General features: G+C 42.1%; 59 protein-coding genes and 2 pseudogenes (1 of these 61 running past the window's edge). 21 read left to right on the top strand and 40 right to left on the bottom strand.

All coding sequences use genetic code 11. The features are described 5' to 3' along the window. The 3 genes and pseudogenes from HRU23_15210 to HRU23_15200 form a co-directional block, all read right to left on the bottom strand. A pseudogene (locus HRU23_15210) lies at nucleotides 1-419 on the bottom strand (bifunctional 5,10-methylene-tetrahydrofolate dehydrogenase/5,10-methylene-tetrahydrofolate cyclohydrolase); it reaches 405 nt to the left of the window's first position. A 310-nt stretch (nucleotides 420-729) separates the two neighbouring features. Next, nucleotides 730-1638, bottom strand: a complete 909-nt coding sequence (locus tag HRU23_15205) for an ABC transporter substrate-binding protein (protein NRA55489.1) — start codon at nucleotides 1636-1638, stop codon at nucleotides 730-732. Next, entirely contained in the window at nucleotides 1638-3812 is a 2175-nt protein-coding gene (locus tag HRU23_15200; protein ID NRA55488.1) for a TonB-dependent receptor, read from the bottom strand. The genes HRU23_15205 and HRU23_15200 overlap by 1 nt, the downstream gene beginning before the upstream one ends. Nucleotides 3813-4360: 548 nt before the next feature. On the opposite strand from HRU23_15200, the gene HRU23_15195 reads away from it, so the two are divergent. Next, nucleotides 4361-4639: a helix-turn-helix domain-containing protein gene (locus tag HRU23_15195; GenBank protein ID NRA55487.1), complete on the top strand. Its 279-nt coding sequence runs from the start codon at nucleotides 4361-4363 to the stop codon at nucleotides 4637-4639. Further along, nucleotides 4623-6017, top strand: coding sequence for a HipA domain-containing protein (locus tag HRU23_15190; GenBank protein NRA55486.1), 1395 nt, complete (start codon nucleotides 4623-4625; stop codon nucleotides 6015-6017). The genes HRU23_15195 and HRU23_15190 overlap by 17 nt, the downstream gene beginning before the upstream one ends. 34 nt (nucleotides 6018-6051) lie before the next feature. Here HRU23_15190 and HRU23_15185 read toward each other — a convergent pair whose 3' ends face one another. The 3 genes from HRU23_15185 to HRU23_15175 form a co-directional block, all read right to left on the bottom strand. Next, the gene (locus tag HRU23_15185) at nucleotides 6052-6504 is read right to left on the bottom strand and encodes a DUF1499 domain-containing protein (GenBank protein NRA55485.1); all 453 of its coding nucleotides are present in this window, start codon (nucleotides 6502-6504) and stop codon (nucleotides 6052-6054) included. A gap of 155 nt (nucleotides 6505-6659) precedes the next feature. Further along, nucleotides 6660-6851, bottom strand: a complete 192-nt coding sequence (locus tag HRU23_15180; protein NRA55484.1) for a hypothetical protein — start codon at nucleotides 6849-6851, stop codon at nucleotides 6660-6662. Beyond that, nucleotides 6802-8346, bottom strand: a complete 1545-nt coding sequence (locus HRU23_15175; GenBank protein ID NRA55483.1) for a methyl-accepting chemotaxis protein — start codon at nucleotides 8344-8346, stop codon at nucleotides 6802-6804. The genes HRU23_15180 and HRU23_15175 overlap by 50 nt, the downstream gene beginning before the upstream one ends. 346 nt (nucleotides 8347-8692) lie before the next feature. On the opposite strand from HRU23_15175, the gene HRU23_15170 reads away from it, so the two are divergent. Both HRU23_15170 and HRU23_15165 read left to right on the top strand, forming a co-directional pair. Next, nucleotides 8693-8884 carry a DUF2798 domain-containing protein gene (locus HRU23_15170; GenBank protein NRA55482.1) on the top strand — a complete coding sequence of 64 codons (192 nt, stop codon included), beginning with the start codon at nucleotides 8693-8695 and terminating at the stop codon, nucleotides 8882-8884. Between the two features lie 230 nt (nucleotides 8885-9114). Next, nucleotides 9115-9594, top strand: coding sequence for a peroxiredoxin (locus HRU23_15165; GenBank protein ID NRA55481.1), 480 nt, complete (start codon nucleotides 9115-9117; stop codon nucleotides 9592-9594). A 35-nt stretch (nucleotides 9595-9629) separates the two neighbouring features. On the opposite strand, the gene HRU23_15160 is transcribed toward HRU23_15165, so the two are convergent. Continuing rightward, a complete protein-coding gene (locus HRU23_15160) occupies nucleotides 9630-10220 on the bottom strand; it encodes a DUF479 domain-containing protein (protein ID NRA55480.1) in 591 nt (196 codons plus the stop codon). Between the two features lie 928 nt (nucleotides 10221-11148). On the opposite strand from HRU23_15160, the gene HRU23_15155 reads away from it, so the two are divergent. Beyond that, a complete protein-coding gene (locus HRU23_15155; protein NRA55479.1) occupies nucleotides 11149-12471 on the top strand; it encodes a YjiH family protein in 1323 nt (440 codons plus the stop codon). Nucleotides 12472-12575: 104 nt separating this feature from the next. Here the strand turns inward: HRU23_15155 and HRU23_15150 are convergent, their stop codons facing one another. From HRU23_15150 to HRU23_15140, 3 genes are all read right to left on the bottom strand, one after another. Then, nucleotides 12576-12893: an AzlD domain-containing protein gene (locus HRU23_15150; protein NRA55478.1), complete on the bottom strand. Its 318-nt coding sequence runs from the start codon at nucleotides 12891-12893 to the stop codon at nucleotides 12576-12578. Next, complete coding sequence (locus HRU23_15145; GenBank protein ID NRA55477.1) at nucleotides 12890-13585, bottom strand: AzlC family ABC transporter permease; 696 nt, start codon at nucleotides 13583-13585, stop codon at nucleotides 12890-12892. The genes HRU23_15150 and HRU23_15145 overlap by 4 nt, the downstream gene beginning before the upstream one ends. A 164-nt stretch (nucleotides 13586-13749) precedes the next feature. Next, nucleotides 13750-14520, bottom strand: a complete 771-nt coding sequence (locus HRU23_15140; protein ID NRA55476.1) for an AraC family transcriptional regulator — start codon at nucleotides 14518-14520, stop codon at nucleotides 13750-13752. A gap of 290 nt (nucleotides 14521-14810) precedes the next feature. On the opposite strand from HRU23_15140, the gene HRU23_15135 reads away from it, so the two are divergent. Then, complete coding sequence (locus tag HRU23_15135; protein NRA55475.1) at nucleotides 14811-15713, top strand: alpha/beta fold hydrolase; 903 nt, start codon at nucleotides 14811-14813, stop codon at nucleotides 15711-15713. A gap of 38 nt (nucleotides 15714-15751) precedes the next feature. Here HRU23_15135 and HRU23_15130 read toward each other — a convergent pair whose 3' ends face one another. After that, the gene (locus HRU23_15130; GenBank protein ID NRA55474.1) at nucleotides 15752-16360 is read right to left on the bottom strand and encodes a GNAT family N-acetyltransferase; all 609 of its coding nucleotides are present in this window, start codon (nucleotides 16358-16360) and stop codon (nucleotides 15752-15754) included. A 77-nt stretch (nucleotides 16361-16437) separates the two neighbouring features. Here HRU23_15130 and HRU23_15125 point away from each other — a divergent pair, with 77 nt between their 5' ends. Then, nucleotides 16438-17901 (top strand): PLP-dependent aminotransferase family protein, encoded by a 1464-nt coding sequence (locus HRU23_15125; protein ID NRA55473.1) that lies wholly within the window; start codon nucleotides 16438-16440, stop codon nucleotides 17899-17901. A 53-nt stretch (nucleotides 17902-17954) separates the two neighbouring features. On the opposite strand, the gene HRU23_15120 is transcribed toward HRU23_15125, so the two are convergent. Further along, nucleotides 17955-18863, bottom strand: coding sequence for a chemotaxis protein (locus HRU23_15120; GenBank protein NRA55472.1), 909 nt, complete (start codon nucleotides 18861-18863; stop codon nucleotides 17955-17957). Nucleotides 18864-19195: 332 nt separating this feature from the next. On the opposite strand from HRU23_15120, the gene HRU23_15115 reads away from it, so the two are divergent. Further along, on the top strand, nucleotides 19196-19528 hold the full coding sequence (locus tag HRU23_15115) for a hypothetical protein (protein ID NRA55471.1): 333 nt from the start codon (nucleotides 19196-19198) through the stop codon (nucleotides 19526-19528). Nucleotides 19529-19571: 43 nt separating this feature from the next. On the opposite strand, the gene HRU23_15110 is transcribed toward HRU23_15115, so the two are convergent. Further along, complete coding sequence (locus tag HRU23_15110) at nucleotides 19572-20075, bottom strand: hypothetical protein (protein NRA55470.1); 504 nt, start codon at nucleotides 20073-20075, stop codon at nucleotides 19572-19574. A 320-nt stretch (nucleotides 20076-20395) separates the two neighbouring features. Here HRU23_15110 and HRU23_15105 point away from each other — a divergent pair, with 320 nt between their 5' ends. From HRU23_15105 to HRU23_15085, 5 genes are all read left to right on the top strand, one after another. Further along, nucleotides 20396-21652 carry an extracellular solute-binding protein gene (locus HRU23_15105; GenBank protein ID NRA55469.1) on the top strand — a complete coding sequence of 419 codons (1257 nt, stop codon included), beginning with the start codon at nucleotides 20396-20398 and terminating at the stop codon, nucleotides 21650-21652. 35 nt (nucleotides 21653-21687) lie between these two features. Continuing rightward, entirely contained in the window at nucleotides 21688-23736 is a 2049-nt protein-coding gene (locus tag HRU23_15100; protein ID NRA55468.1) for a HAMP domain-containing histidine kinase, read from the top strand. Nucleotides 23737-23757: 21 nt separating this feature from the next. Then, nucleotides 23758-25266 (top strand): DUF3369 domain-containing protein, encoded by a 1509-nt coding sequence (locus HRU23_15095; GenBank protein NRA55467.1) that lies wholly within the window; start codon nucleotides 23758-23760, stop codon nucleotides 25264-25266. Nucleotides 25267-25339: 73 nt separating this feature from the next. Continuing rightward, a complete protein-coding gene (locus HRU23_15090; GenBank protein ID NRA55466.1) occupies nucleotides 25340-27079 on the top strand; it encodes a response regulator in 1740 nt (579 codons plus the stop codon). 129 nt (nucleotides 27080-27208) lie between these two features. After that, nucleotides 27209-27514, top strand: a complete 306-nt coding sequence (locus HRU23_15085) for an MTH1187 family thiamine-binding protein (GenBank protein NRA55465.1) — start codon at nucleotides 27209-27211, stop codon at nucleotides 27512-27514. Between the two features lie 20 nt (nucleotides 27515-27534). Here HRU23_15085 and HRU23_15080 read toward each other — a convergent pair whose 3' ends face one another. After that, nucleotides 27535-29052, bottom strand: coding sequence for a sigma 54-interacting transcriptional regulator (locus HRU23_15080; protein NRA55464.1), 1518 nt, complete (start codon nucleotides 29050-29052; stop codon nucleotides 27535-27537). Between the two features lie 313 nt (nucleotides 29053-29365). On the opposite strand from HRU23_15080, the gene megL reads away from it, so the two are divergent. Further along, on the top strand, nucleotides 29366-30571 hold the full coding sequence (gene megL / locus HRU23_15075) for a methionine gamma-lyase (GenBank protein ID NRA55463.1): 1206 nt from the start codon (nucleotides 29366-29368) through the stop codon (nucleotides 30569-30571). A 74-nt stretch (nucleotides 30572-30645) separates the two neighbouring features. Here megL and HRU23_15070 read toward each other — a convergent pair whose 3' ends face one another. Then, on the bottom strand, nucleotides 30646-31245 hold the full coding sequence (locus tag HRU23_15070) for a protein-disulfide isomerase (GenBank protein NRA55462.1): 600 nt from the start codon (nucleotides 31243-31245) through the stop codon (nucleotides 30646-30648). 369 nt (nucleotides 31246-31614) lie between these two features. Here HRU23_15070 and bfr (HRU23_15065) point away from each other — a divergent pair, with 369 nt between their 5' ends. From bfr (HRU23_15065) to HRU23_15040, 6 genes and pseudogenes are all read left to right on the top strand, one after another. Next, nucleotides 31615-32085, top strand: a complete 471-nt coding sequence (gene bfr / locus HRU23_15065) for a bacterioferritin (protein NRA55461.1) — start codon at nucleotides 31615-31617, stop codon at nucleotides 32083-32085. A 1-nt stretch (nucleotide 32086) separates the two neighbouring features. Next, the gene (gene bfr / locus HRU23_15060) at nucleotides 32087-32566 is read left to right on the top strand and encodes a bacterioferritin (protein NRA55460.1); all 480 of its coding nucleotides are present in this window, start codon (nucleotides 32087-32089) and stop codon (nucleotides 32564-32566) included. A gap of 343 nt (nucleotides 32567-32909) precedes the next feature. Continuing rightward, nucleotides 32910-33710 (top strand): LEA type 2 family protein, encoded by an 801-nt coding sequence (locus HRU23_15055; protein ID NRA55459.1) that lies wholly within the window; start codon nucleotides 32910-32912, stop codon nucleotides 33708-33710. A 317-nt stretch (nucleotides 33711-34027) separates the two neighbouring features. Beyond that, the gene (locus HRU23_15050; protein ID NRA55458.1) at nucleotides 34028-36256 is read left to right on the top strand and encodes an NADP-dependent isocitrate dehydrogenase; all 2229 of its coding nucleotides are present in this window, start codon (nucleotides 34028-34030) and stop codon (nucleotides 36254-36256) included. Between the two features lie 263 nt (nucleotides 36257-36519). Next, the gene (locus tag HRU23_15045; protein NRA55457.1) at nucleotides 36520-39096 is read left to right on the top strand and encodes an EAL domain-containing protein; all 2577 of its coding nucleotides are present in this window, start codon (nucleotides 36520-36522) and stop codon (nucleotides 39094-39096) included. A 351-nt stretch (nucleotides 39097-39447) separates the two neighbouring features. Continuing rightward, nucleotides 39448-41439 (top strand): annotated as a pseudogene (locus tag HRU23_15040) (S9 family peptidase). A gap of 42 nt (nucleotides 41440-41481) precedes the next feature. On the opposite strand, the gene HRU23_15035 reads toward HRU23_15040, so the two are convergent. The 4 genes from HRU23_15035 to hrpA all read right to left on the bottom strand — a co-directional run bounded on the left by HRU23_15035 (nucleotide 41482) and on the right by hrpA (nucleotide 49787). Continuing rightward, a complete protein-coding gene (locus HRU23_15035) occupies nucleotides 41482-42663 on the bottom strand; it encodes a cell division protein ZapE (protein NRA55456.1) in 1182 nt (393 codons plus the stop codon). A gap of 122 nt (nucleotides 42664-42785) precedes the next feature. Beyond that, on the bottom strand, nucleotides 42786-43433 hold the full coding sequence (locus HRU23_15030) for a TetR/AcrR family transcriptional regulator (GenBank protein ID NRA55455.1): 648 nt from the start codon (nucleotides 43431-43433) through the stop codon (nucleotides 42786-42788). Nucleotides 43434-43702: 269 nt separating this feature from the next. Continuing rightward, nucleotides 43703-45772, bottom strand: a complete 2070-nt coding sequence (locus HRU23_15025) for a S9 family peptidase (protein ID NRA55454.1) — start codon at nucleotides 45770-45772, stop codon at nucleotides 43703-43705. 160 nt (nucleotides 45773-45932) lie between these two features. After that, nucleotides 45933-49787 (bottom strand): ATP-dependent RNA helicase HrpA, encoded by a 3855-nt coding sequence (gene hrpA / locus HRU23_15020; GenBank protein ID NRA55453.1) that lies wholly within the window; start codon nucleotides 49785-49787, stop codon nucleotides 45933-45935. 308 nt (nucleotides 49788-50095) lie between these two features. Here hrpA and fghA point away from each other — a divergent pair, with 308 nt between their 5' ends. Further along, nucleotides 50096-50944 (top strand): S-formylglutathione hydrolase, encoded by an 849-nt coding sequence (fghA, locus tag HRU23_15015; protein ID NRA55452.1) that lies wholly within the window; start codon nucleotides 50096-50098, stop codon nucleotides 50942-50944. Between the two features lie 89 nt (nucleotides 50945-51033). On the opposite strand, the gene rmf is transcribed toward fghA, so the two are convergent. From rmf to HRU23_14910, 21 genes are all read right to left on the bottom strand, one after another. Continuing rightward, complete coding sequence (gene rmf, locus HRU23_15010) at nucleotides 51034-51210, bottom strand: ribosome modulation factor (GenBank protein ID NRA55451.1); 177 nt, start codon at nucleotides 51208-51210, stop codon at nucleotides 51034-51036. A gap of 188 nt (nucleotides 51211-51398) precedes the next feature. Continuing rightward, a complete protein-coding gene (locus tag HRU23_15005; GenBank protein NRA55450.1) occupies nucleotides 51399-53300 on the bottom strand; it encodes an ABC transporter ATP-binding protein in 1902 nt (633 codons plus the stop codon). A 2-nt stretch (nucleotides 53301-53302) separates the two neighbouring features. After that, the gene (locus HRU23_15000; GenBank protein ID NRA55449.1) at nucleotides 53303-53527 is read right to left on the bottom strand and encodes a glutaredoxin family protein; all 225 of its coding nucleotides are present in this window, start codon (nucleotides 53525-53527) and stop codon (nucleotides 53303-53305) included. Continuing rightward, nucleotides 53524-55626, bottom strand: a complete 2103-nt coding sequence (gene rlmKL, locus HRU23_14995; GenBank protein NRA55448.1) for a bifunctional 23S rRNA (guanine(2069)-N(7))-methyltransferase RlmK/23S rRNA (guanine(2445)-N(2))-methyltransferase RlmL — start codon at nucleotides 55624-55626, stop codon at nucleotides 53524-53526. The genes HRU23_15000 and rlmKL overlap by 4 nt, the downstream gene beginning before the upstream one ends. A gap of 108 nt (nucleotides 55627-55734) precedes the next feature. Next, nucleotides 55735-56274 (bottom strand): cell division protein ZapC, encoded by a 540-nt coding sequence (locus HRU23_14990; GenBank protein ID NRA55447.1) that lies wholly within the window; start codon nucleotides 56272-56274, stop codon nucleotides 55735-55737. A 537-nt stretch (nucleotides 56275-56811) separates the two neighbouring features. Continuing rightward, nucleotides 56812-57822, bottom strand: coding sequence for a quinone-dependent dihydroorotate dehydrogenase (gene pyrD, locus HRU23_14985; protein NRA55446.1), 1011 nt, complete (start codon nucleotides 57820-57822; stop codon nucleotides 56812-56814). 110 nt (nucleotides 57823-57932) lie between these two features. Next, nucleotides 57933-62780: an NAD-glutamate dehydrogenase gene (locus HRU23_14980; GenBank protein NRA55445.1), complete on the bottom strand. Its 4848-nt coding sequence runs from the start codon at nucleotides 62778-62780 to the stop codon at nucleotides 57933-57935. Nucleotides 62781-63090: 310 nt separating this feature from the next. After that, complete coding sequence (locus HRU23_14975; GenBank protein ID NRA55444.1) at nucleotides 63091-65403, bottom strand: RND family transporter; 2313 nt, start codon at nucleotides 65401-65403, stop codon at nucleotides 63091-63093. Nucleotides 65404-65409: 6 nt separating this feature from the next. Continuing rightward, nucleotides 65410-66426, bottom strand: a complete 1017-nt coding sequence (locus HRU23_14970) for a hypothetical protein (GenBank protein NRA55443.1) — start codon at nucleotides 66424-66426, stop codon at nucleotides 65410-65412. A gap of 236 nt (nucleotides 66427-66662) precedes the next feature. Then, the gene (locus HRU23_14965; protein NRA55442.1) at nucleotides 66663-68024 is read right to left on the bottom strand and encodes a DUF1329 domain-containing protein; all 1362 of its coding nucleotides are present in this window, start codon (nucleotides 68022-68024) and stop codon (nucleotides 66663-66665) included. A gap of 15 nt (nucleotides 68025-68039) precedes the next feature. Then, complete coding sequence (locus HRU23_14960) at nucleotides 68040-70190, bottom strand: DUF1302 domain-containing protein (protein ID NRA55441.1); 2151 nt, start codon at nucleotides 70188-70190, stop codon at nucleotides 68040-68042. A gap of 644 nt (nucleotides 70191-70834) precedes the next feature. Continuing rightward, a complete protein-coding gene (gene purF / locus HRU23_14955) occupies nucleotides 70835-72349 on the bottom strand; it encodes an amidophosphoribosyltransferase (GenBank protein ID NRA55440.1) in 1515 nt (504 codons plus the stop codon). A 50-nt stretch (nucleotides 72350-72399) separates the two neighbouring features. Beyond that, entirely contained in the window at nucleotides 72400-72900 is a 501-nt protein-coding gene (locus tag HRU23_14950) for a CvpA family protein (protein NRA55439.1), read from the bottom strand. A gap of 98 nt (nucleotides 72901-72998) precedes the next feature. Next, nucleotides 72999-73676: an SPOR domain-containing protein gene (locus HRU23_14945; protein ID NRA55438.1), complete on the bottom strand. Its 678-nt coding sequence runs from the start codon at nucleotides 73674-73676 to the stop codon at nucleotides 72999-73001. A 157-nt stretch (nucleotides 73677-73833) separates the two neighbouring features. Beyond that, nucleotides 73834-75075, bottom strand: coding sequence for a bifunctional tetrahydrofolate synthase/dihydrofolate synthase (gene folC / locus HRU23_14940; protein ID NRA55437.1), 1242 nt, complete (start codon nucleotides 75073-75075; stop codon nucleotides 73834-73836). Between the two features lie 34 nt (nucleotides 75076-75109). Further along, on the bottom strand, nucleotides 75110-75988 hold the full coding sequence (locus HRU23_14935; GenBank protein ID NRA55436.1) for an acetyl-CoA carboxylase carboxyltransferase subunit beta: 879 nt from the start codon (nucleotides 75986-75988) through the stop codon (nucleotides 75110-75112). Between the two features lie 246 nt (nucleotides 75989-76234). Continuing rightward, nucleotides 76235-77014 (bottom strand): tRNA pseudouridine(38-40) synthase TruA, encoded by a 780-nt coding sequence (truA, locus tag HRU23_14930; GenBank protein NRA55435.1) that lies wholly within the window; start codon nucleotides 77012-77014, stop codon nucleotides 76235-76237. A gap of 255 nt (nucleotides 77015-77269) precedes the next feature. After that, entirely contained in the window at nucleotides 77270-78844 is a 1575-nt protein-coding gene (locus tag HRU23_14925; GenBank protein NRA55434.1) for a cation:proton antiporter, read from the bottom strand. Between the two features lie 195 nt (nucleotides 78845-79039). Continuing rightward, on the bottom strand, nucleotides 79040-80248 hold the full coding sequence (locus tag HRU23_14920; GenBank protein ID NRA55433.1) for an acetyl-CoA C-acetyltransferase: 1209 nt from the start codon (nucleotides 80246-80248) through the stop codon (nucleotides 79040-79042). 82 nt (nucleotides 80249-80330) lie between these two features. Next, on the bottom strand, nucleotides 80331-81077 hold the full coding sequence (locus HRU23_14915) for an SDR family oxidoreductase (GenBank protein ID NRA55432.1): 747 nt from the start codon (nucleotides 81075-81077) through the stop codon (nucleotides 80331-80333). 655 nt (nucleotides 81078-81732) lie between these two features. Then, nucleotides 81733-82715 (bottom strand): hypothetical protein (locus HRU23_14910; protein ID NRA55431.1); only part of this gene is annotated, 983 nt, incomplete at its 5' end.

The raw sequence follows: 82715 nt of genomic DNA, 5'->3' as shown, positions 1-82715 counted from the left end.
GAGCCAAAGGCTGGCTTGCCCATCGCCATTAGGCCAAAACCTTGCGTCGTTACGCCGTCAACATCTTTAGCGATTGCTATTGCGTCAAAACATGCGCGTTCGTCGATTTGATCTGGGACCGGATGTTGCAACAAAATACCACTAATAGCGGGATCGTTATTTAAGTTTTCGATTTGTGCCAACAACTCATTGGTGGTGGTGCTAGCTGGCAGTTTGATAAACTTTGAGCCAATGCCAATCCGCTCACAAGCATTAACTTTCATTTGCACATAAGTTGCCGAGGAAGGATCGTCGCCGACCAAAATAGTGGCTAAGGTAGGTTGTGGTTTTTGCTGCTCAAGTAACAGATCGCTTGCGACTTTAAGTTGCTGTTCGCGTATTTTAGCGAGTTTCGTTCCATTAAGGATCAATGCTGACATGTGGTGACTCTCCAATTCTATAATTGCTGGGCAGTATAGCAACTGCCGCTAAGCGAATCATTGTTGGTGACACAAAACAGTATTGTGGAATATCAGATAATATAAAGCTAACCAAAACATACCATTACAAAGTATCACAAGGCATGACAAGATAAGGCATCAAGCCAAGTTAACTAACACAGCGAAGATGTCACACACACAAATTTAACCATCACCATGCTTTTCTGATACAACTGTGGCAAAAAAAACCGTTACCAGTGATGGCAACGGCTTTGTGCTTGCTTAAGGCAAATGGTCACCCTAGGGTTCGTTATGACTCATTCGAATGATTAAGTATTAAGTCGAGCTCTTTTGCAATGCCTTCAGCCGCCAACATGCCGCGATTGAGAGACCATAACGCTGACGAAACCTGTTTAAACTGCCCTGTTTTATCGATTTTAAGTAACCTAAACAAAGGGCTTTGTTGCCATGTATCTAACACTGATCCTGGTTGCTTTTTTCCGTAAAATAACCAGTCAGGGTTTACTTGCAGTAGTACTTCAAAATTCACTTGCATTAAATAGCTTTTTTTCAAATCTGCAATGCCAGACTCTAGCCCAAGCGACTCAAATAAACTGCCAGTAAATGACAATGGCCCATGCATCCACATGCCACGATCGTTAACATTAGCAAATTGAACCGTGCCGACATCGTTAAATTTACCCTGATAAGTTGCCATCAACGCTTTATGCTGCGCAATTCGCGCTTGCATTAGTTGCTCTTTATCTAGGGCTTTACCGATTAATAAAGCCGAGTCGAGTGCGTCTTGATAGGATTCACCTCGACTTTTAAGCAACATAGTCGGGGCTATCTTAGACAAATCATCATAACTAACGCGATGACGATGCAAATCTGCAATGATCAAATCTGGTTTAAGCTGTGCAATAATCTCTAAGCTCGGCTGTGAACGCATGCCAACCGAAGTCCATGGTGCAAGTAACGTGCGGACCGCAGGAATAATCCGTTGAGGGTTTAAGTCATCGGCAACGCCAACCGGAGAAACCCCCATTGTCGCGAGCGCATCAATAAACGAATATTCTAAAACAACAATTCGTTGTGGTGCCGCGGGCAATGTCAAAGTACCCACTTCGTGTTCAACCGTATGCTCTGCCTGTGCTGTCAAACTAGAGAGCACGAGCATTAAGCCGACAACAATGCGTCGTTTAATGCTCACCGACATTAAAATTTACCCGATACACTTAAGGTAATGTTACGAGGGTCGCCCACGTAAATACGCGTGTCTTTACTGCCACCAATATAATACAGTTCATCGGTGATGTTTTCTAAATTAAGCGAGGTCCGGTAGTCGCCAAACTCATAATGAACACCGATATCAACCGTTGTATAACTTGGCAGCTCAACACGAGTATCGACATCTGAACTGGTGTAACGCGAACTTTCATAATTGATGCCTAAAGTTGCACTTACTAAGCCGCCAGCAATCTCGTTCGGTAAATTGTATTTGGTCCAAACGTAGGCTTCATTTAATGCTGAACCTGCAACGCGATTACCATTAATAGCAGGATCTAGACTGCCCGACACATTTGCATCGACATAGGCATAACCGAGCTTAATTTGCCAGTTTTCAACAGGCATCATTAACAATTCAGCTTCTATACCGGTACTAATTACTTTGCCCAGTAGTTCATTATCGCCAGCTTCATTTTCATCAACCACATTAGATTTTTCAATATCGAAATACGCAATGTTTAGGCTTGTTGTGTCATTAAAGAGCGTGCTTTTGATGCCCAACTCATATTGACGGCCTTCTTCTGGCTCAAAGGTATCGCCATTGGCATCAGTGTCTTCAATGCTATTTGGGTTAAAGCTTTCGCCGTAACTTAAGTATAACGAGGTGTCCGGCATGATCTTATACACGACGCCGGCTTGTGAAACAAAGGCATCACTTGAACTCGTTAATCTTTGTTGTGATGAAGTTCCCCGTGAGGCATTTTCTTGTGCATCGTTATATTCAGTGTCTTGACGGGTATAACGCAGGCCAGCCATGACGCTCCACGACTGGCTTAACGCGATGCTATCTTGAGCGTAAAGGCCATAATTTTTATGCTTAGTAATGCGATGGTTAAGCACATAGGCGCTTTGGTCAGTGGCGGTTAAATCGCTAGGAGCATAAAAATCAACCGTCGTTTTAGTATAGGTTTCACGTTTAAAGTCGCTCTCTTCTGTCCCGATATTGGCACCGAATAACACTTGATGCTCAATGTCGCCCGTCCATAACTGACCCGTAGTTCGAATATCAACATAATGATAGTCACGTATATTTAGTTGAGTACGATCTCTTAGTTTTACCGAGTCGCTAGAATCAACTACTGCGTTATTTTCATAAAGATCGCGTTCGTCTTCATGCCAAACACTGCGCCAGTCGACGGTTAAGTCGAAGTTATCGTTAAGCTGATGATTAAACGTCGTAAACGCGACTAAACCGCGGTCATCACTGGTATCACCTGCCGACTGGTAATGGGTATCGATGTCAGCAATTTGTTTGATATCGTTATTCAATACTGCAAGGCCATTATCCGCGACGCGATTTTCTGACTGCAGCTCGACCCCAAAAGTAACCGCAGTTTCATCGCTATGACGGTAAGTTAGTGTCGGAAATAGGTAATAATTTTGTGAATCAACATCGTTTCGATAGGAATTATTGTCTTCAGCGCTGACGATTAAACGATATAACCAAGTGTCACTTTCATTAAGTGGCCCGGTCGCATCAATGGTTGCGGTTAAACTATTGTCGTCACTCGCACCACTAACATCAGTTGCATAGGTATTTAGAGAGACATCGACACTAACTGACGCCTGATCTTGTGGCTTTTTGGTCACAATATTAATTAGGCCACCGGGCTGGATTTGGCCATACATAATAGATGCCGGGCCTTTTAATATTTCAACTTGTTCAACGTTGGCTGTTGTTGGTGAGCCAAAGCGTGATGCTAAGCCTGGTAAGCCATTGACTTGAATTGAGCTCAAATCAGCTGCAATTCCTCGCAAGGTAAATGAGTTTGCTGTGACGCCGCTTCGGCCTAACCCTGTGGTATAACCGTATGCATCGGCGAGAGACTCAGCCCGAATATCTGCTAAAAACTGCTGATTAATGACATTAACAGTCACGGGGGTATCTAGGGGATCGATATCGGTTTTGGTGGCCGTACTGACAAGCGGGTTCAAGTAAGACTGCTGTTGGCCAAACACAACAACGTTTTCTATTTCTGTCTGTATTTGTGCTTGAGTATTATTTTGAGTGTTGTCTTGAGTGTGGTCTTGAGCAATAGCGTGGGCATTTAATCCCAAAATTAAGCATAGGCTTTGGGCGATCGGGGTTCTAGCAAACTTCATAAATTAACTCTATATCTCTTCTAGCGGTGGGCTGCATAGCAATGCGATTTAAAGTGTAGCGATTTATACACCTTACGAGACCTTAATAATAATGATAACGGGTTGCATTACAAGTCGTATATGCATTTACCGTACTCATCGAGCAAATATCAATCACTATAGTTGATTTACAGCTCTGCTATAAGATTGAGACACCATTGTCATTACAACTAAATTGAGTTTAAGTCGCTAATTGGTCAAGATTAAGATAGTCGACATGGCTGTTCTACTTAAATTTGATCGTACTTAGGATTGATCGTACTCAGGCTTGATCGTATTCAGGCTATTAGTAATGCGAGCAACAACGATTGAATTGGCTCAACCAAATAGCTCTAAAATGACGTTTAAATGGACTTTTGACGCGTGTGTAGCAATGCATTAGCTAAAGGTCTATTTTTATTGACTTTAAGATAGAAATATCTAATATTAATCTAAAATAACATTTAAACAGACTTTTGATAATGCAGAACAATAAAAAATCCCTAGGTAAAGCCGTGAAACCCACCGCTATGCCCGATTTATCAACCAAGTTCTCCCCTAACCTGCTCGCGCTTGCGATAACTGCCAAGCGAACGGGTATGAGGTTACGAATTGTTGATGTGGCTAAAGCGCTGACTATTTCAAAGCAAACCATTATTAAGATTGAAAAAGGCGATCCTAAAGTAAACTTCATTAATGTGCTCAGAGTAATGGAGTTGCTCGGACTCTCTTTTGACATAACAACCGATGAAAGCCAATTAAAGCCGGCAGATCAGCAATTAGGAGAGCATGATGACCAATGGTTCTAATTATATTCTGGATGTAATCATCGGTAGCCAAAGAAAGATTGCGACAATAACAATGCGCGTTGGCTCTGAAACAGAAATATCACTTATTTACCAACCAGCATGGATAGAACAAGGTTTCCCTATTTCGCCACACCTGCCTTTAAATGGTAAATTCGATTTTAGAGCCGTTAGAAACTACCTGCAAAACTTGCTACCTGAAGGCAAAGGCTTAGAAGATATCACCAGCAATACCACGATATCGAAAAATAATACCTTTGGCCTTATTCGTGTTATTGGCCAAGAAACCTCCGGCGCACTTTCGTTTAAAGCGCCAGATCAATTGCCAAAGCCTACCCATTTAAGGGTGGTTACCGACAACGAACTGACTGATAAATTAGCGCGGTTTTGCAATATTGGTGAGTCGATAACCTATTGGGATGGTCGCACCAGACTGTCTGTTGCCGGCGTGCAGGACAAACTTAACTTTCTTGAATACGACGGAAAAATCGGTTTTGGCGAAGGGAACCTGTGTTCGAACAAAATATTCAAGTTTGAAACGGGCAAAGCACCGCTTATTGCGGTTAACGAGTTTTTCACCATGATGCTGGCGCGCCATAGTGGTATTGATGTACCTAAAGTCGAAATACGCGCTTATGGTGGTGTAAGGACCTTCGTGATTGAGCGATTTGATCGCCGCTTACTCGCTGATAAAAGTAGCGTGCAATGTCGCCACGTTATTGATGGCTGCCAAGCAACGAACTTACCACCGTCGTACAAATACGAACGACAACACGGTGATGAGGGAGATGGCATTTATATGCGTGATGGCGTGTCTTTTTCTCATTTGTTTGCCGTTAAAACATCGAACGACGCAGCTTATCGTTTAAAGCTAATTCAATGGATGACTTTCAACATTCTGACCCGAAACTATGATGCCCATGGCAAAAACATTAGTTTTTTTGTTGGTAGCAAGGGATTAGAGCTAACGCCGTTTTATGATCTGGTGAATATAGAAGCGATTATTCAAGAAATTAAACGTCGTAGTCAGGCTAGCGACTCAACCGAACCCGATAGCAGTATTCCCCAAAACTATGCGATGTCGATTGGCGAATATGAACAAGGCTCTGAGGGAAATTTCAAAAATTCAATTACCGCTTTTATGTTAGCCGATTTTGCTAACAGCTTTGAGATATCACTGCCACGTATTGAGTTGGTGATGACCCAAGTCACTCAGTCGGTGTTAAAGTCTTTAGCGACCTGCCGGCAGGAAACTCTAAACCATGATTTGTCAGCAGCTGAAATCAAGCATGTTGACCTGTGTATCACAATCGTTACCGGCGCTGCTGAAGAACTTCTAACCGAAATAAAACAAATTACTGATATGAAAGAGTTGTTCTAACTTTCGTTATCTAAGCCGGTTTAAGTCTTGTTTACTATTGGCTAAGCGCCTTGAACTCGGTTCGAATAGTTTCAATGCGTGCTCGGTTAACCCCAAAATCAGAATGACCAACACGTGAGCCAGATCGAACATGGATGGTTATTTTGTCTGACTTGGTTACAGGAAAATAAAACTCTACATCGTCAACAAAGCGGAATATTTTAGACGTGAATTCAGCTCTAATATAATTATCTTGTGTCGTTAATATCTTAGTTCTTTTTCGGCTGTTAATAATCTGCAACAGATGACTCTGTACTTCTCGTTGGCTGCCCAGCGCCAGTATAGGTTTGATGAACTGTTTATTGTCATCGGTAAAACTGTTAACACAATTTGGTTTTGGCGGGCACGGCTGCAATTGCCCATTCTCAATACCCAAGTTAATGCTCACCGAGCTACAGCCGGTTAATAACCCTAAACTAGTGACAATAATAAGAGTGAGTTTATTCATGAATTTATCCTTAACGTAACGCTGATCTGTAAACATTGGTCAATACCGTACTAATGCTCGGTATAAATACTACCATTGAAATGAGCATTTTAGCACTGCTGTATTGACCAAGCGTCAGCGCACAATTCCAGCAATAAGTTACCGTATTATTATGCTCAAAGCTTAAACTGTTTCATTAGCTGTTGCATGGCATGAGCAAGGCTCGCAAGTTGCTCACTAGAAAGTTCGTTTTGCTGCGCACCTCGTAATATTTCATCGCTGGAGTCACTAATATTTGCCACATTGTGGTTAATTTCTTCAGCAACAATAGATTGTTGCTGACAGGCAGATGATATTTTCGCATTCATATCCATGATGCTTGATACTGCCGAGGTTATTGTGTCTAGTGACTGCCCTGCTTTTGCAGCTAGCTCGGCGCTGGCTTCTAACTTGTACTCGGCTTTCATCCATCACTTCAACCGCAGACGTAGCACCTAGCTGTAAGCGCTGGACTAAGCTTGTTATTTCTTGGGTTGACGACTGAGTGCGTTGAGCAAGTGAGCGAACTTCGTCCGCGACTACAGCAAAACCGCGCCCCTGTTCACCAGCGCGAGCTGCTTCGATTGCCGCATTTAATGCGAGCAAGTTGGTTTGATCGGCAATGCCACTAATTACGCCGACAATCCCGCCAATATCATTGCTACCATTTTTTAGGACATTGATTTTGTCAGAGGCATTGGTCACTTTAGCAACAAGCTGATTTATTGATTGTTGACTTTCCTTGACCACAGCGGCTCCTCTACCAGCTTCAATATTAGCTTGCTGGGCAATCTGCTCAGCACTAAGTGCATTATTTTTAACCGCTAGCACCGAATTAACCATTTCAGTCATCGATTGGGCCACTAATTGAGTATCTGCTCGTTGTTGATTGATCGCCGTATTGTTTTGTTCGCTAACGACCGAAAGTGCTTCAGTAGCCGTCACCATTTCAACCGATGAGCGGCTAACTTGCATAATCATTTGCCGGAGCTTAGCAGCCATATCAGCCATTGAGTTGAGTAACTGGGCTGTTTCATCTTTACCGGCTGTCTTTGTCGTAACCGATAAATTTCCCTGAGCCATCTCATTGGCTAATATTACGGCTGACTTTATCGGACGAGTTACACTCTTAGTCACCAAGTACCCTAGTGGTAGGCTGATTAATAAGGCAAGCACTGCCAGGCTAATCATTCCTGCAAGTGCAGACTCTTCCTCGTGTTTGACAACATCTAACGCAGCATCTGTTAAATGTTCGATGGCTACTAAGAAGATTTCTAATTCGTGGTTAAGTTCTTGTTGTTCGTGTTCTGTCGTCGCAGCCAAGCTCGATGCTTGCTCTAACCGGCCTTGTTCAATGTGAGTCAGCAACGTAAAAACATGAGTTTCATAACTAGAATGTTTACTTTTTAAGCTCGCTAACTGTTTAGCCAACTTTTGCTCAGTAATACGAATCTCAGGCGTAAGTGCATGGTCAATCGCTTTAGTCAGTAGCGCGCTGGCCTTTATTATTTCTTGGTCGACATCCCGACTTATTTGGTGAATTTCACCAGACACTTCAGTAATACTTTTAGCATCAGGCGCTGGTTTAACAGCAGCAGATCTCAATACTTGCTCCAAAAGTAATGCCGTCTCTAATTGTTTTACCGTCAGTTCAGAAGTCAGTTCTATTAATGGCATGTCTTCAAAAGCAATGGTGTCGAGCTCATAACCGATAGTTTTCATTTTAGCAATGCCAAAGCCAACGATAATGCCCATTACCAGTAGTAGTATTGATATGAGTCCAGATAACTTACTGCTAATCTTTAGGTCGGTGAAGTGCTTCATATATGCCTCCGATAAACGTCACTTATAATGCGATAATTAATAAGCCAAATCGTCAAGAAATTATAGTCTATATTAGCGAGATTACTGGCAATGCAAAAACAACAACAATCCAACGTACAAAAAAATCAATAAAACACAATTCCAACAAAGATTTCATGTCAGCGTTTGCTGATTGATATAACGATTAGCACAACTGGCGATTTTTTAAAATGTTTGAATTAACATCACTTTAATGACATTATGTTGTCACTAAAACAGAAATTATAGCGGTAAATATCGTTAAAATAGTCAGGAGCCTGACCTTATCAGTTACCAAATAAAATATAGATTGTTTATGGCATTTACGATGTCGTTTTTAATGAGTGCAATTATGAGCGGGGTGATTATTATTTCACGTCTTGGCTTGTCCGATCCTAACTTTTGGCTAGCATGGCGTGACGCTTTCTTGTTGTCGTGGCCGGTTGCCCTGCCGACTGTCTTTCTTGTTTCCCCTATTGCCCAATTTTTAGTGATAAAAGCACTGCCAAAACCAAGATAGACTTTAATTGGCCATCTGCACGAGTTCAAGCACACCAACTGGCGCAACATTTGACGTAGGCCTTCACGAAAATGGTTCAATTCTAATTGAAAACTTAGCTTTAACGCGCTAGACATTTGTCGCTAACTAAGTAATATTCTACTGAGATATATTTGAATCTAACTTAAGCAAACAAACACTTATACCAATTTAAGGATTGACACATTTCGCTGTCAAGGATGGAAAAACAGATGATCAAACTAAATGACAAAATGCCTAATGGCGAATTGCAGCAATTAATATCGACCTCATCAACAACGCACACCAGTGCCGAGTTGTTTAACGATAAAAAGGTCGTATTATTTGCCGTACCTGGCGCTTTTACCCCTACTTGTTCAAATTCGCATTTACCAGGTTATATAATGTTGGCTGAACAAATAAAAGCCAAAGGGGTTGAAGCCATTATTTGCCTATCAGTTAATGATGCATTCGTGATGAATGCGTGGGGAGAAGCTCATAACGTAAACAAGGACAATATTATGATGCTTGCCGATGGCGATGGTGCTTTTACCCAAGCACTGGGCTTATCAACGGAAACAGGAAGTTTCGGTGGTTTACGCTCACAACGTTATTCAATGTTAATTACCAATGGTGTGGTAACCAAACTCAATATTGAGCAGCCGAAGTCTTTTAATGTTAGCGACGCTCAAACGATGCTTGACGCCCTATAAAAATAGATATTAAGTGGTTTACAATGAACTGTCGTTCAATTTGCGCTTAGTATAATGGCCTGCTGGCGACTATGCGCAATTAAGTCACGATAAAAAGCGGTTCCGACATCATCAATATGTTGTTGGTGCCGCTGATACCAAACAAGTGCCGGTCTAAAATCAGGTTTAATGCTGATCCTTTGTGAGGTTCGAATAAGTGCCTGCTCTATTATGTCCAGGTTTTGATAATTATATAACCAGTCCCCTGCTATCATCCGCTGAGTTACCGCTTCAAACTTGCTTGGTTGCTGCGCCCGATCAATTGCCAAATCTTGATATACTAGCTGCGCAAAGTCGATTAATGCAATATTACCAAAATCTTCAAAATTCTTAGCAATAATGTGATCTAATAATATATCGAGGATTATGCCCGAAAACCGTCGCAGAGGCCCAAGTTCGACTTTCAACGGTTTAAGAGAAAGATGACTATCGGTGTAAATGTCTATTTTTCGATGCAATCGAACGCCCCGCTGCCAAGAGGGTTTAAGCTGATCAAGTACCGAACCTTTGATAAAGTCACCAAGCAAGTTACCGGTGATTGAGGTATTAGTAAGGTAGGCTAAATGGGCATGGGCTAAAAAGTTCACATTGACTCCGGCACAACGACTTTAAAATGTATCTTATATCATTTGTATTAATTATGTGATTTTGTTGTGCCCCAGTAATATGAGTAACAGCAAGGCGCAATTTCCGACTAACAGCTAGCTATTGGGATTGAGAGTGCCGCAATGATAGCGATATTGTTTATTTGATTAGCACAACTATTTAATGCCAATGGTATTAATATCGCATTTTTTAACTGACATCAATTTACGCTTCTATTGAAGATATCAAAGCTTACCAATGATTTAGTGCAATGGTTAGCACCAGTGGTGATCATTTATCATGCTGATTGACGGGATCAACTGCTAACAACAACCGCTAACTTTACCGTTAAGCAATTGAACAAATTACCCATCAAACAGCCTTAGACAAAAGTCGTAGTTCAAAATGTAACCGGCTCGTCTATTTATTGAGTTATGGTTAACGAGGTGCAACAAATTTATTAACTTTTATTTAGCCGTACCAACAAAAAAAACACTGCGTTAACATTCACAAATCCAACATCGCAGCACCAAAATGTTAACATTATAAAATTCACCTCCCCTACACTAATCAAAGCTAAAACCCAGCAGTAAACACCTATGATTCATTGACTTAACTTGGCGAACGATGTCACACCACTTACGTTGCCAACTAATTGATTTAACTAACCTTTAACATCCCCACCTGACCTGGCGAATAGTTTGTTATTAAGCGTGAATAAATATGCAAATGAGCGCTAACTGCATGCTCAAAATTCAAACGTTTTGATTTTACATAGCGAGATTAAATAGGTAATCTGCCGCCCTCAACTTGTATGAGTATGCCAACTTAGTGCGACGTTAAAGATAGCTGTTAACTAAATTACACATCAAGAAAACCCAAGTTAAGGTAAATGAAGTGACTACAAAAACAACATACGGCATCAAGACGATGCTGACATTTATTATTCCGTCATTAATAGGCTTACTATTATTTATGACACCTATTAGCTACCATGACGCAATAACCATTCCTATTGCCATCGTATCGAAAAGCATGTTAAGTATTCTTGGTGACTCCGTTACCGCAATTGTAACTGGCGTTATTGTTTTTAGTACGGCGGTATCGGTATTAACGAAGCTGTTCAAACCAAAATTAATCACCGAGCATAGCTTTTTTAATTCGTTATTTAATGTCACCCCAGTTTGGTTGTTAGTTCGCTTATTAGGCGCGACGTTTGTGACATTAACGTTTTTAGAAGTTGGGCCAGAAGCGATCACTTCTGGTGGCACTGGTGCATTAATTCTAAATGACCTGTTACCTTCTTTATTTAGCGTTTTCATTCTAGCCGGTATGCTAATGCCATTATTAATGAATTTTGGTCTATTAGAGTTCGTTGGTACCCTGCTGACTAAAATTATGCGTCCGGTCTTCAATTTACCAGGTCGCAGTGCAGTCGACTGTATGACATCGTGGTTAGGTGATGGCAGTGTCGCTATCTTAATGACCAGCAAGCAATATGAAGCCCGCCTTTATACTCAACGTGAAGCTGCTGTTGTTGGCACCACGTTCTCTGCTGTTTCAATTACTTTTTCTTTAGTGGTTATTTCTCAAGTTAAATTAGAGCACATGTTTGTACCGTTTTATTTAACCGTTTGTTTTGCTGGTATTATGGCTGCGATAATCGTGCCTAAGCTGCCGCCATTGTCATGGAAAAAAGATCTGTATATCGATGGCACTGCACCTAAGCCAGACGACGAAGTTATTCCACAAGGCCATAACGTTTTCTCATGGGGCCTCGAGCAAGCATTAGCAAAAGCATCACAGGCTAATGGCTTTAAGCAAACGTTAAACGATGGCGTAAAAAATGCTGTTGATATGGTGTTTGGGGTTATCCCAGTAATTATGGGTATTGGTACCATTGCACTTATCATTGCTGAATACACACCTGTATTCCAGTACTTGGGCATGCCGTTTATTCCATTACTTGAATTATTGCAAATTCCAGAAGCTGTTAGCGCATCACAAACAGTAGTTGTTGGTTTTGCCGATATGTTTATTCCGTCAATTTTAGCGGGTTCAATTGAATCGGATATGACCCGTTTTGTCATCGCGGCGTTATCCGTTACCCAATTGATTTACCTAAGTGAAGTCGGCGCATTATTATTGGGCAGCAAAATCCCAGTAAACATCGCTGAATTGTTCTTAATTTTCATCCTAAGAACCTTAGTAACATTGCCAATCATTGCTGGTTTAGCGCACCTAATTTTCTAATTAGCGGTTCTAAGTTTCAGTTGCCCAGAGTAGTTCGCTACTCTGGGTTTCTTTTTGCCTATTTTAGCTTGAACTTATTAGCCGAACCACGCTACTGGCCCAAGCTAAACAGGCAGATAAAGGCGTAACAACACAAAAAGCACCATGCTAGTAATTAAGGTTAAATAAATACTGCTGGTTTTCTTCGCCACAACTATGGCGACAAGTGCTGCTAATAAATAAGGGTTGGTCGGGCTAAGGTTTAATTGACTGTCTTTAGCAAAGATTATTGGCACCCATATTGCGGTTAATACGGCTGGCGCACTAAACGTTAAAAAGTGGCCCATCTTAGGACCTATCCGTAATGGTAGGCTTGGATGTAAAAACAGATAACGACTGGTAAAAGTAATGATGGCTAATAGCACAATGGTCAGCAGATTCATTGTAATTCCTCGAGTGATTGTACATGGCACTTATTATTAATCACTAACTTCGCCTGAATTGTCGTCGTAAGGTACCCACAGTACATCGCGATAACCGATGCTAACACCAAGCCGAGCTCCCAGTTAAGCAACTTGAAAATAACAGATAACAGCGCAGCAACCACCACGGTCACGATCATGGCAACATTGACTATCGATGGAATGACCAAGGCTATAAAGGTGACTGCTATGGCAAAATCAAGCCCTAAATTGGTCAGATCTGGCAAGTAGCCGCCAGCGACAATACCAATCACATTCCACAGTAACCAGCTCAGATAAAAACTGCCGCCGGCGCCAAGTCCATAGACCAATTGCAGTTTCCCCCGCAACGATTTAGACTGGCCCGATAACGCAAATAATTCATCGGTTAATAAAAACCCAAGGCTGGCGCGCCAACGAAGCGGTAAGTGTTTTAACTTGTCTCGTAGCGCTAGCCCATATAAAAAATGCCGTGAACTGATAACAGTTGCTGTGAATAGAATGGTCACTAACGGCGCTTGTTCGTACATCAATTGAGTAACAATCAGCTGTACAGCGCCAGCAAAAACTAAAGCTGGCATTAATAAGGCTTCTAACGTACTAAAGTCACGTTGAATAGCTAACGAACCGCACAAAATTCCCCAAGGTAAAACGGCTAAGTTTAAGGGCAGCATATCTAATGCGCCTTGTCGTGCTCGATATAAATAGGCAGATTTTCGATTAAGTGCCATTGCATACTCCAAGATTAATCACTGAAGCTGCAAGCATCTCACTGCTGGGATACAAAAAATTGGATGTTATTGCACAGGGTTTACTCTATTGCGAGGGTAAACGGCGGCTAACTTGCCACCTGACGCGCATAATTACTTGGCGTAACCCCATTGGCTCTTTTGAAATGACGATGAAAATGACTTTGATCGTAAAAACCAATATCGGTCGCGACATCAACCACTTTATGTCCTTGGCGCAGCAAGGTTTTACTTTTACGTAACCGATGTTGAATTTGATAGGCATGTGGCGGTAAGCCATAACGTTTTTGAAATTGTCTAACCAGATAAAAAGGCGAAAAATCGGTTAAGGTTGCCAGTTGCTCCAAGGAAATTTGCTGATTCAAATTATCCTGAATATACTGACGGACCCATTCCATTTTGACATTTGAAGTGCGGGTATTATCGAGATCTTTGCTGGTTTTACCGTGTTTTAACATCAACCGGGTAAGCACACCATAGAGCATCGTTTCACGCAGCAATGGGTTGTCTGACAACGCAAGTGTCGTAAAAAGTTGGCTTAGTTGATTGGCCATTTGACTATCTTCAATCACTGCCTGGGGGAAATACGGCGCGAATCCGGACGCTAAACCGACATCTTCGGCCAATTGTGTAAATTGTGCAGGGGTTGGTGATAAGCCGCGATATGACCAACCGGCTTGGCTGGCAGATTGTCCGGTATGCACCTCATCGGCATTGACAATAATAATGCTACGCTCCGGCGCGATGTACTTAATACCCGCACTATCAAATACTTGAGCACCCTTTTCAATAACATTAATTGAATAAGTGTCGTGGCAGTGCTTAGAGAAATTATAATGACAAAAATTGGCGTCGACCATTTCAAGCCCACCAAGTTCTTGCAGGTGTTTAAACTGAACGCGCTCTGTTGCTGATGCCATAACACTAAACCATATAAAATTGACTACTGGGTAATGTAGCGTAAAACGCGCACAATTGTTTGTACAAAATTGCGCTTTTAGCCAATTTTTAGTAAACGTGAAACGAGCAGTCTTAACCGATAATCCTTGATGATTTTAATGACCTTGTATTTCCAACAAATAAACTATTTGACACTGGTCTAACCTGCTGAAAGAATGAATGTTCGTAAATTAATCTTACTGGGACGAGAATGAGTCACGTAGAATCAGAGCAAATAACATTTGAGTGTCAAGACAAATACCAGCTCACAGGCACTCTCTTTAAACCTAAAGGTGATCTGAAAGCTGCTGTGGTTATTGGCCCTGCGACCGGAATTAAGCGCCAATTTTACCGTCATTTCGCCACTTATCTCGCCGAGCATGGCTACGGTGTTTTAACCTTTGATAACCGTGGTATTGGCCAATCATTAGTTGGCCATGTCCGTGAAAGCAAAGCCTCGTTACAATGCTGGGGGGAACAAGATTTACCTGCTGCATTAACCGCATTAATCAGCCACTTCCCTGGTGTTCCCTACCATTTAGTGGGCCATAGCGCAGGCGGACAGCTGATTGGCTTAATGAATAACGCTGACCAGCTTAGCTCAATGTACACAGTGGCTAGCTCGTCGGGTCGCTTGAGTAACATGAAAATGCCTTACTGGTTTAAGGCGCAGTTTTTCATGAATCTGTTTATTCCACTTAACAATTTGTTATTTGGCCATACTAAATCTCAACTCGTAGGCATGGGCGAACCGCTGCCACAGGCTGTTGCTGATCAGTGGCGCCAGTGGTGTAATGGCCAAGGTTACGTTAAAACCGCATTTGGCCACAGCATTACAACTCATTATTATGATCAACTAACCTTGCCAACGATGTGGGTTAATGCAACCGATGACGACATTGCTAACCAAGAAAATTTAGCCGATATGTTATCGGTATTCAAAAAAATTAAAGTAGACACTCTAACGGTGTCACCACAAAAACCAGATCTGGCTGAAATAGGACACATGAAGTTCTTTAGTCGAAAATCACAAACCTTATGGCCCCATGCCTTAACATGGTTCCACCAGCACAACGGCACCAAAAACAACTCAACTAGTCAATCAAACGAATAGTTAACGATGCACGGCCACCAGCCATCCAATGTAATGCTTTACGTAATTCGGTCCATTTTGGTCGTTAACGCTTGTTTGATCTGCGGCCATTCACTATCAATAATCGAAAATAGTGCACTGTCTCTAACTGAATTATCACTTAAGATCTTTTGCTGACGCATGATCCCTTCAAAGGTTGCGCCTAAACGTAGAATTGCCGCGCGTGATTTTTCATTAAGTTTATGGGTTTTAAATTGAACACGGATTGCGCCAAGTTCTTCAAATGCATGTTTTAACAAGCAATACTTGGCATGCGTATTAATGTGACTGCGTTGATATTTAGGCGTAATGAACGTAAAGCCAATTTCTAAGTTTCGGTCTTCGCGGTGAATATCGCAATAGCGGGTACTACCGACAAAATCACCCGTCTGATTATCTAAAATAGCAAAAGCGACATGTTCACCGCTTGCCATCATGATTTGAGAATAGGCTAACCAGTCTTTCGTTGCCTCAAGCGAGCTGCATTTGTCTGGCAATGACCAACGCCAAATATCACTAAAACAACCCGCTTGATAAAATTGATTTAAATGCGCCATGCTTAACGGTCGTAAGGTGACTTTATCGGTCGTAAGGGTAATAGCTTGAGGTGTAAACATAAGTAGCTCCATAAAATGATTGGTTATATCTTGCACTATCATGGTATAAACAAAACAACCAGTTTTGAGTTTATTACTATACCAAACCAATGAAGACACTTAATTTAACGCTCGCCAAGAGTAAATTACCCGTATATTTAAAAATTGCCAATGCCTTGCGAACCGCCATTAATGCGGGTCATGTCGCGCCAAGTGAATCATTACCGTCTGCACGGTCGTTAGCCACGCAATTAAGCGTTAATCGACACACGATAATGGCGGCGTACCAGGAATTAGTTGCACAAGGGTGGGTTGAAACACAAGAGCGCCGAGCATACACAGTCGTACAAACGTTGCCGATAGCACATGCATTAGCTAAACACGCTGGCAAAGTAACTGATACACCACAACATCAATGGCGAGTGACCAAGTCTCTTCATGGCGAGTTAAACCAAAGCGCAGCTCAATATCAATTTAACTTTGCAGGCGGCTCGCCAGATGTTGAGTTATTCCCATTTAATGAATTTAAGAGCTATCTTCATAACGCACTGACAAAACCACCAATTGACGAATTGAATTATGGGAACAATCAAGGATTTAAGCCACTTATTGAGCAGGTTAGCACTTACCTTCGACGTGTACGATCGATTACCAACAAGGAAATAATTGTCGTTAATGGTACACAAGAAGCGCTCTATATTCTGGGACAAATATTGCTAACAACTGGCGATAAAGTCGCGGTTGAAAGTTTGGGTTATCGCCCGGCGTGGTCGGCATTACAAAATGCCGGCGCGCAGTTAATTGGGATCAAACAAACAGCACAAGGTATCGACGTAGAACACCTTGAACAGATGTTCAAACAACATCAAATTAGGTTGTTATACCTTACCCCATTGCATCAATACCCTACTACCACAACCTTATCTGCCGCTAAACGATTACAGATTTATCGGTTAGCGCAAGCGTACAACATTGCGATCATTGAAGACGATTACGATCACGAATTTCATTATGATAGTCAACCCTTAGCCCCGATGGCTGCGAATGACCCATCTGGTTTAGTTATTTACCTCTCGAGTTTTTCAAAAATAATGTTTCCGGGTATCAGGTTAGGCGTCATTGCAGTTGATAAGACTTTGTTGCCCCATATCGTCAATTACCGCGCTATTGTCAATCATAAAGTTAATGTGGTGATCCAAGATGCCATAGCAAGGTGGATGAAGCACGATGGGTTTGAGCGTCATTTACGTAAAGCCACTCGAATTTATCAACGTAGACGCGACTGTATTATTGAACAGCTCAACAGTTTTAAGGCACAAGGCATTGATCTTGAGTTCAGCGTGCCCGCAGGCGGCATGGCCTTGTGGCTTAATGTGGGTCACAATGCTGAGCGTATTGTTGAGTTAGCCAAAGCTAAAGGTGTTTTTTTGGTGGCTGAAAGTGCTTTCCACCTTGATAGTAGCAATAACCAAGACAGGTTTATTCGGATAGGATTTGCCGGACAAAATGAAACGAACATTAAGCAAGGTTTATTAACGCTAAAACCGTTGTTCAATAAAAGACATCGAGCATAAATTGATTTATAAGCTGGCGTTAATCGATCATTAATTAACGCCAGCCAACAAGATTATCTGAGTTTATTAAGCACACCAAGATCGTTAATCACTTGCTTGCCTAACTGAACATTATCAGCCGAACCTGATACGGCGTTACGCGTATCTTCAACCAGTTCACCCATGTTATTTAAGATCTGATTAGCATCATCTACTTGTGAATTAACGCGATTAATCACGGCATCTGCTGCGCTGTTACTTTCAACCGATAATGAATGCACTTCACTTATGTTAGCTGCGATATTAGACGTTATGTCGCGACTGGCTTCAATACTGCTAATAACAGATTTTTGTTGGGCGATAATATCATCTGAAATACCCATTATTTGGTTCATTTCTTCGTTTATTTTTTCAGCAGAGTCATTGGCGGTGCCGGCCAGTGCCCGAACCTCATCGGCTACCACGGCAAAGCCTCGACCATGCTCTCCAGCTCTTGCAGCCTCAATCGCAGCGTTAAGTGCTAGCAGGTTTGTTTGGCTAGCAATATTTTTGATTGATTCCACCAGCTGAGAGATGTTTTTATTGTTATTAGTTAATCCTTCCAGCAACGCGGTAAATTCTGAAATATTTTGTTCTGCAGTTGAAATCTTATCCGACAAAACATTAAGTTGTTCAATGCTAGTCGCACTTTTATTGACGGTTAACTCAGAAGCAGACACTGATACAGCAGATAAATCGGAAATTTCGGCCGATTGCTGGGTCAAGTGTTGAACCAATTGATAATTATTTTCAATATGTTGTAAGCGCGCAGAGGATGCTTGATTAACTGACTGTGCATTATCAGTGATTTGACGAATGTTCTGTTGAACCGGGCTTGCAATTAACAGATCTAACAACGCGGCTTTGCGAGTTAACAGCTCCAGTTGATCTTTAAGGATTACCGTTTCGTTGGCAGCAACTGGGTTTTTGGTGGCAAAATACATAAATTATCCATTAATTAAATAAACACAACTAAATACTACAAGTAAATAACCACCTTCAAAGGGACTAATTACACCAAGAATATAACATCACCATGATTTATCCTGTAACAAGCAGTTTACCTACAGCTGGATAAATCTTCAATCAACGCCGTCATTATTTAGCGATGTATCGAGTTAGCTTTTAGCCAGTTTAGTTCTATCTAATAACTAATGAGTCACAGGACAATCGCGCTTACATGATATTATTGCTAATTATTTAAGCACAATATTTAACGAAGTCCATCTAATCAGCCCATTAATATTTGTGTGGTTTAGATATTCAAGGAACATTAATGACTGTTACAAACGCCAATACCGCCCCATTGCAGGACATATTGCCCTTTGGCGCTAACGGCATTACAAGTAATGAACAATACAAACAAGCGTTGATTTTAGTAACAACGGCTGATTATAACCCCCTAGTAGAGCGGCAGTTAACCATGGCTATCTCAGCCTATGAAGCCGAACATAAAGATCAAGATCAGCAACTCGATGATGCAAGAAAAGTAATGGAACGCCTTTGTGATACGCCTAGCAATCATATTTCGTTTAGTCGCTATGAAGCGATCACTATGATAACCCTAGTGTCTGTGGCGGTTATATTAGCAAAGAATTATTGGGTATAAGTCAATACTCTCATTACGACGACACCACGAAAATTAGTAACAGCTATTGAGTACAGGTTTTAACTGTCTGGGGCAAACAATACGTTAGCCCTGTATTTATTATCTTCGGCACTTCTTCGCCGTCGGTTAACATCTTTAGCACAATGGCACTGCGTTTCCCCATTTCATAGGGTCTTTGTCCGACATTAAGCGTTGCTAGTCCTTCGGTCAGAAACTCTAGTTGCGCCAAAAAAGTAGTATCAATATTCGCTATAATTAATTCCCCTGATTTAATAGCAGCTTTAAAAGGTGTTATTACTTTTCGATATTTCGCAGGCAAAAATTGACCGCCGCCGCCAGTGCTAATGAAAATGTTAACCTTGAACACATCTATCGTTCTCACCATCTGTCTTAGTGCTCGGTCATAATCACCAAAATGTCTCAGTGGACAGCCAAATGAACTTTTCCAAATGCCTTGGTCTTGAGCGCTGTTAGTCATGCCATCGGTGATACCTCTATCAATTGCTGCTTGGGCACAATCTTTTATGACTAAACACTGACTAGCCATCCTGCTCACCCCTTTGTATTACTAAATGAATAGGACTAAATATATAAGATTAGATCTTGCATTGAGATAGTGGCAGTGCTTAAATTAAATGAACTACATGGATAGTAGTTGAGCACTAATAAGGATTTTAGAGCGACCCCTCTTACGTTGTATCTCTAAGCTCATACTCCATAAATTATAACTCGTTATCATCATTCTTATGCGTTGTTAAGCCATCCTTGGCATTAGCACACCGTTTTAACACATAAAGTTTTGATAACAGCTAAACCCCCGGTTCATTTGTTTACACGATTAATGACTTGGTAAATTTAGGGATAAATATGATTAGTCGCAGAAAGTTTATTAAATCAGTTTCAGCAATGGGCGCTTCGTATGCCTTAGCCAGTAGTGCTATTTATGCAGCCCCCAAGAAAAGAACCTTACGGATCTTAGGCACCCATGTCACCTTGCAAGATGAAATCCGTAAGCAAGCCGAAAAAGATTTAGGTATTACGCTCGAATTTGAACCCGGCGGCAGCTCGCATGTATTACAAAAAGCTGCTTCACGACCCGGTTCTTTTGATTTATACGAACAATGGTCAGACAGTATCAACATATTGTGGGAAGCAGATGCCATTCAGCCTATTGATGTATCGCGCTTAACTCACTGGGATGAAATTAATAACCTAACCAAAACCGGTCGAATAACCCCTAATGCCAGAATTGGGGCCGGTGATGCGCCCTTTAAAATCCTCAATGTACAAGAAGACGGCACCCTAGGCGAAAAACACACCGGTAAAATATCCTTCTTGCCTTACGTCCATAATGTTGACTCGTTCGGTTATAACACCCGTCATATTGAACGCGGCATTGCCTATGAAACCGAGAGCTGGGCTTGGCTGCTTGATGAACGATGGCATGGCAAGGTCGGTTTGGTCAATGCGCCAACCATTGGCATCTTCGATATGGCACTAGCGGCACAAGCAAAAGGCCTGATGACATTCAAAGATATCGGACAAATGACCCGACCCGAAGTCGATAAATTATTCGACATTCTGATTGGTTATAAAAAACGCGGCCACTTTAATGGAATTTGGAACAGTGTGCCTGAGTCGGTCAATTTAATGAGCAGTAATAATGTGGTGATCGAAAGCATGTTCTCCCCCGCGGTATCGACACTTAACAAAATGAATATTCCCGTTGCTTATGCGGCGCCCAAAGAAGGATTCCGCGCATGGCATGGTGTGATGTGTCTGTCGAGTGAAGCAGATGACGAGGTTAAAGACATCGCGTATGAGTACATGAATTGGTGGTTGTCTGGTTGGGCTGGTGCCTTTATCGCTCGCCAAGGATATTACATTTCAAATCCCGAGCGTTCACGCGCTCACCTCAGTCAAGATGAGTGGGACTATTGGTACGATGGCAAACCGGCAAGAACAGACTTAATGGGCACAGATGGCAGCATTGTCGTTGCCAAAGGCGCTTTTCGCTCTGGTGGTTCATATCAACAACGCTTAAGTAATGTCGCCGTGTGGAATACGGTAATGGATACCTATGAATATAGCCTGGCACGTTGGTATGAATTTATCGTGTCTTAATTCCAGCTGAGCAATCAACGGTGACCAAATAGATTATGAAAATAGGAACACGATTAAATTTTGGGTTTGGCGGCATCATCTTAGTGATATTAACGACATTCTTTATCAGTCATTTTTCACTGCAACGAATGAACAATACCCAGCAGACATTAAAGTCCTCATCAAAATTTTATAATGAAATTGCCGAGGTTGATTCGATGATCGAACAGCTGCAGCGTTACATTATTTTATATGCTGATGCTGGTATGTCTTCTATTTTCGATAAGGTGACCCATTTATCCGTCGAGTTAACCGAAAAATTAGCCTTTATAAATCGTGCCCAGGCCAATACTGCACAACAAAATAAAATTTTGTTGAATATGCAGCAATCTATCGTTCTGTTGACCGAACAATTTGTCAGGGCAGCAGAGGACCGAAGTGAACGGGACCTGTTACTACATGGCACTTCTTTAGCGCTGATTGACCGCCTTGAACTCGCCTTTGCTAAACTAATCGGTGATGAACAATTGTCTGAACAGCTAAAGTATCAATTATTGGCCAGTCAGATGAACGTGCTTAGTGCGCAGAAATCAATGCTGTTATATGTGACGAGTCCTGATTCTAAACGCTCAAAAGACAGCCGCAAACGGCTATATCAAGCACTGCAGCTACTAATTTCAGTAAAACCACAATTAGAACAGCTCGGCAAACAGGGCATTGCTCAGGGTATGATTGCCGACCTACGTAGTTATAAAAGTAAGTCGGCTCAAATTTTTCGCCTTACTCGAGGTTATCTGTTTATCTTCAATGGTGTAATAGCAGGTCAAGCCAGTGAGTTTTCACGTAGCTCTAACGAACTAAAAAACATTTCATTAAATCAACGCGAGCTGTTGTTTTTGGAGTTTAACCAACGGGTCAATAAGTTTTCAGATACCTTAAAAATTTCCGCGGCACTGTCTGTCATCATGGGATTATTTTTCGCCTGGTATACTGCGCGTGGTATTGTCGACCCATTACATCAAATTACCACGACATTAAGCTCATTATCTAAAGGGTTGGATGTTGAACAAATCCCCGGTTTACAATATAAAAATGAAATTGGCGCAATGGCCAAATCAGCCCAAATATTTAAAGAGAAAAATAATCAAACCGAGCAATTGTTAATTGAAGCAAAGCAAACGGCGCAAGTATTACTTGAAAATCGCCAAGAATTAAAGCTACATCAAGAAAACCTCGAAGAGATGGTTCACCAAAGGACGCAACAACTTGAACAAAGTATTGTGACCTTAAAGGAAACCCAAACGCAGCTGGCAAAGTCAGAACGGATGGCGACCATAGGTAACATGGTACAAGGCGTCGCTCATGAGCTTAATACGCCGGTCGGATTAGCACTAACCGCTGCAACTCATATCTATTCGGACAGCAACATCATGGCGGACAAAGTTAAAGATGGTAAGTTAACCAAAGATTCATTAACCGAGTATTTAGACTCGACGATAAGCTTAACCGATTCAATGTCGACTAGCCTTGAAAAAGCCGCCCAACTGATTAAATCATTTAAGTTAGTGTCGGTAAATGAACACCAAGAGCATCTGCAACAATTCAATCTTAAAGATCATTTAAATAATTTATTGGCCAGCATGCGGCGCAGTATTGATAAAAAGTTTCATATCAGCAACCTAATTGCTGATGATATTGTGATTGATAGTTACCCAGGCGTCTTTTACCAAATTTATACCAACTTCATGAATAACTCGATATTACATGGATTTGATGGTCTAGATCAGGGTGAAATTACGATTAGTGCCGTGATTGACGGGGAGAATTTAATTCTAGATTATCGCGACGATGGCATTGGCATGGATAAGCAAACCCAGAACAACCTGTACGAAGCTTTTTTTACCACTAAACGTGCTAGAGGCGGAACCGGGCTCGGCATGAATATTGTTCAGGCCTTAGTCAACGATAAACTGCATGGTGTAATAAAGCTAACATCTGAGCTGGGTGAAGGCACCCAGTATACCTTAACCCTGCCTTTAAAAGCGCAGAGTAGTCATGCTGAGGTGACTTCACCAGAAACACTTTCAGCCAATGTTAACAGCTAATCATTTATTGGAGTCATAAAGATGGACAATTATTTGTTTGCCGGTGAGCTGGCCATCGAACCAGCGACACAGCAACCCGATATTGCCAGCAATAAATCGAGCTGGAAAGTACTTATTGTTGACGATGAACTTTTAGTCCATAAAGTCACAAAAGCTGTGCTGGGTAATGTCGTCATCGATGGCCGTAATGTTAACCTAATCAGCGCCTACACTGCTAAAGAGGCTTTGGAACAGCTCACCACCCACGATGATATTGCCGTCATATTCCTCGATGTAGTGATGGAAACTGAAGACGCCGGATTAAGACTGTGCAAGACTATTCGTGAAGATCTTAACAATGACATGGTTCAAATCATTATCCGCACCGGACAGCCTGGTGCTAACCCTGAAAATGAAGTGATTTTAAAATATAAAATCAATGATTATAAAGAAAAAACGGAGATTTCAGCTCAAAAACTTTTTACTTGCCTAGTCAGTGCCCTGCGCTCTTATCAAAATTTAGTCAAAGTTAAACAAAACAAAGCTGGGCTAAATAAAATTATTGTCGCAACCCAGCAGTTAAGCAAAGTCAATTCAGTGCCATTATTAATGGACGGCGTCTTAAGTCAGCTGGTTACACTGATCGATTACTGTGAGCGCTCATTTGTTTTTGAAGTAAAGAGTAACGGCCAGCCTAATAACAAGGTCGACATTGAAAATGTTAGCTTAATGTCCTGTTTTGGCGGTGACGATATAGCCGATTTGGACGCATATATAACCGCATTGAAACAGCGCGTTATTATCAGCAATAGCCCAGAGCAATCATTGAGCAAGAAAAAAGAGTATTTAGCTCGGTTTTATTTTGGACCACAAGATCAATACATTCTCTATTTAGAAGCTGGTCGTCCGCTGACCCGCTTAGATTTAGAACTGTTAGCAATATTCTCGAGTAACATTCAAGTGGCGGTTGATAATCTTTGCGCATATCAACAACAAACACAATCACAGCAAGATAATATAACGCATTGCATTAATATATTGAATCGAGCCAACATCCCGCAAAATGATCAATTGCATAACGTCGCCAAGTTAGCTTATCAGTTAGCGTTAGACTTTGGATTAGAGCCAAGTGTAGCAACGGATATCAAACACGCCCTGTTGTTTAATCGTGATGCTCAACTGCTGGGTAATTATCAACGCCAACCCGCTGATACTCATGATGTAGTCGACAATATGCATCCATTAAATGATAGCCAATTGTTGATTTTACAAAACATATTGCAACAACAAGGTGAAAATTTTGATGGCAGTGGCCAACCCAAACAACTGAGCGGCACTGAAATAGCAATCGAAACTCGAATTGTGGCGTTAGTCCGAGTATTTGATAGCTTAAGTCATCGCTATGATCATGAGAAAGCTTGGCCTAATGGTGACGTAGCGGACTTGTTAACCAAGCAACACCTAGCCCATTATGATCCCAAACTTGTGGCTTTATTAATTAAAAACATTGAAATTTATCATCGATTACAGTTTTTTGACCACGCTTATTAAACAACTGTAATCGACCAGATTAAGACGGAAAACACTTGCTTGTTTGAAGTGTTAAGCACAAATGGAGTATGTGATGAGTGAATTTTTGTTTGCTGAAGAAGCACCGGATAACGTAACACAACCACAACCTGCTGAAGCGCAAACACCGCACCAGTATTGGGATATATTAATAGTAGATGACGATGCTGCTGTCCATAACATTACAAAAACGGTGCTTAGGTCAAAAGAAATTGATGGTAGAAAATTGCGTTTTCACAGTGTTTTCAGTGGTTACGAAGCGACCCAATTGTTAAAAACACAATCTGATTTTGCGGTTATCTTACTAGACGTTGTGATGGAAAGTGACCAAGCCGGCCTCGACGCTTGTCGGATTATTCGCGAAGAGCTCGCGCTAAACACGGTGCGTATTATTCTACGGACAGGACAACCGGGCAGCACCCCGGAAGAAGAAGTTATTTTAAAATATCGGATTAACGATTACAAAGAAAAGAATGAGCTGACCGCCAGTAAGTTGTTTTGTTCAATCGTTACGGCAGTGCGCTCATACCAGGATTTAGTCTCGTTAGAACAATCTAAAATACAGTTAATGATTGAAAAGGAAGCGGTTGAAGAGATCAACGCTGAAATGGCCGAGGTCGCATTGCAAATAGAAGAAAATGTCAAAGCACTTGAGCTTTCAAATCGCTATAAATCTCAGTTTTTGGCCAATATGTCACACGAGTTACGAACACCACTGAACTCTATTTTAATTTTGTCGCGCTTGTTAGCCGACAACGATGAAGCCAACTTAGAACCAGATCAAATTGAGTCGGCCAAAATTATAAATAACAGCGGCGCCGAACTTTTGGCGTTAATTGAGGATATTCTAGAGCTTTCACAACTTGAAACGGGTCAATTAAGTGTCAACTATGACAATTTCTATATTAGCGATCTAACCGAGGTGCTTAAACAAGAATTTAGCGTCTTAGCACACAATAAAGCATTAGAATTTAATCTGACATTAAAGGGGGATTTACCCGAGATGTTTCGGGTTGATCTGCAAAAGGTTAAGCAAGTTTTGAGCAATTTAATTGGCAACGCAATTAAATTCACCAATAATGGCAGTGTTTCTTTGTTCATGGAATATCGTGAACACCCTCGCAAATCAATTGTTTTTAAAGTCGTAGATACGGGCATTGGCATTGCGGAAGATCAGCTCGAGGGTATTTTTAAAAGCTTTCAGCAAGTCGACGGCTCGACATCGAGGCAATATGGCGGTACCGGATTAGGCTTAGCTATTTCTAAAGAGATCGTCAAGCTTATACAAGGCACGTTGACCGTAACTAGCCAATTAGACAGCGGCAGCACTTTTACCCTGACCTTACCATTAAAAGAATTTACACTGCCCAATAAAACCATCCAGGCCCAAAGCACTCGGGTAATTGATCACCCGGCAATGGTCGGTAAGGAGGTTTTAATTGTTGACGATAATCCGCGCAACGTCTTTTCCTTAATCCAAGGGTTAAAGCCCTTTAATATGAAAATTACGGTGGCAGAGAATGGCCAAGACGCCTTAGATAAGTTAAATACTAACCCTACCATCGATATCGTGCTGATGGACATTATGATGCCTATCATGGACGGTAATACCGCGATTAAAAAAATTCGAGAACAATCAAACTACGCCATGTTACCCGTTATTGCGATTACCGCTAAGGCAAGCCGGGCTGACCAATTAGAAGCAATTGACTCTGGTGCCAATAATTGCATGGCTAAACCTGTCGATATCAATGCATTGACAAAATTAATGGCGAGTAATCTGATGGCTATATAAAATGACTGTAATTGGACCTTGCGCCACGGACTGCAACGAGGTCAAATAGCTATTCTCATTTAATAGTCGTGTTATACGTGGATTAGATAATCAAACATGTAAGCTCGACCTTAGCTACAAGGCAAAACAATGTACGTACTCATCGATATCATGGTGTCACCTAGTGGCGTTGGAATTTCAGTGTCTCCTTATGTCGCCATGTGCCAAAAAATTTTTGAACGGTCAGGCTTAACCCATACCATGCACGGATTTGGCACTAATGTCGAAGGCGAATGGGACGAGGTAATGGCGGCGGTCAAACAATGCCATAAAACGCTGCATCAGTCGGGCGCTGTACGGATCACCAGCCACCTAAAAATTGGGACTCGCACTGACCGCGAGCAAACTATGCTCGACAAAATCACCAGTGTGAATTCCAAATTAACCAGCGACTAAATCAAAAGCTAGGTTACAGATTAGTTCAAACCATGTTTGGTTAATTTACGCGAAATAGTCGCATTAGATACCCCAAGGCGCTCAGCTAATTTTCGGGTCGACGGGTAATGGTTGTACAGCTGGGCCAAGAGCTCTTTTTCATACTGGCCCACCGCGTGTTCCAATGAATTTATTGACTTAGCATCGCCCAATGGCACAGTCAATTCATTAGTGAATTGGGATAAACACAGCTCTTGTGGGGTAATTGTGGGGCAATCCGTTAATGCCAAGGTCCTAAATATCACATTTTGTAACTGCCTAATATTACCTGGCCACGGTGCTTTTTTTAGCAGCGCAATCGCCTCATTGGAGAAATGTGGTGGGCTGATATTTATTTGGTGGGCGGCATTTAAACAAAAGCGTTCAATTAAAGCCGGAATATCCTCCGATCGCTGCCTTAATGGCGGTAAACTCAAACTAAGCACGTTCAGGCGGTAAAATAGATCTTCTCTAAAACTGCCTTGCTGCATCATCATATTCAAATCACGATGAGTCGCGCAGACAATTCGGACATTAACGTTAATTTCACGGCTGCCACCAATGCGTCGAAAACTGAATTCTTGCAAAAATCGTAATAGCTTTGCTTGCAAATATACTGACATTTCACCAATTTCGTCTAAAAAAATCGTGCCAGCTTCGGCCAATTCAAACAATCCGGGTTTACCACCACGTTTGGCGCCAGTAAACGCGCCGGGGGCATAACCGAACAATTCACTTTCTAACAGGTTCTCGGCTAAACTCGCGCAGTTAATCGCTAAAAATGGCGCTTTGGCCCGGGGACCTGCGTCATGCAGTGCCCTCGCGAGCAATTCTTTACCGGTGCCAGTCTCCCCAACCACCAGCACCGGTAAGTCTAATTGAGCAAAACGAATAGTTTGTTGACCAATCAGTTTCATCTGCTGGCATTGGCCAACCATCGACTCAATGTTGGTATCAGGTTGGTGACCGATCGCCGAAATTTGCTGCCCTAATCGTTGTGGGCTACGTAAAACGATTACCGCGCCAGTCGTTGTATCATGGGTTCTAACGGGGCTTATATCCATTAAATACTGTTTATTGGCGCAACACACCTCAAAACACTCACCGTCATTAGGTAATAATCGTGCCAATGGCACAGCGATTAACTCGGTGATATTACAACCGGCAATCTGATCTTTATCAAGCTCAAAGGCTCGCTGGGCAGCACTATTTGCAACTAAAATGGTGCCACACATATCGATATCTAACAGCGGATCAGGCAACTTTGATAATAATGCATCAAGATGTTTACGCTTTAATTCGCTCGGTAACAAGTCTATTTCGACAACTTGCTTAACCCCAGCGATGTTATGCAGCAGCGTGCTGACTTGATTGAAACTAGCACCCTGGGGATCAAAATGGACAAATATTTTCTTGCTAACCATCTCAAGCGCAGTCAGATCCCAGCCTTGGCAGCCAATGCTATTGAGGATCTCTTGGGTCATGCCTGGTCGATCTTGACAGTGAATATCTAATCGCATCGTCTCTTTATCATATATGTAACATGTTACCAAAATGTAACACAGTAATTAAAGACGACCAAGCGTAGCTAATAAGCACTCTCGCTAACACCGCAAACAATCTATTACAGGATTTGCCACACACCTACTACACAAGCCGTTACAAAAATGTAACGTTCGTTAGACCAACAGCACTCAACCTCCTTGTAACTTATTGTAATTTGGTCACTTATTGTTTTGGCAAGCTTTATGCTTGGTAAAGTAATGCGCAGTTGCATTATCAGTTCGAACGGCACAGGATTTTGGTGACCGACTATAATAATAAGGGAAAATAATGAGTTATAAAATTGAAACGCAAGTAGTACACGCTGGCAGAATTGACGACCAACAATTTGGTTCACTAGCGACACCTCTTTACCAAACGTCTACTTTTATTTTTAAAGATGCTGCCCAAGGTGCTGCGCGTTTTAACGGCGATGAACCCGGTTATATATATACCCGACTAGGCAACCCAACGACCCGACAATTAGAGCAAAAACTTGCGGTATTAGAAGGCATGGAAGACGCAGCTGCGACAGCTACGGGCATGGCAGCAATTTCTGCCGCGGTGATGACAAATGTTCAAGCTGGAGACCATATCATTGCATCAAGAGCGTTATATGGCTGCAGTTTTGCCTTGTTTAGTCATATGTTAACTAAATTTGCAGTGGAAGTGACCTTTGTCGATATGACGGTGCAAAGTGAACTAGACGCGGCGGTCAAACCCAATACCAAATTAATATTTCTTGAAACACCGATTAATCCAACCCTGCTGGTCATCGATTTAGCGATGGTTGCCACCTTCGCTAAAAAACATAACTTAATTTCAATTTGTGACAATACTTTCCTGACCCCTATATTACAGCGTCCTGCTCAATTTGGTTTTGATATCGTGGTGCATAGCGCGACAAAATACCTTAATGGTCATGGCGATGTCGTCGCTGGCATTATTTGTGGCACCCAATCGATGATCGAAACCATTAAACTAACCGCCCTTAAAGACATTGGTGGCACCATTAGCCCCCATGACGCTTGGCTTATTCTACGGGGCTTGAAAACCTTGCATATTAGAATGAAGGCGCACTGCGAAAACGCCCAAAAGGTGGCGCAGTACCTAGAACAACATCCGATGATTACGCAAGTATATTATCCTGGGTTAACAGGCCATCAAGGGCATAAATTTATCGGTAAGCAAATGTCTGGGGCTGGTGGCGTTGTTTCTTTTGAGATCAAGGGCGATTTAAACCAAGGCATGAAGATGATTGATTCGACTGAGTTGTTCGCCATAGCCGTAAGCTTAGGCGATGCTGAATCTTTAATCCAGCATCCAGCGTCAATGACTCACAGCCCCTATACTGCGCAAGAAAGAGCAGCCGCGGGCATCAGTGATTCGTTAATCAGAATTTCGGTGGGTCTTGAACATCCGGACGATTTAATCACAGATTTAGATCAAGCATTAATCAAAGCAATGGCTGCACCGTTACAGCAAGTAGGTAGTTAGCCGCGACCCTATGTTATTGTGCTGCGCTTGGGGGCGCAGCGCCAATACCATTAAGTGCAGCTATACCAAGCGCATTAGTTTAGTTCTAACTGAACTGCTTCAACAATGGCCGTTGGTTTTTCAAGGTATAACGAGTGATTTAACAACACGGCTTTGTCTTCGGTTAGCAACAAAAGCGCCGGGAATGCTGTCGTCCCGATATGTTCTTGCAACTCTGCAACTTCTGACAACACGTGATCAGCATCTTTACTAATACTGTCCTTAAATACCTTGGTTGGTGGTGACAATTTAAATTGCTCGATGATGGCAGCGAAGTCTTGCTGGTCACGTAATGGGTTACCTTCTATAAAGTGAGCATGTTGCAACGCATTTAACACCGCTAAGGCATTAGCTGGTTGTTTGCTAATCATCCACGCCATCAGATTGGCACTAAGCGTCGAATCTTGAGGCTTATTAGCTTGGCTTATGTAAGCTTTACCGAACTTGACGGTACTTTGGTCAACCACAGCTTCTGCTTGCTGCAAACCTGCACTGTCGGTGCCATCATAATGGCCACAGTGCCATAAGTTAATCGTAAATTCAGGGTAAGCTTTGGCGATAGCGTTGACCAATGAGGTTGATGCATAACTCCATGGGCAATGAGAGTCGTAGACAAAATATAATTGAGCAGACATGACGAGGTTCCGTAAGATGGAAAAATTACGTTGATCTTAAATACTTTATGCGGGTTATTCAATTGCTAGCGCGTATTTTATTGCTGACAACCTCACATTGTTAGCTCAATTCATTCGTGACCTGCCATGCGCAACGAGCGATCCGATAATATTGATCCTGAATTGTAGAATGGTTGATTTGAGAAAAATCACTGACCAAGCGCAGTGTATTAATCGTTGTGATAATAATAATGACTCTCACTGCTATTACAACTTACTTATAATTATCAAGTATATAGGCAGAACGGTTATGCTTAATTGGTCTTTGTGCTGGTTAAAAAACGCCCTATAATGAGTCAATATCCATAACCTCAAACAAGGTATTAAACGATGAAAAGCTCGAGCAATATACTTAGTGTATTAAATCAAATGTTAACCTTGGAATTGACGTCTATTAATCAATTCTTTTTACATGCTCGTATATTTAAGAATTGGGGTCTTAATGAGTTAGATGAAAAAGATTACAAGAAATCTATTTTAGATATGAAACAAGCAGATAAGCTAATTGAACGGATTTTATTCCTTGAGGGCTTACCTAACTTGCAACAACTTGGTCGCTTGCGTATTGGTGAGCATACCGCAGAGATGTTGCAATGCGATTATGACTTTGAGCTAGAACAAATTGCCGCGCTGCGCAGTGCAATTGAATTATGTGAAAAGAGTGAAGATTATGTCAGCCGTGAAATCTTAGAGAAAATCCTTGAGCAAGAAGAGGAACATGTCGATTGGATTGAGTCGCAACAATTCCTGATCGATAACACCGGTATCGAAAACTATCAACAATCAATGATGGAGGATTAACATGAAAGGTATTCAAGTGGTCGTTGACCACCTCAACAAGCAGTTAACACTAGAATTGTCCTCTATGGATCAATATCTAGCTCATTCGAAAATGTATGAAGATTGGGGCATTGTAAAATTACATGATCATTTAGCGCATGAATATGAAGAGGAACTTGGCCATGCTAAACGCTTAGCCGAACGGATCCTATTTTTAGAGGGCGACGCTGATACCGCCTCTAGAGTACCGATTAAGGTAGGCAGTAATGTCAAAGAAATGCTCGAAAATGATCTCGGAGCAGAACAAGTGGTTGCTGCGAGCTTACGTAAAATAATTGGTGTTTGCGAGCAGCAGCAAGATTATGTAAGCCGTGACATCTTGGTTGATTTACTCGATGACACCGAAATGGACCATATATATTGGCTCGAACAACAACTGGGTTTAATAGACAGAGTTGGCTTGCAAAACTACATCCAATCTCAAATGAGCCCGAGTATCTAGCTGGACTAATTAGTCACAACCTTGAGCAATTAAGCCCATCAAACAAAGTAACGGTGATGGGTTTAGTCATGTATTAAACCAGGATTTTTTAACATTATTTTCTCTGTTGTACTAAAGTGTTGCCATTTGAACAGAGCCAACACTATTAGTTCCTGCCATTATCAAATACTAGCATTACCTAATACTGCTGTTGATTAGCTTACTCTTGGCGAGCTTATTTGACTACAAAGTCTATGTTGTTCAAGTGTAAAGTGCATGGTGTTCTCGTGTAAAGTCATCTACAGTTAATGCCGTCAGCGCTGTGCTGTTAATCTTTCTTTACTCATTTATTACAGGAACACCTATGAATAGGATCAAACACCTAGCCGTCGCCTCGATGGTTATTATCTTGGCTGGCTGTAGCTCTCTACAACAAATGTCTAGCCAAATACTTAAACCTCAAGCGGCATTTAAATCGTTATCAGTTGGCAAAGTTTCAGCTAAATCAATCGAATTATTGCCCGTTATAGCGATTACTAACAACAGTATGCTACCGATCCCCGTTAATAGTATTAATTACCAATTAAGTCTCAATAACCAACAACTGCTCAATGGCATGTCAAAAGATATCGGCACCCTGCCCGCTAATGGCACCAAAGATGTCACCCTGGCGCTAGCACTAACCAATAAATCATTATCTGCGTTGCAGCAGTTGTTGTTTAAAAACGGTCAAGTTGATTATCAGATCAGCGGCAGCATTAATGTTGTTGGCTTCGACATTCCATTTGAAAAACAAGATACTTTATATCTACCTAAGGTAAGTGTTAGCAACATTACTGTTGGCAAAGCTAATTTTAAAGAGGTAGCGCTAACTATCGAGCTCGAGATCGACAACAAAAATGATTTTAACTTACCCTTAGATAATTTAAGTTACCGCGTGTCGAGCAATGCAACCGCTTTATTTGAGGGCGCTTTACAAAAAACAGCACTAGACTCAGGAAGCCAAAAGATTAGTTTACCAATAAAAATAAAACCCAATATGTTATTTTCAAATATATTTAGTCTTCTGAGCAAGCCCAATGTGCCATTAACGATTGAGATAAATAGTCCGTTATTTTCGGTAAAAAAACAACAGACCATCAATTTAGGTCAATTATTTAAATAGTGCTAATAAAGCAGCAATTTTAGGTCGGTTGGTCAGACCTGTTATTGCTGCTTTAGTCTTGCCATTCCACAGCGACTGAATAGTTATTTATATTTTTCGTCATTTTATTACGTAAAATAGTCGCTTAAAGCACAAACTTTAGTCTATTTTGGTTAAATATTCGGTTTTGGGCACTACAGTATTTCAAATATTTGGGTATACTACGGCCCACGTTTATAAAATGTTTCATCCGATGACTTAAATGCTGGAATAAAGTTAACCAAACGTTACTTTAGTTTGAGTCATTGCGTTTTTACTGAAAATTTTAGGGAAATAAAATGTCAAATAAAAAAACTATCTATTACACACTGACTGATGAAGCTCCTTCATTAGCGACCTGTTCACTGTTACCAATTTTCCGCACTTTCGCCTCAGCGGCCGACATTGATGTAAAACTAAGTGACATTTCACTCGGTGCGCGTGTATTAGCAGCATTCCCAGAGAATTTAACAGCTCAGCAACAGGTTGAAGATGGTCTTATATTTTTAGGTCAATTAACTCAAGATTCTGATGCTAACATCATCAAATTACCTAATATCAGTGCTTCTGTTCCACAGTTAGTTGATTGTATTAAAGAGTTGCAAAGCCAAGGTTACCATATTCCTGATTTAAGCCTTAACCCACATACTGAAGAAGAAGCAGCGATCGCTGCTCGTTATTCGAAAATTCTTGGTAGTGCGGTAAACCCAGTATTGCGTGAAGGTAATTCTGATCGTCGTGCTCCACCGGCGGTAAAGGCTTACGTTAAAAAATTCCCACACTCGATGGGTAAGTGGAGCCAAGCTTCACGTACTCATGCTGATTTCATGCGTGAAGGCGATTTCTTCTCAAGTGAGCAGTCTGCTACCGTTGAAAATGCAACAGATGTCCGAATTGAATTTACCCCAACGGGTGGCAATGTAAAAGTGATGAAAGAATTATCACTTGAGCAAGGTGAAATCATCGACGGCATGTTCATGAGCAGCAAAGCTTTAGACAAGTTTTTTGAAAAAACCTTACAAGACTGTAAAGAAACTGGTGTGATGTGGTCGCTGCACGTAAAAGCAACCATGATGAAAGTTTCTCACCCAATCGTATTCGGTCATGCTGTTAAAGTATTTTACCGCGACGTGTTTGATAAGCATGCTGCAATTTTCGAAAAGTTAGAAGTTAACCCGAACCTTGGTTTAGGCAACATCTATGACAAAATTCAGACTTTGCCACGAACTCAACGTGAACAGATCGAGCGTGATATTCAAGCTTGTTATGTAACCCGTCCTGAAATGGCGATGGTTGATTCAGTTAAAGGTGTTTCTAACCTGCACGTACCTAGTGATGTTATCGTTGATGCTTCTATGCCAGCAATGATCCGTAGCTCTGGGCAAATGTGGGGTGCTGACGGTAAGCTAAAAGATACTAAGGCCATTATGCCTGAAAGTACTTATGCCCGTATTTACCAAGAAATGATTGATTTTTGTAAAACTCACGGCGCATTCGATCCAACCACTATGGGTACGGTACCTAACGTTGGTCTAATGGCTAAAAAAGCTGAAGAATACGGTTCTCACGACAAGACATTCGAAATGGAATGTGATGGCGTTATGCGTATCGTAACCACTGATGGCACAGTGCTAACTGAGCACCACGTTGAGAAAGGCGATATTTGGCGTGCTTGTCAAACTAAAGATGCACCAGTGCGTGATTGGGTTAAACTTGGCGTAACACGTGCTCGTAATTCTAATACTCCAGCTATTTTCTGGTTAGATCCTGAGCGTGCTCACGACATGGAACTAATGAAGAAAGTCGATTTCTATCTTCAAGAGCACGATACTGAAGGTCTTAGTATTTCTAAGATGGATTATAACCAAGCGATCCGTGTTTCTATGGAACGTCAACGTCGTGGCTTAGATACTATTTCTGTTACTGGTAACGTATTACGTGATTACCTAACTGATCTATTCCCAATTATGGAACTTGGTACGTCAGCTAAAATGCTGTCAATTGTGCCGATGCTTTCAGGCGGCGGTATGTATGAAACGGGTGCTGGTGGTTCAGCTCCACGCCATGTGCAACAGGTTGTTGAAGAAAACCATTTACGTTGGGATTCACTCGGTGAATTTATGGCGATTGCAGTTTCTTTAGAAGATATGGGCCGTAAGCAAAATAACGCGTCCGCAACTATCTTAGCTAACACCCTAGATGCAGCAACGACAACCTTATTACAAAATAATAAGTCACCATCACGTCGCACTGGCGAACTTGATAACCGTGGCAGCCACTTCTATCTTGCATTGTACTGGGCTCAAGAAGTTGCAGCTCAAACTGACGATGTAGAATTGGCCGCTAAGTTTAAAGAGTTTGCACAAACTCTGTCAGACAACGAACAAAAAATCATTGCTGAGATGAGTGCTGTACAAGGTCGTCCTACTGTACCTGGTGGTTACTTCCACCCTAACCGTGATGCAGTTAAGAAAATTATGCGTCCAAGTAAAACCTTCAACGCTGCAATTGCAGCCGCGAAGCAATAATTAAGTAATTCTCTTATTATTTCCTAATTAAAAGCCCACTTCACCTGGTGAAGTGGGCTTTTTTATGCCTGCTCCAAAATTCCTATTTTGCTCAACTCTAATCTAAAATTGTCAATATAGTGCTAAATTCGAGCGTTAAAATTGTTATAGAACAATATTTTATAATCGTGCCGATAACTTACTAGCCGACAATATCTTAGTATGCTATCGTCCTTTGTTAAACATAATCGTATAACCTTGAGGTTAAAGGGATCATTGTAGTAATGAATATTGTAGAATCAAAATCAAAGTTGTCTGCTATCGATGCCCAATTGGCCCAACCAATTGCACAACTGGAAGCTAAATATCAAAAACTAAATGAATTCCATACCAAACTCAATCAACTTATTGAAGGTTGCCAAGACATTGAGCACTTCTATAAACAGCTGCACCAGCTGGTTAATACGGTATTAAAAGCAGAGCATTTTTTTATTGCACTATTCGCGCCGGCATCACGCCAGTTAGAATATGTCTACATGGTTGATCAGAATTTAACAAAGCCGCAGCGAAAAATTTCATTAACTGAATTAGACGGTTCTTTAACCGCTTATGTCATTGAAAATCAACAACAGCTGCGGATCAATCCGCAAACATTAAAAAAAATGGTCAATGATCAGCTTATTGCTCCTATTTATCCGGACATCCATTGGTTAGGCGTGCCATTAATAAAAAATGGCAATACGATCGGCATAGTGGCAGTTAGCCATTGTCTTGACTTGCCTAGTTACAGTGAACAAGATCAATCATTACTAAATTTGTCAGCCCAACAAATAGTGTTAGCTTTGCAGATTCTGGATCATAAAAGCCAATTGCAACAGGCAGTAGAATTTCATACCAGTGAATTGCGCGAGCAAATTAGGGAGCATGAAAATAGCGAATTGTTGCAAGAGTCTTTATTACATATCTCAGAGCTCAACAGTAAAAAATTGACCATCGAAGTGTTTTACGATCAAGTGCGTAATATTATTGGTCAATTACTTAGCTGTTCGAATTTCTATGTCGCCAAATATTATCAAACAGAACAAACAATTGAGTTGGTTTACCATGTAGACCAATTCACTGAAACTGATTTAGATAATCAGCTCGGCAAGCGCGTTGCAGTCGGCAATAGTTTAATCGATTATGTGATAAAACAGGCAAAGCCAATTTTATTGTCGCAAAGTGAAATCAGTAAACTAATCTCATCCGGCGAAATAGCACCAACTGCCACCAAATATTTTTCGTGGCTCGGGGTACCGTTAATCAGCCAAGGTGAAATCATCGGTGCTATGGTGGTGCAAAGTTACAATCCAGACATTATCTTTACCGAGCAAGACGCTGACATCTTGAAATTTGTTTCTCATCATGTATCAATGGCAATCAAACGTCGTGAAGCCGCTGAATATAAAGAGGCTGCGCACGAAATTCTTGAGCAAAAAGTTGAAGACAGAACCGCAGAGTTAAAGCGTCAAATAGCACAACGTCATTTGGCCGAGAAAAAACTGCAACATACGGCCTCTCATGACGCCCTGACCGGATTGCCTAACCGCGCATTTTTCATCGAAACGCTAAACCATGCAATCAGCGCTAGGAAATCGGACCCAGCAGAGCACTTTGCCGTATTATTTCTCGATTTAGATCGGTTTAAAATCGTTAACGATACCTTGGGTCACCACGCTGGCGATTTGTTGTTACAACAAGTTGCGGCTGACCTAAAATCGATGGTGCGAGAAACCGACATGGTCGCCCGCTTGGGCGGTGATGAGTTTGTCGTGATCATCACCAATATTGAAAATGACAGTGAAGCCGTCGATATCGCCGATCGCATGACCACGAAGTTAGCCCACCCCTATTCACTGCTATCGCAACAAGTGCAAATAGGCACCAGTATTGGCATCCTTTATGGCGCTCATCGATATGATAATGCGTTAATCATGCTGCGTGATGCCGATACGGCCTTGTATCAAGCAAAAGATTCTGGTCGCGGCTGTTTCGAAATATTCGATACCAGTATGCATCAGCGGGTTATTGATACCTATAATCTTGAAGTCGAAATTCGCGAGGGCCTTGAGCAAGGCGAGTTTATTCCCTATTTTCAGCCAATTGTCGATCTTGCTACTGACAAAATTGTCGGCTTTGAGGCCTTAGCTCGTTGGAATTCAACTAAACGGGGTTTAGTGATGCCTGATGATTTTATTCCACAGGCTGAAGAAAGCGGTTTAATTGGTGACATCGATTTACAGATTTTGGCCAAGGCAGCCCGCCAATTAAAAATATGGCAAACCCAATTGTCAATGCCAGCGCTTTATGTCAGTTCAAACTTCGATTGCAGTCAATTTTTCGATAAATCGATGCCTGGTTTTGTCGCAAGTTTATTAAGATTGATCAAACTCGAGCCAAGCTGTTTAATTTTAGAGTTAACCGAACGCGGTTTGCTTGAAGACGAAATATCCGTCCAACAAAATATGGAAGCTCTGAAACAGATCGGGGTAAAACTGGCATTGGATGATTTTGGCACTGGCTATTCATCATTAAGCTATCTGCATCGTTACCCAATCGATATTTTAAAAATCGATCGCTCATTTATTTATAATATCGAGCATAATTCTAGTCATAAAGCCATTGTTAAAACCATTGTATCTTTAGCCAAGAACCTCAATATGAAAGTGATCGCCGAAGGTATTGAGTCTGATGTTGAAGCTAACTATTTACGCACGCTGTCGGCATCTTTTGGGCAAGGTTTCTACTATTCGTGCCCAGTCACTGCGCAGGACGCGAAGTCTTTGCTATTACAGCAGGAAAATATTACGGCGCCCAGCTAATACCATTGGCTCGGTTCACCTTAAATGTAGCTAGCTTCACAATTGATTGAAAGTGTTGCTGTGTGATAAAGCAAGTTTGAGCAGCGTGGCTAGCTGGAGTTACAGCGACCTCCTGCTCAAATGGCAACAACTTGGCGCCCTTGTGTATAGTACAACAGCGCCAGTCCCATCAATTAGGCGTAATAGCTATTGCTCAGATTATGCCGCTGACCACAATAAATGGATCTCCATCTGACTATTCGTTAGACTTAGCGCTCATGAAAATCGTGGACTGCCAAAGTGACCCAAGTAACTAAACTGACCCCGCCCGTTGCACCAAAAATACCGCATCAATTAGACCAGCATCAAGATAGCCGAATTGACAATTATTATTGGATGCGCGATGACCAACGCCAAGATCCACAGGTGATTGCTCATTTGACTGCCGAAAATGAATTTTGCCACAACGTGCTTCAACCACAAGCAGCGCTGCAACAACAACTATTTGATGAATTAAAATCTAGAATAGTCAAAGACGACAACAGTTTGCCAACCAAAGATGGTGATTATTGGTACCACAGTGAAATTAAAGGCGATGACGAATATCACTGCTTTTATCGCGCAACTGACAATCTTGGTGACAATAAACAGTTGTTATTAGATATTAATCGGTGTGCATCTGGGCATGATTATTATGAGCTCGGTGACTGTTCGATAAGTCCCAATGACCAGTTGATGAGTTATAGCCAAGATACCCAAGGCCGCCGTATTTATACCATTTATATTAAAGACCTTAATACCGAGCAGTTATTAGATGACGTGCTTGAGCAAACTGAAGGTCAGTTAATGTGGGCTAATGACAACAAGACCGTGTTTTATGTCAAAAAAGACCCCGAAACCTTGCTCGGCAGTCAAGTTTTTAGACATTACTTAGGCACTAATCAAAGTGATGACGTATTAGTGTTTGAGGAGGAAGATCCTAGCTTCTATTTAAGTTTGGGTAAAAGCCGCGACCAATCGCTATTATTTATTAGTCTTGATGCAACCGAAGAAACTGACACGCTAGTGCTCGATGCCAATGATCCCAGCGGCGAGTTTTTAAGTCTGATTGATTTTCATGAGCAGCACGAATATCAAGTTGATAAGCTTGGGCAGTGGTTTTATATCGTCACTAATTGGCAAGCACCTAACTTTAGGTTAATGAAAGCCAGTAGCGAAGATATCTTTGAGCGTGAAAAGTGGCAAGAGGTGATCGGGCATCGTAGCGAAGTATTGCTTGAACATGTTGAACTGTTCGATAATTATTTGGTTGTTACTGAGCGTGAGCAAGGCCAAATTCGGTTTGTGATCCATAATCAGCACAATGGCACTCAAACACTGGTCTTTGACGACCCATGTTATTATGCCTGTCTTGGTGATAACCCTGAACCGCAAAGCGATAATGTCAGAATATACTACTCGAGTTTAACCACCCCTGGTTCTGTTTATCAGTTTGATTTAGCCACAACAAATAGAACCTTGTTAAAACAAAACCAAGTTGTTGGCGATTTTGACGCTAAAAACTATCAAGCAGAACGATTACATATCACGGCGCGTGATGGTGTTAGCATTCCGGTGTCGTTAGTGTATCGCCTGGACATGTTCAAACAAGATGGTACCAACCCGCTGTTACAATATGGCTATGGTGCTTACGGGTTAACTGTAGATCCGAGCTTCTGCAGTCAGACCTTAAGTTTATTAGATCGTGGCTTTGTTTATGTTATTGCTCACGTGCGCGGCGGTGAAATGTTAGGCCGTAGCTGGTATGAAGATGGCAAAAAACTTAATAAACAAAACTCGTTTAATGATTTTATCGACGTCACCCACTACTTAGCTGACCAAGGTTATGGTGCACGCGACAAGATTTTTGCCAGCGGTGGCAGCGCCGGTGGATTGCTGATGGGTACGGTGGTCAATCTGGCGCCCGAGTTATACCTAGGTGTTGGCATTCATGTACCGTTTTTAGACATAGTAACGACTATGCTCGATGAAACAATTCCACTGACCACCAATGAATATGACGAGTGGGGTAATCCTAATGACAAAGTCTATTACGATTACATGCTGAGCTATTCACCCTACGACAATATCACGGCACAAAACTACCCTCACCTATTAGTCACCACAGGTTTGCATGACTCACAGGTACAGTACTTTGAACCGATGAAATGGGTCGCCAAATTACGCGAATACAAAACAGATGACAATATGTTGGTGTTTAAGACCGATATGAAGACCGGGCATGGCGGTGCGTCGGGTCGTTTTAGTCATCTACATGAAAAAGCACAAGAAATGTCATTCTTTATCAGTTTATTAAACTCTTAAGGTATAAGCATCTTAAGGTATTAGCATCTTGAGGTATTAGTCTTAACTCTTGGCCAAGCAACTCGGAGTTACGGCTAGCTTGGTGATAGATGTTATGGCCGGTTTACGTTCAAGATATTGTAACGATTGCATTTCTGTTAGCCGGCTTAAGGTTCGCCTAAACTCAAAGCTTAAGGCGCCACCACTGTAGAGTTGGTTAAGTGGAACATCAGCACTTAAATAGAGCTGGACGTTTTGATCGTACAGTTCGTCAACCAAGCTGATAAATCGCCGGGCAGGATCGTCTTGACCGGCGTAACTCAATTGTCGCTCACCGGTCGCCGTTGCTTCGCTGCCGTCTTCAGTACCTCGAGCTCGGATCCAAGATCGACATTGCCCCCCTAAGATCGGCACCTCACTAATCAATATCGTTGTAAACTGGCGCGCTAGTTCGATATAATCGAGCGCACTGCGCGGGCCATTACAGATAGCGTCAAAATGTAACCACACCACAGTTTCACTCTTTCGGATCACCTTGATACTACGACCTAAAATAGTTAAGGCATCATTAACTGAATCACCCTGGTGATTTATTTGCTTAAACAGTTCATTGAATTTAACCTGCGCGCGTTGATGATCAAGTTCAAAATAGGTTTGCTGATAAGTTAAGTGTCGCAAGCGGTGGTCATGATCGCCATTTAAGTGACAGCTAATCGTGTTTTGATGTAACAACTCAATGGTTGGCTCGAACCGCTGACGTTGCAAACCACCTTGATATAAGTTCTCAATTGGGATATTTGATGTGGCAACCAAGGTAACGCCACAATCGAATAGCGCTTCAAACAGTCGGCCTAAGATCATCGCATCGCCAATGTCTGAGACAAAAAACTCATCGAAACATAAAACCCGGCATTGAGTAGATAAGCGTTGGGCAATACGTCTTAGCGGTTCGCTATGGCCCGACTCGAGATTAAGTTCACGATGCATTCGCGCCATAAAATGATGGAAGTGCAAGCGCAACTTAGGCTGATCGGTAATGCTGTCATAAAACAAATCCATTAGAAATGTTTTGCCACGGCCAACATCGCCCCATAAATATATGCCTGTTACAGCTTTGCTTGGCCCAGCATTGAGCTTAGTCGCAAGGTCAGACAGTAATGCAACCGCCGCTAATTGCGCCGGATCGACAACCCCGTTCGGTTGATTGATGAATTGTTGATAACGTTCAAATAAATTGGTAGGCATAATTAACGACAACAAATAGTGTTCAACGATGTTGTTGAATGTGTTGGACGGTCAGGGTTTTTCTTATAGACCCTGACCGTTCGCTTGACTCTAAATCCAAGGTTAAGGACATGTTCGAGCGCTTATTCTGGCGCGCTAACACCAGCAGAGATGAATGGAATTAAACGTTTAATCAAATTTTCGATATCAACATCCTGATTGAAATCAGACTTTGCGATATCGGACAACGCATTACTCGATGCCATCGTAAACACTACGCTGCCAAGCGTAAAGTGTAAGCGCCAAAACACTTCAGCTTTCGACAAATGAGGATTAGCTTGCTGCACAGCGGCATTAAACGCACCCATTATGTCACCGTAATGGGTTGTCATAAACCAACGTAAGTGGCCTTGAGTTTCGACATAACCGCGACCTAATAATTGCAAGAAAATTGTGGTTCCACGGTGGCGAAAAGCATTAAGTTCTAATAATGGTTCCATTAAACTATTAAATACATCTGTTTGATTATATTTAGCTTCACGTCCATTTAATTCTTCAATCGCTACGGTAAGTTTGGGCGTAAATACATCTAAATATCGCGCCAGTACCGCCTGAATAAGTTCTTTTTTAGATCCAAAATGATAATTAACAGACGCCAAGTTAACTTCGGCTTGACTGGTGATTAAACGCAATGAGGTATCAGCATAACCGCGCTCAGCAAACAATTGTTCTGCGGCATTAAGAATTTTTGTTTTTGTGTCTATTTTTTGCACCCTAAATGAGCCCTTTATTAAACGAATGTTTTAAATATAACCTGTTGGCATTATCTGTCAAGCGATCTTGTTTTTAGAACGCATATAAAATGGACGATCTTATAATAAACAGCTATTTGTCTAACATTTAAATCACCCAATCAGCATGCCAGACCAATTAACATTGACAGATTGCAATAGTAACATATTTTTTTTTACCAGTGGTCTGAATAGCATACGATTATCAAGCTGATGTTTAAAACAGGGCTTACGCAACTCATGTGGTAAGCCATGAAACTTTATGCGCGTTATTTAGCCACATTAGGTTGGGTGTATTGTGCTACCCAAGCAAATACCTGCTGATACCAAGCTGACAGGTTATTGGTAGCGGTTACTTGCTGACTTTCTTGCGGAAATACCATTAATTTGGTTGCGACGTTATTGCGTTTCAGGGCATTAAAACCTGCCGTACTTTGTGCTGGTGAAATAATAGGATCGTGGCCGCCATGACTAAAAATAATAGGTGTGGTCCAGTTACTGGTAAAGTTGGCCGGATTGTAGTTTTGGTAATTATCTGGCACCTCATTATAGCTACCGCCAAATTGACGCTGGACATGCCACACCTGAGAAGTCAGTTGATAGTGCATTCGCAAATCAAAAATGCCGCCATGATTCACTAAACAGTCAAATTGATCCGGCCACTGCCCTGCAATCCAGTTAACTAAATATCCACCTAAGCCAGAGCCGATGGCGCACGTTTTTTCGTTATCTAACCAGGGTTGTTGCTTAACCACAGCGGCTAAGCCTTTTTGTAAATCTTCTAATGGTTTACCGCCCCAATCTTCAACAGTTGAATCAGCAAATTTATGGCCATAACCAACGGCGCCGTGCAAGTCGATAGTCACTACACCATAACCTGCGCCAGCCCAAATTTGTGGCTGGCCTTGTGCTGAAAATCTATTTAATGGCCGATCAGAATTATGATTAACCAATACCACCATTGGATATTTTTTACCTTGCTGGTAATTGCTAGGTTTAATCCAATAGCCATAAACCAACTCGTCATTCCAGCCGCGGTACGAAAACTGAGAGAACTCACCAAAGCTAAGCTGGTTAAGCTTCGCTTGGTTAACAGCCGAGACAGGCTGCAAATTCCCGCCAGCTCGATTAAGTAAAAATAATTCACGCGGGTGATTCAAACTGCTATGGTCAATCACAAGGTTGTCATGACTAAGACCAATAACTTGCGAATTCCCCTCGCTATAAAGTCGCTTAATGTCGCCAAATTGGCTGTTGACGACAAAAACGCCATGCTGGCCCATATCATTAGCCGTGACATAAATGTTTCGACTGTCGGCTGCAAAGGCAATACTGGTTGCTGAGCGATCCCACAGTGGTGCCAGTTCTTTAGCTTTGGTTGTTATTAAATCAACCAAAATAATAGAGCGGTTCTGGGTGCCGTTCCCTTGATAGTCTTGCGCTAAATAAGCCATAAAACGACCATCACTTGAAAATATCGGCTGTAGATCTGTGCCAATATTGGTTGGCGTTAGGTTTATCGCAGGGCCAGACGACAGTGGTAGCTGCCATAAATCGTAGTTGTTTGACGTCGCTTGCGCGACCTTAGCTGCATAAACAATAGATTGTCCATCTGCGCTAAAGCTAAAATCGTCTAGTCCCGCCAATGTCAGGTCAGCTGCACCTGCCTCGGGCGCTGCGATGTCAACTAAGTGACTCACTTTGCCTGCCGCTAGGTCGCCAACATATATATGGCGAGAGCTTAAGTCTTGCCACCGATTATTGGTTCTAATGAGCCAGTCATTGGTAGAGTCAGCTGATTGTTGCTTCTGCTGAAAGTTAGCGGTGTAACGACTGATATTGCATTCAAGATTTTGACAGCCAGAAAAAGCAGGCAGTGATAACGCAATTTTACTGTTGTCTGGAGACAATTTTAGTCCTAACACCGGCAGGCCTAATTGGGTAATTGGCATCGCTTCGCCGCCGGCTAAATTTAGCCGCCAAACTTGTTCACTAACTCGTGCACTCGCTTGGGAGCTGACTGGACGCTCGGCAATGAAATATATCGATTTACTGTCAGCTGACCACACAACGTCATGCTCGATACTTTGACTTGAGGTTAACTGCATGGCTGGTTGTTGTGGCTGGTTCAAATCTTTAAGATATAGATTTGACGATTTCTCCAAATCGCTGTTAACTGCAATCCCGTAAACTAATAAGTCACCATTGGGTGAAACTGCGGCAGAGTGAATGCGCGATAAATGCATTATATCGGTCACGGCAACGGGTTTGGCTGTCAGTGGCAAAGCCGCTGTTAGACATAACAATGCCGCTGCCATGTTGGCAGTCGTTGATTTCATCTTCTCTCACTTATGATAAATTGGTTGGGTTGCTTTACTGCTGAAGTTTAATCATGCCATGGTTAAATTAGTAAGTAAAAACATTGAGTACGCTAGACATTAATGGCCACAATAAAACCAAACAGCCACGCTTAATTGGCGTGGCTGTTTAGTTTTATCCTTAGCTAACTTTATAGTCAGCTAATTTTTGTTTGATCCGCTTTTCTGAAATGGCAAATTTTGTGCCAAGGGTTTGAGCAAACAATGACACACGCAGTTCTTCAATCATCCAGCGAATAAACGTTAACTCAGCAGGAATAACAGGTACTTTACCCAGTTGCGTGACCAATTGTTGATAAGGTTTAGCAACGTTCTCAATGCTTATCTGGGCTAATCGGTCGCGGTTAGTGTCAACAGGTAACTTCTCAAGCCGGCGTTCAATGGCTTTAAGGTAACGCGCAATATCACTCAATTTATCACTGCCATTGGCCGCAACAAAGCCTTTAAAGATTAAACCAGCTAGCTGCGATTTAATGTCGCCATGAGCCATCACCATATCCAGCGAGACCCGCCCTTTTAGTTTCTTATTGATGCCATTAACCAAGCTTAAACACTGCTCAACTTGCTGGGCAATTTCAACCACGGTATCGGCCAGTTCTGTGCGCACAATATCGCGTAATTGACTAAACTGCTCGGCTTGCGATACTTCCATTTTATGCTGACCAATGATGGTATCAACGGCGGCAGCGATAATGTCGTCGATTAACAGATTTACTTGACCAAAACTATGATAATAGAGCCCTAGCTTTGCCTTATTGGGTAAAGTGCGCTGCATATGAGCCACTGGCGACGGCACATTTAACAAGATAAGTTGACGTAAACCAATCCGGTTGTGTTCTTGTGCAAGCGCTAAGTTATCGAACAGTTTAATTTCGACGCTGGCTTTAGCCGCAACCAAAGCAGGATAAGCTTTAACTTCGAATTGGCCACGTTTACGGGTGTAGCTCGCGGGTAAATTTCCAAAATCCCATTCAATTAAGCCCTGCTTTTCAATCCCTGTTTCGGCAACATTGACCAGCGATTGTTGCACTTTACCACTGAGTTTTTGTTGTAGCGCCGTCAAATTACGCCCTTGCTCAATTAATTGGTCATTGTTGCGACCTTGCTGTTGCTCAATTTTAAAATTAATCAGTAAATGAGCGGTCAATTGCCCCAAATCCCAACTTTGGGCGTCAATTCTAATACCCGACATCCGCAGTAACTGTTTGCTCATGGCATTAATTAAGCTGTCTTGCATCATCGGCATCGCGTCAAGGCAAGCATCGGCATAATTAGGCGCAGGCACAAAGTTACGTCGTATTGATTTTGGTAACGACTTAATTAATGCAATTACTTTTTCACGGCGTAGGCCCGTGACTAACCAATCAAAATCGTCGGCGGTTACCTGATTTAATAATTCAATCGGAATATGAACGCTAACCCCATCATCAACAGCGCCCGGCTCAAAGTTATAGCTCAGTTTAAAGGTCAGGTTGCCTTGGTTCCATCGATCGGGAAAGTCGTTGTCACTGACTGTGCCCGCGCCATCGCGGGTCAGTTGCTCAAGCTCAAAGTTAAGTAAGTCGGGAGTTTGTTGGATGGTTTTTTTCCACCAACTCGTTAACTGCTTTTCACTGCAAATATGTTCTGGCAGCTTGTCATCATAAAACGCATAGAGTGTTTCTTCATCGACTAAGATGTCTCGACGTCGAGATTTATGCTCAAGCTCTTCGACTTGCTCGACTAATTGCAAGTTATGGCGATAAAATTTATCTTTTAAGCTCAACTGACCTTCGACCAACCCTTGGCGAATAAATATCTCGCGGGCTTCTACCCTATTTATCAGTTCGTAATTAATCTTACGTTTAGCAACGATAATTAGGCCAAATAATGACACTTGTTCAAAGCCAACCACTTGCCCACGTTTTTTCTCAAAATGCGGTTCACTGTAATTGCGCTTAACCAAATGTTCGGCTAGCGGTTCAATCCACAATGGATCAATTTTAGCGGCAACCCGCCCAAATAAACGTGAGGTTTCGACAAGCTCAGACACCATCACCCATTTAGGTGACTTTTTGGCCAATGCAGAACCGGGGAAAACGAAAAACTTCGAGTTACGCGCACCAGTAAATTCATTATTTTGATCTTTAAAACCAATATGGCTCAACAATCCGGACAAAATAGCTTGATGAACATTGTCCCAGTCGGCTTCGCCACCAACCACGGCAATGCCGCGTTCGGTTAAAACCTGCTCTAGTTGCGCGTACAAATCTTGCCATTCTCGAATTCGCATGTAGGACAAAAACTCATCGCGACACATTTTTCGAAATTGGCTATTGGACAATTCGACTTGGCGTTCCTTGATGTAATTCCACAAGTTTAAAAACGCGATAAAGTCAGATTCTTTGTCGAGAAAACGTTGATGGCACAGGCTTGATTTTTGTTGATAGTCCAGTGGGCGCTCGCGGGGATCTTGAATACTTAAAGCCGATGTTATCACCAGCAACTGCACTAATGACCCGTTGCCTTTGGCTTCAATCACCATTCTGGCCAAGCGCGGATCAATAGGTAACGCTGCAATTTGACTGCCAATCTCTGACAATTGAAGTTCGCGACCATCACGGGTTTTGTCTTTCGCTAACGCGCCAATTTCTTCGAGCAAACTAATGCCATCTTTTATATTACGGCTATCAGGTGGCTGTACGAATGGAAAGGCCTCGATCTCTCCTAAGCCTAAAGACACCATCTGTAGAATAACTGACGCTAAATTGGTTCTTAAAATTTCGGGATCGGTAAATGCAACTCGCGTATCAAAATCACTTTCACTGTACAGGCGAATACAAATACCATCAGCAACACGACCACAACGGCCCATCCGCTGATTTGCACTCGCTTGTGATACAGGCTCAATCGGCAAGCGTTGCACTTTGGTCCGGTAACTGTAGCGACTAATCCGCGCGGTACCGGGATCGATAACATAACGGATGCCCGGCACAGTCAATGATGTTTCTGCGACATTGGTCGCCAATATAATCCGTCGCCCGCGCCCTAGTTTAAATATTTTCGCTTGCTCGGTATAACTCAAACGCGCGTACAAAGGTAAAATTTCAGTGTCACGTAAGTTACGTTTAGACAGTGCATCACTGGTATCGCGAATTTCTCGCTCACCATTCATAAAAATTAAAATGTCACCAGGACCTTCAGCGCACAGCTCATCGACCGCATCAAATATTGATTGCAGTTGGTCTTTATCTTGGTTGTGTTCGTCAAGATGATACCTTACTTCAACCGGAAAGGTTCGTCCGCTCACTTCGATAACTGGGGCGTTATTAAAGTGGCTCGAGAAACGCTGCGTATCAATGGTGGCCGACGTAATAATAATCTTCAAATCTGGACGCTTAGGCAACAGGCGCTTGAGGTAACCTAATAAAAAATCGATATTTAAACTGCGCTCATGCGCTTCATCGATAATAATTGTGTCATACCGATTAAGTAATGGATCGTGTGCAATCTCGGCCAACAAAATACCGTCGGTCATTAATTTTATTAAGCTATTTTCATTTAACTTATCCGCAAAACGAACCCTAAAACCTACCGCTTGTCCCAACTCGGTATTCATTTCACTGGCGATGCGGTCAGCAACACTGCGAGCCGCTAAACGACGTGGCTGAGTATGACCTATCAAGCCACTGATCCCACGGCCGAGCTCTAAACAGATTTTAGGTAGCTGGGTTGTTTTACCTGAGCCAGTTTCACCAGCAACTATCACAACCTGATGCAGTGATATCGCCTTAGCGATGTCGTCTTTAAGCTGGGTGACAGGCAACTGCGGCGGAAAATTTAACGCTGGCACAGTGTTTTTACGGCGCTGTAGGCGTGCCATCGCCCTTTCTAGATCTGCTGATATCTTTTGATAGGTTGCAGCCTTACGCGTTGGCTGCTTAATTTTGACAAGCCCACGTAAGCGAGCGCGCAATTTTATGCCGTCAAGCAACATACACTGCTTGCTCTGCTTAACAAGAATATTAATTTGCTGTGGAGTAACAGCAAGATCAGTGGTTTGCTCTGGGTTCTTTTGACTGGTCAAGGGGCTAAATTCATTGGAAAATAATGCCGAAATCATAACAAATTACCACCAATAAAACCACGACACAGCCAAGCAAAGCGCACGCTAAAGTAGGCAAGCGAACTTATTCGCTCAAACAATGCACAACTCGAAGGTTGTGGCACACTTGCGATAAAAAAAACAAAACCGTCGCTGCATATTTTGTTAAACTACCGTTTTGTGAAATAACAGTGACCCACATGACAGCCATTACCCAATTGTCTAGCCAAACGCTATTTGGCGGACAGCACATTCAGTACCAGCATCAATCAAGCGTTAATAACTGCTTAATGACCTTTTCAGTGTACTTACCACCAGGAGCAAGTGCTGACAATAAAGTACCGGCATTATATTTTTTATCGGGGTTAACCTGTACCGACGAAAACTTTTCGGTTAAAGCTGGCGCTCAACGTTTTGCCGCTAAGCATGGTATAGCGCTTATCATGCCCGACACCAGCCCACGCGGTGAAGATGTGCCCGATGATTTAGAAGATGATTATGCCTTTGGTCAAGGTGCTGGCTTTTATGTCAACGCGACTGAAAAGCCATGGAGTCAGCATTTCAACATGTATGATTATGTGGTTAGTGAATTACCAAAATTGATTGAACAGCATTTACCGGTTACAGCGAAAAAATCTATCTTTGGTCATTCAATGGGTGGGCACGGAGCCTTGGTCGTGGCACTGCGTAATATCACGAGCTATTGCAGTGTTTCTGCGTTTAGCCCAATAACCAACCCAATTGAAACTCCTTGGGGTCAAAAGGCCTTTTTCAATTACCTGGGTGATTACCTGCCAGCTTGGAAACAGTACGATAGTTGTGAATTGGTCGCAAATGCCACAGGCACTATTCCGATGTTGATCGACCAAGGGCTAGACGATCAGTTTTTAGCTGAAGAGTTACTACTCGACAACTTTATTGCGGCGACCGAGGCTGCTAAATTCCCGTGCGACATTCGTCAGCATCAAGGTTATAACCATAGCTACTTCTTTATCTCGAGCTTTATAGAAGATCATTTGGATTTCCACGCCAAATACTTAAAAGGCTAACGTTGCGGTTAACTGACTGTTTTTGTTGTAACAATAAAAAAGCACTGCCAAGGGCAGTGCTTTACTAAATCTGTTGGATTGCTCCTTGATTATCTGACCATAAATCCTGCAGCGGCTTCTTCGCAACCTTCGCGCCAACCACCTAACCAGACCTGTCGCTGTTCAGTGGTATTATAGGGACAACTGTCTTTACTATGGCCATAGGTACCAGCTTTATGGCCTTTGCTATACGCTCTAGTGCTACGATCTCTTTTCTGTCTATTCATCAAGATTTCCTCTTTGATTTAGCAAGATGTCATTTTTTTTAAGTAACGACATCTAATTTCTAAAGGATCTTGAGCCTAGGATCAAGCAAAAAATAACCAATTTAATTGTGCGTTTTATAAGCAATTGATCCTGCTCAATTAAACTTTCGGCTATTTTTTACTAAAAGATCGCACGACCAGAATATAACTTAATCAATCATCGATTCAAGTTCTTCCCAGCGTTCAATCAACTGCTCAAGTTGAGCTTCCTGCTCACTTAGCTGCTGATAAACTGGCTGAGTTTGATCGTTAGGCTTGCTAAAGAAATCAGCGTCACTTACGGTTGCTTGCAGTGACTCAATCGATTGTTCCATTTTTTCCATTTTAGCCGGCAATTCGTCTAACTCGCGTTGCAGTTTAAAACTTAATTTCTTAGGCTTTTCTGCAACAACGGCCACTGGAGCAGCTTTTTCTACCACAGCCGCTTCTTTTGGCTTCTTGGCTTCAGGATCATACAAACTGGCGCCTTGGGCCATTGCATCGTCAAAACCACCAACGTATGGGTCTATCTGACCATTAGCACCAAACCACCAACTCGCAGTCACGGTGTTATTGATAAATTCACGATCGTGACTAACCAATAACAAGGTACCTTTGTAGTCATGAACCAGTGATTCCAACAGTTCTAGCGTTTCAATGTCTAGATCGTTGGTTGGCTCATCGAGAATAAGCAAGTTATTAGGCTTTAAAAACAACTTAGCTAATAATAAACGATTCTTTTCACCACCAGATAGCGCACGAACCGGAGTACGAGCACGTTTAGGTGAAAACAAGAAATCTTGTAAGTAACCTAATACATGACGTTCACGGCCATTGTGCATCACATCATCTTTGCCATCGCCGACATTTTCTTGCACTGTTTTGTCAAGATCTAAGCCCGTACGATGCTGGTCAAAATAGGCCACCTCTAACTTGGTACCACATTTAACTTCACCGTGCTGCGCTTCAAGTTGCCCAAGCATTAGCTTAAGCACGGTCGACTTACCACAACCGTTGGGTCCAACTAGCGCAATTCTGTCACCACGCATAACTTGGTTTGAGAAATCTTTAACGATAAGTTTGTTTTCAAACCCGTAGCCAAGATCATTAATTTCAAAGACCAATTTGCCTGATTTACTGGTGCTTGCAAGCGACATATTAGCTTTTCCGACCACTTCACGGCGGTCAGAACGGTCACGGCGTAATTGTTCTAGGGCGCGAACTCGGCCTTCGTTACGAGTACGTCTGGCCTTAACACCTTGACGGATCCACACTTCTTCTAGCGCAAGACGTTTGTCAAACAATGCGTTTTGATCCGCTTCAACGCGCAAAGCTTCTTCTTTGGCGATTATATATTCATTGTAAGTACCAGGCCATGAGCTTAATTTTCCGCGGTCTAAATCAATAACTCGGGTTGCCATCGCACGAATAAATGCTCTGTCGTGACTGATAAATACAATTGAACCATTAAAATCTAGCAGAACTTTTTCAAGCCAAGCAATCGCATTAAGGTCAAGGTGGTTGGTGGGCTCATCAAGTAATAATACGTCTGGGTCTTGAACTAAAGCTTTAGCCAACGCTGCTTTACGTAACCAACCACCCGATAATTCACTTAAGCTTTTTTCTGCAGGTAACGATAACTGGGTTAAAACTTTAGTGATTCTGTCTTCAAATGACCACGCATTGCTGTGATCCATATCAGCTTGAACACGCTCAAGTCTTTTCATGACAGCGTCGCTGTAGTCTGTTTCGAGTTCGTGCAGAATATGGTGGTAATCTTTAAGCAATTGACCAACGCTGGCGATGCCAGATGCAACAAAGTCGAATACGGTCTGTTGATCTTTCTCTGGCGGATCTTGCTCTAAACGTGCGACCACAATACCTGAATTGTAATTTAATTCACCGCCATCAACCTCCATTTGCTTGGCAATAATCTTCATTAACGTTGATTTACCGGTACCATTTTTACCGACCAAACACACGCGTTCGCCAGCATTAATTTGAAAATCAGCATGGTCAAGAATTACATGATCGCCAAAAGCTAGTTGCGCATTGGTTAAACGTATTAACATCTTTATTGTTCCATAAATTGCGTAAGTGCGGCCACGTCAAATGGCCAATCTAATTCATCACCAGTTGGCTTTGCTAACACAGGAATTTTTATCCCGTATTTTTCAACCAAACTGGCATCATCAATAATATCTTGTACCTGGTAAATAGCGCCGATTTGGTCAAGCAACATCATTGCTTCATCACATAAGTGACAACCATCGGTGCTATACAAGGTCAATTGCTTCATTTGTGCGTGACTTCCCAGCAGTTATGAATTTTTTGATTACCTTTAAAGTCACGAGGAATCGTCTCGGCGCTGATATCTTTGACCGAAAATCCACATCGTTCGAGTTGCTCGATATCCATTTTAAACTGGCGTGAATTATTTGAGAAAATAATTAAGCCGTCAGGACGTAAAATTCGCTTAAGGTTTTTCAGCAACTGAATGTAATCACGATTAATATCTAGTGTTTGCGCCATGCGTTTCGAGTTCGAGAACGTGGGAGGATCAATAAAGATCAAGTCATAACTCGATTGACAATAAGCTAGCCAAGTCAGTACATCCATTTGGATAAACTGATGCTCTGGTCCAGTTAAGCCATTTAGTCTAAAGTTTTCTTTACCCCAATTAAGGTAAGTTTTAGACATATCAACACTGGTGGTTGAAATAGCATCACCTAGCGCGGCATGCACTGACGCCGACGCGGTATAACAAAACAAATTAAGGAAGTCGGTATCTTTGGCCAGTGTTTGAATTTTCTTACGGGTCAAGCGATGATCCAAGAACAAGCCATTATCTAAGTAATCAGTGGTATTGACCAAAAACTTAGCGTTATATTCGTTTATTACGAACTTGTTGGCCGACTCATTAAGCTTTTCGTATTGATTTTCGCCTTTTTGAACTTCACGTACCTTGTATTTAATATTCTTAGGATCAATGTCAAACACGTAATCGAGAACAATAAATGCTTCAATCAAACGACGCATGGTTTTGCTTGGATCCATGTATTTAGGTGCGGCGTATTCTTGAATGATCCACTGCTCCTGATAACGGTCAATCGCTAAGTTATAATCAGGTAAATCAGCGTCATAAACACGGTAAGCGTCAATGCCTTCACTTTTAGCCCATTTGGCTAACAACTTATCATTTTTCTTAATTCTGTTCGCAAAGGGTTCTGATTGGCGAGATACTGAGCGTAACTCACCATCACCAATCATGTAATTACACAGCAAAGCCTCTAATTGACCATTATATAGCTTGTATTTATGATCAGGTGCCAAACGAATCGCGGTTAATAACTCAATTGATGAGCTAAACACACTTAACTGCCAGCCAGTAAACTTAGCCTTAACGGCTTTAGCAAAACGATGGTAAACAAATATAAGCGAAATAAGCTCGCCTAAACGCTCACCGTATGGCGGGTTAGTAACGATATGGCCTTTCTGGCTGCCAAATGGTGGGCTAATCTCAGTAGCGTCACCCACTTCAAAAGAAACCAAATGACCAACACCAGCACGACGGGCATTATCGCGGGCAATGTTCAGCACACTAGAATTAAAATCAGAACCACGAATACACAGTTGCTTGTGATCTTTAGCTTCATCAGCAGCTTGCTGGGCCTGCTCTTTGATCTCAGCCCAAGCATCTGGTTTAAATGACATTAGCTCTTCAAAGGCAAAGCTAGTGCGGGTTAATGATGGTGCAATATTTGCGGCCATTAACGCCGCTTCGATCACTAACGTACCACTACCACAGAAAGGGTCGAGCAAAGGTTTCGAAACATCCCAACCACTACGCAATAATACCGCGGCCGCTAAGTTTTCACGCATTGGCGCTTCACCGGCGTTCGTTCGGTAACCACGTTGCTGTAACGAACGTCCTGAAAAGTTTATCGCCAAGGTTAATTTGTTATTAACCATTCGACATTCAATGCGGATTTGCGCGCCTTTTTTGTCAACGTTAGGACGATCAAAGCCATTATCACGAAACTTATCAACAATCGCATCTTTAACTTTTAAAGCACCAAATTGGGTGTTATTAATGAAGGTATTGGTGCCGTTAAATTCAACCGCAATCGATTTACGATTACTGAAAAATACATGCCAGTTAACTCGATATACTACGTCATAAATATCTTGCGCAGAATTGACTTCGTCGGTGTGTAACGACAATAAAATACGACTGGCTAAACGTGACCACAGACAAATCCGATAGGCTTGTTCAATATCAGCACTAAAACGGACACCAGCAAGTGACTCGCGGACCTCGGTAGCGCCAAGTTGCTCTAATTCGGTAACAAGGAGGTATTCAAGCCCTTTAGGGCAAGCGGCAAAAAATTTTTGCATGGTGGTCTCTGGATAGGTATAAAGGCCGAGATTATCCTAGATTAGGCCACAGGGTGCAAGATTTACAGCCTTTGTTGCTCAAGATTTGTCAAATTTTAACGAAAAGTGTTAAGCGGCGGAGCTAGTAGCGGCTTTCCTTTGCTGTACAGGCATTAAACGGTCATTCATTACCTTAATTAAACCAAACTGATCAAGGCTTTTGCCCTCGGCCAATTGATGGCATCGTTCAATGAGCAATAAAGTTGATGCTTTAGTGTTGCTTTCAACAATCAGATAATGACGTCCGCCATATTGAGATTGTAACAACACAATTTTGCCGGCTTGGGCACTTGACACACTAGTGGCGGTATTAAAAAACCAACTTTTTGGTGTCAGTGCTTTATAAAAATCTTTTGCAGCGATAGCATTGAGCGCAATATGATTGACCATTTCTTCAGGTAACGATAGTTGCTGTTCGATCTGTTCAATATAATGATAAAAGCTCTGTGATTGTTCAATAGAAAAAAATTGTGGCTTGCGCGCACCAGCGACTAGCACCCGTGCAGAGAAAGCAGAAACGAAAACCATGTCGGCACCTAAATCCAAGGTTAGGCGATCTTTGTCAGGGCAAAATATCCATTGCCAATCTTTACCGGGTTTAATTAACACATTAAGACCTTATTATTTAACTTAACTTCGATATTAAGCGCCACATTAAAAGTACAAAAAGCGCCACTATATTAAACGACTGGTGTAACTGTAGGAATAAATAGCTAAAATTACAAATATTAATAATTAACATCATGTTAATTATTAATAACGCTCGATCACGAACATATAGCTAAGGCCAAATTAACTGGACAACTTAACCCAATTCCATCCTGTTTGGAAGTAATATTTTTCTTTCGCAAGTTTTAAACCACTGCAACAGTGGATTAACTATAGACGATTGCTGAGGTATTGGTAGCTGTTGATTAAGTCGTATTTTTAACCTTTTGGCATGGAGGGCTCGTTCAGGGCGGTGCAGAGGTGTTTTCGAGACGAAAATAACGATAGTTAGTGGCGTCAGCGGGGATCTCTGATGCAACATCTACTTTATATGATGCACAATGGTAACGGGGCTTTGTAGGTAACGTTTTAGCGAACTATGCTCAGTAATTAGCGCGCGTCCATGCGCGAAAAAATCTATAAAGCTCAAGTTCAAGTTTACAAGCTATCGACTATGTTTTTAATCAGTTTGGGTCCATTGTAAATAAAGCCGGTGTAAACTTGGATTAGTGATGCACCAGCAGACAATTTCTCTTGTGCTTGCGCAGCGCTGTCGATACCCCCTACCCCAATAATTGGTAAACGACCGTTAAGTTCACGACTTAAGGTACGTACGACCAAGGTTGATTTTTCTGCAACCGGTCGGCCACTTAAGCCACCAGCTTGATTGCCGTAAGTCGAATTCTCTACACCTTCACGGCTTAACGTCGTGTTGGTCGCAATGACACCGTCAATTTCATAGCGAACTAAGCTATCACTAATTTGTACGACTTCTTGCTCGGTCAAATCTGGGGCAATTTTGAGCAGTAATGGCACGGTTTTGTTGTATTGCTGAGACAATTTTGTTTGGCGTTCTTTAAGAGAAGCCAATAAGTCGTCAAGCGCTTCGCCGTATTGCAAGCTGCGTAAACCAGGCGTATTTGGCGAAGAGATATTTACCGTGATATAAGACGCGTGATCATAAACTTTGTCCATGCACAGTAAATAATCATCTTTACCATTTTCGACGGCTGTATCAATGTTCTTGCCAATGTTAATGCCTAAAATCCCGCGTGATTTACGCCGAGAAACTTGATCAACCAAGTAGTCAACACCGTAATTGTTGAAGCCCATACGATTAATTATTGCTTGCTGTTCTTTTAATCTGAAAATTCTAGGTTTGTCATTGCCTGATTGGGCACGAGGCGTCACTGTGCCAACTTCAACGAACCCAAAACCCATCGCATCAAAAGCATCAACACATTCACCATTTTTGTCTAAACCCGCGGCTAAGCCCACTGGGTTTTTAAACTCTAAGCCCATTACAGTAACGGCTTTGTTATTGATCGTTTGGGCGTAAGCACATTGCAATGGCGTATTAGCTGTATGCTTAAATGCCGCAATGGCCATTTCGTGTGCGCGTTCAGGATCTAATTGAAACATCAATTTTTGTGACAAAGAAAAAAACATTAAAACTCCGATTATTGATTACGATTGACTTGAGCTGATTGAGGTTAAAAAAAACCTCGGACTGGCCGAGGTTTTTAAGTTAATCACTATAAAATATTATACAACAAATATTAAGCAACTATGGAAGCATGATGACTTAAGAGGTTTAATTCTCGTAATGCAACCGAGAATTTAGCAAACTCATGGGTTTTTGTCGCTTTAAAGTCCGCTAGCATACTTTCCCAACGCTGTAATAACTTAGCATTACTTTCAAGCCATTTGGCAACAATTGCATCTGATTCACAAGTATCGTCACAGCCTTTAAGTACACATTCAGTTAAAACACGTTGTTGCCAATCGAGTTCTTCTCTAAATGAAGCACGAGCAAGTGCTTGCCAATGGTTAGCTACTGGTTGAGCAGAAATCTGATCTAAGAACCAATGTAATTCTACTTCTGCGCCCAGTTGGAAGTAAACTTGCGCAACTAAACACAAATCCTTGTCCGATGAGTGAGCAACCTGAGCGATATCCATTAACGAGAACATCGATGAAGCTTTACCAACGAATTGAGCGATAGAGGCAGGAACGCCTTGCTCTGTTAAGGCGGTAATACTAGCCTTAACGCTAGTAACATCTTCTTTAACCATTAGATCAAACAACGCAGAGTCAAGACGTTCAAATTTTGGCTTATAAAATTCGATGGTCTGAGCAATGCCCATTGAGCTATCGCGGTTACGTAAGAACCAACGTGTGGCACGGCGTACTGTGCGACGTGTTTGATACAACATTTTAATCTGCAAATCAGCAGACATCACGTTATTTAAGCTATCAATTTCAACGAAGATAGCTTCAAGATCAAATATTTTGCTAGCAATAGCGTAACAATGCGCAATTTCATCAACCGTTGAACCTGTTTCATCGATCATACGGTGCACAAAGTTAAGCCCCATATCATCAACTAAACGGTTAGCCAGTTGCGTTGCGATAATTTCGCTACGTAATGGGTGATTTTCCATTTCTGCTGCATAACGTTCTTGCAACACTTTAGGAAACGCCGATTGTAGCAGTTGGCTGTGGTAAGGATTGCTGGTAATTTCAGGAATACACAGCTGCTCTTTAAGCACCATTTTACCGTAGGCAAGTAATACCGCTAATTCTGGACGAGTAAAGCCATTACCATTAGCTTGACGCTCGGCTAGGTCTTCTTCGGTCGGTAAAAATTCTAACGCGCGGTCTAAGCTGCCCGCTTTTTCGAGGCCGTGCATAAAGCGAATTTGCTCTTTAAGCATTGAACCACCGCCAAAGCGGCTAATAGACAGAGATTGTGTCTGACGATTATGGTTATCAATTACAATTGTTCCAACTTCATCGGTCATTGAATACAGCAGTTCATTACGCTGTTTAACCGTCATATCACCCGAAGCAACTAAGCTATTAAGCAAGATTTTAATGTTAACTTCGTTATCTGAACAATCAACACCACCAACATTATCAATAAAGTCAGTATTAATACGACCGCCATTAGTACAATACTCAATACGACCTAACTGAGTACAACCTAGGTTACCGCCCTCACCAACAACTTTAGCCTGTAATTGGCTGCCGTTAATTCGTAAACTGTCATTGGCACGATCGCCAACTTCAGCGTGAGTTTCTTGCGCTGATTTAATGTAAGTACCGATGCCGCCGTTCCAGAACAAATCAACTTTCATGATTAAAATGGCTTTAATTAAATCATTTGGGGTCATGCTAGATTTTTTAGTGCCTAACATTTTTTTAATTTCTGGCGACAATGCAATCGACTTAGCACTGCGAGAGAAAATACCACCACCAGCAGAAATAAGATCAGTATTGTAGTCGTCCCACGATGAACGTGGAAGATCAAACAAACGCTTACGTTCAGGCCAAGTGGCTGCTGAGTCTGGCGTTGGGTCAATAAAGATATGCATGTGGTTAAAAGCGACTTGTAAACACGTGTGCTTTGACAGCAACATGCCGTTACCAAATACATCACCCGCCATATCGCCAACGGCTATACAGGTAAAATCAGTGGTTTGACAGTCAACGCCCATTTCGCGGAAATGACGTTTAACCGCCTCCCAGCCACCACGAGCAGTGATGCCCATTTTCTTGTGATCGTAACCAACACTGCCACCAGAAGCAAAAGCGTCACCCATCCAGAAATTGTATTCATCTGAAATGCCATTAGCGATATCAGAGAAGGTTGCAGTACCTTTATCTGCAGCTACAACTAAATACGGATCGTCTTCATCATGACGTACCACGTTAACAGGTGGCACTAGGTCGCCTTCAACAATGTTATCGGTAATATCAAGTAAACCACGAATGAAGGTTTTGTAACATTCTTGGCCTTCGCTAAAGAATGCATCGCGGCCACCAGTAGTCGGCAGTTGCTTACAAACGAAGCCACCTTTAGCGCCAACAGGCACGATAACGGTGTTCTTAACTTGCTGTGCTTTCACTAAACCTAGTACTTCGGTTCTAAAGTCTTCACGACGATCAGACCAACGTAAACCACCACGGGCTACTTTACCGCCTCGTAAGTGCACGCCTTCAACACGTGGAGAATAAACGAAAATTTCGAATTTAGGTAACGGCAGTGGCATTTCAGGAATAAGTTCTGGGCGAACCTTAAATGAAACGTATTCTTTGCTCGCACCCTTATCGTCTGTTTGATAGAAGTTAGTACGGATCGTGGCCAAGATTAAATCTAAGTAACGACGAATAATTCGGTCATCATCTAAATTTGCTACCAGATCAAGACGTTCAATAATGTTTTTCTCGACACCATCTAATTTCTTCTGGTTAAACTTAGTTGCTGGGTTGAACTTACGAACAAATAGTTCAACCAATAAGTTAGCAATTTCAGGATAGCGTGACATCGTTTCTTCAACGTAAGACTGGTTGAAGGTGCTGCCGATTTGACGCATATACTTCGCGTACATCCGTAAAATAGTAATTTGACGACCACTAAGACCAGAAGCCAACAACAGACGGTTAAAGCCATCATCTTCTAATTTCTTAAACCAAACATTGGCAAAGGCATCTTGGAAGGTCTGCTGAATTTCATTGATCTCAAATTCATTGCTACCCGTGTGCAGCATTTGGAAATCAAGTACCCAAGCAGTGTGACCGTTAGCGAAGGTTAATTCGTATGGTCGTTCACCAACAATGCGCAAACCAAAGTTTTCAAGCATTGGTAATACATCTGACAAGTACAATGGCTCGTCAAGACTAAATAGTTTTAGTTTAACTTTTTTGCTGCCAATCGCTTCTTCTTGCGCCCGATAGAAAATCATGCCCAGTTTATTGTCGTCGCTTAGTGACTCAAGTTTCGCAATATCGACAACAGCAAGACCTGGTAACACATCAGATTTATAGCTATTAGAGAATGCAGCATTATATTTGTTGCTAAGCGATTTGGCCTTTGCTTCACCATGATGAGCAATTAAGGCATTGTCTAATTTATCATCCCATGAGCGTGCTGCTTCAATAAGATCGTTTTCAATAGCTTTCACGTCAATTTCCGTTCTCTGTTGCTCGTTCAACATGACAATATAGTGGGTACGAGCAAGATTAGACTCAGAGAAGTAAGTCGTAAACTGTACTTCTTCAGTGCTGCCGAAATGTTTTGCTAACACTTCTTGCGACTTTTGACGCAAACGCGTGTTATATCTGTCTTTAGAAACATACACAATACAAGAACAGTAACGACCAAAGTCATCTTCGCGGGTAAACAATTTTACGCTGTCGCGATCTTGAATATTAAGCACCCCAATCGAGGTTTCTAATAACTGTTTTTCACTTGATTGAATCAGCTCATCACGTGGATAGGTTTCAAGCACATTTTGTAGCGCTTTATGGTCGTGACTGCCCGCCATGTAATCTGAAGAAGCAATGATCCGGCGTAACTTGTCACCTAGGTATGGAATTTGGAACACACTATTATTATAAATAGTTGAACTGTATAAACCAATGAAACGGTCTTCACCAATCACTCGGCCCGCTTTATCAAAACGCTTGATCCCAATATAATCGGTTTTGGTCGGACGATGGACCAAACTAACGTGATTGCTTTTCGTTAGCAGCATCAAACGAGGTGATAAGGCTTGACGACGTGCACCATCTGAAAACTCAGATAAACGGCGGGTTTTATGTAAATGGTCTTTGGCCATCATACCAAGGCTAGTATCGCCCTCTGGCACAAGTTCAATATCGCCTTCAATCGCATTTAACGCATATGAACGATAACCTAGTAAGGTGAAGTTACCTTCAGCGATCCAATTAAGAAAATTGGTTGTTTCTTCTAGCTCTTGTTCATTACCTGGAAATGGCTTATTCGGTAACTCAGTAATAATTTGCTTAAGTTTTTTACGCATCGGCGCCCAGTCATGCACTGACAGGCTTACTTCATTTAAAACACTTTCTAATTTTTCTTTGACGTTGTCTAAGGCCGTTTGATCTTCTAAGCGGTCAACCTCTAATAAAAATATAGTCACATTTTCAGTGTCAGCAGTCTCATTAGTCAGGCGTGAAATGGCCGTAACATTGCCATCAGTGTTACGGCTCACACTCATAGGGTGATGCAAGGTTAAATGTGAACTTATGCCTAAACGGTTAAGCGCCATGTTGATCGAGTCAACCAAAAATGGCATGTCTTCGTGCACAATTTCAATAATAGTGCGCGTTGGTTGCCAACCATGTTGGGATAATACCGGGTTAAACACTTTGACTACTTGCTCATAAGGCTTACGTTCATTTAACGCGCCCCATAAACTCAGTGCAGCACCATAAAGGTCACTATCACTTCGGCCCGAAATGTCTGACTCTGAAATATCGCGGTATAATACTTGGGTAAAAGAGGTTACTAATGCAGCTTGTGCATCACTAACTTTGTCTTTAATCATCGCAGCCACGTTTTCTAGAAGTACAGAGGAGTTTGCATCTTTTAATGCCATTATCTCGATTCCTTATTGACCCTAAGGGTCGTTGTTAGCTCTGAACTGAAGGTCAAGCTTCCTGCCTAACCTGTTTCTTATTTTAATTGGGGCTAAGTTTATTATTATTATCTGAATATTTCGAGCATTATTTAGGAAAAAAACACTCTAAAAGCCCCTGATATAGCCCAAGTGTGAATTTCAATCACTAATTATGAATTGTTATGCATAACTCATAAAAAAAGGTCACTAAGCGACCTTTTTTACCGTTAAAATTAACAAGTTGCTAACTAAAACTTAACTCATTTGAGACTGGGCTTCCAGCTTAAATTCATTCAGCGGCTTTACCTTGCTTAAACCACAACAGATTTGCCAGTGCAGGCAACACGATTATTGCCCCAAGCATATTCACGAGGAACATAAACGTCAGTAATATGCCCATATCCATTTGGAACTTTAACGCCGAGAAAAACCAGGTACTAACCCCAATGGCTAAAGTAGCACCGGTAAAGATCACTGCACTACCACGCTCTTGCAAGGCCACAAGATAGGCTTCGCTAACCGTTTTTCCTTGATTAAGCATTATAGCCATGGTTGCCAGGATATAAATGCCGTAATCAACGCCAATACCAACCCCTAGTGCAATAACCGGCAAGGTAGAAACAGTTAAGCCAATATTTAAATAGGTCATTAACGCTTGAGCCAGTGTCGATACGACAAAAAGTGGCACGATGACCGCCAATGTTGCACGCAGCGACCTAAAGCTTATTAAACACAAGATAAACACCGCGCCGTAGACATAAAACATCATCGGGGTTTGCGCTGACTCAACGGCTTCATTTGTCGCGGCCATAACACCTACCGGACCAGACGCTAGCTTAAACTGTAGTTGGTCCGTATTAAGCACCGAACTTGCTTGTTTAACCGCAGCAATGACACGTTCAATTGTTTCTGCTTTATGGTCAACCAAGAACAAATATACGGGCATCACATTACAGCTCGTATTAAGTAGCCCTGAGGTGGTTGGGATTTGCGATATTGACTGAACTAAGGTTGCCTGAGTCCGCGACAATACTCGCCATTTAGGGTTGCCTTCGTTAAAACCACCGGTGACAAGTTTAACCACACTGGCCAGACTTGCCGTTGATTGCACACCTTCAACATTAGCTAGGCGCCACTGGAACTGTTCAATGATGGCTAAACTGTCGTAGTCGGTACAACTATCAGCGGCCCCTTCAACAATTATCGACATGACATCAGTGGTGATAGAGAATTTTTCAGTGATTAAAGCCGTATCTTGGTTATAACGAGACCACGAATGCAGAGCTGCGGCTCCGGCATTCAGATCGCCAATTTTTAACTGTTGTGACTGAATATAACCAAAACCAAATAACACGCTGGTAAATACTAACGTCACAACAGCAACTTTACGCGTGGCAAACTGCGATAAGCTAACCCAAAATTTATCAATGCGTCCTGATTCACGCTTAGCCGGTGCCTTAAGCTTACAATACGAAATAATAATCGGCAGTAATACAAGGTTAGTTAAAATGATAATGCCAACACCAATACTGGCTGAAATGGCCAGCTCGCGAATAATACCAATATCAATCGAGAGCAGCGTTATAAAACCAATGGTATCTGATAATAACGCGACGCCGCCAGGTATTAGCAAGGCTCTAAATGTGGCGGCGGCAGCTTCTTTTGACGCCATACCGAGCAACAATTTTTTATTGACGCCATTAATCATTTGCACGCTGTGGCTAACCCCAACCGCAAACACTAAGAAAGGCACCAAAATTGACATTGGATCAAGCCCAAAACCTAAGACGGTTAGCAGGCCCATTTGCCAGATAACGGCCATTAACGAGCAAACAACTGGCAGCACCGTTAACGTGATAGAACGGCAAAATAGATACACCATGATTGCGGTGAAGGCTATTGCCACCAAAAAGAACTGAACAACACCTTTAGCACCGTCAGCAACATCTCCAGCCATTTTGGCAAAACCGATAATATGAATGTCGATATCTTGGTTGACAAATTTGTCTCGGATTTCAGATTCTAATTTGGCCGCAAACTTGAGGGTATCAAGCGCCTGCCCGGTATCAGGATTAATATCGAGTAACCGTGCACTCACCATGGCGGTCGAATAGTCATTGGCTACCAAACGTCCAACGATCCCGGCTTTTTCAACATTTGAACGGACATTGTTTAAACCCAACGGATCGGCAACAAAATCTGCCGGGATCACCGGACCACCGGCAAAACCATCTTCAACCACTTCGGTGAAACGCGTTGTGGGTGAAAATAGCGACTTTACCGTAGTACGGTCAACACCAGGAATGAAAAACAGCTGATCGTGCACCCCTTTTAACGATTCAAAAAATTGCGGGGTGAATATATCGCCCTGCTTCGCCCGTATTGCCACCATAATGCTGTTAGCACCGCCAAAGTCTTTGGCGTGCTTGGTATAAGTTTTCATATACTGGTGATTTAAAGGAATGTTTTTAGTAAAAGCTGCATCCATTTTTAACTGGGTTGCTTGAAACGCCAAGAAAGCGGTAACCACAATAAAAAATAACAGAATCAATGGCCGCTGACGAAAGATAAATAGTTCGATTTTTTTTACAAAATTATCCATGAAGTCCTACTGTGTTATCAGATGTTTAGTTAAGCCTTTACTGCTGGCTAACCAAAGCTGCTCGCCAACCTGAGTAATGCCAACAAGGTCTTTGCCTTTATATAAGGCCGCTTGCTCAAACGTGCGACCGTCGTCAGTTGACTTAAGTAGCACCCCATTGTTTTGGGCTATATAAATCGTGCCATCGGCTAACTGATGAAATTTATTAACACTGTAGTTATTGTCCAACGTTACTTGCTGCCACGAATGACCAGTATCCGTTGAACGAAATACATTGCCACGTAAACCGCCAATCAAGATAGTCTGTTGCTTGGTCTTTAACGCACTAAAAAATGAGCCGGCATAAATATCGTCCAAACGACGCCAGTTTTGTCCCATATCATCTGACAACGCAATTAACCCGAGCTCGCCAACCATCAGCAGTTGCTGGTCGTTTAACGCAATAACTTGATTGAAATGCGGTAAAATTGACGCAATTTCGAACTGGTATTCTTCTTCACTTTCAAGTTTAACTTCTTGTAAATAATCAATATCGTCTTGGGGTAATAAGCTCATCAAAAACTGCTGCTGCCATTGCTTACCACCGTCATTAGTCGAAAAATACAAACCGTAAGCCCCGACAGCTATTCCTTGGCGAGCATTGGCGAAATACACGTCTAATAAGGGCCGATCTAATGAAGGAATATATTGTTGCAACTGCCATGAATTACCGCCATCGGCAGTTGTTACAATGGTGGCGTCGTGACCGACGACCCACGCCGTGTTTTTATCGCCCCAGCTAATGTCGGTTAATAACACGTTAACTGGCACAGCCGCTTGCTGCCAATGCTGGGCGTTGCGGCTTAAAATGGTGCCGCGATCGCCAACGGCTAAGGTATGTTCCTCAGTGGTACTGATTGCCATTATCGGCGCTGTTGCGGCCAGCCTAACGGTTTGGGCAGCTACCGAGCCTGATTCAATGGCTGCTTGCGCCGTACTGGTTAAACACAAGGCCAAAGTGAGTGATGTAAACTTGTTACTCATATATACGATTCCTCTTCACTAGCTGCTACGGTAACCATCATAACAATAGCTGTTCAAGCATGGTTATGTGGTGCTAACTAGCTAAACGTCAACTTACACTAAGTTGACAACTACCAATTTATACCAAATGGTATTATACATCGGACCTAAGGTCCTGATTTTTCTGACGCTTATAAACATGCGTTTGAACATCCGCTATAAACCTAAAAAAGCCGGTCGAAACCGGCTTAATGTGGTTAGCGGCGTCCCGCTCGTCGTAATGCTTGCGGAGTAAAATCTTTGTCCTTTAATGGCGCATCGAAATTAAACATTTTATCATTGTTATCCAAGCCAATCGCGATATAACGACGAGACTGGAAATCGTGGAATACTTCAAGCGTTGACCACGATACTGGTACTTCGTAATAGTTTAACTCATGAGCCATTGCTACCCGATAAAGTTGATCGCGGTTGTCATATATATCAGCGATTGATACTTGCCAATTATCTTCGTCAATAAAGAAAACGCGTTTCTTATACGTGTGACGCATGCCCTCTTTTAGCGTGGCCTCAACTTGCCAAACACGGTGCTTTTCGTAACGTACGAAGTCTTGGTTTAAATGTCCAGGCTGAAGTAAGTCGTCATAATCTACGCCTTTGGCATGTAACTTATAAGAGTTATACGGAATGTATATTTCTTTTTTGCCAACCAGTTTCCAGTCATAACGCGATGGCGATCCGTTGTACATGTCAAAATCATCAGTGGTTCTTAAGCCGTCAGACGCAGTGCCCGGCGTATCAAATGCAACATTGGGTGCACGACGTACGCGACGCTGGCCAGTATTATATGTCCACGCTTTACGCGGCTCTGAGTTTTGGTTTAGTGTTTCATGAACTAGTAGTGAAGTACCGGCTAAACGTGCAGGTTGGGTCACCGTTTGTCTAAATAAGAAGATATTATTATCAGCAGTAAGCTTTTCTGCTGTCATTCCCGGCTGAGTATACTTAAAGCTGATAATGTTTTTCATCTTTATAACAGTGAAATCACCCGAAGCCGTCGGCGCAGCCTGTGATGCTCTGGTATCAACATTAACGCCACGATAACGGGTAATATGATTCCAAATAACCTCTAAACCGGTTTGTGGAATTGGAAATGGTACGCCCATAATGGCATTTTTAAGGCCATTACCGCCAAGGATCAATTCGGCTGATGTCGCATTCTTTTTAGTGGCGGCATACACATGCTCAGGCACCGATGCACTACGACGACTTGGGTAAATATTCATTTTAAAGCTATCAGGGTAAGACTCAAATAATTTGATCTGACCAGCGGTTAAATTATCTTTATATTGCAAATAATTATCTTTGGTTAAGGTCATTAGCACTTGGTCGCTCGCGAAAGGATCAACATGGTGCTCACCCTTAACATAACCAGCAACTGGTTTAGTGATACCTCCGGTCCAAGCAGGAATAGAGCCATCGGCATTCGCTGCAGCGACAGCACCCGATGGCGTTAAGGTAGTTCCCAGTTGTTGTGCCTGTTGCTCTGTTACTTTAGCGGTTGCCGCTTGCGTAATTAATGCCAACGATACTGCTGAAATGAGTGTGAGTTTTTTCATATTATTATTCACCCGTTAAATTGAATATTTAATGCTAAATGATGCAAAGTCTTTGTCTTCCATTGCGTTTATCGTACCTTTACCACCCCAGAATGCATTGTAGCCAACGGTTGCCGACCAACGGTTTTGATAATCAAAGGTAAGTGACGCGCCGATCGATTTCGACCCTTCTGCAAATAAGTAAATTGGATCAGGAGTGATGCCGTCAACATCATGCGAGAAAACCAGTTGAGTTGATGCGTTAATGCCTGCAAAAACATTATTATGTTCGGTTTTTACCACTAGGCGGTAGCCCCAAGCAAAATCGGTTGGGAAAGGGTTAGTTTCAGGACCATTATGGGTCGCTACAATTACCGACTCAAGACCTTCATAGCTAGCTGAGCGTGAAGTACCAGGCCCATTTAAGCGTAACTCTTCTTGATTTGGCATGCCATGGATCCAAACACCACCGATTTCAGCAAAAACGATGAGATTGTCGGCGCCAAGCGTTGGCCCAAATAAGTGAGTGAAGTTAACTTGTGCCTGTGTGGTATCTAATAAAACATAACCGTCTGCAACGCCACCAGGATCAACGGTGTCCATTTGCGAAATACCTTCATAGAAACAGCGTGGATCTGCTTGAACTGCAGCATCAGCACAAGTTAATGAAGTGCCATTTATCGCATTATAAGAAGCAGCTGCTGCGTTTGCTAATTGTTGTGGCATTGCCGCAAATAACAATTCAACATCATCAATTTGCAATGGCTCATCTACCCGGTGAGCAATTTCACCCGCGACTGAAGTATTACCAATAGTGGTATTAAAACTAAAGCCATAGAGTTTAATATCCTCAGGGTAAACGATTTTCGCTTTAGAGAAGGTTTCTAGACTATTGATCACATCAGCATCAATCTCAGCCGCAGTAAGAAGTATAGCGGCATCCCTTTGTATTGCACCAGTGGTAAAGTTAGCGGCTTGGCCTGAAATAATCGGGCGGCGGCTGTGGTAGTTCATGTGATAAAAACCAAATTCGGTATCGTCAACAAAATAAGAAAACTTTATGCCATATTGACCATCGTCTTCTGCTTCCTCATTTTCAACTTTGAGTGTGACTTTAGTCGGGTAAGCTAACATCATCTGACCAAATAATGCTGCTGAAGCTGCTCTTTCTGCTGCAGTGGCGGTAGGATCTTGTGCCCCGGCTAACACAGCGCCTAGCTGGTTACTTCCGACCAGACCAGCGTATTGTGCAACAATAAAATCACGATCAATATCTGGATTACCACTAAACCCTAATTGCACTGCATTAAATTGACCACCTTCACTGACAAAATCATTGCTGGCAAAATAAGTACCACCGACCGGGACCACAATTGGCTCCCATTGGTATTGGTAAAATACTTCCATTGACAAGTTATCGGTTAAACCGGCCGAGAAAGACACCATGCCTTGGGGAATAAAGGCTTCTTTAAGTTCTGCACCAGGCGTTCGTAAACGGCCAACATCTACTGCGTTAATTGAAGAGATACCATGAGAAATAAGTGCGCTTTCGCCCCAACTTATCACTTGTTGACCAACCCGGAATGACACAGGCACATCGCCCCAGTCATAATCAGCGGTAACATAGGCATCGAGTAACCGAATGTCAGAACAAGCAGTATCAGCCGCGTCATCATCGCGACAAACATCAATTGAACGTTCAGTATCAGTACCTATGTCTAACTCGCGGGTATAATTAAGCGCAGAATCAAGCGCAAAATCTTTATAATACATGCCGCGGACAAACAAACCATAGTTGCGATATGACAAATCGAGTTCGTGTAGCCCTTTTAGGGTTTGACTAAAAGCATCACCTTTGGCCCAGGCCAAATTGGCTAAATCACCATTTGTTGAATAACCGCCATCTTTAGCGAAGATCTCACTGCTTAAGTATTTGCTATTTCCAAAGGCGGTGTAGTTGGACCAGTCTAATCCATTATTAGGATTATTGGACTTACCTATTAGGTTATCGTAATCGCGACTTTCGGTGCGCCATGAGATGCCCGCAGAAAAAGTCGAGTCAAAACTTCCTTCAATTTCACCCCAATTGATACTGACAGCATGGGCTGCAGGTATCGCCAGCGCACTAAGCGCAACGCTGATACCAGCGGCTAAGACAGACTTGTTAAAAACATTCATTTTATTCATCTCTGCTTCCCGTAATTATTATTGTTATTGTTTTTTGTAGTTAGATTACATAACTCTATTGATATATATATAATTGTTACCGCAATCTCGCTGCTGTAGCAACTAATTGTTTCACCTTTGAACCAGTGAAAAACCATTAGAGTAATACACCTAATTAATTTTTAACATTTTTAACATTTAATAACAAGTATATGTGCGGCTTATTTGTATAATAGTCGACCGATTTCTCTCACATCAAGCGACAGGTAAACCTCTACCACGTTGTTTGATTTTAAAACAAAGCAAAACTAAGACAGTTTTAGCGTCAGATCCAAAATATTATTACCACCAAGTGGTCGAATTAGTGACGTGGAACAGTAGGCTGATCTTGTAGTTAACCTGATTTCTGGATAAAGGTTTTGTAACACTATGAAAAAAAAGAATACAAATATAGTCAACTCCCAGTGACGAAATTTTAGTAGATATCAAGGCATTTTTACGAATAAATAGCTGGCTATTGGGCAAATTCGCTTATCCGGCACTCAGGTTAGTAACCTTGATAAATAACGGATTAATCAGTTAATAACAGGCATAAAAAAGACCACAAACTTTGTACGTTTGTGGTCTTTGAGCTATCGAATATCACCGAACAAAAAGCGCGGTGGTTATGCCTCTTCGTTATGCAGGTCTATATTGGTTATTTCAGCATTGCCCTGGGGATCTTTCGCTGAATCATTACGTAGACCTGTTACTCGGTCTAAATAACTTTGGCTAATATCACCCGTGACGTAATTACCATTAAATACTGACGTTTCGAATTGGATAATTGATTTGTTATCCCTACCGACTGCATCAACCAAGTCAGAAATATCTTGGTAAATTAGCGCATCAGCACCGATTAACTTGGCGACTTCGTCAACGTCTCGACCGTGAGCGATCAGTTCATTGGCTGTCGGCATGTCAATACCGTAGACATTAGGGAATCTTATTTCAGGAGCTGCTGAGGCAAAATACACTTTTGCTGCACCTGATTCACGTGCCATGTCGATGATTTGTTCTGAGGTCGTGCCACGAACGATAGAATCATCAACTAATAAAACGTTTTTACCCGCAAATTCACTGGCAATTGCATTGAGTTTTTGTCTAACAGATTTACGGCGCATGACCTGGCCTGGCATTATAAACGTGCGACCAATGTAACGATTTTTAACAAAACCCTGACGGTATGGGATATTTAATTCGTCGGCAATTTCAAGCGCAATGTCACAAGATGTTTCAGGAATTGGGATCACCACATCGATGTCTAAGTCTTCCCACTGCTTAGCGATTTTCTTGCCTAGCATCCGTCCCATATTTAACCGCGCCTGATAAACAGAGATCCCATCAATAAATGAATCGGGACGAGCGAAATAAACGTATTCAAAGATACAAGGAGAAAAACTTGGATTTTCAGCACACTGCTTGCTATGCAGTTGACCTTTATTATCAACATAAATGGCTTCGCCAGGCCCAATATCACGGGTAAAGCTAAAACCAAGTGTATCAAGGGCAACACTTTCAGAGGCGACCATGTACTCAGTTTTATCACCCGCCTGACGTTGCCCAAGCACTAGAGGTCGAATACCATAAGGATCACGAAATGCGACCATGCCGTGGCCAATGATTAATGCAACAGCAGCATACGCGCCTTTAACCAAGCTATGAGTGCGTGCTACGGCTTTAAAAACATCAACCGCTTTAAGTTCCATCGCAGGAATAACCGATAACTCGTGAGCAAAGACATTAAGTAAAATCTCAGAATCAGAGTTGGTATTAATATGACGACGGGCCACATTAAACAAATAGTCTTGGAGTTCTTCGGCGTTGGTCAAGTTACCGTTATGTGCCAGTGAAATCCCAAATGGTGAATTGACGTAAAATGGTTGCGCTTCAGCTGAAGTAGAAGTGCCCGCAGTAGGATAACGGACATGACCAATGCCCGTAGTGCCCTGTAGGCGCTGCATGTGTTTCGCTTGAAAAACGTCTCTAACCAAGCCGTTGGCTTTACGTAACCGGAAATTTCCATTATCAACAGTACAAATACCCGCGGCATCTTGACCACGATGCTGTAACACAGTTAATGCATCATAAAGAGCTTGGTTGACCGCCGAATAAGCAACAACACCAACAACACCACACATAGTAATTCCTCGCTCGAATCTAGTTTCGAGTATAATTTAAGTGCCCTGTTTTAGGCACTTGGATTTGGTAAAAAACTCGAGTTTTGTTTCAGGTACTCGAAAAACCATTCAATGACAACGCTAAACTCAGATATTAGCTGAGACTGTCGCCACCATTGAGAATTTGAGAATGTCGTAAACGAATCAATAGCAAATAATAGTGCGGCAACAATCAGTACCCCTCTAATACCACCAAAAACTAAGCCTAATACCCTGTCAGTGCCTGATAGCCCGGTTTTTATGACCAGTTGACCGATAATATAATTAACGATCGCGCCCAATATTAAGCAACAGATAAATAAGGTCACCACAGCAACGCCATTACGGAGCATTTGGTCGTTGATTTGGGTAAAGTAGACCGCTAAATCACCATAAAATTGACTGGCAACAAAAAATGCAATCACCCAGACGACCAGCGACAGCGCTTCTTTAACAAAGCCTCGCGTTAAACTGATCAATGTCGATAACCCAATGATGATCAATATCGCATAATCAACCCAAACTAAAGCCATTAGTGTGACACCGTTAACGAATTTGCGCGAATTCTACCAAGATTTTTTGAAATTTCTAGCATAAATTTACCTATTTTGTGGAACGAGGGAGACTTTGATTATTTTTCAGTCGGATTATAGACTGTGATGTAGCCAGATTCATTAATTGCTGCTTTAAGCTTCGGTTGCAAGCTAGTCAATTTTGCTTTGCTGGTTGAAGGACCGACATAAACCTTGCTGATATCCCCTTTTCTTGGCTTAGCTGGCACGCTAAACGCTGTAAAGCCTTTGGTACGTAGTTTAACCAATAAGGATTTTGCATTGGCGGGGTCATTGAAACTGCCCACTGCAATAGCCCAAGCATTAATCGTGGGTTTAGTTGATGGTTGCTTGCGCCAAGTTGCCGCTTTTGGTTTAGGTACTGCTGATGTGGCAACCACAGGGCTCGTGCTCGAGGCCGCTGGTTTAGGTTTAGGTTTAGGTTTAGCGCTAGACGCAATTGGCTTACGCTGGGTCACTTTTTTATCATTGAGTTGAGCAACAGCCTGAACGGCTGTAGATGACTTTTGAGTTCCCGAAGTTTTGGGATCAATGGTTGGAGATTTCGGTGCTAAAACTTGCTGTGATGGCTCAGCTATTATCTGTGCAACGGTGGCTGCTACAGGCTTCACCGGTATGGAGACAAATTCGGTGCTCGTTTGTTGTTTTTTACCATCTAGAATATCGGGAAGAAAAATAATTGCCAAGGCAAAAATGACGACAGTGCCAACAACACGGTTTTTTATTTGATCGGTCAAGGTCAAAATCCTTTAACTCGCCGGCACATTCGTAGGAGGTAGGCCAGCACTAAATTTAATCCCATAGGATAATGTAATTAACCCAAAAAATCTAGTTTTGCCCGTTAGAGTTAGCCGCCTGGGACGGCTAATCTATGATATGAAAACGGTAATTTAATTAATGACTTAAAATTTCCGCGACCGTAAAAAACGAACCAAAAACCAAGATTAAGTCATCTGAATTAGCCTGCTGTTTTGCTTCGACCAGCGCATCACTAACACGAGAGTAACACCCAGCGACAGTATCCGCTACGACATGGTTAGCTAACTGTTCAGCCTTAGCACCACGTGCACAATCCAAATCAGCAAAATACCAGTGATCAATTTGGGGCGCAACGACGCTAAGGGTCGACTTACTATCCTTGTCTCCTAACATCGCACACACACAATGGACTTTAGTGAAATTTTGATGCTTGAGCCAATTAGCAAGGTAGCCACCCGCCTGTGGATTGTGCGCAACATCAAGCACAATTTCGGGACTTGAGGCGATTGATTGTAATCGCCCTGGCAAACCAGTATTAGCAATGACCTGTCGCATTGCTTGCTCGTTTAACGATAAATCAAGTGCCTCTAAAACCGCGATGGCCGTAGCAGCATTGGTCATTGGTAACTTAGTGTTAGGTAATGACGATTTAATCTTGCTGGTGCTATGCCAGGTCCAGCTATCATTTTCAACACTGAAGTTAAAGTCTTGCCCTTTATAAGCAATCTGACAATTGAGTTGCTGTGCATGATTTTTCAAGCTATTCGGGGGGGTTGGTTCACCACAGATAACGAGCTGATTCTCTCTGAAGATCCCAGCCTTTTCAAAACCAACTTGCTCAACGGTATCACCTAACCAAGCTTGATGGTCTAAAGCAATCGACGTTATCACGGCGACATCAGCATCGACAATATTGGTCGAGTCGAGCCGCCCGCCCAGCCCTACTTCTAAAATTAAGTAATCAACGTCATGATCGCTCATCAGTTTAAGTGCGGCTAATGTATTGAACTCAAAATAGGTGAGTTCGGTATCATCGCGTCCGTGATTAACGTACCGCAAAGCGTCAACGTGATAATTATCGGCTAATTCTAAGCCGTTAATTCTGACACGTTCGTTATAACGAATAATGTGCGGTGAACTAAAGACCCCGGTAGTCGCCCCCGTGGCCAAGATCATTCGCTCTAAAAAAGCACAAGTTGAGCCTTTACCATTGGTACCAGCAACTAACACGATTTTACCGCGCGGCGCTAACAGTCCCAATTGCTCGGCAACTTTTTTAACCCGAGTCAAACCAAGTTCAATTTCGCTCGGATGGATAGATTCTAAATAGCAAAGCCAGTCATTTAATGACTGGCTTTGAACTGAAAAATTTGACATATATTTTTCTTTTATTGATTGCGGTTAGTCGCTGTTATTCAACTTCTTCTGCAACTGCAACATGGTGAGTCATTTTAGCCAGTAAACGCGCAATGGTATTACGCATTTCTCTGCGGTCAACAATCATGTCGATAGCGCCTTTTTCTAACAAGAACTCACTGCGCTGGAAGCCTTCAGGTAACGTTTCACGAACCGTCTGCTCAATCACGCGCGGGCCAGCAAAACCAATCAGTGCTTTAGGCTCTGCGATATTAACGTCGCCTAACATCGCAAGGCTGGCCGATACACCACCCATGGTTGGATCCGTTAAAACAGATATATAAGGTAAACCACGCTCGCTCATCCGGTGTAATACCGCACTCGTTTTAGCCATTTGCATTAACGACATTAATGCTTCTTGCATCCGCGCCCCACCACTGGTAGAGAAACAGATAAGTGGCATGTTGTGCTCTAAACATTGCTCTGCGGCAGCGACAAAACGGGCACCAACAACCGAAGCCATTGAACCACCCATAAAGGCGAATTCGAAAGATACCGCAGCAACAGGCATGCCCTTAAGCGTGCCCGACATTGCAATCAGTGCATCTTTTTCGTTACTCGACTTTTGCGCAGCAGAAATACGATCTTTATATTTTTTAGTATCTTTAAATTTTAGTAAATCTTTAGGCTCAAGGTCAGCGGCCAATTCCGTCATCGAATCATAATCTAAAAATGACGTTAAACGTGCGCGCGCCGTAATCCGCATGTGATGATCACACTTTGGACACACTTCGAGACTGCGTTCGAGTTCGGCACGATATATAATCTGATCACAACTACCACATTTGCTCCATACTCCTTCAGGAATACTAGCACGGCGTTGACTTGCGATGCCTGTTGGCAGCATTTTTTCTATCTTTTCTATCCAGCTCATAAATCTTGTCCCATGAGTAACTTAAATATCATTAAAGTCAGCCTTGCATAATAGCTAGTAGTTTAGGTGATTAACGTAACAATTGCTCAATAAAATAGCAATGCACCTAAGACGACCTAATAATGATAAAATATTAATAATATTGATCAGCTGGCGACATTAAAACACAGTCTTAACGCCATTAAAAATAAAAACTGGTCTTACCCTTGGCAGAGCCCCGTACAGCGTTAAGATGTTGGTTTTATGTTACAAAAAAAGTGGCCCTGTTTGCGGGATCGGTAAATCAAACTCTGCGGGATAATCCACCGCAACCAGATACAAACCGCCAGGCTTAGAAGTAGCTGGAGCAACCGCCCGATCTTTGGCCAGTAAAATCTCGGTTATATAGTCAGGACGTTGGTCGCCCTTACCCACCTCTATTAATGAACCGACAATGTTTCGGACCATGTGGTGCAAGAAACCATTGGCTTTAGCATCAATAATAATAAAATCACCTTGGCGTTTGATGTCTAAGTGGTGAATTGTTCTTACGGGGGAATGCGCTTGGCAATGTTTAGCTCGGTAAGAAGTAAAGTCGTGCTCACCAATCAGTAAATCAGCCCCCTGCTGCATCAATTTCTCGTCCAACGGCTGATAATAATGACTTAAGCCTTTAGCCAAGATAGCCGGACGCAATCGTGAGTTACACAATATATAGCGATAACGTCTTGCTGTCGCACTAAAACGGGCATGAAATTCGTCGGGAACATTTTTGAACCAGCGCACTGAAACCGAATCAGGTAACAGCGCATTAATGCCCAGTGTCCAGGCTGAATCTCTTCGGTGCGCAGTAGTATCAAAATGAACTACTTGACCAGTGCCATGAACGCCACAATCGGTCCGCCCGGCACAATGGACTCTGATCGGTTCATTGGCTACCTTTGATAAGGCTTCTTCTAAAACCTGCTGCACTGAGATGACATCGCTTTGACGTTGCCAGCCGTAATAGCGCGAGCCATCGTATTCAATTCCTAAAGCTATCCGCATAATTTTACGTACCAAAATATAATCACAAGTTAAATGCTTAGTCGATATCTACCGCCGTAAACGGCACCAAGCTAACAAAGTCGCGTAGTGTAACATAGTGAATTTAGCTTGTGACCAGCCACGGAGCAATCAAACTGACATTGACTATATAGCCGTAATTAATCAAGTTGCAGTTGTTATACTAAGGTCGCCGCGATAAAGGGCCGGCTATCGTTCTTAGCTTTTACTTAAATGTCGACAAAATCACGGGTTACGTTAATTATCGACGACTTCTGCTTTAACATGTTCTGCAAACCCAGTGCCTGCCTCAAGATAGAAATTGTAGGTTGAATGAACGCCAAGACGTTCGAGCTCTTGTTGTTGGTCGGGATAGTTCGCAATTGCAGTAACCTGACCGGAAAACCCCGAGGCATTTAACTGTTCTAGCGCCAGCAGGTTTTGCACATGTTTGGGCATCGCCAGCATGATAACTTTGACACTGGAATGGTTAATTCGTTGCCAAAAATCTGGATCTGTCGCGTCAGCCACAATTACAAAACGTCCACGCTTTGCATGCCTTATCACGCTTTCAGGATTAATGTCGACACCGGTCACCAATTTTGGATAGGTTTGGGCAATTGTTTCATACGCACCAGTACCAATTCGTCCCATGCCAAAAATTAATATCTGGGCATCACCGAGGTTAACCGGCATTTCCTCGGGTAAGCGCTTAGCCGTTTCATAATTCAATAACCAATGTTCAGCTTTAACATACAAACTATTGGCATGCGTATTTAAAGGCGATGCAATCATGAAACTCAAGGATAAGGCAATAGCAAGTACCGCTAACCACTCAGGTGAAATCCATAAATTAGTTGCCGCTAATGCGCAAACGATTAAACCAAATTCACTGAAATTAGCTAATGAAAATGCACTTAATAAGGATGTTCTAGCGCGTAATTTAAATATGTTAGTCAACACATAATACAACAGGACTTTTATCGGTAATATCGCCATCAACAACAACGCGATTAATAACGCTTCAACGGTTAAATTGGCATTGAGGCCAATGCTAAGGAAAAAGCCAACTAGCATAAGGTCTTTAAAGGTTAACAATGACTTAGCTAATTCTTTGGCTTTATTATGCGGCGCAAATATCATCCCGATAATTAGGGCACCAAGGTCACCTTTCAAACCAGCAAACTCAAACGCCTGGTAGCCAATTAACAAGGCAAAGAAAAAACCAAACAACGGTAATAATTCACCATGCTTGGAGCGGTTAAATATCCAATAAAACAATGGACGGATCAGGGGCAATACTATCAGTAACACCAAGGCCCAGATGTTGGGAACTTTACCGGTGCTGATGGCTAAAAATATCACGGCAAATACATCTTGCATCACTAATATTCCAATCGACACTTTACCATGTAGACTGTTCATCTCTCCACGTTGTTCTAATACTTTGACCGCGAATACGGTACTGGAAAAGCTAAATGCAAAACCTAGTAACATGCAGTTTTCAAGCGATAAATCGACAAATAACGGTAAGCCTAGTAAACCCATTAATTGCATAAAGGCACCAAATAATGCCGTACTGATAATGAGATGAAGGCTAGCAGGCGCCCAAACATGAGTTTTAGTTAAGTTACTCACTCTTAGTTTCAAACCGATACTAAATAACAGTAATGTTACCCCTAACCCAGCGATACTTTCCAGCAGTGCTGTGCTTTGATATCCAGTAAGGTTGAGAATAAAACCAGCAGCAAGAAAACCTATTAGCGGGGGTAATTTAAATAAATGTAGGATAAAACCACAAACAAAAGCGGTTGAGAAAAAGATAAGTTCCATAAAATAATATCAATAATTAATTTGTAAATATGTTAACTAAATCATTAGCTTTTATACAGTAAAAAAGAAGGGATCTTAGAAATAGCAGGTTATTTGTCCGGGTTTATTGATTTGGATTGCGAGTAAGAGCTCGGCCGAGGCAGCCGAGCTCTTTATTACCAACACGCATTGGAATAAGTCAAATATAACTTAATGTTAATCGAGTGACTTAACAACAACAGCCGTGCCCATACCACCACCAATACAAAGTGATGCCAGACCAAGCTTATTACCGCGTTTTTTCATTTCATGCAGCAAGGTAACTAAAATTCGATTACCGGAAGCACCCAGCGGATGTCCTAGTGCAATGGCGCCACCGTTGACATTAGTACGTTCAATTAAAGCTTCAAGTGTCTCGTCATGATCAGTACAAAGTTGCTTCATCACACCAAGTGCCTGAGCGGCAAAAGCTTCATTTAATTCTAACAACTCAATATCTTGTAATGATAAATTGGCTTTACTAAGAGCTTTCGCTACCGCAGGTACTGGGCCTAGTCCCATCACAGACGGGTCGATGCCTGCTTGCGCATAACTTAAGATTTCAGCAATAGGTTTTAAATCATATTTAGCAACGGCTGCTTCACTTGCTAAAAGAATCGCTGAACCACCGTCATTTAAACCTGATGCATTTGCTGCCGTCACCGTGCCATCTTTTTTAAATGCCGCACGCATTTTAGCTAAACCTTCAGAAGTCGCATCAGCTTTTGGATACTCATCGGTCTCAAAGGTATTTGTTTTACGGCGGACGGTGACTTCAACTGGCACGATTTCATCGGAAAATCTGCCAGACTCAACCGCACTCACAGCGCGTAATTGGCTTTGCAACGCAAAATTATCTTGCTCTTCGCGGCTGACTCCAATTTTTTCTGCAACATTCTCTGCCGTAATACCCATGTGGTAATCATTGAAAACATCGGTTAGACCATCGGTAATTAGCGAATCGCTAAGTTCCAAATTACCCATTTTACTGCCAAATCGAATATCAGAAGTCACTACATAAGGGTAACGAGACATATTCTCGCCACCACAAGCTACTACAAGCTCAGCATCGCCAGCTTTGATATGCGCGGCACCGTCCATCACAACTTTCATGCCACTACCACAAATCATATTGACGGTATAAGCGGGTACTTCAACTGGAATACCAGCGGCAATCGCCGCTTGACGTCCTGGGCCCATCCCTTGGCCAGCCGCGATTACATTACCCATGATAACTTCGTCAATAGCTGATGGATCAACGTTAGCCTGACTTAACACACCTTTAATTGCCTCTGCAGCTAGCTGAGGAGCAGCAACAGACTTCAAGGCACCACCGAATGTTCCAATAGCGGTACGTTTTGCTGCTACTATATATACTTTACTCATTACTAAACCCTTCTATTTATTTTAATAGATATTTAATTACTTAAAAAATCCAAGATAAAAATCGTTGACCTAAGCATTAAGGCTAATGCATGTATTGGCCACCGTTGATGTTTAGTGTTTCACCGGTGATAAAACCGGCTTCATCGCTGGCCAAATAACCAACTGAATTAGCAATTTCTTCAGGTGTAGCCAAACGGCGTAGCGGAATTTGGGCTTTGATAGATTCTAATATTTCATCTTTAAGTGCCGTAACCATTGGCGTCGCGGTATAACCCGGAGCAATAGTATTAGCGGTAACACCATAGCGTGCAGACTCAAGCGCTAACGACTTGGTAAACCCGATCATACCAGCTTTAGCAGCGGCGTAATTTGCCTGGCCAAATTGCCCTTTTAAACCATTAATTGACGTGATATTAATAATCCGACCGCTGCCTTGTTCACACATCGGTTGGAACAAAGGCTGTGTTACATTAAACATGCTGTTTAAGTTGGTATTAATAACATCATTCCATTGCTCAATATTCATCCGCTTAAATGGAACATCGCGAGTGATGCCAGCATTGTTAACTAAAACATCAACCCGGCCATAAGTTTCAAGTACAGATTTTAAGACCGTTTGACATGCTTGCGTATCACAAACATCGAGCGCTAATGGTTTTAACGTATCGGTGTCGCATGCTTGATCTTCAAGCCATTTATTAGCTATATCTTCTTTACCCGGACGGTGCGTTGCTAGCACTGTGTAGCCATCTTGTACTAACCGACGACAGATCGCTGTTCCTATTCCACCCATAGCACCGGTGACTAATGCAATTTTCTTCTCAATCATAGTATCGGCCTCCCAGCCAGTTGGTAGTAAATCCTTAACAACGACGTTTATGGTCGTTTGTTACTCATTTGAAAAATATTTATTCAGGGTTTTCTAAATAAAGTTGCTTTGTTCATCTGCCAAGCATTAACTCCATGTTAAGAGCCTAACAAATGTTGGTTACAGATTATCTCCCGCTCATTACACGGGCTCTGGCTATGTGATTTATAAAATGGTTATCAAATTATGCATACTATTTGTTACATTTAAATGACTACAAATTTGGTATTGGACGCCATGACATCGGAAAGTTCATTTGCCATGGCTAGCGATCTTTAACCTGATTAACGCCGTCAGATCTATAAATATAATTATAACGATGCAACGGTTGGTTAATATGCTGCTAATGTCTAATACAATTTTATATTGAACATTAATCAACCTTTTAGGTTATTTAATAACTACTATAGTATTAAACGTGACCAAAATAACAGCCTAATAGCTGAAATAATTAAATTTTTTTATTTATTTTATGGTTTACTTTCAATCAAAATAATAAATTAGGAGTATATTTTTAATTATAAATGGCTGGGTTTAATGTGTTTGAGGGGGATGTAATAGCCTATATATCCCGTAGTATTTTAATTACTACGAGATATTATACGGCGAGAGTTCACTATTGTTTTTCAAGTTTCATCATTAATTTTCGCGCTTCTTTTTGCTGCTGTTTGTCACCTATTATCTCTATTTGTTCAAGTATTTCTCGTGCACTGTCATGGTCATCAATTTCTAAATATGCTCGTGCCAGGTCTAGTTTTTTTGACGAATCATTGGGATCAACATCGACATCAACATGCTCACCCACAGGAATTACCTCAGGAAATTCATCAAGACCAATATCTAAATCTACGTTGTGGTATGGCTCAGTCTTATTCTCTGAGCTCGCAGAAGCATCAAGTAACTTATCGATATCGATATAACTATTTTCTTGCTCAAATTTGTCAAGTTGCGAACTAAGTTGCTGTTCTTTTATTTCGCTTGCGACTGCAATTGGTTTGTCTGTCGATAAGGTTGAGGCAAGAATTTCATCTAACTGATTCAACTCAGCAACACTACTACTTGCTATCTGACCGGTGTTCGTAGCTGAAGAACCGATCATTTGGTCAAGCGCGTTAACTAAATGCTGTGCTGCACCAGTTTCCATTAAAGAGTCTTGCTCATCTCTCGTCAATAAGTAGGGTTGATCTATAATGTCAGCATTATAAATGGCACTTGCCGTTGCAGGATCAAGAGGAGCTGGTGCTAAATTAGCCTCATCAGTAAAGCTAGCGGTATCATTGAGCGACTGTTCAATGTCGGTAATGTTATCATCTGCTAATTCATTAGCCTGAGCTAATAAGTCATCGATATCTTCGATGTCGTCTGCTTGTGTTATTTCAGCTTGCTCGTCACGTAGATCGGCTAACTCATCAGCTTGAGCTAATAAGTCATCTATATCGTCGATGTCTACCGCAGCTGCGTCATCTATTTGTTCTTCACTTGTATCAGTCAATTCATCCGTTTCTGCCAATAACGCGTCTATATCATCAATGTCTACTGCAGCAGCAGCGGCATCAACTTGCTCTTCGCCAGTATCAGTCAACTCATCTGTTTCAGCCA

The organism is Gammaproteobacteria bacterium (assembly GCA_013214945.1).
Lineage (GTDB): Bacteria > Pseudomonadota > Gammaproteobacteria > Enterobacterales > Psychrobiaceae > Psychrobium.
This window is presented reverse-complemented; position numbering and strand designations above follow the sequence as displayed.

Excerpts from the sequence above, each read along its gene's own strand:
- HRU23_15205 (NRA55489.1), bottom strand. The coding sequence starts at position 1,638 with ATGTCGGTGAGCATTAAACGACGCATTGTTGTCGGCTTAATGCTCGTG.
- HRU23_15200 (NRA55488.1), bottom strand. The coding sequence starts at position 3,812 with ATGAAGTTTGCTAGAACCCCGATCGCCCAAAGCCTATGCTTAATTTTG.
- HRU23_15195 (NRA55487.1), top strand. The coding sequence starts at position 4,361 with ATGCCCGATTTATCAACCAAGTTCTCCCCTAACCTGCTCGCGCTTGCG.
- HRU23_15190 (NRA55486.1), top strand. The coding sequence starts at position 4,623 with ATGACCAATGGTTCTAATTATATTCTGGATGTAATCATCGGTAGCCAA.
- HRU23_15185 (NRA55485.1), bottom strand. The coding sequence starts at position 6,504 with ATGAATAAACTCACTCTTATTATTGTCACTAGTTTAGGGTTATTAACC.
- HRU23_15180 (NRA55484.1), bottom strand. The coding sequence starts at position 6,851 with ATGAATGCGAAAATATCATCTGCCTGTCAGCAACAATCTATTGTTGCT.
- HRU23_15175 (NRA55483.1), bottom strand. The coding sequence starts at position 8,346 with ATGAAGCACTTCACCGACCTAAAGATTAGCAGTAAGTTATCTGGACTC.
- HRU23_15170 (NRA55482.1), top strand. The coding sequence starts at position 8,693 with ATGTCGTTTTTAATGAGTGCAATTATGAGCGGGGTGATTATTATTTCA.
- HRU23_15165 (NRA55481.1), top strand. The coding sequence starts at position 9,115 with ATGATCAAACTAAATGACAAAATGCCTAATGGCGAATTGCAGCAATTA.
- HRU23_15155 (NRA55479.1), top strand. The coding sequence starts at position 11,149 with ATGCTGACATTTATTATTCCGTCATTAATAGGCTTACTATTATTTATG.
- HRU23_15150 (NRA55478.1), bottom strand. The coding sequence starts at position 12,893 with ATGAATCTGCTGACCATTGTGCTATTAGCCATCATTACTTTTACCAGT.
- HRU23_15145 (NRA55477.1), bottom strand. The coding sequence starts at position 13,585 with ATGCTGCCCTTAAACTTAGCCGTTTTACCTTGGGGAATTTTGTGCGGT.
- HRU23_15140 (NRA55476.1), bottom strand. The coding sequence starts at position 14,520 with ATGGTCGACGCCAATTTTTGTCATTATAATTTCTCTAAGCACTGCCAC.
- HRU23_15135 (NRA55475.1), top strand. The coding sequence starts at position 14,811 with ATGAGTCACGTAGAATCAGAGCAAATAACATTTGAGTGTCAAGACAAA.
- HRU23_15130 (NRA55474.1), bottom strand. The coding sequence starts at position 16,360 with ATGGAGCTACTTATGTTTACACCTCAAGCTATTACCCTTACGACCGAT.
- HRU23_15125 (NRA55473.1), top strand. The coding sequence starts at position 16,438 with ATGAAGACACTTAATTTAACGCTCGCCAAGAGTAAATTACCCGTATAT.
- HRU23_15120 (NRA55472.1), bottom strand. The coding sequence starts at position 18,863 with ATGTATTTTGCCACCAAAAACCCAGTTGCTGCCAACGAAACGGTAATC.
- HRU23_15115 (NRA55471.1), top strand. The coding sequence starts at position 19,196 with ATGACTGTTACAAACGCCAATACCGCCCCATTGCAGGACATATTGCCC.
- HRU23_15110 (NRA55470.1), bottom strand. The coding sequence starts at position 20,075 with ATGGCTAGTCAGTGTTTAGTCATAAAAGATTGTGCCCAAGCAGCAATT.
- HRU23_15105 (NRA55469.1), top strand. The coding sequence starts at position 20,396 with ATGATTAGTCGCAGAAAGTTTATTAAATCAGTTTCAGCAATGGGCGCT.
- HRU23_15100 (NRA55468.1), top strand. The coding sequence starts at position 21,688 with ATGAAAATAGGAACACGATTAAATTTTGGGTTTGGCGGCATCATCTTA.
- HRU23_15095 (NRA55467.1), top strand. The coding sequence starts at position 23,758 with ATGGACAATTATTTGTTTGCCGGTGAGCTGGCCATCGAACCAGCGACA.
- HRU23_15090 (NRA55466.1), top strand. The coding sequence starts at position 25,340 with ATGAGTGAATTTTTGTTTGCTGAAGAAGCACCGGATAACGTAACACAA.
- HRU23_15085 (NRA55465.1), top strand. The coding sequence starts at position 27,209 with ATGTACGTACTCATCGATATCATGGTGTCACCTAGTGGCGTTGGAATT.
- HRU23_15080 (NRA55464.1), bottom strand. The coding sequence starts at position 29,052 with ATGCGATTAGATATTCACTGTCAAGATCGACCAGGCATGACCCAAGAG.
- megL (NRA55463.1), top strand. The coding sequence starts at position 29,366 with ATGAGTTATAAAATTGAAACGCAAGTAGTACACGCTGGCAGAATTGAC.
- HRU23_15070 (NRA55462.1), bottom strand. The coding sequence starts at position 31,245 with ATGTCTGCTCAATTATATTTTGTCTACGACTCTCATTGCCCATGGAGT.
- bfr (NRA55461.1), top strand. The coding sequence starts at position 31,615 with ATGAAAAGCTCGAGCAATATACTTAGTGTATTAAATCAAATGTTAACC.
- bfr (NRA55460.1), top strand. The coding sequence starts at position 32,087 with ATGAAAGGTATTCAAGTGGTCGTTGACCACCTCAACAAGCAGTTAACA.
- HRU23_15055 (NRA55459.1), top strand. The coding sequence starts at position 32,910 with ATGAATAGGATCAAACACCTAGCCGTCGCCTCGATGGTTATTATCTTG.
- HRU23_15050 (NRA55458.1), top strand. The coding sequence starts at position 34,028 with ATGTCAAATAAAAAAACTATCTATTACACACTGACTGATGAAGCTCCT.
- HRU23_15045 (NRA55457.1), top strand. The coding sequence starts at position 36,520 with ATGAATATTGTAGAATCAAAATCAAAGTTGTCTGCTATCGATGCCCAA.
- HRU23_15035 (NRA55456.1), bottom strand. The coding sequence starts at position 42,663 with ATGCCTACCAATTTATTTGAACGTTATCAACAATTCATCAATCAACCG.
- HRU23_15025 (NRA55454.1), bottom strand. The coding sequence starts at position 45,772 with ATGAAATCAACGACTGCCAACATGGCAGCGGCATTGTTATGTCTAACA.
- hrpA (NRA55453.1), bottom strand. The coding sequence starts at position 49,787 with ATGTTGCTTGACGGCATAAAATTGCGCGCTCGCTTACGTGGGCTTGTC.
- fghA (NRA55452.1), top strand. The coding sequence starts at position 50,096 with ATGACAGCCATTACCCAATTGTCTAGCCAAACGCTATTTGGCGGACAG.
- rmf (NRA55451.1), bottom strand. The coding sequence starts at position 51,210 with ATGAATAGACAGAAAAGAGATCGTAGCACTAGAGCGTATAGCAAAGGC.
- HRU23_15005 (NRA55450.1), bottom strand. The coding sequence starts at position 53,300 with ATGTTAATACGTTTAACCAATGCGCAACTAGCTTTTGGCGATCATGTA.
- HRU23_15000 (NRA55449.1), bottom strand. The coding sequence starts at position 53,527 with ATGAAGCAATTGACCTTGTATAGCACCGATGGTTGTCACTTATGTGAT.
- rlmKL (NRA55448.1), bottom strand. The coding sequence starts at position 55,626 with ATGCAAAAATTTTTTGCCGCTTGCCCTAAAGGGCTTGAATACCTCCTT.
- pyrD (NRA55446.1), bottom strand. The coding sequence starts at position 57,822 with ATGTTTTTTTCTTTGTCACAAAAATTGATGTTTCAATTAGATCCTGAA.
- HRU23_14980 (NRA55445.1), bottom strand. The coding sequence starts at position 62,780 with ATGGCATTAAAAGATGCAAACTCCTCTGTACTTCTAGAAAACGTGGCT.
- HRU23_14975 (NRA55444.1), bottom strand. The coding sequence starts at position 65,403 with ATGGATAATTTTGTAAAAAAAATCGAACTATTTATCTTTCGTCAGCGG.
- HRU23_14970 (NRA55443.1), bottom strand. The coding sequence starts at position 66,426 with ATGAGTAACAAGTTTACATCACTCACTTTGGCCTTGTGTTTAACCAGT.
- HRU23_14965 (NRA55442.1), bottom strand. The coding sequence starts at position 68,024 with ATGAAAAAACTCACACTCATTTCAGCAGTATCGTTGGCATTAATTACG.
- HRU23_14960 (NRA55441.1), bottom strand. The coding sequence starts at position 70,190 with ATGAATAAAATGAATGTTTTTAACAAGTCTGTCTTAGCCGCTGGTATC.
- purF (NRA55440.1), bottom strand. The coding sequence starts at position 72,349 with ATGTGTGGTGTTGTTGGTGTTGTTGCTTATTCGGCGGTCAACCAAGCT.
- HRU23_14950 (NRA55439.1), bottom strand. The coding sequence starts at position 72,900 with ATGGCTTTAGTTTGGGTTGATTATGCGATATTGATCATCATTGGGTTA.
- folC (NRA55437.1), bottom strand. The coding sequence starts at position 75,075 with ATGTCAAATTTTTCAGTTCAAAGCCAGTCATTAAATGACTGGCTTTGC.
- HRU23_14935 (NRA55436.1), bottom strand. The coding sequence starts at position 75,988 with ATGAGCTGGATAGAAAAGATAGAAAAAATGCTGCCAACAGGCATCGCA.
- truA (NRA55435.1), bottom strand. The coding sequence starts at position 77,014 with ATGCGGATAGCTTTAGGAATTGAATACGATGGCTCGCGCTATTACGGC.
- HRU23_14925 (NRA55434.1), bottom strand. The coding sequence starts at position 78,844 with ATGGAACTTATCTTTTTCTCAACCGCTTTTGTTTGTGGTTTTATCCTA.
- HRU23_14920 (NRA55433.1), bottom strand. The coding sequence starts at position 80,248 with ATGAGTAAAGTATATATAGTAGCAGCAAAACGTACCGCTATTGGAACA.
- HRU23_14915 (NRA55432.1), bottom strand. The coding sequence starts at position 81,077 with ATGATTGAGAAGAAAATTGCATTAGTCACCGGTGCTATGGGTGGAATA.